Raw genomic sequence first — 92,755 nt, forward strand, 5'->3', positions numbered from 1 at the left:
CGGCTGCACCGGCCGGGGCGCCTCGGCGGCCGCGGTGACGACCGGCGCGGCCGGCGCGGCAACCGGTGCCGCAGCAACAGGTGCCGCGGCCACCGGCGCCGCGGGCGCTGGCGCTGGTTGTGGCGTCGCGGCCGCTACGGCGACCGGGCTGGGCGATGCCGTCGGGGCCGCGACCGGTGTGCGCGGCGCTGCGGCGGCCAGCGCGATGGCCGTGGCGCTGCCATCGCCGGCAGGTTCCACCGGCGCGAACAGGGACGGCGTGCCGGCGAATTGCCGCGGCGGGGGCAGGCGGCGTTCCATCTCGGCCGGGCGCACGAATTGCGCGGGGGTCATGGCTTCCAGAGGCAGGTGCCGCTGCGCCACCTGGCGCAACCGGTCCGGTTCGTTCAGCAGGGCCCATTCGGCGCGCAGCACCTGGGTGCGTTCGCGTGCCTGCTCGGTCTGGCGGTTGATCCCGCGCAGCTCGCGGTCGAGCTGCGCGACCGAATGCTTCACCTGGTACAGGTACAGCCCCGCCCCGGCGGCGGTGACCATGCTGAGCAGCGTCAGGGGGCGGATCATGCGGCCTCCTCCAGCCGTTCCAGCGCGCGCAGGCGGGCGGATCGGGCACGGGGATTGTCGCGCGTCTCGGCCTCGGAAGGCCGCAGCGCGCGGGGTGTCAGCAGGCGGAAGCGGGGCGCGGTGCGCGCGGCGAGCGCGCCCGGATCGTGGCGGGAAGCACCGGTGCCGCGGCCCGCGGCCTCGGCCATGAAGCGTTTGGCGATGCGGTCTTCCAGCGAATGGAAGGCCACCACCACCAGCCGCCCGCCCGGTGCCAGCAGCGATGCGGCGGCGGCGAGTCCGCGCTCGACCTCGCCCAGCTCGTCGTTCACCGCCAGGCGCAGCGCCTGGAAGGACCGCGTCGCGCCATCGATGCCCGAAGGGTCACGCGGCACCTTCGATCGCACCAGCGCGGCGAGGTCGCCGGTGGTCGCGAAGGGCTGCTCCGCGCGCCGCGCCACGATGGCCTTGGCGATCCGCCGCGAGAAACGCTCCTCGCCGAGGCGATACAGGATGTTCGCGAGGTCTTCCTCGGGCAGCGTGTTCACCAGGTCGGCGGCCGAGGGCCCGGCCTTCTCCATCCGCATGTCGAGCGGCCCGTCGGCGCGGAAGGAGAAGCCGCGCTCCGCCTGGTCGAGCTGGAAGGACGACACGCCGAGGTCCATCACCACGCCGTCCAGCGCGCTCACGCCGCGCTCGGCGAGGAGGTCCAGCATGTCGCCGAAGCGGCCTTCGATCAGCTGCAGCCGGGGGGCGAAGCGCGCGACCAAGCCGGCGCCGCGGGCGATCGCGTCGGGGTCGCGGTCCATCGCGAACAGCGTGCAGCGCGGCGCGGAGTCGAGGATAGCCGCCGCATAGCCGCCACCGCCGAAGGTGCAATCCAGGTAGGCGGCATCGTCGCGCGGGGCGAAGCTGGCCAGCACCTCGGCCAGCATGACGGGCAGGTGGCCGGTCATGGCCGCGGGTCCCGGCGCGCCACGGGGGCCAGCGTCAGGCCCTTGTCGCGGGCGCTGACGACGGAGCCGCTGAGATAGGCTTCGCCGCGCTCGGCGTCCCAGATCTGGAAGCGGCGGCGCTGGCCGACGAACAGCAGCGCATCGGTCAGGCCGGCCATGGCGATGTGGCGTTCGGGCAGCGAGACGCGGCCCTCGGCATCCGGGCGGAGCTCCGCGGCATGGGCGAAGATGGCACCGCCGAGATCGTCGGAATCCGGGGAGAACAGCGCGAGCCCGTCATGCCCGTCGGCCGCGGCGTCGAACTCGCTGGCCGGCCAGCATTCGATGCAGGGCAGCTTGTAGGAAGGAAAGAAGACGAGGTCCTGGTCACCGGTCCGCGCGAGCGCGCCGCGGAAGTCGGCGGGCACGGAGATGCGCCCCTTCTTGTCCAACTTCCCCTTGTGCGTGCCCAGGAACCGGGTCATCGCCCCCCGCGTGCGGCCCGTCGGGGCCGCTCAAAGATTGCTGTTCCGGCCCGGGTCAGCGGCCGGCGAGGCCCCCCGACCCCGCCGGCTCGCCCGACCATCCCGCTCCGGATCCCGCTCGCCCCCCCGAGCTCGCTAGGACCCTCATGGGATGACATGGGATAACACGGGAAAACTTGGGACAGCAAGGGAGAAAGAATCTTGCGAGTGCGTGCTGTTGCACGAAAAACACTATGTTTCCCGCCGCTTGCGCGCCGAGGCTGCCCGATTTGTTGAGGAAACACGAAGGGTTTTTCGCGACGGCGTCGCGAAAGTGGCGCCAGACGGCCTGTAAGCCGGGTTCTGTCGCACCCGTTGCCGGGCACGGACGGCCATTCCTCTGGAACCCGCATCGCTGCGGGCTTCGCGCGGCCAACCCGGGCGGAAGGGCGGGACCGCCCCTGCGTCAACGCGTTGCCGCGCCTCGCCGTCCGCCCCTATTCGGCCTTGCTCCCGGTGGGGTTTGCCGTGCCGCCGCCGTTGCCGGAAGCGCGGTGGGCTCTTGCCCCACCGTTTCACCCTTGCCCGCAGGCCTTGCCCCGGGGGACAAAACGTGCGGGCGGTCTGTTCTCTGTGGCACTTTCCCTGGGGTCGCCCCCGCCGGCCATTAGCCGGCACCGTAGTCCCGTGGAGCCCGGACTTTCCTCCAGCCCGCGATCGCTCGCGGACCAGCGGCCGTCCGGCCGTCTGACGCCGCGCGTCCTGTGCGCGGCGCGGCGGCGCGCGTCAAGCCGCGAAGCGCTTCACGGCGCGCCGCGCCGGGGCCTCGCGGCGGCGCGCGCTTCGTGCTTCACCGCGTGCCGTTCGTTCCCTGGGGAAGCACCATGATCCGCGTTCTCACCACCGATGTCCCGCGCGTGCTGCTCGCGCTGCTGTTCCTGGTCGGCGCCGCCAATGGCTTCGCCTGGATGATCACCGGCCACGACCTGATCCATCCGCCGACCTCCGATGCCGGGTTGCGCTTCGAAGCCGCGCTGCGCGACAGCGGCTTCCTCTGGCCGCTGATGAAGACGATCGACCTGGTGGCCGGGCTGATGCTGCTGTTCAACCGCGCGCCGGCGCTCGCACTGCTGATGCTGCTGCCGATCATCACCGTGATCATCCTGTTCCACCTGGTGCTGAACCCGGGCGGGCTGCCGATCGCGGGCGTGCTGGCGGTGCTGACGGCGATGCTGGTCTTCGCGTATCGGGACCGCTACGCGCCGCTGCTGCGCTGAACGGCGTTACCCTGCCGCGCGCGCCCGCATCCAGTCCCACAGCACTTGCGCCGGGCGGCGCAGCGGGCCGGCGGGACGCGCCAGGTGATGCGCGCGCGGACCGGGTGCGGCGAAGGGATGCGCATAGACCAGCCGCCCCGAGGCGATTTCACGGTCCGCCAGGTCCCCGCGCGCCAGCGCCAGCCCCAGCCCGGCCGCCGCGGCCTCCAGCGTCAGGCCGAAATCGCTGAACACCGGCCCGTTGTCGGGCGGCGCGCCGCGCCAGCCAGCCGCCGCCAGCCACGCCGCCCAATGGTCGCGGTTGACGTCGAAGATCAGCGGGATGCGCTGCGCGATGGCCTTGATCGACGGCGTGCCGCGCAGCTTGAAGTCGGGTGATCGGACCGGGCGCAGCGTCTCGGGCAGCAGCAACTCGGCCTCCAGCCCCGGCCAGGGCGGCAGGCCGTGCCGCACCAGGAAATCCAGTCCGTGGCGTCGCGGGTCCTGCAGTTCGGTCGTCGCCACCACATCGACGCGGATCGCCGGATGCGCGGCGTTGAACTCCGGCAGGCGCGGCAGCAGCCAGCGCGCGGCGAAGGTCGGCACCACGCCGATGCGCACCTCGCCACCGGCATCCTGGGCGCGGCGGCGGCGGGTGGCGGCGCGGCGCGTGGCGTCCTCGATGCCGGCCAGCAGCGGCGCGACCTCGCCATGGTAGCGGCGTGCCAAAGCGGTCGGCTCCGCACCCTTTGGCCCACGCCGAAACAGGGGCGCGCCCAGCATCGCCTCCAGCGCGGCGACATGGCGGCTGATCGCGCCATGCGTCAGGCCCAGCGCCGCGCCCGCCTGGCCAAAGCTGCCGGCGCGCAAGGCGGCATCCAGCGCGCGGAGCTGTTCCATGCTGGGCAGGCGGGTCGGGCGCATGGACGTGAGTATTCCTCACACCCGCCGTGAGCGCGAGGCGCTTCCGCGACCCCAGCCATGCGGCGCACGCTGCCCGGCACGGTGCATCATGCAACCCCGCACCGCCAGGAGCCGACCATGTCCGTCGAACCCACCGCCAACCCCCTCCGGACCGCAGCGCGCCCGGCCCTGCGCGTCGCCACCGACGCGCCCGGCCCGCTGATGCGCCTGTGGGTGGCTGCGGTGGAGGCGGTGGAACGCCGCCGCGCGGCGAAACTGGTCGGCGAGATGGACGACCGCATGCTGCGCGACATCGGCATCCATCGCGGCAACGCGATGCAGGCGATCCGCGAAGGGCGGGAGGATCAGCGGCGCGTGATGCCGTGGTGGGACAGGTAGCACGAGAGGAGCGCCGCCCCTCTCGAACTCTCCCCGCCAAGGGCCGAAAGGCCCTTGGATCCCGTTACCGCAGCAGACCCTCGACGGCGGCCAGGCGCGCGCGCGTCGGCGCATCGGCAATGCCATCGGCTCGGCCGGGAACCCAGTGGCGCTGGAAGGCCGCAACCAGCACGGGCAAGGGCAGGTCGGTGCGGTAGCCGATGGCCGCCAGCAGCGCCGGCACCGCATCCTCGGGCGGTGGCGCGGGGTCGGCATCCGGCCACAGGCCCACACCGTTGCGCGCCAGGCCCTCCCAGTCGAACAACTCGCCGGGGTCCTGCTTGCGGTCGGGGGCGATGTCGCTGTGCGCCACCACGTTGCGCGCCGGGATGGGATGGCGCGCCAGGATGTCCAGGCACAGGTCGCACACCGCCGCCATCTGCAAGGCGGGAAAGGCACGATAGCCCCAGTCATGGCCGGGATTGACGATCTCGATGCCGATGGACCGCCCGTTCAGCGCCGTGTGGCCGCGCCAATGGGAGACACCGGCATGGGCGGCACGGCGATGGTCCGGCACCAGGCGGAAGATCGCGCCGTCCTCCTCGACCACATAATGCGACGACACCTTGGCGGCCGGGTCGCGCAGGCGGGCAATGGCCTCGGCGCCGCTTCGCATGCCGGTGTAGTGCAGCACCAGCATGTCGATCGGCACCCCGTCCGGGCGGTCGTCCTGGTTGGGGCTGGGCGCCTCGATCACCGCCGGCGTCAGAGGCCCCGCTCCCGCTTGATCCGGTCCCAGGCGGCGTTGATCTCGGCCACCTTGCCGGTCGCGCGCTTGACGAACTCCTCCGGCACCCCGCGCGAGGCCAGGCTGTCCGGGTGGTTCTCCCGCATCAACTGCTTCCACGCCGCGCGCACCTGCTCGTCGCTGGCCTCTCGCGTCAGGCCCAGCACCGGGTAGGGGTCCTCCATCTGCTGCGCGCTGATCCCGCGCGGCGTCCCGCCCTTGGCGCGCTGCCAGGCGCCCGCATCCAGGCCGAAGCGCGCATGGATGCCGCGCAGCATGTCGCCTTCGTATTTCGTGACCGGCCCGTCGGCGCGGGCAATCCGCACCAGCGCAGCCAGCACGTCCTCGAGCATCGCCTTGTTGTCGGCGAAGGCGGCGCCGAGCTTCTCGGCGAAGGGCTCCCACCCCTCGGCCGATTCGCGTGCCTGGTCGAACAGCCGGCCGACATCGCGCAGCGATTCCTCCGGCACGCGGAACATTGTGCGGAAGGCCTCGATCTCGGCCCGCTTCACCGGCCCATCGACCTTCGCAAGCTTGGCCGACAGCACGACGATGGTGAAGGAGAACAGGTTCTCCTTGCCGCCCAGCATATGGACCATGTCGGCGGCATGCGGCGGGATGCGCCCCGAACCCGGCATGCCGGTCTGGTCGGCGGCATGGCCGACCGCCGCGCCCACCATGGCGCCGAAGGGGCCACCCATGGCGAAGCCCGCCATGCTGCCCAGGATCTTGCCCCAGAAGCTCATGTCCCGCCCCTGCTAGCACGGTACGGCGCGCGCGTCAGGCGCGCCTTGCCCCGGCTGGGGCAGGGACTTATTGCGGAGCACGGCCGGCGCGGGTGTGCGTGGCCGGGGCAATGGGGTGCGCGCATGGCCGGCTGGCAGTTCTGGATCGATCGCGGCGGCACCTTCACCGACATCGTCGCGCGCGACCCCGAGGGCCGGCTGTCCACCCGCAAGCTGCTGTCCGAGAACCCGGAACGCTACCGCGACGCCGCGGTGGCAGGCATCCGCGAAACCCTGGGCATTGCGCCCGGCGCCCCGGTGCCCGCCGGCGTGATCGAGGCGGTGAAGATGGGCACCACCGTCGCCACCAATGCGCTGCTGGAGCGCAAGGGCGAACGCGTCCTGCTGCTGGTCAATCGCGGCTTCGCCGACATGCTGCGGATCGGCAACCAGGCGCGCCCGCGGCTGTTCGACCTCGATGTCCGCCTGCCCGAATTGCTGCATGAACGGGTCGCCGAGATCGGCGGCCGCGTCGCGGTGGACGGCGCGCAGATCGAACCGCTCGACGAGGCCGCCGCCCGCGCCGCGCTGAAGGCCGGCTTCGCCGATGGCATCCGCGCCGTGGCCATCGTGCTGATGCATGCCTGGGCGCATCCCGCCCACGAGCTGCGCCTGGGCGAGATCGCGCGCGAGGAAGGCTTTCCCCAGGTCTCGCTGAGCCACCAGGCCAGCCCGCTGCCGCGCATCGTCCCGCGCGGCGATACCACGGTGGTCGATGCCTACCTGTCCCCCGTGCTGCGGCGCTATGTCGACCAGGTGGCGTCGGAACTGCCCGGCGTGCGGCTGTATTTCATGCAGTCCAATGGCGGGCTGACCGAGGCCGGCCGCTTCCAGGGCAAGGATGCCATCCTGTCCGGCCCCGCCGGCGGCATCGTCGGCGCGGCGCGCACCGCGGCGATGGGCGGCTTCGATCGCATCATCGGCTTCGACATGGGCGGCACCTCCACGGATGTCGCGCTCTATGCCGGCGAATTCGAACGCGCCTTCGAGACCGAGGTGGCGGGCGTGCGGATGCGCGCGCCGATGATGGCGATCAACACGGTGGCGGCCGGCGGCGGGTCGATCCTGCATTTCGACGGCGCGCGGATGCGCGTCGGGCCGGATTCCGCCGGCGCGGTGCCGGGGCCGGCCTGCTACCGCCGCGGCGGGCCGCTGGCCGTGACCGACGCCAATGTCATGGTCGGCAAGATCCAGCCGCGGCATTTCCCGGCGATCTTCGGCCGCGGTGGCGACCAGGTGCTGGATGCGGCCATTGTGCGGGAGAAGTTCACCACGCTCGCTGCCGAGATCTCCGCCGCCACCGGCACGTCGCGCGACCCGCGTGACGTGGCCGAGGGATTCCTGCGCATCGCCGTCGCCAACATGGCGAACGCCATCAAGCAGGTCTCCATCCAGAAGGGCCACGATGCCACGCGCTTCGCCCTGCAATGCTTCGGCGGCGCGGGCGGGCAGCATGCCTGCCTGGTGGCCGATGCGCTGGGCATGGAGACGGTGTTCATCCACCCCTTCGCCGGCGTGCTCTCGGCCTATGGCATGGGCCTGGCGGACCAGGCGGCGATCCGCGAGGGCGCGGTGGAGGCGCCGCTCTCCCTCGATGCGATGGATGGCCTTGCCGCGCGGCTCGATGCGCTGGCCGAACAGGGTCGCGCGGAGCTGGCCCGGCAGGGCGCCGACCCCGCGCGCCTCGTCGTCGCCCGCCGCCTGCACTTGCGCTACGCCGGCACGGATGCCTTCCTGCCCGTGCCCTTCGCCGACCACGCCAGGGTGCTGGAGACCTTCACCGAAGCGCATCGCCGCCGCTTCGGCTTCGCCACACCCGAGCGCCAGGTGGTGGTGGAAGCCTGCATCGCCGAGGTGACGATGCCCGGCGAGCGGGTCGCCGAACCGGCGCTGCCCGACCGCGGCGACGGTCATCCCGCCCCGATCGACACCGTCGAGATGTGGAGCGAGGGCGCCGCCCATGCCGCCCCGCTGTTCGATCGCGACGATTTGCTCCCTGGCGACCTGATCGCCGGCCCGGCGCTGATCCGCGAAGCCATCGCCACCACGGTGATCGAACCCGGTTGGACGGCGGAGATCACCGCGCTGGACCACCTGGTGCTGCGGCGGACCCAACCGCGCGCGGCGGCCCTGGCCGCGACCTCCGACCGGCCCGACCCGGTCATGCTGGAGCTGTTCAACAACCTGTTCATGAACGTGGCCGAGCAGGCCGGCGCGGTGCTGCAGAACACGTCGCTGAGCGTGAACATCAAGGAACGGCTGGACTTCTCCTGCGCCATCTTCGATGCCACCGGCGCGCTGGTGGCGAATGCGCCGCATGTGCCGGTGCACCTGGGTGCCATGGGCGAGAGCGTGCGCACCGTCATCCGCTCCCGCGGCACGACGCTCAAGCCGGGCGACGTGGTGGCGCTGAACAATCCGTCCAATGGCGGCACGCATCTGCCCGATGTCACGGTCATCACGCCGGTCTTCGACGATGCCGGGCGCGAGATCCTGTTCTTCGCCGGATCGCGCGGCCACCACGCCGATATCGGCGGCCTGACGCCCGGTTCGACGCCACCCGGATCCAAGACGCTGGAGGAGGAAGGCGTCGTCATCGACGACTTCCTGCTGGTCGATGGCGGCTGCTTCCGCGAGGCCGAGTTCCGCGCCCTGCTGGCCGGTGCGACCTACCCCGCCCGCAGCCCCGACGTGAACGTGGCCGACATCAAGGCGCAGGTGGCCTCGAACGAGAAGGCCGTGCAGGAATTGCAGCGCGCCGTCGCGGAATTCGGCCTGCCCACCGTGCGCGCCTACATGAAGCACGTCATGGACAATGCCGAGGAAAGCGTCCGCCGCGTCCTGGCACGCCTGCCCGACGGCGCATTCGCCACTTCCATCGACGACGGCGCGCCGCTGAAGGTCGCCATCCGCGTGGACCGCGCCAACCGCCGCGCCGTGATCGACTTCACCGGCACCGGGGCGCAGCGGCCCGACAATTTCAACGCACCCTCCGCCGTCTGCCGCGCCGTGGTGCTGTATTGCTTCCGCTGCCTGGTGGGCGAGGACATCCCGCTGAACGACGGTTGCCTGAAGCCGCTGGAGATCATCATCCCCGACGGCACCTTCCTGTCGCCGCGCCCTGGCGCTGCGGTGGTGGCGGGCAATACGGAAGTCAGCCAGATGACCTGCAACGCCGTGCTGGCGGCGCTGGGCGCCTGCGCCTCGGCCCAGGCGACGATGAACAACGTGCTGTTCGGCGACGCCACCTACCAATACTACGAGACCGTCTGCGGCGGCGTCGGCGCCGGCCCCGGCTTCGACGGCTGGGGCCCGGTGCAGACCCACATGACCAACACGCGCATGACCGACCCCGAGATCCTGGAACTGCGCTACCCCGTGCGGCTCGAGGAATTCGCCATCCGCCACGGCTCCGGCGGTGCCGGGCAGTGGCGCGGCGGGGATGGTTCGCGCCGGCGCCTGCGCTTCCTGCGGCCGATGGAGGCGGTGATCGTCGCTTCCCGCCGCACCGTCGCCCCGCATGGCTTGCAGGGCGGCGCCGATGGCGCGGCCGGCCGGCAATGGGTGGAACGCGCCGATGGCAGCGTGCAGGTGCTGCGCGGCAGCGACCGCGCCGCCCTCGCGCCCGGCGACGTCTTCGGGCTGGAGACGCCCGGCGGCGGCGGCTGGGGCACGCCCACGGCGTGACGCGCCGCACCGCCCTCGCGCTGGCCTTGCTGCCGCTGGCGCTGCTGGCGACCGCGTGGTTCGGCCCACGTTTCCTGGATGGCGAGGCGCAGCGCGAGCGCGTCGCCGCCATCGCCACCGCGCGGCTGGGCCGGCCGGTCACGCTGAACGGCACGGTGCGCCTGACCCTGCTGCCGCAGCCGATGGTCGAGGCCGCGGCCATCCGCATCGACGACCCGGAGGCCGACGCGATCGGGGTCTCGGCGCGGGCGCTGCGCCTCCGGCTGGGGCTGCTTCCGCTGCTGCTGGGGCGGCTGGAACCCCGCGACCTGGTGCTGGTCGGCGCCGATATCCGCCTGCCCTGGCCGCCACCCAGCATCGGCGCGCTGCGCCCGCCGCCCTGGCTGGTCGATTTCGACGCCCGCATCGAGGAAAGCCGCGTCGCCATCGGCGGCGCCGTGCTGGAAGGCGTCGCGGCACGCCTGGCGGCGCCCGGGCCGCTCGACGCCGTGCGCACCGAGGGCAGCTTCACCTGGCAGGGCGCGCCGGTGCGCTTCGAGGCGGTGTTGGGCCGGCCCGGCTTCGATGGCGCGGCGACGCTTGATGTCGGGCTCTCGCTCCAGGGCGCCGGCGCCAATGCCCGCGGGATCGTGGTGGCCGAAGGCGGCTTCGAGGGGCGTGTCGAGGCCGCGGGGCCGGACCTCGCGGCGCTGTTCGCCTCCGCCCCCGGTCCGTTTCGCGCGACGGGGCGGCTGGTGGTGACGGGCGAACTCGCGGCCGCGGATGATTTGGCGCTCGACCTCGGCGGCGTGACCGGGCGCGCGGCGGCGACCTTCCGCTTCGCCCCGGCGCCGCGCATCGACATCGCGCTGGCGCTGGCGCGGCTGGACCTCGATGCCTGGGTCGCGGCGTTGCGCGGTGCCGCGGCGCCGCCACTGCCCGTCGGCCTCGATATCGCGGCCGAGGCGGCGTCCTACGCCGGGCAGACGCTGCGGCGGTTGCGCGGCGGCATCTTCCGCGAAGCCGACCGGCTCACGCTGACCGACCTTGCCGTTCTGCTGCCGGGCGATGCGCAGGTCGAGGGCGCGGGCGCCACCCATGGCCAGCGGCTGGAACTCGGCCTGCGCTTCTCGGGCCCCAGCCTGCGCGCCACCGCGGGCGCCTTCGGCCTGCCGGTCGATCGCTTCGATCCCGCGGCGCTGCGCGCCTTTGAGGGCCATGCGCGGATCGAGCTGGACGGCACGCAGGTCGGCGTGCCGGAACTTGCCGCCACGATCGACCGATCACGCGTCAGCGGCGCCGGCGTGCTGCGGTTCGGCGCGCGCCCGGCGCTCGGACTCGGCCTCACCTTCGACCGGCTGGATCTCGATCGGCTGCTGCCGCCCGCCGGCGGATGGGCGGAGGCGCTGCGCACGCCGCCCGGCTTCGACGCCAACCTGCGGATCGCCGCGGATACGCTGGCCTGGCGCGGCATCGCGGCCGAACGCGGCGCGCTCGATGCCGTGATGGAGGGCGGGCGGATCGGGGTGCGGCGGCTGTCGGCCCGCATCGGCGCCGCCGATGTGACGCTGGCCGGCAGCCTGATGCTCGGCGCGACACCGCGCTTCGCGGAGCTGGGGCTGGAAGTCGCGGCGGCATCCGCGACCGGCCTTGCCGAGCTGCTGGCACCGCGCCTGGCCCTGCCGCCGGCGCTGGCCGGCCAGGCGCTGCACCTGCGGGTGAATGGCGGCGGGCCAGGCGAGGCGCTGGCGCTGGCGATCGAAGGCGAGCTCGGCGAATTGCGCGCCGAGGGCCAGGCCACCCTCAACCTCGGCCAGGCGCGGGCTGGCGGCACGCTCACGCTGCGCCATCCCGGCGCGCCGCGGCTGCTGATGCTGTTGGGTGCGCGCGACCCGCCGACCTGGCTCGGCGAAGGGTCCTTCGCGCTGATCACCACGCTGTCCGGCAATGCGGCCGGGATCGCCGCGGAGAGCCTCGACCTGGTGGCCGGCGGGTTGCGCCTGCGCGGGCCTTTGGCGCTGGCGCTGGAGGGCGCGCGGCCCCGCCTGACCGGGCGGCTTGCCGCGGAACGCCTGCCGCTGCCGGGTGTCGCGCTGCGCGCCACCGACCCGATCGACCTCGGCGCGCTCATGGTTGTCGACGCCGAGCTGGCGCTGGAGGCGAGCGAGCTGCTGCTGCCGGCGCTGCCGCCGCTGCGCGAGGCCAGCGCCCGGCTGTTGTTGGCGGAGGGGCGCCTGGCGCTCGAGGACCTGCGCGCGGCGATCGGCGGCGGGGTGCTCGATGGGCGGCTCGCGCTGGAGTCCACCGCGCAGCCACCGGTGGTCTCGGGGGCGCTGGGGCTGGCCGGCGCGACCCTGACCGGGCCGCTTTTCGGCACGCCATTCGACATCGCCTCGGGCCAGATCGAGGCGCAGGGCCGGTTTTCCGCCAGCGGCCACGCGCCGGCCGCGCTTCTGGCGACGCTCTCGGGCGAAGGACGCGTCGCGGTGGCGAATGGCGTGCTGTCGGGTGTGGCGCTGGGCAGCGCGGCCGGTGCGGCCGCGAACGAGGATTTCGCCGGTGCCGAGGCCGGGGTGCGCGAGGCGCTGGCCGGCGGCGCCACCGCGCTCGACCGGCTGGAGGGCGGCTGGCGCGCGGCCGGCGGCGTGGTCACGCTGGATGGCGTGCGGATCGTGGCGGAGGGTGGCGCGACCGGGTCGGTCGAAGGCGGCATCGATGTGGCGCGTGGCGGGATCGACCTGCGGTTCCTGGTGCAGCCGGGCCCGGCGGACGCGCCGCCGATCGCGCTGCGGGTGACCGGGCCGGCGCAGACTCCGCGGCGGCAGCCCGAGATCGCGGCCTGGTCGCGCTGGCGGGCGGAGCGGTAGGGCGGATACCGGTCCGATGGGCGGGGCTGGTCGTGTGACGATCCTCGTGAAGGCAAGGGTACGCAACCGTGCCAAGGCGAGCGGATGCGTCTTGCGCAACCCGGGCGACCGCCCGTGTCGAGCCCGGTGAAGCTGCGCCGGGGAAGGATGGGCTGGAGGCGTGCCCGCGGGACCCGGCGGGCGACGCCTGATCGGGTCAGCCCGGCCGTCGGGCCTGCAGCGCGAACACACGCAACGTGCTCGCCAGCGGCGCCTCCGGCGGGCGTGCGGCATCCAGTTCCGCCACCAGCGCCGCAAGGCTGATGCCACGCTGCGCGGCTTCGTGGTCGAGCACCGCCCAGAAGGCCGGTTCCAGCGCGACCGATGTACGATGTCCGGCCAGGCTGAAGGACCGCTTGGCCAAGTGCGGCTTCACCCGCCGCTGTCCATGGTGCCGTCCGGGCGCAGCATGTCGGCGGGGCGGACCCAGCGGTCGAAATCCTCGGGTGCCACATGGCCGAGCCGCGCGGCGGCGTCGCGCAGCGTGAGGTCCTCCGCCAGCGCCAGCTTGGCGATCTGCACGGCCTTGTCGTAGCCGATGCGCGGGTTGAGCGCGGTGACCAGCATCAGCGATTTCGCCACCTGGTCGGCGATCCGCGCCAGGTTGGGCTCCAGCTTCGCGACCATGTGGGTGGCGAAGGACCGCGCGGCGTCGCCGAGCAGGTTCGTGCTCTCGAGCACCGCCTGGATGATCACGGGCTTGAAGACATTGAGCTCCAGGTGACCCTGCGCGCCGGCGAAAGTCACCGTGGTCTGGTTGCCCATGACGCGGGCGCAGACCATGGTCAGGGCCTCGGACTGCGTCGGATTGGTCTTGCCGGGCATGATGCTGGAGGACAGGCCGTCGGCGGGGATGACCAGTTCGCCGAAGCCGCCGCGCGGGCCGGAGCCGAGCAGGCGGATGTCGTTCGCGATCTTGCTGAGCGAGACAGCCAGGGTGTTCAACGCGCCATGCAGTTCCACGAAGGCGTCGTGCGCGGCCATGCCCTCGGACTTGTCGGGGTTCGGCGCATAGGCCTCGCCGGTGCGCGCGGCGAGCACGGCACAGAACACATCGTCGAAATCGGGATGGCGGTTGAGCCCGGTGCCGGCCGCGGTGCCGCCCTGGGGCAGCAGCAGCAGGCGCGGGATGGCATCCGCCACGCGGGCGATGCCGTTCTGCACCTGGCGCGCCCAGGTGGCGAATTCGCCACCCAGCGTGACCGGCACGGCGTCCATCAGGTGCGTGCGGCCAAGCTTGACGATGTCGGCATAGGCCGCCGCCTTCGCCATCAGCGCGGCGTGCAGGCCGGCCAGGCCCGGCAGCAGCCGCGCGCGCAGCGCCGCGATGGCGGCGATATGCATCACCGTCGGGAAGCTGTCGTTCGATGACTGGCCGCGGTTGACGTGGTCGTTCGGGTGAACGGGGCTGCGCGATCCGAGCGGCTGGCCGAGCGCGCCATTCGCGAGGTTCGCGATCACCTCGTTCGCGTTCATGTTGGTCTGGGTGCCGGACCCGGTCTGCCAGACCGGCAGCGGAAAATCTGCGTCGCGCAGGCCGCCGGCCACCTCCTCGGCGGCCGCCATGATGGGGCGGGCGATGCTGTCGGGCAGCTCGCCAAGCCGCCGGTTGGCCTCGGCCGCGGCCCATTTCTGCAGCCCGGTCGCGTGGATCACGCCGCGGTCGAGCGGCGTATCGCCGATGGCAAACAGCGCGCGGGCACGCTCGGTCTGCGGGCCCCAGTGGCGATCCGCCGGGATGGCGATGGTGCCGAGGCTGTCGGTTTCCGTGCGCGTGGCGGTCATGACGCGGATATGGGGCGTCAGGGCGCCTCGCCGTAGGTGGCGATCTCGATCAGGTTGCCATCGGGGTCGCGACAATAGACCGAGGTGATGGGGCCGAGCGCGCCGTCCTTGGCGACCGGGCCCTGTGCGATGGCCACGCCGCAGCGATGCAGATGCGCCGCGATCTGCTCGGCATCGACGGTGACGATGAAGCACAGGTCGGCGGTGCCAGGGATGCCGCCGCCGGCGCCGGTCCACCATTCCTGCTGCGTGGCCTCGACCGGGCGCAGGTTCATCTTCTGCCCGCCGAATTTCAGCGTGGTGCGGTTGTGCGGGCCGAATTCCTCGACCTCCATGCCCAGCACCCGCTGGTACCAGGACGCCGAGATGGTGACGTCCCGGCAGGTGACGACCAGGTGGTCGAGGCGATCGACGGCAAAGCGCATGGTGGCTCCGGGCTGGAGGGGCTTGGCGCGCCCTGTAGCGCCCGCGGCGCGGCGTGTCACCCGCGCCGCCGCGCCGGCATCAGTTCCAGCGGCCCGGGCTGTAGCGCCAGCGGTCGCCATCCTGGTCCCAGCGCGGCTGGGCGTATGAGCGGCCGCGGCGCTCGCGCTGCCAATGGCCTTCCTGCCAGGTGTAGCGGTTGCCGTTCCAGCGGTAGTGGCTGTCGACCCAGACGCGGCCGCGGCGCGGCGGCGGCGGGCGGCGGGCATAGGCCGGGGGTGGTGGCGGCCCGATCTGCAAGGTGATGCCCTGCGCGGCGGCGGGCGTGGCGGTTGCGACGCCGGCCGCGGTGGCGGTGACGGCCGCAAGCGCGGCGAACAGGCTGCGGCGGGTGGTCAAGCGGGATCCTCCTTCGCGGTGCTTCCGCAAAGGGTAACGCTGGCGTGCGCGGCGGGTTGCGGTCAGCCGCGGCGGCGCGCGGTGACCTCGATCTCGATCTTCATCGCGTCGGTCTGCAGGCCGGCATGGATGAGGGTGGAGGCCGGGCGTGCCTGGCCCAGATACTGCTTCACCACAGGCCAGCAGGGTTCCCAGTCGGCACGGTCGGGCACGATGAACAGCACGCGCACCACGTCGTCCAGCGTCGCGCCGGCCTGCGCCAACGCGGCGGCAATGTTGCGGAAGGTCTGGTCGCATTGCGCGACGACGCCGGGCTGGATCGTCATGGTGGCGTAGTCGTAGCCGGTGGTGCCGGAGACCCAGATGTCGTCGCCGATGACGACGGCGCGGGAATAGCCGATCTCCTCCTCGAAGCGGGAGCCGGAGGAGATCAGGCGGCGTTCGGTCATGGCGTGGGTCCTATGCAGCGTTCGGGCCGGTGCACGCGCTCCGTGCTGGCCGGGAATTTCTGCAGCTTCGCCGCCGGGCGGATCGGCCGCGGCACCAGGTTGCCGCCGCAATTGGGGCAGAGCCCGCCGGGCAGGCGCGTGGCCGCGCAGTCGGTGCACCAGGTGCATTCGAAGGAGCAGATCAGCGCCTCGCGGCTGTCGGGCGGCAGGTCCCGCCCGCAGCATTCGCAGTTGGGCCGCAGCGCCAGCATCACGGCACCGCCACGATGCGCGCGACCATCCGCCGCACGATCGGCAGCACCACCAGCACGGTCGGGAAGGCGATGACCCAGGAGCTGACCCACGCGATCGGCCAGGCGCCGAGCGCCATCCACGAGAACCCCAGCGCCATGAAGGTCGATACGCCCGAGATGATGATCGTCATGATCCCGGACAGGATGAACCCCGTGACCGGCAGCGCGTAGCGGGCGGGCAGCCGGCCGCTCATTCCAGGCCTTCGTAGAAGTCGTTGCCCTTGTCATCGACCACGATGAAGGCGGGGAAATCCTCGACCTCGATGCGCCAGACGGCCTCCATGCCGAGCTCGGGGTATTCCAGGACTTCCACCTTGCGGATGCAGTCCTGCGCGAGCCGCGCGGCGGGGCCGCCGACCGACCCCAGGTAGAAGCCGCCGAACTTCTTGCAGGCGTTCAGCACGGCCTTGGACCGGTTGCCCTTGGCCAGCATCACGAAGGACCCGCCGGCGGCCTGGAAGGCCTCGACATAGCTGTCCATGCGCCCGGCCGTGGTCGGGCCGAAGGACCCCGTGGCGTAGCCCGCCGGCGTCTTGGCCGGGCCGGCGTAATAGACCGGGTGATCCTTGATGTATTGCGGCAGGCCCTGGCCGGCATCGAGCCGTTCCTGCAGCTTCGCATGCGCGATGTCGCGCGCGACCACCATGGTGCCGGTCAGCGAGACGCGCGTCTTGACCGGGTGCTTCGACAGCTCCGCGCGGATCTCGGCCATCGGGCGGTTGAGGTCGATCTTCACGACCTCGCCACCCAGGATGTCCTCGGTGTGCTCGGGCAGATACTGCGCCGGATCGCGTTCCAGTTCTTCCAGGAACACGCCCTCGGCGGTGATCTTCGCCTTGATCTGGCGGTCCGCGGAGCACGAGACACCGATGCCGATGGGCAGCGAGGCGCCGTGGCGTGCGAGGCGGATCACGCGCACATCATGGCAGAAATACTTGCCGCCGAACTGCGCGCCGATGCCGAGGTTCTGCGTCAGCTTGTGGATCTCGGCCTCCAGCTCCGGGTCGCGGATGGCGTGGCCGGACTTGTCCCCGGTCGTGGGCAGCGCATCGAGCCAGCGCGTCGAACCGAGCTTCACCGTCTTGAGGTTCATCTCGGCGGATGTGCCGCCGATCACGATCGACAGGTGATAGGGCGGGCAGGCGGAGGTGCCGAGCGTCTTGATCTTTTCTTCCAGGAACGCGAGCAGCTTCGGCTTGTTCAGCACGGCGCGCGTCTGCTGGTACAGGAAGGTCTTGTTGGCCGACCCGCCGCCCTTGAGGATGAACATCAGGTGCATCTCGTCGGCGTGGTGCTCGCCGGGCTGCGCCATGATCGAGAATTCGACCGGCATGTTGTTGCCGGAGTTCACCTCGTCGAACATGCCGATCGGCGCCATCATGGAATAGCGCAGGTTGGTCTCGGTGTAGGTGCGCGCCACACCCCAGGCCAGCGCCTCCTCCTCGTCGCCCTCGACCCAGACGCGCTGGCCCTTCTTGCCGAAGACGATGGCGTTGCCGGTGTCCTGGCACATGGGCAGCACGCCGCCGGCCGCGATGTTCGCGTTCTTCAGCAGGTCGAGCGCGACGAAGCGGTCATTGGCCGAGGCCTCGGGGTCCTTCAGGATTTTCGCGAGCTGCGCGAGGTGCCCCGGGCGCAGCAGGTGCGAGACGTCGCGGCAGGCGGCGCGGGCCAGCTCGCTCAGCGTCCCGGGCTTCACCTTGAGCACGCGCCTGCCGTCCACCTCGATGGTGGTAACACCGCCGATGTCCAGCTTGCGGTATGGCGTGGTGTCCGCGCCGAGCGGGAACATGGTGCTGAAGGCGAAGCCCTCGGGGCGGGCGGGCAGGTCGAGCGGCATGGCGGCATTCCGATGCGGTATCGCCGGACCAATAGCCCAGGCCGCGCGCCGCGTCAGCCGGCCTTGCCGCCCCCTCACGCCGCTGCGAGGATATCGGGATGACACGACCCCGGCACCTCGACCTCCCGAATGCGCATTCCGGGCATACTGCCCATTTCACCGACTACCGCGCCGCGGAGATCGGCCAGGTCACGGTCACCCCGGATGACCCGGTGCAAGCCGGCAGCTTCGCCAGCCACACGCTGGTCTTCACCGCCGGGCGCTTCGGCGTGGACGATACCGGCAGCCTGCGCATCTGCACTCGCCAGGTGAGCGACAACGGCCGGCCGCAATTCACCGATTCCAAGGCGCCGAACTACGTCACCGCCGAGGCATCGAACGGCGCGCGGCTGGTGCTGGACTACAACCCAAAGCTGGCGATGCGCCCCTGGTCGCGTACGCTGACCGTGACGGTCGCGCGCGGCTTCCTCTCGCCGGGGGATACCATCACCATCCGCATGGGGGATACCCGCGGCGGGTCGCCGGGCATGCGCATGCAGACCTATGTGGAAGCGCGCTTCCACTACCTGGTGCTGGCGGATGTCTTCGCCACCACCAACTGGGCGCTGCTGCCGGTGCAGCCGGGCTTCCCGATCGTGGCGGGGCCGGAGGCGCGGCGGCTGGCGATCCTGCCGACGCGCCGCGCGCCGGGCGAAGGCTTCGCGCTGCTGCTGCGCGCCGATGACCGCTGGGGCAACCCGACGGCGCTGCCGGCGGGGTCGCACAGCCTGCGCGCCAACGTGCCGGTCGCCGGGCTGCCGGACCGCTTCGACTGGCCGGAAGGCGCGCGCGCCCATCGCATCGACGGGCTGACCGCCGAGGCGGCCGAGGCGCTGACCATCACCTGGGGCGATGTCGTCTCCAACCCGATGCGCGTGGCCGGCGCGCCGCTCACGCCCTTTTGGGCCGACCTGCACGGGCAGTCGGGCGAGACGGTCGGCACCGGGTCGATCGACGCACTCGCCACCTATGCGCGCGACCTGGCCGGCGTGGACGCCATCTGCCACCAGGGCAACGACTTCCAGATCACGCCGGAGGGTTGGGCCGATTTCCAGCGCGCCTTCGATGCCTTCGATGTGCCCGGGCGCTTCGTCTTCCTGCCGGGCTATGAATGGTCGGGCAATACGGCGCTGGGCGGCGACCGCAACGTGATCTTCCCCGAGACCGGGCGCACCATCCGCCGGTCCTGCCACGCGCTGGTCGAATCCCTGGCCGACGAGCACACCGATGCGCTCGACGCCCGCGCGCTGCACGCCGCGCTGCGGGCCGAGGGCGCGCCGGTGCTGTGCATCCCGCATGTCGGCGGCCGCTTCGCCAACCTGCACTACGCGCATGACCGCATGCTGGAACGCGCGGTCGAGGTGCATTCCGACTGGGGCACCTTCGACTGGCTGCTGGACGATGCCTTCGCGGTCGGCGCGCGCGTCGGCATCGTGGCGAATTCCGATGGGCACAAGGGGCGGCAGGGCGCGTCGCATCCCGGCGCGTCGCAGTTCGGATCGTATGGCGGGCTGACCTGCCTGCTGGCGCAGGACCTGTCGCGCGCGGGCATCTTCGATGCGCTACGCCGGCGCCACCACTACGCGACCACCAACGCGGCGCGCGTGCAAGCCGATGTACGGGTGCGGATCGCCGCGCCCGCCGCGCTGCATGTCGACGACCCGGCTTTGGGCGGCGCGGCGGATGGCCGCACCGCCGAGGCCATGATGGGCGACATCCTGGCCGGCGTGCCCGACGACACCGCGCTGTTCACCGCCGAGATCATGGGCGCGGCGCCGATCGAGCGCATCGAACTGCGCAACCGCGATGCGCTGGTTGAAACCATCCGCCCCGATGCCTCGCCCGGCCTGCGCCTGCGCGTGGTCTGGGAAGGCAGCGAATACCGCGGCCGTGGGCGCGAGACCGCCTGGACAGGCGAGATCGGCGTGACCGGCGGCACGACCTGGGGGCCGGTGCGGGCGATCAACCGCTTCAACCTCGATCACCGCTTCGCCGCGGACGACACCACGCTGCGTTTCCAGGGGGTCACCACCGGCGGCTTCCAGGCGATGGAGGCGCCGCTGTCGAACCTCGATGGCACGCTGCGGATCGACACCGCGCTGGTGAAGGCGGAAGTCCCGTTGCGCGACCTGCTGGCGGGCGAACAGGTGTGGGAGGCCGGCGGCCTGGGCCGGCGCATGCGCGCCTTCCTGCTGCCGGATGCCGCGCCGTCCGCGATACGCTTCGAACGCCGAATTCCGCTGCGGCGCGACGCCGACAACGCGCTGTTCCTGCGCGCCACCTTCGAGGATGGGAGTGTGCTGTGGACCAGCCCCGTATACCTGCTGCCGTGACCCGCCGCGCCGCGCTCGCCGCCGCGCTGCTACTGCCCGCCGGCGCCCGCGCGCAGGCGCCGGCCTGGCCGAACCGGCCGATCACGATGATCGCACCGCTCGCCGCCGGGTCCTCGGTCGATATCCTGGCACGGTTGGTGGCCGAGCAATGGTCGCAGCGCCTGGGCCAGCCGGTGCCGGTGGAAAACCGGCCGGCGGCGAACGGCAACCTGGCGCTGAGCCAGGTCGCGCGCGCGCCGGCCGATGGCTACACCATCACCGTGACCGGGCAGACCTCGGTCGCCTTCAACCCGGTGCTGTACGGCACCATCCCGTATGACCCGCTGCGCGACTTCGCCTATATCGCGCGCATCGCCGGCATCTCGAACGCGCTGGTGGTGCGGACCGCCTCGCCGATCCGCTCGCTGGCGGAATTGCTGGCGGCGGCGCGGGCGGAACCCGGCAAGCTGACCTATTCGTCGGGCGGGGTCGGCACCACGCACCACATCTCCTCGGCCATGCTGGCGCAGCAGGCGCGGATCGATGTGCTGCACGTGCCCTATCGCGGGGCGCCGCAGGGCATCCTGGCGGCCCAGAGCGGCGAGGTGGACTTCGCCTACTTCAACATCTCCACCCTGCTGCCGGGCATCCGGTCCGGCGCCTTCCGGCCACTGGCGGTGACCTCGGCCGAGCGTTCGCCCTTCCTGCCCGACGTGCCGACCATGAAGGAACTCGGCTTCCCGGACTACGAGATGACGACGTGGGTGGCCATCGCCACCGTGGCGGGCGTGCCCGCGCCCGTGCTGGCACGCATGGTCGAGGTGACGAACGCCGCGCTGGGCGACCCCGCGGTGCAGCGGCGCCTGGTGGAGCTGGGCTTCGAACCCCTGCCGCCGATCCCGCAGCCGGAGATGCTGGCCTTCGTGCGCGGCGAGAAGGAACGCTGGGAGCCGATCATCCGCGCGACGGGCGCGCGGCGGGAATAGCGCGCGCTCAGGCGTCCTTGGCCGGCTTGCGGCGGAAGGCATCGAGGCTGACCACCTGCGCCGGGGCGGGCGGTTCCGCGGATTCCGGCGGGGCGGCAGCGGGGGCGTCCTCATCCGGCGCGTCGTCGGCAAAGGTGGGCAGGTCGGCGCCGGTCACCGGGAAGCGCAGGCCGAAGCGCACCTGCGGGTCGTGGAACATGGTCAATGCGCCGAACGGCACCACCAGGCGGGACGGCACGCCACCGAAGAACAGCGTGACCGCGAAGCGCTGCGCCGCGCGGTCGACCTGCAGGTCCTCGAACTGGTGCTGCACGACGATGGTGATTTCCTGCGGATAGCGCGCCTTGAGGTGGCCCGGCACCGTGGTGCCCGGGTGGTCGGTGCGGAAGGTCAGGTAGAAATGGTGTTCGCCCGGCAGGCCATGGGCCGCGGCGTGTTCCAGCGCGCGGATCGCGACATCGCGCAGCGCTTCCTCGGCCCAGGCGTCATAGGGCATCAGGCTTTCGGGCGGGGCGGCGTTGTCGCTCATGGGGGCCATCTACGCATGGATCGGGCGAATGCCAAGGGAAGTGGGGGGCTTCTGTTGCCCGGTGCCCCCCGAACCGCGCTTACCTATCTCTAGGCAGCGAGCGCCACGGTCTCGCGACCGTTATCGTTGGCACTTGTGATTTGGTCCGATGACGGCGGTACCATGCCGGGCAAAAGACGGATCTTTACCGCGCGCGTCGAGCCTGTTTCGCCCCCCTCCGCCGGCCACGATACTGGCCGGGTGATTGGTGGAGGCGCCGGGTACCGCCCCCGGGTCCGCAACGCTTATTCCATACGCCGTTTATCGCCATAGTCACCGAGGTGACACGACGGATATAGGCGAAGGCGCGACGGATTGCGAGACGCGATTGGTGCCGCCCCGCTGCGGTGCCGACAATCCGGCCGCGGCGGTGGCGTATCGCGCGCCGGTCAGTCTGCGGCGTGCCGAAGCTCAGCCCTGGCCGTCGCGCGACAGCCCGCGTTCGACCACGCGGGCATAGAGCGCGGCGCCATACGGGATCGCCTCGTCATTGAAGGCGTAGCGCGGGTTGTGCGGCATCGCGCCATCGCCGTTGCCGACATGGATATAGGCGCCGGGGACGCGCTCCATCATGAACGAGAAGTCTTCCGAGCCCATGCCCGGCGGGTTGTCGCGCGCGACGCGCTCGGCCCCGACCAGCTCCGCCGCGGCCTCGGCATAGGCGTCGGTCTGCGCGGGGTCGTTGATGGTGGGGGCGAAGATCAACCGCCAGTCGGTGGTCGCGCTGGCGCCGAAGCCGCCGGCCACACCCTCGGCCACGCGGCGCATCGCCGCTTCGATCTGGCTGCCGACCTCACGCGTGAAGAAGCGCGCGGTGCCGGAGATGGTCGCGGTCTCGGGGATGACGTTGTAGGCCTCGCCGCCGATCACCTTGGTCACGCTGACCACGGCCGGGTCGCGCGGAGACAGCGTGCGGCTGACGATGGATTGCAGCGCGCTCGTGATGTGGCAGGCCGCCAGGACCGGGTCGATGCTGACTTCCGGGCGCGCGCCGTGCGCGCCCTTGCCGCTGACCGTGATGTCGAAGAAGGCGCCGCCGGCCGCGGTCGGGCCAGGGCGGATGCCGTAGTGGCCGACCGGCATGCCGGGGCGGTTGTGCATCCCGTAGATGGCGTCGCACGGGAAGCGTTCGAACAGGCCGTCGGCCAGCATGGCGAGCGCACCGCCGCAGCCTTCCTCCCCGGGTTGGAAGATGAAGTGGACGATGCCGTCGAAGTTGCGCGTCTCGGCCAGGTAGCGCGCCGCGCCCAGCAGCATGGTGGTGTGCCCGTCATGGCCGCAGGCATGCATCACGCCGGGCGCGGTGCTGCGATGGGGCATGTCGGCCGGTTCCTGGATGGGCAGCGCGTCCATGTCCGCGCGCAGGCCGATGGCGCGGTTGCCTGAGCCGTTGCGGAGCACGCCGACCACGCCGGTGCCGCCGACGCCGCGATGCACCTCGATGCCAAGGGATTCCAGTTCGCGCGCGACGACCTCGGCGGTGCGGTGCTCGGCCATGCCGAGTTCCGGGTGGGCGTGCAGGTCGCGGCGGATGTCGGTCAGCGCGGCGTGGTGGCGGCGGATGGCATCGAGGGCGGACATGGCGGCTCCGAGGGCAGGGCACGCCATGGTGGGGCGGCGGCGGCGGCCCGTCGAGGGGGCCATGCGGTCATGGCACCAGGGGGCTATGCGTTGATTCCGCTGGATTTCTGCGCGGCCGCGGCCGCGGCGCGCCGCGCCTGTGTGACGACTCGGGCCATCCCTCCTAATACGGCGCCCGAGTGTCGCAGGGGGACGCAATGGCGCTGACCGACGAACAGCAGCAGGAAATCGAGGCGGCGCGCGCCGCCGAGGGCCGCACGCGCCGCCCGAGCGTCCCGGCGCTCGAGGCCATGCTGTTCGAGGCGCTGCCCGTGCTCGACCATGGCTTCGTCCGCGTGGTGGACTACATGGGCGACGACGCGGCCATCGTGCAGGCGGCACGCGTGAGCTATGGCCGCGGCACCCGCGCGGCGAACGAGGATCGTGGCCTGATCCGCTACCTGATGCGCCACCGCCACTCCACGCCCTTCGAGATGTGCGAGATCAAGTACCACGTGAAGCTGCCGATCTTCGTGGCACGCCAATGGATCCGCCATCGCACCGCCAACGTGAACGAGTATTCCGCGCGCTATTCCATCCTGGATCGCGAATTCTACATCCCGGCGGCCGACCACCTGGCGGCGCAATCCGCGGTGAACCGCCAGGGCCGCGGCGACATCCTGCAGGGCGAGGAGGCCGCGCGCGTGCTCGACCTGCTGCGCGAGGACGCGACGCGCAACTACGACCACTACATCGAGATGCTGAACGAGGACGAGGACGGAGCGCCGCGCGATCCGTCGCGACAGGGCCTGGCGCGCGAACTGGCGCGCATGAACCTGACGCTCAACGCCTATACGCAATGGTACTGGAAGACCGACCTGCACAATCTGCTGCATTTCCTGTCGCTGCGTGCCGATGCCCACGCGCAGCACGAGATCCGCGTCTATGCCGAGGCCATGCTCGATACCGTGAAGGCCTGGTGCCCGATCGCCTTCGATGCGTTCCGCGACTACCGGCTGGGCGCGGTCACGCTCTCGGCCCAGATGATGGGCATCGTGCAGCGCTTGCTGGCCGGTGAGGCGGTCACGCAGGAAGGCTCCGGCCTGTCGAAGCGCGAGTGGCGCGAATTGATGGCGACGCTCGGCCGCGATGCCGCCTGACCGCGGCCACGAGATCGACCGCTTCCCCGGGTGGTCGGCGGGGCGCGGCGCTGGCGGGCCGGTGACCGCGGCCGGTGGAGCGACGTCGCGCGACGCCGGCGCCGTGCCGCCCCCGCCGATCGACATGCCCGATGGCGCGGGACCGCTCGCCACCCGCGACGGCCGGGCCGGCGCGCGGCCGTGAGTGGGCGCGCCGGTGCGAAGGGTGCGCGTGGTGGTGCCGCCAAGGGGGCGCGGTCGAAGAGGGCCGGCGGCCGCTGGGCCGCCCTTGGCCCATCGGCACGGCGCTGGATCTTCATCGGCGGGTTCACCCTGGCACTGCTGGTGGGTCTGCCGCTGGCGCATGCGCTGATCGGCGACATCGGCGCCATCCTGCTCGGCACATTCGCCTTTGGCTTCGTGGTCGGGCGGATGACCCTGAAGCGCTGACCAGGCTCCGGGCCAGCCAATACCGCCCTGCCGCGGAGGCCATCTCGATCACCGCGGTCCCTGCCAGGGCGCCGGCCGGCTGCCGATCTGCGCGAGGACCGGCAGCCCGACCGGGCCGCTGACCGTCACGTGCTCGACATGCCCGCGGGCGGCGAGGGCCCTTGCGCGCGAAGACCCTTCGCCGCCATCGACGACAGGGCGCAGCGCGACGCGCGCCGACGGGCAGGCAGCCAACGACTTGGCCGCGATCACGTCGGCCACCGCATCGGCGTGCCGGCATTCCTTGAAGCCGCAGGGCGCGAGCCGGGTGCGCACAAGGCTCATCGCGTCGTCCCTTGCCAGGGTGTCCCGACAGGAACGCGCCGGCGGGCCGAAGTCTTCCCGCGCAGGGAGGGGCGACGTAGCCGATCGGCGCGGCGTGCCGAACCACCGGGCACACCCGGCAGGACTGCCCGCCATGACGCGCACCGAGCGCATTCTCCGCCTGCTGGCATGGGCGGCGGCGATCTGGATCGCCTACGAGTTCACCTTGTACCAGCAGTACAAGCTGACCGGGCATCCCGGGGCGGTCGATTTCATCTTCCAGCCGCTGGCCGATGGGTTCGGCATCCCGGCCTACGAGAAGCCGTTCCGCCTGGGGGTGGCGAGCATGGAGATCCTGGCGTCGATCCTGGTGCTGCTGCCCGGGACGCGCGCCTGGGGTGGGGTGCTGACCATCGGCATCATGTCGGGCGCGATCTTCTTCCATGCGATCGGCCCGATCGGCATCGATCCCTACGGCGGCGGCGGGAAGCTGTTCAAGGAAGCGATCTTCACCTGGCTGATGGGCGCCTTCGTCGCCTTTGCGCATCGGCAGGAGATCCTGTCGATGGCGGCGCGCCTGGGGGTCAGGCTGCCCGGCGCACGGGCAGCCTGACGGCGGTGTTCAGCGGCGCCGAACGCCCGAGACGTCGCGCACCGCGCCGCGCGACGCGCTGGTGGTCAGCGCCGCATAGGCCTTCAGCGCGGCGGTGACGTTGCGCTTGCGCGGGGCGGCCGGCTGCCAGGCATCCGCGCCCTTCGCTTCCATCGCCGCGCGGCGCTGCGCCAGGATGTCGTCCGGCACAGCCAAATGCAGGCGGCGGTTGGGGATGTCGATCTCGATGATGTCGCCATCCTCGACCAGGCCGATCAGCCCGCCCTCGGCGGCCTCGGGCGAGCAATGCCCGATCGACAGGCCGGACGAACCGCCCGAGAAGCGCCCATCGGTCACCAGCGCGCAGGCCTTCCCCAGGCCCTTCGACTTCAGGTAGCTGGTCGGATACAGCATCTCCTGCATGCCGGGGCCACCGCGCGGGCCTTCGTAGCGCACCAGCACAACGTCGCCCTCCTTCACGCCGCCGCCCAGGATGGCCTCGACCGAGGCATCCTGGCTTTCGAAGACCCGCGCCGGGCCGGTGAAGCGCAGGATCGAGGCATCCACACCCGCCGTCTTCACGATGCAGCCTTCCTCGGCGATGTTGCCGAACAGGACCGCGAGGCCGCCATCCTTCGAGAAGGCGTGCGCCATGTCGCGGATCACGCCGCCGGCGCGGTCGATGTCCAGTTCCTCCCAGCGCGATGCCTGGCTGAAGGCGAGGGTGGTCGGGATGCCGCCGGGGGCGGCGCGGAAGAAGGTTTGCACGGATGCGGACGGGCTGCGCTTCACGTCCCATTCGGCGAGCGCTTCCGCCAAGGTCGGCGCGTCGATGCGCGAGACGGAGGTGTCGATCAGCCCGGCGCGGTCGAGTTCGCCCAGGATGCCCATGATGCCGCCGGCGCGGTGCACGTCCTCGACATGCACGTTGATGACGGACGGCGCGACCTTGCACAGCACCGGGACGCGGCGCGACAGGCGGTCGATGTCGGCCATGGAGAAGGGCACCTCGCCCTCCTGCGCGGCGGCCAGCAGGTGCAGCACGGTGTTGGTCGAACCGCCCATGGCGATGTCGAGCGTCATGGCGTTCTCGAAGGCCGTGAAGGTCGCGACCGAGCGCGGCAGGACCGAAAAATCGTCCGTCTCGTAGTGGCGGCGGGTGATCTCGACGATGCGGCGCCCGGCTTCGAGGAACAGCTCCTCGCGGTCGGCGTGCGTGGCGAGCACCGTGCCGTTGCCCGGCAACGCCAGGCCCAGCGCCTCGGTCAGGCAATTCATGGAATTGGCGGTGAACATGCCCGAGCACGACCCGCAGGTCGGGCAGGCGGAGCGTTCGATGACCGCCACTTCCTCATCCGTCACCGAGGCATCGGCGGCGACGATCATGGCGTCGATCAGGTCCACGCTGCGCTTCACGCCGCGATGCACGACCTTGCCGGCCTCCATCGGCCCGCCGGAGACAAACACGGTCGGGATGTTCAGCCGCATCGCCGCCATCAGCATGCCCGGCGTGATCTTGTCGCAGTTCGAGATGCAGACCAGCGCATCGGCGCAATGCGCGTTAACCATGTATTCCACGGCGTCCGCGATCAGTTCGCGCGAGGGCAGGGAATACAGCATCCCGTCATGGCCCATGGCGATGCCGTCATCCACCGCGATGGTGTTGAATTCCTTGGCGACACCGCCGGCCTTCTCGATCTCGCGCGCGACCAGCTGGCCGAGGTCCTTCAGGTGGACATGGCCCGGGACGAACTGGGTGAAGGAATTGGCGATGGCGATGATCGGCTTGCCGAAATCGCCGTCCTTCATGCCGGTGGCGCGCCACAGCCCACGCGCGCCGGCCATGTTGCGGCCATGGGTGGTGGTGCGGGAGCGGTACTGCGGCATGCGGGCGTTTCCTGTTGGCGGCGGCTGCGGGGCGGGGTGTAGCGCGATGGGCGCCGGGTGCAAGAATGGCGGTCAGTCGATGACGATGGCCGGCCCGGCCTCGGCCTTCGCGCGGGCCTTTTCCCACACGCGGGCGGCGATGCGGCGGTATTCCGCCGCCTCGGCGCTGTCGGGCCGGGCGGTGACGATCGGCGTGCCGGCATCGGCCAGTTCGCGGATCTCCAGCTTCAGCGGCAATTCGCCCAGGAACTCGACACCCAGCCGCTCGGCCTCGCGCTTCGCGCCGCCATGGCCGAACAGCTCGGACCGATGGTTGCAGTTGGGGCAGCAGAAATAGGACATGTTCTCGATCACGCCGAGCACCGGGACGTTCACCTTCTCGAACATCCGCACGCCGCGGCGGGCATCGAGCAGCGCCACATCCTGCGGCGTGGAGACGATCACCGCGCCGGCCAGCGGCACGCGCTGGGACATGGTGAGCTGCGCATCCCCGGTGCCCGGCGGCATGTCCACCACCATGATATCCAGCGCACCCCACTCCACCTGGCCCATCATCTGTTCCAGCGCGCCCATCACCATCGGGCCGCGCCAGATCATCGGTGTTTCCTCATCGACCAGGAAGCCGATCGACATGGCCTTGAGGCCCCAGCGCGACAGCGGCGTGATGGTCTGCCCGGTGGCGCGCGGCTTCTCGCGCGTGCCCAGCATCTGCGGCAGGGAGGGCCCATAGATGTCGGCATCCAGAAGCCCGACGCGCAGCCCCTGAAGGGCCAGCGCCACCGCCAGGTTCACCGCGGTGGTCGACTTGCCGACGCCGCCCTTGCCGGACGCGACGGCGACGATCGCGCCGACCTCGGGCAGCAGCATCGGTCCCTGGCCGGAGGGCGCGCGCGCCGCCTGGCGGGGCGTGGCGGGTTGCGGGGCGGCGTCGCGATGCGCGGTCAGCACCACCGTCGCGTTCAGCACCCCGGGCACCGCGCCGGCGGCGGCCTGGGCCGCGGCGCGCAGCGGCTCCATCTGCGCGGCGCGCTCGCGCGGGACCTGCAGGCTGAACTGCACCAGCCCATCGCGGGCGGCGAGGCCCTGCACCATGCCCGACGCGACGATGTCCTGCCCGGTCGCCGGGTCCTTCACCGCGCGCAGCGCCGCGGTCACCGCTGCCGCCAGAGTCTCACCCATCGCTTGAAAAACCCTCGTTCCTGGACAATATCCGCGCGGCCGGCGAGGGTGCCCCACAACAGGCGGCTTCCCCGGTGCCCGGCCGGCGTCCATATGGTCGGGCGCCGCCCTTCCTGCATCCCTCATGGCAGGCGACGGGCGAGACGTCATCAGTGGTTTATGATTTGGAGGCCCAACGTCGCATGCCCTGGAACAACAGTGGCGGACAGAGTCCCTGGGGCAACCCGCGGCCAGGCGGGCCGTGGGGATCGCCGCCGCCGCCCGGTGGCGGTGGTGGTGGCGGCCCGGGCGGTCCGGGCGGCAGCGGCAGGGGGCCTGACCTCGACGACATGATCCGCCAGGCGCAGGACGCGGTGCGCCGGTACCTGCCGCGCGGCGGCGGCAAGGGCGCGGCGTTGCTGGGCGTCGTTCTGGTGCTGGTGTGGGGCGCGTCGGGCTTCTTCCGCGTCCAGCCGGACGAACAGGGCGTGGTGATGCGCTTCGGCGCCTTCGAGCGCGCCGTGCCGCCCGGCCTGAACTATCATATTCCCTGGCCGATCGAATCCGCCACGACGCCGCGCGTGACGCGCATCAACAGGGTGGATATCGGCTTCGTCGGTGCCGCCGATGCGCCCGTGGTGACCGGGCGCGTGCCACCGGCGCGCGACGTGCTGGCCGAATCCCTGATGCTGACCGGCGACGAGAACATCATCGACATCGATGTCGCGGTGTTCTGGCGCATCCGCGATGCCGAGGAATTCCTGTTCAACACGCGCAACCCGGAAAGCACGGTGAAGTCCGCCGCCGAATCCGTGATGCGCGAGGTGATCGGCCGCACGCCGATCCAGCCCGCCCTGACCGAGGCGCGCGCCCAGATCGAACAGGATGTGCGCCGCGGCACCCAGGCCATCATGGACCAGTACCGCGCCGGCATCGAGATCGTGCAGGTACAGCTGCAGAAGGTCGATCCTCCGTCGCAGGTGATCGACGCCTTCCGCGACGTCCAGCGCGCCAATGCCGACCGCGAGCGCGCCCGCAACGAGGCGGAATCCTTCCGCAACGACATCATCCCCCGCGCCCGCGGCGAGGCCGAGCGCGTGGTGCAGGAAGCCCAGGGTTTCCGTGAGAGCCAGATCGCCCGCGCCCGCGGCGAGGCGGCGCGGTTCAACTCGGTGCTGACCGCCTACCAGGCGGCCGGGGACGTGACCGTGCGGCGCATGTACCTCGAGACCATGGAGGAGATCCTGCGGCGCAACCCGACCATCCTGGTGGATGACCGCCTCCAGGGCATCGTGCCCTTCCTGCCGCTGGGCGACGGGGCGGCGGTGCCGCGCCCGCCCGCTGGCGGCCTGCCGACAACGCGACCGCAGCCGCTGCCCGCGGCGCCGCAAGGCCCGGGCGTCGTGCAAAGCCGTTCGCCGGGAGTGCCGCGATGAACCGCACCATCGCCCTGATCGCGGGGCTTGCCGTGGTCGTCGTGACGGCGGCGTCCACGCTGTTCACCGTGCAGCAGACGCAGCAGGTGCTCATCACGCAGTTCGGCCAGTACATCCGTGCCATCAACGAGCCCGGGCTGCACTTCAAGGTGCCCTTCATCCAGACGGTCATCACCTTCGACCGCCGGCTGCTCGACTTCGATGCACCGGGCGAGGAAGTTATCCTGGGTGACCAAAGGCGGCTGATCGTGGATACCTTCACCCGCTACCGTATCACCAACCCGCTGCGCTTCTACCAAACGGTCGGCGCGACCGAGGGCGGCATCCGCGCGCGGCTGAACTCCATCGTCTCGTCCTCCCTGCGCCGCGTGCTGGGCAACGAGCCGCTGCTGTCGGTGCTGTCCACCGACCGCGCGCGGATCATGGGTGAGATCCGGGGCCAGGTGAACAACGAGGCGCAGCAGTTCGGCATCGAGGTTGTGGATGTCCGCATCCGCCGCGCCGACCTGCCGGAGGAGAACACCCAGGCCATCCTGTCGCGCATGCAGTCCGAACGCGAGCGCGTGGCGCGCGAGGCCCGCGCCGAGGGCGCCGAGATCGGCCAGCGCGTGCGCGCCGGCGCCGAACGCGAGCGCACCGTGCTGATCGCCGAGGCGCAGGCCCAGTCCGACATCCTGCGCGGCCAGGGCGAGCAGGAGGCGATCCGCATCGTGGCGGAAGCCTTCAGCAAGGACCTCGACTTCTTCCAGTTCTGGCGGTCGATGCAGGCCTACCGGGAGGCCTTCTCCGAGGGCAACACCCGTATGGTCATGACGCCGGAATCGGAGTTCTTCCGGTTCTTCCGGGACAGCGGTGGCCGCCTGGCGCCGCTGTCGGGCACCCCGGTCCCGGCGCCCGCTGCGCCAGCGGCCGCGCCTGCGACGCCGACGCCGCAGTGACCTTCGCGGGCCTCCTCCAGGGCGTGGCCGTTGTCCTCGCCCTGGAGGGGATCGCGTATGCCCTGGCCCCCGAGGCCATGCGCCGGGGCCTGGTCGTGCTGATCCAGGCGTCGGAACAGCGCCTTCGCCTCGGTGGACTGATCGCCGCGGTCGTCGGCGTCGCCATCGCCTGGCTGATGAACGGGCCGTGATCCGTCACGCCCGACTGAATGGTGCGCTGCGGCGCGATACGTTGCATGATGCCGGCTTGCGCCCGCTTTCGAAGGCGCCGGCTGTCCGAACGACCCTTCCCGGATTCTCCCCATGAGGTGCTCCACCGTGCGCTTCGCCGCCCTTGCAGTCGCCGCCCTCCTCGCGGTCAGCCCCTTCGCCCCCTCGGCCATGGCGCAGCGCGCGCCCGAGAGCTTCGCGCCCCTGGCGCGGCAGTTGCTGCCGGCGGTGGTCAACATCTCCACCACCCAGGCGGTCCAGGCGCGGCCTGGCCGTCCGGACGCGCCGGATGTCCCGCAGGCCCCACCGGGCAGCCCGTTCGAGGAATTCTTCCGGGACTTCTTCAACCGCAACCGGCCGCCGGGACAGGAAGGCGCGCCCACGCCGCCGGGCCCCGGGACGGGACCGCAGCAGCGCCCGCAGCGTCGCGGCCAGTCGCTCGGGTCGGGGTTCATCATCGATGCGCAGGCCGGCATCGTCGTCACCAACAACCACGTCATCGACGGCGCGGACGAGATCAACGTGATCCTGTCCGACAATACCTCGATCCGCGCCGAGCTGCTGGGCACCGACCCGCGCACCGACATCGCCGTGCTGCGCATCCGCACCGACAAGCCGCTGACCGCCGTGCCCTGGGGCAATTCCGACGAGGCGCTGGTCGGCGACTGGGTGATCGCGATCGGCAACCCCTTCGGCCTCGGTGGGTCGGTGACGGCGGGCATCGTCTCGGCGCGCGGCCGTGACATCCGCCAGGGCCTGTATGACGACTTCATCCAGACCGATGCCGCGATCAACCGCGGCAATTCCGGTGGCCCGCTGTTCAACATGGCCGGCCAGGTGATCGGCATCAACACGGCCATCTACTCGCCCTCCGGCGGGTCGATCGGCATCGGCTTCTCGATCCCGTCCAACCTGGCGCAGCGGATCGTGGCGCAGTTGCGCGACGGCGGGCGGGTGCGGCGAGGGTGGCTTGGCGTCAACATCCAGCAGGTCACGGACGAGATCGCCGAGGCGCTGCGCCTGCCCAACGGCGCGCGCGGTGCGCTCGTGGCGCGTGCCCAGGAAGGCGGCCCGGCGGCCGCCGGCGGCATCCGCTCGGGCGATGTGATCCTGCGCTTCAATGGCGCGGAGGTCCGCGAGATGCGCAACCTGCCGCGCATCGTTGCGGACAACGTCGTGGGCACGCAGGTGCCTGTCGTGATCTGGCGCGATGGCAAGGAGGAGACGGTGACCATCACGCTCGGCGAATTGCCCGCCGAGCAGGCCGCCGCGGCCGGGGCACCGCCGGCGGCCCCCGCCCCCGCGCAGCCGGTCGAACTGGCCGGGCTTGGCCTGCGCGTCGCGCCCATCACCGACGAACTGCGCCAGCGCTTCAACCTGCGCGCCGAGCAGCGCGGCGTGGTGATCGTGGAAGTCGCGCCGAACAGCCCCGCGGCCGAGCGCGAACTGCGCCCCGGCGACGTGATCGTCGAGGTCCAGCAGGAGCGCGTCGCCACCCCCGCCGAGGTGCAGGAGCGCATCGCGCGGCTGCGCCAGCAGAACCGCGCGGTGGCGCTGTTTGCGGTCGAGGGTGCGGGCGGCCAGCGCTTCGTGCCGCTGCGCCTGCGCGGCGAGCGCGGCGCTCCCGGCTGAGCCCCACCGTCACTCGGGGACTGACCATGCCTGTCAGTCCCCACGTGCCAGAAGAAGGAGGGGGTTCGGGGGAGTTCTCTCCCCCGACCTGATGCCCCGCCTGCCGCCCATCCTTGGTGCCGTCGCTGCCGCGCTGCTCGGCGTATGCGTGACCTGGAGTGCCTTCGGCGGCTTCATCCTGCCGCCGTCGCACACCGGCTGGATGCTGTCCGGCCACATCGGCCCCGATCCCGTCCAGTATTGGCTCGGCTGGACGGCCTTCGCGCGGGATGAATGGCGGGTGCCCCCCGGCGCCAATCCGGGTTGGGGGATGGAGCTCGCGTCGTCGATCTTCTACTCGGACTCAATCCCGCTGGTGGCCTTCGTGTTCAAGGCGCTGCGGCCGGTGCTGGAGGTCTCGCAATACTGGGGCCTGTGGATCCATGCCTGCGGCGCGTTGCAGGCCGTGATGGCATGGCTGCTGATGGGGCGCGTGACGACGGATGCGCTGGTCCGCCTGGCGGTGGCCGGCCTGTTCGTGATGCAGCCGCTGCTTCTGGGCCGGCTTGGCGGGCATTTCGCGTTGGGCGGGCAGTTCCTGCTGCTGATCGGGCTGTGGTTGTGCGTGGTGCCCGGGCAGGGGGCGCGGCGCGCGATCGCCTGGGCCGCCCTGATGGCCGCCGCGGCGATGGTGCAGGCGTATATTCTGCCAATGGTGGGCGCGCTGTGGGCGGCGGACTGGCTGGCCCGCATAGCGGATCGCGACCGGCGCCACGCGGGCTTGGCCGGCGCCGAGGCGCTGGGCGTGCCGGCGGCAGGGATCGCGGGGCTCTGGGCGGGTGGGTTCTTCCTGCTCGGCGGCGGCTTCGGCGGGACCTGGGGCGGGTATGGGAAGATGCAGCTCGACCTGCTCGCGCCGTTCGACCCCGGCTATTGGGGTGCGCTGCTGCCGGATATCGAGACGGCGGGTCATCTCGAAGCCGGCAATTCCTATCCGGGCCTGGGCGCGCTGGCGGTGATCGGGCTGGGCGCGCTGGCCTGGGCCGCCGGTCCGCGCGGCGGCCTGCGGCGCTACTGGGCGCTTGTGCTGGTGCTGGCGGGGCTGCTGTTGCTGGCCATCACGCATCGCGTGGCGATCGGCGGGCGAGAGTTCGACGTGCTGCCCCTGCCGGATGGGATCGTGGCTTACGCCGATGCGTTGCGCGCGTCGGAGCGATTCTTCTGGCCGGTGCTCTACGCCGCGCTGTTCGGTGCCGCGGCGGTGCTGGTCCGCAAGCTGGGCGGGCGGCGGGCAGGCTTCGTGCTGGTCGCGGCGCTGGCGCTGCAAGCGGTCGACCTGCGCCCGGGATTCGCGCGGCTGCAGCACTATTTCGTCGTGCAGCCCCCGACCGTGCCGCTGCGCCTGTCCGACCCGTTCTGGCTGGCCGCCGCGCGGCGCTACGCCTTCGTGCGCGTCGTGCCGACCGGGATGCAGGCACCGAACTGGGAGGAGGTCGCGGTCTATGCCGCGACGCTCGGCCTGCAGACGGATGCGGTGTATCTCGCCCGGCTCGATCCGCGCGCGGTCGAGACGGTGAATGCGCGCGTTGCCGCGCTGCTGGACCGCGGCGCGTACGAACCGCGCACCTTCTATGTACTGGGCGATGCGGCGGTGCTCGCGCGCGCCCGGGCCGGCATGGACCCGTCGCGCGATCTGCTCGAACGCTTCAACGACCGGTGGGTGCTGGCCCCCGGCTGGCGGCTTCAGCCGGCGGCGAGTTCACCACCTCAGCCCGCGGCGATGTCGCAGCCTCAGCCCGCGGCGACTTCGCAGCCTTAGCCCGCGGCGACTTCGCCGACGCGATAGCCCTGCGCGAACAGCAGCGCGCGCAGGTCGCCGTGTTCCACGCGCGCGCGTGCCGCGGCAGCGACCACCGGCTTGGCACGGAAGGCCACGCCAAGCCCCGCCGCCTGGATCATGTCGAGGTCGTTGGCGCCATCACCCACCGCCAGCGTGGCGTCGAGCCCGATGCCGTCTTCCGCCGCCAGGCGCTTCAACGTCGCGAGTTTCGCATTGCGCCCGAGGATCGGGTCGGCGACATGGCCGGTGAGGCGGCCGTCGGCCTCGATCAGCGTGTTGGAGTGATGCTCGTGGAAGCCCACCAGTGCCGCGACGCGGCCGGTGAAGAAGGTGAAGCCGCCCGAGACCAGCGCGCAGCGGGCGCCGCTGGCACGCATGGTCGCGACCAGCTCGCGCGCGCCGGGCATCAGTTCGGTTTCCGCCCAGGTGCGCTGCATCGCCTCGACCGGCAGGCCGGCCAACATGCCGACGCGCTCGCGCAGCGCGGCCTCGAAATCCAGTTCGCCGTTCATCGCGCGCCTGGTGATGGCGGCGATGCGATCCTTGATGCCTGCCTGGCCGGCGAGTTCGTCCAGCGTCTCGGTGGTGACGATGGTGCTGTCCATGTCGGCGATCAGCAGGCGCTTGCGGCGTCCTGTCGCGGCCTGCGCGATGATGTCGACCGCGGCGCCGGACAGCGCGGTGCGCGCCGCGGCATCCGCCTGCTCGGCCGCGAGGCCGCTGAAGGGCAGGTCGGCCGCTTCGTCCGGCGCCAGCCAATCCGGGGTGCCGGTGGCGGCGCCGAGCACGGCCAGCGCATCCCGCGCGGCGTGCAGCGTCGCGGTGGAGAGGCCGCCCGGCGGCGCGATCAGGGTGAGAACATGGTCCATGCAGGCCGCGGTATGCCCGCGCCATGATCGGGGATCAACCGCCCGCCTTGCTGGTGGCCGGCCCGACTGCCAGCGGCAAGTCCGCGCTGGCGCTGGCGATCGCCGAACGCACCGGCGGCATGGTGATCAACGCCGACAGCATGCAGGTCTATCGCGAGCTGCGCGTGCTGACCGCGCGCCCGACGGCCGCGGAGGAAGCACGCGCGCCGCATGGCCTGTATGGCGTACGCCCGGCAAGCGAAGCCGCCAGCGTCGCCTGGTGGCGCGCCGAGGCACTGGCCGCGATGCAGGCCGCGCAGGCAAGCGGCCGGCTGCCGATCCTGTGCGGCGGGACGGGGCTGTACTTCGCCGCGCTGACGCAGGGCCTGGCGGAGATCCCGCCCATCCCGGCGCCGGCGCGGGAGGAAGCGCGGCGGCTGCTGGCCGACCAAGGGCCGGCCGCACTGCACGAGATCCTGGCGGCCGGCGATCCTGCCACCGCGGCGCGGCTTCGCCCCACCGACAGCCAGCGCATCGCCCGCGCCTACGAGGTCTGGCGCGGCACGGGCCGCGGCCTGGCCGACTGGCAGGCCCGCGGCGGCACCGGCGCGGCACCGTGGCGCTTCGCCGCGATCCTGATCGACCCGCCGCGCGACGCCCTGCGCGCCGCCATCGCCGACCGCTGGGGCGCGATGCTCGCGACCGGTGCCCTGGACGAGGTCCGCGCGCTGGCGGCGCAACGGCTCGACCCCGCCTTGCCGGCGATGCGTGCCCATGGCGCGCCCGAACTGCTGGCGGTGCTGGCAGGGCAGATGCCGGTGCAGGAAGCATCGCGCCGCGCCATCCTCAACACCGGGCAGTACACCAAGCGGCAGGCGACCTGGTTCCGACACCATGCGCTGGCCGATCCGTCGCGGACGCATACGATCCATGCGCGCATTGCGGGTCCGGCGCAATTATCGGAAAGAAATTTGGCAGATGTCATGTCTTTTGTTGATCGGCTGCGTTGACGCGCCGCAACAGCAGGTCTAAGGGAGCGCCCTCGCCCGTGGGACCCCTCGCGGGCGGTGACCGTTCCACAGGAAAGACCGTCCCGATGTCCGCCGCCACCAAGCCCGCCAACACCGAAGCCGCCCTGACGATGTCGGGTGCCGAGGTCGTGCTGCGCGCGCTGAAGGACCAGGGCGTCGAGGTCATCTTCGGCTATCCGGGCGGGGCGGTATTGCCGATCTATGACGCGCTGTTCCAGCAGAACGCCATCCGCCACATCCTGGTGCGGCACGAACAGGCCGCGGTGCATGCCGCCGAGGGCTATGCGCGGTCGACCGGGAAGGTGGGCTGCGTGCTGGTGACCTCCGGCCCTGGCGCGACCAATGCGGTGACCGGGCTGGTGGATGCGCTGATGGACTCCATCCCGATCGTCTGCCTGACCGGCCAGGTGCCGACCCATTTGATCGGCAACGATGCCTTCCAGGAAGCCGACACCACCGGCATCACGCGGCCGGCCACCAAGCACAACTACCTGGTCAAGAAGTCCGGCGATCTCGCGCGCGTCATGCACGAGGCCTTCTACGTCGCGAAGTCCGGCCGGCCTGGCCCTGTCGTGGTCGACCTGCCCAAGGACATCCTGATCAACAAGGCGCCCTACACCGAGCCGCCGATCGCCCAGCACCGCTCCTACCGCCCGCAGACCGAGCCGGACATGGAGCAGGTGCGCAAGGCGGTCCGCCTGCTGAAGACGGCGAAGCGGCCGATCGTCTATGCCGGCGGCGGCGTGATCAATTCGGGGCCCGAGGCCTCGCGCCTGCTGGTCGAATTCGTGCGCATGACGGGCTTTCCCTGCACGAACACGCTGATGGGGCTCGGCGCCTATCCGGCGGGCGATCCGCTGTTCGTCGGCATGCTCGGCATGCACGGGACCTACGAGGCGAACCTCGCGATGCATGGCTGCGACGTCATGCTGAACGTCGGCGCGCGCTTCGATGACCGCGTGACCGGGCGGCTCAATGCCTTCTCGCCGAATTCGCGCAAGATCCACGTCGATATCGACCCGTCCTCGATCAACAAGAATGTCCCGGTCGAGGTGCCGATCGTGGGCGATGCCGGCCGCGTGCTGGCCGCGATGATCGAATGCTGGAAGTCCGAGGAAGCGCCGCAGGACAAGCACGTGCTCACCGCCTGGTGGCGCCAGATCGACGAATGGCGGGCGAAGGACTGCCTGCGCTACCGCCAGGAAGGCAAGATCATCAAGCCGCAGCATGCGGTGAAGCGGCTGTACGAGATCACGCAGGAACTCGGGCGCGAGACCTTCATCAGCACAGAGGTCGGCCAGCACCAGATGTGGGCGGCGCAGTATTTCGGTTTTGCCAAGCCGAACCGCTGGATGACCTCGGGCGGCCTCGGCACCATGGGCTATGGCCTCCCGGCCGCGATGGGCGTGCAGATCGCGCATCCCGATGCGCTGTGCATCGACATCGCCGGCGAGGCGTCGATCCTGATGAACATCCAGGAAATGGGCACGCTCGCGCAGTACCGTCTGCCGGTGAAGGTGTTCATCCTGAACAACGAGTACATGGGCATGGTGCGCCAGTGGCAGGAACTGCTGCATGGCGGGCGCTATTCCGAGAGCTATTCCTCGGCGCTGCCGGACTTCGTGAAACTGGCGGAATCCTTCCACGCCAAGGGCATCCGCGTGACCGATGCCGCCGACCTCGATGCCGGCATTCGCGAGATGATCGCCTATCCCGGGCCGGTCATCGCCGATATCGCGGTGGCCAAGGACGAGAACTGCTTCCCGATGATCCCGTCGGGTGCGGCGCATAACGAGATGATCCTCGGGCCGGAGCAGGAGGGTGGCGTCAAGGGCGTCACCGACGAAGGCAAGGTCCTGGTCTGAGGGGCGCGGAACATGTCGGAAGCAGGGAACGCGCAGCGCGCGGCGACCATCGCCGTGCTGGTGGAAAACGAGGCCGGCGTGCTGGCCCGGGTGATCGGGCTGTTCAGCGGCCGCGGCTACAACATCGACAGCCTGACGGTCGCACCGGTGGACGACACCGGTCGCGTCAGCCGCATCACCGTGGTGACGTCCGGCACCGAGATGGTGATCGACCAGATCAAGGCGCAGCTCGACCGCCTGGTGCCGGTGCACAAGGTGTCCGACCTGACGCTGGAAGGCCCGCATTTGACGCGCGAACTGGCGCTGATCAAGGTGGTGGGCAAGGGCGAGCACCGCATGGAGGCGCTGCGCCTGGCGGACGCGTTTCGCGCCCGCGTCGTCGACGCCACCACCGAGAGCTTCGTGTTTGAGATGACCGGCAACGGCGACAAGATCGACGCCTTCTGCGCGCTGATGCGGCCGGTCGGGCTGGTCGAGGTCTCGCGCACCGGCGCGGTGGCGATCGCGCGCGGGCCGCGCGGACTGAACTGAATCCTGTTGGACGAACGTTAGAAGAAGGGAGAGCGCAATCATGCGCGTCTACTACGACCGCGATGCGGATGTGAACCTGATCAAGGCCCGTAAGGTCGCGGTCATCGGCTTTGGCAGCCAGGGCCATGCGCATGCCATGAACATGCGCGATTCCGGCGTGAAGGACGTGGTCATCGGCCTGCGTCCCGGCGGGTCCTGGACCAAGGCCGAGGCCGCCGGCTTCAAGGTCATGACCCCGGCCGAAGCGGCCAAGTGGGCCGACGTGATCATGGTGCTCACGCCCGACGAGTTGCAGGGCGACCTGTACCGCGACCATCTGCACGCCAACATGAAGCCCGGCGCCGCGCTGGCCTTTGCGCATGGCCTCAACGTGCACTTCAACCTGCTCGATCCGCGCGCCGACATCGACGTGTTCATGATCGCGCCCAAGGGCCCCGGCCACACGGTGCGCGGCGAATACCAGAAGGGCGGCGGCGTGCCGTGCCTGGTCGCGGTGCACCAGAACCCGTCGGGCAATGCGCTCGAGATCGCGCTGTCCTACGCCTCGGCCATCGGCGGCGGCCGTTCGGGCGTGATCGAGACCACCTTCAAGGAGGAATGCGAGACCGACCTGTTCGGCGAGCAGACCGTCCTGTGCGGCGGCCTGGTCGAACTGATCAAGGCCGGCTTCGAGACGCTGGTGGAAGCCGGCTACGCCCCCGAGATGGCGTATTTCGAGTGCCTGCACGAGGTGAAGCTGATCGTCGACCTCATCTACGAGGGCGGCATCGCCAACATGAACTACTCGATCTCCAATACCGCCGAGTACGGCGAGTACGTGACCGGCCCGCGCATCATCACGTCCGAGACGAAGGCCGAGATGAAGCGCGTCCTGGAAGACATCCAGTCCGGCCGCTTCGCCCGCGACTGGATGCTTGAGAACAAGGTGAACCAGGCGTCCTTCAAGGCGACGCGCCGCCGCCTGGCCGAACACCCGATTGAGGAAGTGGGTGCCAAGCTGCGCGCCATGATGCCCTGGATCAGCAAGAACCAGCTGGTCGACAAGGCGAAGAACTGAGCCGCCACGGGACCGACGCGAAGGGCCGGCGGGGCAACCTGCCGGCCTTTCGCATATCAGGGGGGACGCCCATGCCCACCATCGCCTGCCTGCACACCGCCGCGGGCAACCGCGCCGTGTTCGAGGCCGCCTGCCCCGAAGGCGTGACGCTGACCCACACCATCCGCGAGGACCTGCTGCGCGACGCCGAGGCTGCGGGCGGGCTGACCGACGCCATCACCGCCCGCACCGCCGCCGCGCTGGAAGCGCTGGCCCAGCCCGGCGTGGATGCCGTGCTGCTGACCTGTTCCACCGTGGGGCCGGGCGCCGCTGCGGCGCGCGCGCCCATCCCGGTGCTGCGCGTGGATGCGGCGCTGGCCGACGAAGCGACGCGTGGCGGCGGCCTGGTGGTGGCGCTGTGCGCCGTGGAAACCACTGTCGAACCCACCCGCGCCGTGTTCGCACAGGCCGCGGCCCGCCATGGCGCGAGGCTCGACGTCCGCCTGGTGCCCGATGCCTGGGCGGCGTTCCGCGCCGGCGACGCGGCCGGCTACCACGCCATCGTGGCCCGCGCCGCCGAGGCCGCCTTTGCCGAGGGCGCGGACCAGGTGGCGCTGGCGCAGGCCAGCATGGCGGGCGCCGCGGCGCTGTGCACCGGGCGCAAGCCGCTCGCGAGCCCGCCGGTCGGGCTTGCCGCCGCGCTCGCCTCGGCTTGAACCAACGTTGGATGATGGGCAGGCTCTGTGGATGAGCCAGCCTCCGCATTTACTCGCCGCCGATACCGACTACCCGCGCGACCTCCTGGGCTACGGCCCGCGGCCGCCGGACCCGCAATGGCCCGGCGGTGCGAAGCTCGCCCTGTCCTTCGTGCTGAACTACGAGGAGGGCGGCGAGAACACCGTCCTGAACGGCGATGCCGGCAGCGAGTTGTACCTGCACGAGGTCCCCGGCGGATCGCCGGTGCTGGGCGAACGCAACCGCACGGTGGAATCGCAATTCGACTACGGCGCGCGCGCCGGCGTCTGGCGCGTACTGCGCGCCTTCGCGGCGCATGGTTTGCCGCTTACGGTCTATGGCGTCGGCCGGGCGCTGGAACTCAACCCGGATGCAGCGCGCGCCTTCGTCGCGGCGGGGCACGAAGTCGCTTCCCATGCCTGGCGCTGGATCGACTACCACGGCATGGACGAGGCGACCGAACGCGCCGAGATCGCGAAATGCGTCGCCACCATCGAGCGCCTGTGCGGCGCCCGCCCGGTCGGCTGGTACACCGGGCGGATCAGCCCGAACACGCGCCGCCTGGTCGCGGAACATGGCGGATTCCTGTACGATTCCGACGCCTATGACGATGACCTGCCGCATTACGTGACGGTGGCGGGCAAGGCGCACCTCGTCATCCCGTACACGCTCGACAACAACGACATGAAGTACGCGGTGCCGCCCGGTTTCGGCGATCCCGCGGGCTGGGAACGGCACCTGACCGATGCCTTCGACGTGCTGCTCGCCGAAGGGCGCGCCGGCGCGCCGAAGATGATGTCGGTCGGTCTGCATTGCCGCCTGGTCGGCCGGCCCGGGCGTGCCGCGGCGCTGCAGCGTTTCCTCGCGCGCGCGGCGCGGGAGAAGGACGTCTGGGTCTGCCGCCGCGCCGATATCGCCCGCCATTGGTGGGCCACCCACCCGCCGCAACCGTAAGGGGGCCGCCATGTCCTACGCGCTCGAGAGCCGCGAACTGATCGCAGAGGCACCGGGGCTGCGCATGCAGATCCTGACCCTCGCGGCGGGCCAGGAAGTGCCCTGGCATTGGCACAGCGAGGTGACCGACACCTTCTGGTGCATGGAGGGACCCGTGGTGATCGAGACACGCGCGCCGAGCGAGAGGGTCGAGCTCGCGCCCGGGCAGATGTTCGCGGTGCCGTCGAAGCGCGCGCATCGGGTGACCGGCAAGGATGGTGGGCGCTGCCGCTTCGCCATCCTGCAAGGTGTCGGAACCTACGACTTCAAGCCGGTGGGCGCGTGATGCGCCGCCGCAGCGTGCTGGCGCTTCCGCTGTTGCTCTCCGCGCGGGGCGCGTCGGCGCAGGATGGTCGCCGGCTTGAGCTGATCGTCCCTTATCCGCCCGGCGGCGGCAATGACATCGGGGCGCGGGCGCTGGCACCCGTGCTCGAACGCGAGCTGGGCATGGCGGTGGTGGTGCTGAACCGTCCGGGTGCCGGCAGCCAGATCGGCATGGCGCAGGTCGCGCGCGCCCGACCGGATGGGCTGACGATCGCCTACGGGCTTTGGCCGCAGACGACCACGCTCTACCTCGACGCCTCGCGCCAGGCGGGGTTCACGCGGGACAGCTTCACGCCGCTTGCCCTGCATGTCACCGACCCCGGCGCGATCGTGGTGCGCACCGACAGCCCGCTGCGCAGCCTGGCCGACATGGTCGCCACCGCGCGGGCGCGGCCGGATGACTTCCGGATGTCGGATAACGGGCAACTCGGGCATGAACACCTGGCGTCGATCCAGCTCCAGCGCATGGCGGGGCTGCGCTTCAACCAGGTGCATTTCAACGGGGCCGGGCCGGCGCTGACGGCGCTGCTGGGCGGCCAGACGGAAGCGGCGATCTTCGCCGTCGGCACCGCCAGCGCGCAGATGCGCCAGGGGACGATGCGGGCACTCGCGGTGCTGTCGGACTCCGAAAGCCCGTTCCTGCCCGGCGTGCCCACCGCGCGCGCGCAGGGCTTCGACATCGTCGCAGGGTCGACGCGTGCCTTCGTCGGCCCCGCCGGGCTGCCGCCGGAGGTGCGCGATCGCCTGGCCGGCGCGCTGGAGCGCGCCATCAGGTCGCCGGAGCACGAGGAGCGCATGCGCGCCCTCTCGATCCCGATCACCTTCCGCAATGCCGAGGCCTTCGCCGCCTATTGGGCGGAGGAGGAACGCGTGCTCCGGCCGTTGATCGAAAGCCTGGCCCGCGACGCGCGATCACAATGACCCGCCGCCGCGCGCCATGGGCGCGGGGCGGCGGCACCGCCGTGCCGTTCATTCGATCTTCTCGATGCGGTTCTGCTCCACCACCGCGCGCCACAGTGCGATCTCGCTGCGGACATGGTCGCCGAAGCGCGCCGGCGTCCCGCCCTCGGGCCGCACACCCAGGCCGCGCAGACGCGCCTGCACGTCAGTATCCGCACTGGCCTCGTTGAGGATGCGGTTGAGGCCGGCCACGATGTTCGCCGGCGTGCCGCGCGGCGCCATGTAGCCGAACCAGGGTTCGACCACGATGTTCGGGATGCCGGCCTCGGCGAAGGTCGGGATGTTGGGCAGGGAGGGGTCGCGCTCGCGCCCCGTCACGGCGATGGCGCGGATCTGGCCGGCGCGGATCGCCTGGATCTTGGTCGGGATGTTCTCGATCATCACCTGCACTTGGTTGGCCAGCAGCGCCTGCAGCGCCGGCGCGCCGCCGCGGAAGGGCACATGGACCATCGCGGTGCCGAGCCGCCCGTTGATCAGTTCCGGCGTCAGGTGGTTCGACGACCCGAAGCCGGAGGAACCGTAGTTCACCCGAGAGCCATTCGCCCGCGCCCAGGCGATGAATTCCGCCAGCGTCGTGGCCGGCACCGACGGGTGCACGGCCACCACGTTCATCACGCTGCCGCTCCAGAACACCGGCACCAGGTCGCGCTCGATGTCGTAGGGCATGCGGGCATAGATCGCGGGGTTGATGGCGCAATTGCCGATGGTGCAGGCGCCGAGCGTGTAGCCATCGGGCGCGCTGCGCGCCGCGGCCTCCATGCCGATGTTGCCGTTGGCGCCGGAGCGGTTCTCGACCACCCAGGGATGCGGCGAGGACCGGCTGATCCGATCCACCAGGATGCGCGCCACCAGGTCGGTCGACCCGCCGGGCGGGAAGGGCAGGATGATGCGGACCGGCCGGTCAGGCACCCAGTCCTGGGCAGTGGCGGGCGAGGCGATGAATCCCGCGATGAGCGCGAGTACGATCCGGCGCAGCATGGCTTCCTCCGTTTATGTTTGTCGGCAGCCTGCCCGGCCCGGCGCGGGGCGGCAACATCGACGCTTGCGACCGGCCGGCGCCGACCGTAATCTCCGGCCCGCGATGACCATGCGCGCCCTCCCGGCCGGCCTGATCGCGGGGCGTCCCGCCCCGGCCACTGCGCGCGCGCCGCTCGGGCTCCTGCTCCTTCGACTTAATCGCCCCTGGGCGTGACGCCCGGCTGACCACGGCCGGACATCGCTCAGGGGAACCTGGGTCCGAACGCGCACATCCACAGCATCGCCACACAGGGAATGCCTGACATGGCCATCAACCATCCCTCCTTCGGCAATCTGGCCGACGACCGGATCATCATTTTCGACACCACCCTGCGGGACGGCGAACAGTCGCCGGGCTTCTCGATGAACCTCGAGGAGAAGCTGCGCATGGCGGAGGCGCTGCACGAACTGGGCGCCGACGTGCTGGAAGCCGGCTTCGCCATCGCCAGCCCCGGCGATTTCGACTCCGTGCAGTCGATCGCGAAGCGCTTCGCCAAGGACGGGCCGGTCGTGGCCAGCCTGTCGCGCGCCAATACCGCCGACATCATGGCCTCGGCCGAGGCGACGAAGCCGGCGGCGCGGCCGCGCATCCATATCGTGCTCGCGACCTCCGACCTGCACATGAAGGTCAAGCTGCGCATGACGCGGGAGGAGGTGCTGGCGCGCATCACCGAAAGCGTGACACTGGCCCGCAACCACGCCGCCGACGTGGAATGGTCGGCCGAGGACGGCTCGCGCTCCGACCTCGACTTCCTGTGCCGCTGCGTCGAGGCCGCGATCAAGGCCGGCGCGACCACGATCAACATCCCCGATACGGTCGGCTATTCGCTGCCGGCCGATATGGGCCTGATCTTCTCGACCCTGATGACCAAGGTGCCGGGTGCGGACAAGGTCATCTTCTCGACCCACAACCACAATGATTTGGGCCTGGCGGTGGCGAACACGCTGGCGGCCATCCAGGCCGGCGCCCGCCAGGTGGAATGCACCATCAACGGCATCGGCGAACGGGCCGGCAATGCCAGCCTTGAGGAAGTGGCGATGGCGCTGCGCACGCGCCACGACGCGCTGGGCGCGACCACCGGTGTGACGTCCCAGCGCATCCTGCGGACCTCCAAGCTGCTGGCGACGATCACCGGCTTCGACGTGCAGCCCAACAAGGCGATCGTCGGCCGCAACGCCTTCGCGCATGAATCCGGCATCCACCAGGATGGCGTGCTGAAGGATGCCTCGACCTACGAGATCATGACGCCGGAATCCGTGGGCTGGACCACGAACAGCATCGTTCTCGGCAAGCATTCCGGCCGTGCCGCCTTCCGCGACCGGCTCAAGACGCTGGGCTACGAGGTCGGCGACAACCAGCTGAACGATGCCTTCAAGCGCTTCAAGGACCTCGCGGACCGCAAGAAGGTCGTCTACGACGAGGACATCGCCGCGCTGGTGGATGACGAGGTCGGGCGCGCCAATGAACGCATCCGCCTGACCGGGCTGAATGTCTCGACCGGCATGGGCACCAAGCCGATGGCGACCGTCGCGATCGAGGTCGATGGCGTGCGCGCCGACGGCATGGCGACCGGCGACGGCGGCGTGGATGCGACCTTCGCCGCCCTGCGCCAGGCCTTCCCGCATGAGGTGACGCTCAAGCTTTACGCCGTGCAGGCCGTGACCAGCGGCACCGACGCGCAGGCGCGCGTCACGGTGCGGCTCGAGGAAGCCGGCAAGATGGTGGACGGGCAGGGGGCGGATACCGACACCATCGTCGCCTCGGCCCGCGCCTATGTGCATGCGCTCAACAAGCTGCTGGTGAAGCGCGAGCGGACCGAGCCGCCGATCGTGCTGCGGGCCTGATGCGGCGCCGCGCGGTCCTGCCGGGGATGCTCCTGGCCGGGGCCGCGCGGGCCCAGGCGCCGATCGGCACGGCGCGGATGGAACAGGACGGGACGATCGTGGTCGACCTGGTCGCCCGGGAGGGCGCGGCCGTTGGTCATGGACGTCTGGTCTACCCGCCCGGGCATCCCGACCATGGCATGATCCTCCGCCACCTGGGCGGATTGCGCCCCGGCGAGGTCAAGCCGGTGCCGCCCTTTCCCTGACCGGTCCGGCCGATCCGGGGGAATCCGTCTTGAGCCCCGGCCCAGGGGGGGGTAAAGCCCCCCGTCCTCTCAAGCCCCATCAGTCGTGACGGCGGCCCCGGCCCCCACGGCCTGCTGCGCGGCCCCGCCTCGGAAGGTCCGTTCGCATGTTCTCTCGCCTGTTCGGCTTCCTGTCCGCCGACATGGCCATCGACCTCGGCACGGCGAATACGCTCGTGTACGTGAAGGGCCGGGGCATCGTGCTCAATGAACCGAGCGTGGTTGCCATCTCCGACCTGCGCGGGCGCAAGCAGGTGCTGGCGGTCGGCGAGGAAGCCAAGCTCATGCTTGGCCGAACGCCCGGCAACATCGCCGCCATCCGGCCGCTGCGCGACGGCGTGATCGCCGATTTCGAGGTCGCGGAGGAGATGATCAAGCACTTCATCCGCAAGGTACATAACCGGCGGTCCTTCGCCTCGCCGATGATCATCGTCTGCGTGCCGTCGGGCTCGACCGCGGTTGAGCGCCGCGCCATCCAGGAAAGCGCCGAATCCGCCGGTGCGCGCCGCGTGCTGCTGATCGAGGAACCCATGGCGGCCGCGATCGGCGCCGGGCTGCCGGTGACCGAGCCTTCGGGCTCCATGGTGGTCGATATCGGTGGCGGCACGACCGAGGTCGCGGTCATCAGCTTGGGCGGCATCGTCTATGCCCGGTCGGTGCGCGTGGGCGGGGACAAGCTGGACGAGGCCATCATCTCGTACATCCGCCGCCAGTTTAACCTGTTGATCGGCGAATCGACGGCCGAGCGAATCAAGCTCGAGATCGGCGCCGCTGCCCCGCCCGAGGATGGCGAGGAAGGTCCGCTGGCCGAGGTGAAGGGCCGCGACCTGATGAACGGCGTCCCGCGGGAAGTCGTGGTCAGCCAGCGCCAGGTCGCGGAGTCGCTCTACGAACCCGTCTCGCAGATCGTCGAGGCGGTGAAGGTGGCGCTGGAGAACACGCCCCCGGAACTCGCCGCCGACATCGTCGACAAGGGCATCGTGCTGACCGGCGGCGGCGCGCTGCTCAACCGGCTGGACCAGGTGCTGCGTGATGCGACCGGCCTGCCCGTCGTGGTGGCAGAGGATGCCCTGTCCTGCGTCGCCCTCGGCACCGGCCGAGCGCTGGAGGACATCAAGCGGCTTCGCCACGTCCTGACTTCGATGTATTGATGGCATCCCTGAGCCGGCGCACCTTGCCGGCCGGGGATTGGGCAGGCAGGGGGATCGAGCGCGCGTGATCCGGCTGAGCATTCCGCTCCGGCAGGCCCTGGCGCGGCTGTCGCTGCCGCTGATGATCGCGGCTGCCTTCGGCGTCATGCTGCTGGGCAAGGCCGATGCGCTGCTGGCCGAACGGCTGCGCAGCCATCTGGCCGACGCGTTGTCACCCATCTACGCCGCGCTGGCCGAACCGATGGGCGCGGTGCGCAACCTGGTGGAGGAAGTCCAGGACCTCTCGCAGCTGCGCCAGGACAACGCCGTCCTGCGCGAGGAGAACGAGCGTCTTCGCCGCTGGCAGGCGGCGGCGCTGGCGCTCGAATCCGAGAACGAATTGCTGCGGCGCCAGCTGAACTTCCTGCCGGAGGCCGCGCCCGCCTTCGTGACCGCCCGCGTGGTCGCGGATGGCGGCGGCACCTATGCACGCGCCGTGCTGCTGGCGACGGGGCCGCAGCACGCGATCCGGAAGGGCCAGGTGGCGCTGGACGAACGCGGCTTCGTCGGGCGGGTGACCGAGGTCGGCAGCCGGTCCGCGCGCGTCCTGCTCGCGACCGACATGAACAGCCGTATCCCGATCACCCTCGAATCGAGCCGCGCCCGGGCGATCATGGCCGGCAGCAACGGCGCCCGGCCGCGCCTGTCGCATTGGCCCGAGGGCGTCATGCCGGTCGAGGGCGAGCGCATCGTCACCAGCGCCGAGGCCGGTGCCTTCCCGGCCGGCCTGCCGGTCGGGGTGGTGCGCGTCTCGCCGCAGGGCGCGCCCGAGGTGGAGTTGTTCGCGAGGCTCGATCGCCTGGATGCGGTGCGGTTGTTCGACTACGGGCTGCGCGGGATCCTGCCGCCGGAATCCGTGACGCGGCCCGAACCGCGTCCCGGCCGGCGCTGACGCCGGCGCCATGGCGAGCCCACCCTTCCGCCCGCCCCAGGGCCGGCCGGCCCCGGCCCCCGGCTTCCTGCGCCGGCTCGATGCCTTCGCACGGCTGGCCTTCCCGGGCTTTTCCACGGGATTCCTGATGGTGCTGGCGGCCGCGCCGGTCAGCCTGCCCTCGCCGGTCTTCGCCGCGGCGCTGCCCTGCGTGTTCTTCTGGTCGGTGTTCCGTCCCGCGGCGATGTCGCCGCCGGTGATCTTCGGGCTCGGCCTGTTGCTGGATCTGCTGACCCTGGCGCCGCTGGGTGCCGGCGTGTTGGTGCTGCTGGCGGTGCATGGTGCGGCCCTGCGGTTCCGGCGCTTCCTTGCACGGCAATCCTTTCTCGCGGTGTGGCTCGCCTTCTGCGGGGCGGCGCTGGTCGCGGCCGCGCTGTTCTGGGGACTGCAGGCACTGCTGGCCTTGCGGCTGCCGCCCTTTGCGCCGGCGCTCCATGCGGCCCTGCTGTCGGCCGGGCTCTATCCGGCGGTCGCCCTTGTGCTGGCCCGGGCGCATGAGGCGATGCGCCACGCGGAGACGGCGCCATGACCTGGCGCCCCTGGGGCGGTGCCGGCCTGCTGGGCGGCGAGCGCAGCATCCGCAAGGAGGAGGAACGCCGTCGCGGTACCTTCACCCGTCGCGCGGCCGTGCTCGGCGCGCTGCAACTCGGCGCCTTCGGCTTCCTGGCCACGCGGCTGTATCGGCTGCAGGTGGAGGAAGGCGCGCGCTACGCCACCCTGGCCGAGGAGAACCGCGTCAGCGCGCGGCTGTTTGCCCCGCCGCGCGGCCGTGTGCTGGACCGCAACGGCAAGGTCGTTGCGGGGAATCGGCTCAATTGGCGCGCGCTGCTGGTGGCCGAGCAGACGGCCGACCTCGGCGCGACGCTCGAGACCTTTTCGCGGATCGTACCGCTTGGCGATCACGAGCGGGTCCGGATCGAGCGCGAGGTGCGTCGCAATCGCCGGTTCGTGCCCGTCATCCTGCGCGAATTCCTCACCTGGGAGGAAATGGCGCGCATCGAGGTCAACGCGCCCGACCTGCCTGGCATCTCGGTCGACATGGGCACCACGCGCATCTACCCCGAGACCGAGCATCTCGCGCATGTGGTCGGCTACGTTGCGGCGCCGGCCGAGGCCGATGCCGGCGACGACCCGTTGATGCAGCTTCCCGGCATTCGCGTCGGCCGCGCCGGGGTGGAGCGCCATCATGACCGCATCCTGCGCGGGCGCGCGGGCGCGGTGCAGGTGGAAGTGAATGCGGTTGGCCGCGTCATCCGCGAACTGGATCGGCGCGAGGGCATTCCTGGCCAGGACGTCCAGATCAGCGTCGACACGGAATTGCAGAAGGCGGTCCGCGGCAAGATCCAGGAAGGCACCACCGCCGTGCTGCTGGATGCGCGCAACGGCGAAGTGCTGGCGATGGCGACCAAGCCGTCCTTCGACCCGAACATCTTCAATTCAGGCGTCAGCGCGGCGCAGTGGCGGCAATGGACTGCGGCACGCACCACGCCGCTGATCAACAAGGCGACGAACGGGCTCTATGCGCCGGGATCGACCTTCAAGATGATCGTCGCCCTGGCGGCGCTGGAAGCGCGCGTGGCGCGGCCGGGCGACATCGTCTCCTGCCCCGGGCACCTCGATTTCGGCAACAACCGCTTCCACTGCCACAACCGCAACGGCCATGGCGGGATGAACATGCGCACCGCCATCATGGCGTCCTGCGACGTGTACTTCTACGAAATGGCGCGTCGCGTCGGCATGGACCGCATTGCCGCCATGGGCAACCGCTTCGGCATGGGAGTCGACCTTGATATCGAGTTGCCCGGCGCCCGGCGCGGCCTGATGCCAACCCGCGCCTGGCGCCAGGCGCAGGGTCGGCCGTGGTCGATCGGCGACACGATCGTGCATGGGATCGGGCAGGGTTTCTATCAGCTCACCCCGTTGTCGCTGGCCGTCATGACGGCGCGGCTTGCCACCGGGCGCGCGGTGCAGCCGCACCTCACGCGCGCCATCGGCGGCCGCCCGGTGCGCGGCAGCCGGGCCGAGGACTGGCCGAGCCTCGGTATTCCGGATGCCGACATGCGCCTCATTCGCGAGGCGATGTGGGCGGTGGTGAATGGCGGCGGCACCGCCGGCGCGTCCCGGCTGCCCTCCCAGTACGGGCAGATGGCGGGCAAGACCGGCACCACGCAGGTGCGCCGCGTGACGCGCGAGCAGCGCGAGCGTGGCTTCAACGTGTCCCAGGTGCCGCGGGAATGGCGCCCGCACGCGCTTTTCGTCGCCTATGCGCCGCATGACAATCCGCTGTTCGCGCTTTCGGTGATCGTGGAGCACGGGTCGAGCGGGTCCGGGGCGGCCGCGCCGCTGGCGCGCGACATCCTGGTCGAGGCCTTCCAGCGCCTCGGCCCGCCACGGCCGGGCCAGCGTGTGGCGGAGGCGCCCCGATGATCTTCGAACGCCGACTGCTCACGCGCGACCGCGGCGCGGGAATCCTCGAGAAGCTGTGGCAGATCCCCTGGACCTTCGTGTTGCTGCTGTGCGGGGTGGCAGCGGTCGGCTACGTCGCTTTGCTGTCGGCCGGCAGCGGCAACCCTGACGCCTATGCCCAGAAGCACGCCATCCGCTTCGGATTCGGGCTGGTGGTGATGCTCGGCATCGCATTGGTCGACATCAAACTGATCGCGCGCTTCGCCTGGCTCGGTTACCTCGGCGGGCTGGCGCTTCTGGTGTTGGTGCTGCTGCACGGCAATGTGGGCAAGGGCGCGCAACGCTGGATCGATATTGGGCCGGTCCAGCTGCAGCCTTCCGAACTGATGAAGATCATGCTGGTGCTGGCCCTGGCCGCCTGGTTCCACCGCGCCTCCTGGGAGCGCATCGGCAACCCGCTTTTCCTCATTCCACCGGCGATCGCCGTGCTGGTGCCGGTTGGGCTGATCCTGAAGCAGCCGAACCTCGGCACGGCGCTGATCACCTGCCTGGTGGGCGCGGCGGTGTTCTGGGCGGCGGGCATGCGCTGGTGGAAATTCGCGATCGGCATCGCCGCCGCCACGGTGGCGGCGCCCATCGCCTATGAACGGCTGCACGACTATCAGCGGGCGCGGATCACGACCTTCCTCGACCCCGAGAGCGACCCGCTCGGCGCCGGCTACAACATCATCCAGTCCAAGATCGCGCTGGGGTCTGGCGGGCTCTGGGGCAAGGGCTTCCTGCAGGGCACGCAGGGCCACCTGAACTTCCTGCCCGAAAAGCAGACCGACTTCATCTTCACGATGATCGCCGAGGAATTCGGCCTGGTCGGCGCGCTGACGACGCTGGCCATGCTCATGCTGGTGGTGGCCTTCTGCTACGTCGTGGCGTTCCGCAGCCGCCATCAATTCGGGCGCCTCCTGGCGATCGGGCTGGGCACGAACTATTTCCTGTATGTGTTCGTGAACGTGGCGATGGTGACGGGTTCGATCCCGGTCGGCGGCGTGCCGTTGCCGCTGATCAGCCACGGCGGTTCGGCGATGCTGACGGTGATGCTGGGCTTCGGGCTGCTGCTGTCGGCGCATGTGCATCGGGATGCCGAGATGGGTCCCATGCGAGAATGATGGCCGGTCCAGCGCCATGGGGGCTGGACAAACGCGGCAAGGGGGTTAAACAGCGGCCCCTCGGAACCGGCGGCAGCGCCGGAGCCAGGCGGGCGCCTAGCTCAGTTGGTAGAGCAGCTGACTCTTAATCAGCGGGTCGTAGGTTCGAATCCTACGGCGCCCACCAATACTTGGCAGACTTATCCACAACCCGGCGTATCCGCGCGGACCCATCCGGACCCCGCTCTGCCATATTCTGCGCGCGGCAGGTGGTCCGGTCTGCGTGACGGCGGCATCGCTTCTCGATGCGGGCGTTGGTCGTCCGATCACCGCGATACGCTCTCCGCCACAGAGCCGGGTGCGGCAGATGCGCCGACTGGACGTGTCGGCGTTGCTGGCACCGGCGGGATGCGGGCGCCGCTTGTGGCCGACGGGCGCGGCGTGTCTCGTGCCGAGGCGTACCGACAGGTGGCGAGCCGCGATTGGAGCCATTACCGCTCGCTTTGCCTCGGTTCAACGCCTTCGGACCATTGCGTTCACGAGGCTCCTCAACCGATCGGATGACGCCATCGCTGCAGGTCGGCGGGGTGATATCCTCACGCGCATGCGCTATGCCGGCGGCATGGCACGAACCGACCCCTTGCCGGCCCTGCGCCGCGCCGCCGCCGCCCATGCTGCCCCCGGCCAGCCGGCGGCGCTGTTCGCCGCCCTGCAGGATGCGATGAACGAGGCCATCGGGCATCGGCTGTTCACCGTCATGCGCCACGATGCAGCGGCCGGACGGAACCGCCGCGCCCATTCCAGCGACCCCGCCGCCTATCCGGTGTCCGGCTTCAAGCCGGTGACCTGGGATCATCCCTGGACGCGGCGCGTGCTGGTGGATGGCACGGCGTGGATCGGCGACGGGCCCGCCGATATCGCCTGGGCCTATCCCGATCATGAGAAGATCGCGGCGATGGGCCTCGGCAGCGCGATAAACCTGCCGGTGCGCTGGAACGGGCGCACGCTCGGCACCGTCAACCTGCTGCATGATGCCGGGCATTTCACCCAGGCGGATGCGGAGATCGGCCTGGTCTTCGCGGCGCTCGCGGTGCCTGCGCTGCTCGGCGCCGACGCAACCTGAGACGCTGGAGCCTTCCATGACCATGCTGAACCGCCGCGCGCTGCTCACCGCCCCCATGACGATCGCGGCCGTGCCAGCCATGGCGCAGACCGCCTTCACGCGCCCGATCCGGCTGGTGATTCCCTGGGCGCCGGGCGGGACGACCGACATACTCGGGCGTATCGTTGCGGAACCGCTGGGCCAGGCGCTGGGGCAGCCGGTGGTGGTCGAGAACCGCACCGGCGCCAGCGGCAATATCGGGTCGGACCTGGTCGCCAAGGCGACGCCGGACGGGCACGCGATCCTGTTCGGATCGATGTCGACCCACGCGATGAACCACGCGCTGATGCGCAGCATGCCCTTCGATGGCGTGGCGGATTTCACGCCGCTCGCGATGCTGGGCTTCGCCGTGAACACGATGGTGGTTCACCCGTCGGTCCCTGCGCAGACGCTGGGCGAGTTCATCGCCTATGCGCGCGCCAATCCCGACAAGGTCGCCTACGCCTCGGCGGGGCCCGGTTCCACCAACCACCTGTGCGCCGCGCTGTTCGCGAACATGACCGGCATCCGCATGGTCCATGTGCCGTATCGCGGCGGCCAGCCCGCCGTGACCGACACGGTGGCGGGCCAGACGCAGCTGTTCTTCAGCGCCGCAACGCAGACCATGCCGCATGTCGAGGGCGGGCGGCTGCGCCTGCTGGCGGTGACGGAGGCAGCGCGCTGGTCCCGCCAGCCGGCCATCCCCACGGTCGGCGAAGCTGTGCCGGGCTACGAGATGGCGGTCTGGTACGGCGCCTTTGGACCCAAGGGCATGGCGCCCGCCCTGCAACAGCGGCTGAACGCGGAACTCAATCGCGTGATGACGCTGCCCGATGTGAAGGATCGCCTGGCCGGCATGGGCGTCGAGGTGGCGCCGGAGAGCACGGATGCCTTCGCCCAGCGCCTGCGTGCCGACGCCGAGAAGTGGGGCGCGCTGATCCGCCGCCTCGGGATCGAGGCATCCTGACCGCGGGTTGCCGCGACTGGCGGTGCGATCCATTCTCCGCCCCCGGAACTGGGGAAACGCCAATGGATGCGCCGCTGAAGATCGAGATCGAGGATGGCATCGCCCTCCTCACCATGAATCGGGCGGAGACGCGCAATCCGCTCGACCCCGAGATGCAGGATGCGTTGCTCGACACGCTCTCCGCGCTCGATGCCGGGCAGGAGGTCCGCGTCGCCATCCTGACCGGCGCCGGCACCGCCTTCTGTGCCGGCGGGAACGTCCGCCGCATGGGCGAAGCGGCGAGCGGTCCGAAGGAACGCACGCCCGCGCAGGCGCGGGGCTACTACCGCTGGGGAATCCAGCGCATTCCGCGACTGCTCGAAACGCTGGAACTCCCGGTGATCGCCGCGGTGAACGGGCCTGCCATGGGCGCAGGCTGTGACCTGGCCTGCATGTGCGACCTGCGCATCGCCGGCGAGAGCGCGCGCTTCGCAGAATCCTTCGTGAAGCTGGGGATCATTCCCGGCGATGGCGGTGCGTGGCTGCTGCCGCGCGTGGTGGGCTTCGCCCGTGCCGCCGAGATGGCGCTGACCGGCGACACCCTGAGCGCGCAGGAGGCGCTGGCCGCGGGCCTGGTTTCGCGCGTGGTGCCGGATGCGGAGTTGATCCCGGCGGCGCGTGCGCTGGCCGCGCGCATCGCCGCCAACCCGCCCCAGGCCGTGCGCATGGCGCGGCGCCTGCTGCGCGAGGCGTGGAACAACCGGCTCGACACGGTCCTGGAAATGTCGTCCGCCATGCAGGCCGTGGCGCATACGACCGAAGACCATCGCGAGGCGCTGGCGGCGATGCGCGAGAAGCGCAAGCCGATCTACAAGGGCGTCTGAGGTGGCCTTCGCGCCGGGATTGCTCGCCGGGCGTCGCGCTTTGGTGACCGGCGGCGGCACGGGACTCGGGCGCAGCATCGGCCGGCGCTTCCTCGAACTCGGCGCTGCGCTGGCGATCTGCGGCAGACGCGCTCAGGTGCTGGAGGCCACGGCAGAGACCTTCCGCGCCGAGCTGCCCGGCGCGCAGGTCACGACCCATGTATGCGACATCCGCGACGCCGCGGCTGTCGAGGGCATGCTCGACAATGTCTGGCGCGGTGGCGCGCCCGACATCCTGGTCAACAATGCCGCGGCGAACTTCCTGGCGCAGACGCATCGCCTCTCGGCGCGTGCGGTGGATGCGGTGCTGGGCACCACGCTGCATGGCGCCGCGTACTGCACGATCGGTTGCGGCCGGCGGTGGATCGAAGCCAGGCAGCCGGGGGTCGTGTTGTCGATCCTGACACTTTCGGCCCTGCAGGGCGGCGCCTTCACGGTGCCCTCCGCGATGGCCAAGGCGGGGCTTCTGGCGATGACGCAGAGCCTTGCCGTGGAATGGGGGCCGCACGGCATTCGCCTGGTGGCGATCGCACCGGGCACTTTCCCGACCGAGGCCGCTGTCGCGCGGTTGCGTCCCGGCGGCGTAGAGCACGCCGGCGTGCCGCTGCGCCGTGCCGGCAAGCACGAGGAACTGACCGACCTCGCCGCCTTCCTGGTGTCCGACCATGCCGGCTACGTGACCGGCGAATGCGTCGTGGCCGATGGCGGCCGGCGCCTGCTGGGCGGCGCGCGGGCCGGCGCGCAGGAGATGCTGGACTGGACCGATGCGGACTGGGCCGCGCAGCGCGCCCGCACGCCCGCGCGCTGAGGAGCCTCGCCCGATGGCCTTCGCCGAAATCGCCTATGACGTCGCGGATCGCATCGCCACGATCACCCTGAACCGGCCCGACAAGCGCAACGCCTGGTCGCCCGAGACCGAGGCCGAGGTCCGTGACGCCTTCGCGCTGGCCGCGGAGGATGATGCCGTGCGGGCGATCATCCTGACCGGGGCCGGCAGCACCTTCTGCGTCGGCGCCGATGTGACGCGCATCGCCGGCGGCCGGCCGCCGCCACCGCGTTTCGTGGGGGTCACGCCGCCGCCGGGCGGCGATCCGCCGGTCGAGGACCTGTCGCGCCGCTACTCCTATATCCTGAACATCGGCAAGCCGGTGGTGGCGGCGATCAACGGGGCCGTCGCGGGCGTGGGTCTGGCCGTGTCATTGTATTGCGACCTGCGCTTCATGGTGGCGGGTGCCAAGCTGGCGGCGGCGTTTCCGAGGCGCGGCCTGATCGCCGAGCACGGTAGTGCGTGGATGCTGCCGCGCCTGATCGGGCCGATGAACGCAGCGGACCTGCTGCTGTCCGGCCGCACGATCACGGCGGAGGATGCCGCCGCGATGGGCCTGGTGCGCGTGCTGCCGGCCGACGGCTTCGGCCACGCCGTGCGCGCCTATGTCTCCGATATGGTCGAGAATTGTTCGCCGCGGTCGCTCCGCGTGATCCGACGGCAATTGGCGCTGGCGCCGCTGCAAACGCTTTCGGCGGCGATCGAGATAGCCGAGACGGAACAGGCCGCGACCATCGACACCGCGGATCGGCACGAGGGTGCGAAGGCCTTCCTCGAACGACGCAAGCCGAACTTCACGGGCCGCTGAAGCGCGGGCCCAATCCGCCGGCGGCGCGCACCGTCTCGCGCTCCGCCTCCGCCATGCCGAGCAACTCGCCGAGCACCTCGGCCTCGTGCTGGTTGAGGAAGGGGCTCGGCGCGAAATCGGGCGGCGGGGCGCCGTCGATGCGCAGCGGCGTGGCGGGCAGAACGACGCGGCCGACCTCGGGGTGATCGACCCAGCGCAGCATGCCGCGTTCGTGCATGCCGGGGTCTTCCAGCACTTCCTCAAGCGTGCGGACGGGCGCCGCGGGCACGCCGTGCTGGCGCGTCAGCGCCTCGAGTTCCGCGCGCGTATGGGCCGAGGTCCAGTCGGTGACCATGCGGTCCACCTCGGCCATATGCGTCACGCGGTCGGGATTCGTGCGGAAGCGTTCGTCGCCGATCAGCGCCTGCTGGCCCATCGCACCCAGCAGCCGGTCCCAATGGCCTTCTGTGACCACGATGATGGCGATCCAGCCATCCTTCGCCGGATAGACGTTGTACGGAGCCATCGCCATGCCGGCATGGCTGTTGCCCGTCCGCGGCGGCACATCCTTCTTCAGCATGCCGCCGAAATGCATGCCGATCGCCGAGGCCAACGTGGAATACGCAGCGTCCTGCATCGCGACCTCGACGAAGGCGCCCTTGCCTGTGCGTTCACGCGCGAACAACGCCGTCATCACCGCGCCGTACAGATGCGTGCCGCCCAGGAAGTCGCAAACGGTCGGGCCAGCCTTGGTCGGGGGGCCGTCCGGGAAGCCGGTGGTGTGCATGACGCCGACCGCGGCCTGCACCGTCAGGTCCATCGCAAGCCGGTCCTTGTCCGGCCCGGTCTGCCCGTAGCCCGATCCCGCCGCATAGATGATGCGCGGGTTGCGCTTGAGCAGCGCTTCGTGCCCCAGCCCCAGCCGGTCCATCGCGCCGGGGGAGAAATTCTCGATCACGACATCGGCGCGATCGACCAGGCGCAGGAATACCTCGCGTCCCTTCTCGTTCTTGAGGTCCAGCGACAGGCCACGCTTGTTCGAATTCAGCATGGCCATCGGAACCGATCCGCCGGCGACCATGGCGCGCCGGCGCAATGGCTCGCCGGTGGGCGGTTCGATCTTGATGACGGTCGCACCGGCCATCGCCATCAGGAACCCGGCATAGGGCGCCTGGTAGATATGCCCGAGGTCGAGGACGAGGATCCCCTCGAGCGGCCGCGTCATCGCCTCAGACCTTCCCGCCGAGCGCGCGCCGCCCGATCGCGCTGCGATGTACCTCCGACGGACCTTCATACACGCGCATCAGACGCACCTGCTGGTGCATGAGCTGCAGCGGCAGTTCCTTCGTGACGCCCATGGCGCCGAAGGTCTGCATGGCGTTGTCCAGCACCTGCTGCGCCATTTCGGTCGCGCGCACCTTCAGGATCGAGGCTTCCGTCCGCACGTCGGCGCCGGCATCCAGCTTGCGCGCGAGGTCTTCGACCATCAGCCGGCAGGCGTGCATTTCCATCACCGCATCGGCGGCGAACCACTGGATGGCCTGGCGATCGGCCAGGCGCACGCCCCAGGTCACGCGGTTCTGCGCCTGGTCGGCCATCATCTCCAGCGCGCGGCGCGCCATCCCCACGCAGCGCGCGCCCATCTGCATGCGGCGCACGTTCAGGCGCAACTGCATCGGCGCATAGCCGCGGCCGAGTTCGCCCAGCACGTTCTCGTGCGGGATGCGGCAATCCTCGAATACCAGTTCGTAGGTCGTGCGACCGCCCACCATCGGAATGGCGCGCTCGATGATGAAGCCGGGCGTGCCCTTTTCCACGATGAAGGCGGTGATGCCGTCCTGCCGCTTGCCGTCGCCGCTGCGCGCCATGAGGATGATGAAGTCGGCGCGCGGCACGTTGGAAACCCAGATCTTGCGCCCGTTGATCACCCAGTCGTCGCCCTCGCGCACCGCGCGCGTCGTCATGCCGGCAGGATCGCCGCCGGCGCCGGGCTCGCTGATCGCCATGGCGGAACGCATGTCGCCGCGTGCATAGGGGTCGAGGTACTTCGCGCGCTGCACCGGGCTCGCGACCTGCAGCATCATGTGCAGGTTCGGGCTGTCCGGCGGGATGGTGAAGGGCACGCAGGCGCGCGCCATCTCCTCCTCCGCCGCGGCAAGCGAGAGCAGTGGAAGATTGGCGCCGCCGAATTCCTCCGGCACGTCAAGGCCCCACAGGCCCAGTTCCTTGCAGCGGGCGAGGAGCGTCGCCTCCTCCTCCTCCGACAGCTTGAAGCCGCCGCCGGAGGCCTCGCGCTTGAGCACCGAGGGCTCGAGCGGCATCACGTCCCGCTCCACGAACTTCGCGACCAGATCCCGCAGCATGCGGGTCTCCTCGGTGGCGGCGTAGGGCTGGTTGTGGTCCATGGTGCGATCCTCCGAACGGGGCGATACCGACCACCGGGGGCGGGCGGCGTCAAGCGATGTGGTGCCTACCGCACGTAGCGCCAGCGGAAGCGATCGCCCTGCGTCTCCACGCGTCCGACCGACGGGTCGGGAAAGTGGATCGGCAGCACTTTCGTGTCCGTGCCTGCCACCTGGCCGAAGAAGGACCGGCGGCTGGCCTCGGCCTCGGCCGCGTCCCAGCAGAACACGGTGGACCAGTCCGGCTGATGCACCTGCAGCGCGTGGTGCATCAGGTCGCCGGTGATGACCGCGTGCTGGCCGCCACTGCGGATATGCACGCAGCAATGGCAGGGCGAATGGCCCGGCGTGGGTTGCAACGTGATGCGGTCATCCAGCTGGAAGTCGTCATCCACCAGCAGCGCCTGGCCGGCCGCGACCACCGGTTCGCAGTTGAAGCGGAAGACGTTGCCGCCACCGCCCGGGCGCGTTTCCTCGGCCTTGGTCGAGGCTTCCCATGCCGCGTATTCCCGCTTGTGGAACACGTACTTCGCCTTCGGGAAGGTCGGCACCCAGCGCCCGTCGCGCAGCACCGTGTTCCAGCCCGAATGGTCGATGTGCAGGTGCGTGCACAGCACGTAGTCGATGTCGTCGAAGCCCAGCCCCTCGGCCTTCAGCCCATCCAGCCAGGGCTGCTTCGGGAAATCCATGGGCGCCGGGTAGCCCTTGTCCTCACCGGTGCAGGTATCGACCAGGATGGTGTGGTGCGGCGTGCGCACGACATAGGTCTGGTAGGTGATGACCATCTTGCCGGTGGCGGCGTCGTAGGTTTCCGGTTCCACCTCCTTCAGCCGTTCCGCCAGCAGCTCCGGCGCGGCCGCGGCCTTGGGGAACATGAGTTCGGGCGCGCGCCACGGGCCGTCGCGCTCGATGATGCTGGTGATGGTGACGTCGCCGATGGTGAGCTTGCGCATGTGCTGTCCTGCGGGTTCAGAAGGTCATTCGGCGCGGATGCCGGCCTCGGCGGCCACGCGGCGCCAGGTGGGCACGTCCTCGGCGAGGCGCGTGGCAAGGGTGTCGGGGCTGCTCATCAGCGGCTCGGCACCGAGCATCGCGAAGCGCGCGCGGAAATCCGGGTCGCTGCGCAGGGCCGCGAGTTCGGTCGACATCCGCGCCAGGATCGGCGCCGGCAACCCCTTTGGCGCAGCGATCGCAAACCAGTTCGGCGCAACATAGCCGGGCACGGTCTCCTGCGCGGTTGGCACGTCTGGCAGTGCCGCGATGCGTTGCGCCGTCGTCACCGCCAGGATTCGCGCACGACCTTCCCTGGCATGGGCGAGCGTCTCCACGGTGCTGGCGAAGACCACGTCGATGTCGCGGGTATAGACAGCGTTCATCGCCTGCGCCGCGCCGCGATAGGGCACATGCACCATGTCGATCCGCGCGGTCGCAGCCAGCATCGCGCCGGACAAATGGTTGGACGACCCGATCCCCGACGTGCCGTAGGTGATGGTGCCCGGCTTCTCGCGCGCTTCGTCCACCAGCGCCTGCAGAGTCGCGAAGCGATGATCGGCGCGCACCGCGATGGTGGTCGCGATTTCCGCCACCAGCGATACCGGCGTGAGGTCCGTGCGCGGGTCGAAGCCGAGATTGGCGTATATCGCCGGTAGGATGGCGAGCGAGGAGGAGGTCAGCACGAATGTCGCGCCGTCCGGCGGGGCCTGGACGGTCGCGCGCAGGCCGATCGATCCGCCCGCGCCGGCGCGGTTGTCGATCACGAAGGGTTGGCCGAGCCTCTCGCGCAGCCGATCGCTGACCAGCCGGCCGACCGTGTCGATCGGCCCACCCGGCGCGAAGGGAATGATCAGGCGGATCGGGCGGTTCGGCCAGGCATCCTGCGCCAGCGCGGGCGCCGCGAGGCCGGCCAGGGCCGCGGCCAAGGCGCGCCGGTCGATGGACGTCATGCACTCCTCCTCGACCGTCCTGCTCGCGGCGGCCCTGGCCGACGATCCGACGGACGCGCCGGGTGTGCAAGATGTCGCGTCATCGGCGCCGCGCTTCGCGACGGGCGATCCATGTGGTGGCGGCGAAGATGATGGCCGCGCCCGCGAAGGTGGTGGCGGCCGGCACGTCCGAGAACACCAGCCATCCCAGCGCCGCCGCCCAGATGATGTCGAGGAACTTCACGGGCTGCGTCGCCGAGATGTCGGCGATCCGGAACGCCTCGGTCAGGCACCAATGGCCGGCGCTTCCCAGGAGGCCCGTCAGGAGGAACCAGCCCCATTGCTCGGCCGTCGGCCAGGTCCATCCCGGCAGCGCGAAGGGCAGCGTGAAGATGGTCACGGTGATCGCCTGCCAGGCGACGATCACCTCAGGCCGGTCGCGCCGCGTCAGGGCCTTGGTGATCAGGAAGGATGCCGCGAACAGCGGCACGGTGGCGAGCATCACCAGCGACCAGAAGCCGCCGCCCGTCCCGGTGAACTGCGGCGCGACCACCACCGCAATACCCAGCAGGCCGACGCCCGCGGCGATCCACCGGGCGCGCACAAAGGGCTCGCCGAGGAAAAGCACCGCACCGGCCATGATGAAGATCGGCCCGGTGAAGCCGATCGCGGTGGTGTCCGCCAGCGCGATATGCGGCAGCGCCCAGAACCACAACAGCAGCCCTGCGGTATGCACCAGGCCGCGCCACGCCTGGCCGCGCAGGTCATGCGGCCGCCAGGCGGCGAGCCCCGTGCGCAGAATGAAGGGCAGCAGCACGACGAGCCCCGCAAGGTAGCGCAGGAACTGCGTTTGGAAGGGGTCAAGGTCCTGCGCGAGGTGACGCGCCACGGCATTCAGCAAACAGAACTGGAAACCCGCGAGCGCCATCCACGCCATGCCGCGCAGGGTGGCGGTGCGCCGCGCGCCCGCGGGCGGCGCGGTCACACCCGTGCGGCTTCGCGAGCGAGCACGCGGGCAAGCGCTGCGTTGAACGGCGCCGCCGCCTCGTAGGCGACCCAATGGCCGGCATCGGGCACCAGTTCGATGCGGGCATCCGCGCGCATTTCCCGCACCAGGTCGAGCCGCTGCTGCACATGCGGGCGCGCAATGGCGTCCTGCTCGCCATAGATCGCGCCGAGCGGCGCGCGGCTGCGCAGGATCGCCTGCTTCAGCGAATCCGTATTCGCCCAGCCCTTGCTCTTGAAGCGGGCGCGGCGGGTATGGAGATCCTGCATCGCCAGCGCCACCTCGTCGATGCGCGATGCGTCGGCGAACATCAACTCGGCAAGGTTGTGGCGATTGGCGGCTTCGCGGTCGGCACCCTCGAGCTGGCGCACCTTCACCAGTTCGGTGCGCGACCGCACGAAGCCCAGCGCGCCGGCGCCGACGATCGTCAGGGAGGCGCAGTGGTCGGGGTCGATCGCTGCCAGGTGGCCGGAACACAGCGCCCCGAAGGAGAACCCCGCAAGGTCGTAGCCCTCGGTGCCAATCACCTGTCGCAGGCCTTCACGCAAGACTGCCGCCACGCCCTCGGGCCCGGCGGGCTCCGGCGGCATGTCGCTGTCGCCCAGCCCGGGCAGGTCCGGGCAGATCACCATCCGGTCGGTGGCGAAGGCGGCGATGTTGCGCAGCCAGTGGCGCCAGGAACCGGACCCGCCATGCAGCAGGACCAGCGGCCGCCCCGCACCCCAGGCGCGCCAGACCAGCGCACCGGTGCCGCAGGGCGTCTCCGCGCGGCGGGCGCCTTCGGCCACGGCGCGCAATGCTGCGTGCGGTTCCTCCCGAGCGTTGTTCCTGGACCAGATGAGCGAAGCCATGCGCAAGTCGTTCCCGAAGCACCGGGCGCATCCTAGGGCAGGTGGGGCGACGGTCCAGACCGCCCGTGCCGGTCAGCCGACGGTCGCGGTCCGCACCGGCGGGCCTGCTGCCACGTCCTCGACACCGAGGCGGCGTTCGAGGCTCGGCAGTGTCTCCCGCGCCACGGCGATGACGGCGACCTGCAGATCGGGCGAAGGGTCCCCCCCGCGCGAAGCCTTCTGAAGCGCCTCAGCCTCGATCGCGAGCCGACTTGCACCCAGGGTTCTCGCGGCGCCCAGCAGCCGGTGCGCGGCGTGCTGCACATGCCCGGCATCGGCGCGTTCCGCGGCGGAGGCGTTGGTCAGCAGCGCCAGCGACCGACGCACCTCGCCCACGAATTCGGCCAGGATGCCGTGGGCGGCATGACCCAACTCGCGTTCCAGGATATCGAGGGCCGAGGTATCGAGGTACGGCGCGGCTGGTTCCTGCGCAGCGGCGGCGGGCACCGCCTTTCGTCGTGGAATCTGCTGCACCAGGTCCAGCAGCGCGGTGCGGTCCAGCGGCTTGCCGAGATGCCCATCCATGCCCGCGCGGCGCGTCGCTTCCACCTGGTCCGGCAGCACTGAGGCGGTGAGAGCGATGACGGGAACCTCGCTGGCCGGCGCCGGCATGGCGCGCACGCGGCGCGTCGTCTCGAAGCCGTCCATGCCCGGCATCTGCAGGTCCATCAGCACCACATCGAAGCGCTGGCGTTCGAGCGCCAGCAGCGCCGTCGGCCCGTCCTCCGCCAGCGAGACGCTGTGACCGGCCGACTGCAGCATCGCCTGCGCGATCTGCCGGTTGGCCAGCACGTCGTCGACCACGAGCACGTTGAGCTTGAGCGCGGTCTGCGATGTGGCGGGGCTTGGCATGGGTGTCTTTTCCTCATCCAAGATGTCGCAGGCCCGCAGCGGCAATTCGACCCAGAACAGCGCGCCGCCGCCCGGCCGCTCGTCGCAACCGATCGTTCCGCCCATCAGCGCCACGAGCCGCGCCGATATGGCGAGGCCCAGCCCGGTGCCCTGGCCGTCCGCCCCGCTATTCGGCGCGAGCTGGACGAAATCCTCGAACAGAAGATTGCGCTTGTCTGCGGGAACGCCCGGGCCGGTGTCGGACACCTCGATCCGCAATTGACCATCGCCGAGCCCGCGCACCTTCAGATCGACGCGCCCGCCGGCGGGCGTGAATTTCACCGCGTTGGACAGCAGGTTGAGCAGCAGCTGCCGCGTCCGCATCGGGTCCAGCGAGGCGGCGGCGGGCAAATGCGGGTCGAGTTCCAGCTCAAAGGACAATGCCTTGCGCGCGATCTCCGGGGCCAGCAGCGTGGCGCAGCCTTCCAGCAGCGGGCGCAGCGCGACCGCCTGTGGCGCGAGGTCCAGCCGCCCGGCCTCGATCTTCGACAGATCGAGCAGGCCGTTCACCAGGTCAAGCAGATGGCGCCCGGCCTCGTGGAGTGTCTTGACCTGCTCGCGTTGGTCCGGTGCGAGGCGCGGGTCATGCAGCAGCACCTGGGCGAAGCCGAGCACGCCATTGAGCGGCGTGCGCAATTCATGCGAGACGCGGGCAAGGAAGCGGCTCTTGGCCTCGCCGGCGGCGGCAGCGGCATCGCGCGCGGTCGCCAGATCCTGCATGGCGCGCTTCAGCGCCGTGATGTCGGTACGAATGCCCACCGTCCCGCCGTCGGGCGTGCGGCGTTCCGTGATCAGGACCCAGCGGCCGTCGGGCAGCAGGCGCTCCATCGAGGGCTGGTTGCTGAGGTGGAAGGCCTTGCTTTCGGCCAGGAAGGCCTCGATGTCCGCGCCGGCCTGGGGATACTGCCCGCGCAGCGCACCTTCGCGCATGATGTCGTCGAAGGAATTGCCCGGCAGGATGAAGGGCGCGCTGATGCGGTAGAAATCCTTGTAGCGGCTGTTGCAGGCGACCAGGCGGTCTGCCGCATCGAACATCACGAAGCCGTCGGACATCGATTCCAGGGCGCTTTCCAGGGTCTGGCGCGCCTTGGCGCGTTCGTCCTCCGCCTTGCCGCGCTGCCGCAGGATGACCATCAAGGCGAGTGCGACGAGGATGATGACGATGCCGAGGATGGCGGAGACGCTGAACGCCCTGATGCGGTCGCGGTACCAGCCCGCGAGCGCGGCATCGACCTCGATGGTCGAGGTGATCACCAGGGTCGGATAGAGCGCCGGTCGGGCCGAGACGAAAACCTGGCGGCCGGTGAATCGACTGAGTGCAAGCGTCGCCTGCCCGTTCGGCATCGCCACGATCGGCGCTAGCTGCTGGCCGATCCGGGTCTCGTCATGCGGCACGGAGGCGAGCAGGACGCCGTCGTCGCGTTCCAGCGTCGTGCGCAAGCCGGGGCTTTCGCCGGCCGCGGACAGCAGCGATCGCACGGAGGGCAGCGGCACTTCCGCCACCGCCCTGACCGACCCGAGCCCGACGATGGTGACGTTGCGCGCAAAGAACAGGGACCATTCGCCGGTGCTCGGGTTCTGCACCGGGCCGCCGATCGAGACGCCGCCGCTGGCGGCGGCCAATTCCGAAAAGCCCGTCTCGACCGGAAGCGGCAGGCGTCGGCGCCGCGAGACCGGCAGCGCCGTGGCCACCGGCAAGCCATTGGCCCCGAGCAGCAGGATGTCGCGGTAGGTGAAGTTCTGGTTGATGAACTGGCGCAGCACGCGATTGACCGAGGCTATGTCGATCTGGCCGTTGTTGGCGAAGGGCGCCAGCATGGCGGGCAACCCGGCCAGCATGGCGTCGACCTGTACGAAGGCGCGGTTGATCGATGCTTCCGTCGCGATGCTGATGCGTTCGACGGCTTCCTGCGCGCCGCGGATCTGCGCTTCGCGCGCGCGCCCAATGATCATCATCGTCGCGGCCGTCTGCGCCAGGAGCAGGAGCACCGCGCCGATGAAGACGGCGCGACGCAGAAGCCGCGTATTCTGCATGGTCAGTCGGGTTGTGCCGTCACGCCCAGGGCGGGAGCAAGCCGCGTGTTCCAGGCCGCGACGCAGGCCTCGCCGCAGCGCCGCACCCAGCCCGGCAGCACGGTTTCGGTCAGCAGGCGCAGGCGCCGGGCCTGGTCGGCGTCGGACACCGGCACGATCGTGACATTGCCGCGCCGCCCGTTGCTGCAGGATGCCTGGCCGGCATTGCAGGCGATGCCTTCGCCGGTCTCGATTTCGGCGGCATCCCAGATCTCCCGTTCGAGCACGGCGACCTCCTGCCGGATGAGCGTGCGGGCCCAGTCCGGCAGGCCGTTCCAGGCGGCGCGGTTGGCACCGAAGACGGACAGCCCCCAGGTGATCGCCATGCTGTGCATGTGCGTCGTCACCTCGTGCAGGCCGATGGCATTGGCGGAGAGCGTGCCGGTCACGGCGCATTCGACGACACCGGAGCGCAGCGCGGCGAGGGTTTCGCCGAATGGGATCACGACCGGCGTGGCGCCGAGTGCCGCGAACATCTCGGACTGCCCGACCGAGGAGGTGCGGATGCGCCGGCCCGCGAGATCGGACAATCCGCTGAATGCGGTGCGGCAGAACAGGACCTGTGCCGGATATGTATAGACGGCCAGCAACTCGACGTCATACCGCTCCGCGAGCAGTTCCTCGAGATGCGGGCGGTACAGCGCCACGGTCCGGCGCAGCGCCGCCATGTCGGGATTCACGGTCGGCAGGTCGACGGCGTTGAATTCAGGTTCCTCGGTGCTGACGATCGCGAGCAGGGCCGTGCCGAACGGCACGACGCCAAGCCGCATCAATGCCAGCATCTCCTGCGCGCGGATGCCGCTGCGGTCGAAAGGCGCGATCTCGGCCTGGATGCGCCCGCCAGACAATTCCGGCAGCCGCCGGCGCCAGAACGGTTCCTCGTAGCGCAGGTACTGGCTGACATCCGCCAGTCCGCCGACAACCTTGAGGCGGATCGGCGGTTCGGCCGGCACGCTCGCCTGGCCCAGGGCGGCGATCGGCGCCAGGGCCAGCAGTACCGCGATGGCATGCCCGACCCATCGCCGAAGTCCCGCTGTTCCTGCCATAGGCACCTCCCGCGGCGCAGTGCTGACTGAATCCTGCCACTTATGCACGAAGAGTGTCACAAATCCCTTTAAGCGACGTCCAGCTTGCCTTGAAGGCCTCGCGCTGGCGCTTTCGCCGCGGTCTGGCCTGGCCACGCCGGAATGATCGTCGGATCGCTGAGCCAGTCAGCTGGGCGGCGGAGGTTATCGTACCGTCGGGGCATCGCGGCCTTCGAGGCTATATCGTAGCAGTTTGTCCGCAGCAGCCATAGGGTGGTCCGGCCGCGTTGCGGGTCAATTCGGCGTTTCCGTGTGATGTCGGGACAGGCCCGACGTCGTGTCCGAGGTTCCTTCGCATGACGCACCACCCGACCGCCATCGCGAGCCATCGCGGCGGCGCCTTCCTGTGGCCGGAGAACAGCCTGACCGCGTTTCGCGAAACCGCGCGACTGCGGCTCGAGCAGGCGGAATGCGACGTGCATGCCACCGCCGATGGCGACGTCGTCGTCATGCACGACGCCACACTCGAACGCACGACGGATGGGATCGGGGCGGTCGCGGCACTGACCTCCGCGGCGTTTCGCCGCCTTCGCGTGAAGGGATGCCGCGGCGAGGCGCCGCCCATGCTCCGCGACATGCTCGATGCCCTCGCGGGATCTGCGGTCGCGCCGCGGGTCGAGATCAAGTCCGACACCCAGGGCCGGCCCTACCCGGGCCTCGTGCCACGGGTCCTGAAGGTGCTCGACGGCACCGCCACGCGGAGCGCGACATGGATCATCGCCTTTGAGGCGCAGGTCGCGGCCGAGGCCGCCGCCGCTGGCGGGCTGGCCGGGGTGGCGTGGCTGCTCGAACGCGCGACCTGGCGCGGCCTTGGCATGCGCGGGACCATCGCTGTCGCCCAGGCCTACGGATTTCCCGAGATCGGGGTGCACGAATCGCAACTCGATGCGGAGGGCGTCGCAGCACTGCGCGCGGCGGGGATTGGCGTGTCGGTCTGGGGGGCGAACCACGAGGCGTCGATCCGGCGGATGCTGGGTCTCGGGGTGGATGTGCTGACGACCGACGATCCACCGCTGGCGATTGAGCTACGCGCCAAGGCCTGAGACCGCCCCCGGGGCGCATGATCGTTGCCACGGAGCCCGCCCGCCCCATAACCTGCCCCGGGAACGAGACCTGGGGAGGATACGCCGCGTGAAGGCAGAGGCGCCGATCCTGGCGGCCGAAGGCGTCAGCCTGCGCTTCGGGGGCGTGCGCGCCCTGGCCGATGTGTCGTTCGAAGTACGCCCCGGCGAGATATTCTCGATCATCGGTCCGAACGGCGCGGGCAAGACCTCGATGGTGAACTGCATCTCGGGGCGCTACCGGCCGACCGAGGGGCGCATCCTGTTCGACGGCCAGGACATCACGCGCACCGCCACGAGCCGCCGTGCCGCGCTGGGCATCGGGCGGACCTTCCAGAACCTGGCGCTGTTCGGCCACATGACGGTGCTCGACAACATCATGGTCGGGCGCCATCACCTGCTGCGGACGGGCTTCGTGCGGGGCATGGTCTATTGGCTCGGCGGTGCCCAGCGCGAGGAGCTGGCGCATCGGCGCGAGGTCGAGGAGATCATCGACTTCCTCGAGATTCAGCATGTGCGCAAGGCTGTCGCCGGCACGCTGTCCTACGGGCTGCGCAAGCGTGTCGAACTCGCGCGTGCGATGGCGCTGAAGCCGAAGCTGATCCTGCTCGACGAACCGATGGCCGGCATGAACCTCGAGGAGAAGGAGGACATGGCCCGCTTCATCGTCGACCTCAACGAGGAGCTCGGCATGACGGTGCTGATGATCGAGCACGACATGGGCGTGGTGATGGACATCAGCCATCGCGTCATGGTGCTGGATTTCGGCAGGCGCATCGCGGCTGGCTCGCCGGAGGAGGTGATGGCCGATGCGCATGTGAAGCGGGCGTATCTCGGCGAACCCGACGAGGCCGCGCACGACGACGCCGAGCACGCCACCGCATGACCCAGATCGAGCTCACCCTCCCGCGCCTGCTGCGCCGCAATGCCCGCAGCCACGGCCGCGACGTCGCGATGCGGGAGAAGGAATTCGGCATCTGGCGTTCGCTGACCTGGTCGGACGTCGCGACGCGCACTAGGGACCTGGCGCTCGGCCTGCGCGCGCTTGGTGTCCAGGCCGGTGAGGTGGTGGCGCTGATCGGCGACAACCGGCCCGACTGGGTGATGGGCGAGATCGCGACACATGCCGTCCGCGGGCGATCACTCGGCATCTATCGCGATGCGTTGGATGACGAGGTGGCTTACCTGCTGTCCTTCAGCGGCGCGACCGTCGCGATCGCCGAGGATGAGGAGCAGGTCGACAAGCTGCTGAACGTCTCGGACCAGGTGCCGGGTCTGCGGCACATCGTCTATTGCGACCCACGCGGGATGCGCAAGCATGCCGATGGGCGGCTGGTCTCGGCGGCCGAACTGGCGCAGCGGGGCGCGGCGGCGGCGGCGGCGGACCCCGGGCTGTGGGACAGGCTGGTCGATGCGACGGATGGCGAGGACGTCGCGATCCTGTGCACCACCTCCGGCACGACGGCGCGGCCGAAGCTGGCGCAGTTGAGCGCCCGGGCGCTGATCCGCCATTGCGAGGCCTACCTGGCGGTCGACCCGAAGGGGCCGGAGGATGAATACGTCTCTGTCCTGCCGCTGCCCTGGATCATGGAGCAGATCTACGTATTGGGTTGGGGGCTGATCTCCCGCATGAAGGTCAACTTCGTCGAGGAGCCCGAGACGATGATGGCCGATTTCCGTGAGATCGCGCCGACCTTCGTGCTGTTCGCGCCGCGCGTGTGGGAGGGGATCGCGGCCGATGTGCGCGCCCGTGTCATGGATGCGTCACCGCTGAAGCAGCGCGCCTTCGAGGCAGGCATGCGCATGGGCCTCGACGCGTTGAAGGGCGGCGGTCGGTCCGCGCTCGCCGATGCGCTGCTGTTCCGTGCCTTGCGCGACAGGCTCGGCTTCACGCGGCTGAAATCCGCGGCGACGGGGGGGGCCGCGCTGGGCCCCGACACCTTCCGCTTCTTCCAGGCGCTGGGCGTGCCAATGCGCCAGCTTTACGGCCAGACGGAAGCTCTCGGCGCCTACACCATCCATCGTGCCGGGGAGGTCGATTTCGACACCGTCGGGACGCCCTTCGGCGACGCCGTCGAACTGCGCATCCACGAGCCCGACCAGAATGGCGTCGGCGAGATCGTCACGCGCCATCCGAACATGTTCGCCGGCTACCTCGGTGTCGACGACGTGGCCGACATGCGCGATGGCTGGATGCACACGGGCGATGCGGGATACTTCGACAGGCGCGGCCAGCTGGTGGTGATCGACCGCATCAAGGACATTGCGACCATGTCGGGCGGGGATCGCTTCTCCCCGCAGTTCATCGAGAACAAGCTCAAGTTCAGCCCCTTCGTCGCCGAGGCGGTGATCCTGGGCGACCAGCGGCCACACCTCGCGGCGATGATCTGCATTCGCTTTCCGATCGTCAGCAAATGGGCCGAGCGCAAGCGGATTTCCTTCACCACCTACTCCGACCTCGCGGCGCGGCCGGAGGTGCTCGATAAGATCCGCGAGGAGGTCGCGCAGGTGAACGCCTCGCTGCCCGCACCGCAGCGCATCCGTGACGTGGTGCTGCTCTACAAGGAGCTGGACGCGGACGACGAGGAACTCACCCGCACCCGCAAAATCCGCCGCGGCGTGATCAACGCGAAGTACGGCGACATCATCGAGGCGATCTATGCCGGGCAGGACGCGATCCCGGTCGACACGACCATTGCCTTCCAGGACGGGACGAAGCAACGGATCCGCACGGTGCTGCGCGTGATCCGCATGGACGACGATGCCGGCGCGGCACGGAAGGTGGCCTGAATGGATACGACGCTGCTGTTCCAGCTGGTGCTGAACGGCTTAATCGTGGGCGCGCTGTATGGCGTGGTCGCGATGTCCTTCGTGCTGATCTACAAGGCGAGCCAGGTGGTGAACTTCGCCCAGGGCGAGTTCCTGCTGGTCGGTGCCTGGGTCTGCTGGTGGATGCTGACCACCTGGCAGCTTCCCTTCTGGGCCGGATTCCTGGTCACGCTCGCGTTCATGACGCTGTTCGGCATCCTGCTGCAGATCATCGTGCTGCGGCCGCTGATCGGCGAGCCGGTGATCAGCGTGATCATGGCGACGGTCGGGCTGTCGATCTTCTTCCAGGCGCTCATGAAGTGGATGTTTGGCGTTTTCGCCCAGCCCTTCCCGCCGATCTTCACGAGCGAGCGCATGCGGGTCATGGGGCTCGAGGTGCAGACCGTCTACATCGCCAGCCTGGGCGTCTCGGCGCTGATCATGCTCGGTTTCTGGTGGTTCTTCACCTATTCAAAGCATGGGCTCGCGATGCGTGCGACGGCCTTCGACCAACAGGTGGCGCAGTCGCTGGGCGTCAGTGTGCCGAAGGTCTTCGCCATGTCCTGGGCGATCTCGGCGGTCGTCTCTACAGTCGCCGGCGTGGTGGTGGGCGTGGTGAACGGTGTGTCCTCGGCGCTGTCGTTCTACGGCATCAAGGTGTTCCCGGCGGTGATCCTCGGCGGGCTCGATTCGATCGTCGGTGCCGTGCTCGGCGGCCTGATCGTCGGCGTGCTCGAGAACCTGGCGCAATATGTCGATGCGCAATGGCTCAACTGGGGCAATATGTACCAGATCGCGCCCTTCTATGCCCTGATCCTGATCCTGCTGATCAAGCCCTATGGGCTGTTCGGCACACGCAACATCGAACGGGTCTGACACCGGCATGACGTCGATGACCCCGGCGGGCGATTTCCGCAGCAGCTATCGTGCCGACACCACGATCTTTCCGACCCGTTCGTCGATGATGGCAACGATCGCCGGCGTGGCGCTGCTCTGCGCCGCGCCGCTGGTCTTCGGTCGCTACGAACTTGGCCTGCTGATCACCATCGGCTTCAGCGCGATCGCGGCGCTCGGCCTCAATATCCTGGTCGGCTTTACCGGGCAGATCTCGATCGGTCACGCCGCCTTCTTCGGCTTCGGTGCCTTCGCATCCGCGCTGCTGGTCGAATATCATGTGCCGGTGCCGCTGGCGATCTGGGGCGCGGGTCTGATGACGGCCGTGGTCGGCCTGGTCTTCGGGGCACCCGCAGCGCGCCTGAAGGGCCTGTATCTGGCGATCGCCACGCTGGCTGCGCAGTTCATCCTGGAGGACTTCTTCGCCCGCGCGCGCTGGTTTTCGGGTGGCGTCGCCGGGCGCGTGACCGAACCCTATGAGCTGTTCGGCCTGCGCCTCGATCGCGAGGAAACCTATTTCTACGTCGTGCTGGCGCATGTCGTGGTGATGTTTCTCGCGGCCGGCAACCTGATGCGGACGCGGGATGGCCGCGCGCTGATCGCGGTCCGCGACCACTATCTCTCGGCCGAGATGATGGGCGTCAACCTTGCCTACTACCGGACCTTGTCCTTCGGCATCGCGTCCTTCTTCGCCGGCGTGGCAGGGGCGCTCTACGCGCACTACCTGCTGTTCGTCAGCGTCGAGGCCTTCAATATCCTCTATTCGATCCAGTTCCTGGCCATGATCATCATCGGCGGGCTGGGATCGGTGATGGGCAGCATGATGGGCGCGGCGTTCATGGTGTTGCTGCCGGAAGTGGTGCAGGCCGGCGCAGACCTGCTGGCTGGCAGCGCGATCGACCGCACCTTGCGGCTCGGCGCCTCCATCTCCTTCCTGCGTGAGATGGCGATCGGCGCCGCGATCATCCTTTTCCTGATCTTCGAGCCCGACGGGCTCGCGCATCGCTGGAAAATGATCAAGGCGTATTGGAAACTCTACCCGTTCTCGCATTGAGGCCGGCAAACGGCCCGCATCATCCAAGGAGGAGACTGACAATGAGGCTTCCGCTTCCCCTGCTGGCCGGCGCGCTGCTTGCCGCGGCGCCGGCCTTCGCGCAGGCGCCGATCCCCGTCGGGCACCTGATGGACAATTCCGGGGCGACCTCGGATGTCGGCGTGCCCTATGGGCAGGGCGTGGCGGATACGCTCGCCTGGGTGAACCAGACGCGCAACGGCGTGGCCGGCAGGCGGCTCGCGGTGTCGGGCTTCGACTACGGCTACCAGGCGCCGCGCGCGGTCAGCCAGTACCAGTCCTGGGCGCAGCGCGAACGCGTGGTGGCGATCCAGGGCTGGGGCACCGCGGACACCGAGGCATTGGTGCGCTTCGTCACGCGCGACCGCATTCCCTACATCTCGGGCTCCTACTCGGCGGCGCTGACGGATGCGGGTGGCACGTCTCGCCGGCAGGGCGTGGAACCGGCACCCTTCAATTTCTTCTACGGCCCATCCTACTCCGATGCGCTGCGCGGCATGCTGCAATGGGCGGCCGAGGACTGGCGCGCGCGCGGCCAGCAAGGGCGTCCGCGCTATGTGCACATGGGCGCCAACCACCCCTACCCGAACAGCCCGAAGGAGGCTGGCGAGGCCCTTGCACGCGAACTCGGCTTCGAGGTTCTGCCGGCGATCCAGTTCGCACTCACGCCGGGCGACTACACGGCGCAATGCCTGACGCTGAAGAACCAGGGTGCCAACTACGCGTATCTGGGCAATACGGCGGGGTCCAACATCTCGGTGCTGCGCGCCTGTCAGACCGTCGGCGTCCAGGTGCAGTTCCTCGGCAATGTCTGGGGCATGGACGAGAATGCCATGAAGGCCGCCGGCACCGCCGCGGATGGCGTGGTCTTCCCGGTGCGTACCGGCGTGGTGTGGGGCGGCACGGCGCCGGGCATGGAGACGCTGCGCGCCATCAGCCGCGTCTCGGACCAGGCCGGCACGGCGTATCGGCCGGTGCACTACCTGGCCGGCGCCTGCGCCGCGATGCTGATGGTCGAGGCGATGGAGACGGCCGCGGCGAATGGCGGCCAGGTGAGCGGCGAGCGCATCCGTGACGGCTTCTATGCCCGTCGCGACTGGGTCCCGGCCGGGTTCCAGGGCGTCTGCACGCCCTCCACCTTCACCGCGCAGGACCACCGCGGCACGATGCGCGTCGCGCTCTACCGCGCACGTGTCACCGGCAACACCGCACAGGGCTCGGTGCAGGAACTGATGACCGCGGGCACCATGGCGCTGCAGCCGGTCGCCAATATCGACCTGCAGCGCCGCGCCGACTGGCTCGGCTGGTGATGAGCGAGGCCGCGCAGCAAGCCGCGACGCGGGCAGACACAGCCCCGCCGCTCCTCGAGGTGAAGAACATCGAGGTCGTCTACAGCGAGGTCATCCTCGTGCTGCGCGGCCTGTCGCTGGTGGTGCCGCAGGGTGAGATCGTCGCCCTGCTCGGTGCCAATGGTGCCGGGAAGTCGACCACCCTGAAGGCGATATCGGGCCTGCTCCGAAGCGAGGAAGGCCAGGTGACGCGCGGCGACATCCTGTTCGCTGGCGAGCGGCTGAACGGCATCGATCCCGACCGCATCGTTCGCCGCGGCATCTTCCAGGTCATGGAAGGGCGACGGATCATCGGCGACATGACGTGCCTCGAGAACCTGCGTCTCGGCGCCTTCACCCGCAGCGACGGCGAGGTGCGGCGCGACATCGACATGGTCTACGAGTATTTCCCGCGGCTGCGCGAACGCACGGGCCTCGCCGGCTACCTTTCGGGCGGCGAGCAGCAGATGCTCGCGATCGGCCGCGCGCTGATGGCGCGGCCGAAGCTGATCCTGATGGACGAGCCGTCCATGGGCCTGTCGCCGCTGCTCGTGAAGGAGGTCTTCGGCATCATCCGGCGCCTGAACCGCGACCTTGGCATCACCATCCTGCTCGTCGAACAGAATGCGCATATGGCACTGTCCGTCGCGTCCTATGGCTACATCATGGAGCAGGGGAAGGTCGTGCTCGACGGCACGGCGGCTTCGCTCGCGGAGAATGAGGACGTCAAGGAATTCTACCTCGGCGGCCATGGCGCCGACCGGAAGTCCTTCCGCAACCTGAAATCCTACAAGCGCCGGAAGCGTTGGCTGTGAGCGCGGCCGCGATCCTGCCGCCATCGGAGTCGTATGAGGAGTTGATCGCCCGCTTCCGCTGGTCCGTTCCTGCAAACTTCAACATTGCCGAAGCCTGCTGCGATCGCTGGGCCGATGGCAGCGGTCGCGTCGCGCTGGTCCACCAAGCAGTCGGCGGCGCGATCGAACGGATCTCGTACGACGCGCTGCGTGGCGCATCGGCGCGCATCGGCAACGTGCTGAAGGCGCGCGGGGTCGCGCCTGGCGACCGCGTGGCGGTGCTGCTGCCGCAAGGGCCGGAAGCCGCCATCGCGCATCTCGCGATCTACAGGATCGGCGCGATTGCCGTCCCGCTGTTCCAGCTGTTCGGGCCGGATGCGCTCGAGTTCCGGCTGCGCGACAGCGGTGCGGCGGCGATGATCACGGATGATGTCGGCCTGGCCGCGATGGGTGATACGCGCGATCGGCTGCCGCTGCTGCACACCATCCTCGGCGCTGAAGGGGCTCGACCCGGCGTGCTGTCGCTGTGGGAGGCCGCGGAGCGGGCGAGCGATGCCTGCCCCCTGGCCGAGACCGCGGCCGATGATCCTGCGCTGATCGTCTATACCTCGGGCACCACCGGATCGCCCAAGGGTGCGCTCCATGCGCATCGGACCCTGATCGGCCACCTGCCTGGCGTCGAGATGCCGCAGGAGATGTTCCCGCAGCCCGGCGACCTGTTCTGGACGCCGGCGGACTGGGCGTGGATCGGCGGGCTGCTGGATGTGCTGCTGCCATCGCTGTTCCATGGCGTGCCGGTCCTGGCGCACCGCATGGCGAAGTTCGATCCGGAGCGCGCCTTCGACCTTATGGCGCGTCATGGCGTCCGCAACGCGTTCCTGCCGCCGACGGCGCTGCGCATGATGCGCCAGCTGCGCGACCCGACACGCTTCGGCCACCGCCTGCGCAGCATCGGCAGCGGCGGCGAGACGCTCGGGGCGGAGACGCTGGAATGGGGCCGCGAGGCCTTCGGCGTCACCATCAACGAATTCTACGGCCAGACGGAATGCAACCTGGTAGTCGCCAATTGCGCGGGGCTGATGCCCGTCAAGCCGGGCTTCATGGGGCGCCCGGTGCCGGGTCATCGCGTCGCGGTGATCGACGCCGCCGGCGTTCCCCGCGCAGCCGGCGAGGAAGGCCGCATCGCCATCGCGCGCCCTGATCCCGCGATGTTCCTGGGCTATTGGAACAACCCCGAAGCGACAGCGGCGAAGTTCCAGGGCGCGTGGCTGCTGACCGGCGATACCGGCACCGCAGACGACGAAGGATATATCCGCTTCCTCGGCCGCGACGACGACGTCATCACCTCCTCCGGCTACCGGATCGGCCCCGGCGAGGTCGAGGATTGCCTGCTGCGGCATCCCGCTGTCGCGATCGCCGCCGTGGTCGGGCTTCCCGACGTGCTGCGCACCGAGGAAGTGACGGCGGTGATCGTGCCGCGGGAAGGCGTGGTGGCGGATGATGCGCTCGCCGCCCGAATTCGTGCTTTCGTGCGTGAACGCCTCGCCGCGCATCTCTATCCGAGGCGTGTCGTTTTCGTTGAGTCCCTGCCCATGACGGCGACCGGCAAGGTGATGCGCGGCGCGTTGCGTCGCGACCTGGCCGCGGCGCTTGTCGCGACACCGGAAGACAGGCCATGAGCGCGAACCAGATACCCATGCTCGATTTCGGCCTCGGCGACGAGGTCGACATGCTGCGCGACAGCGTGCGGTCCTTCGCCGATGCGCGCATCGCGCCGATCGCCGCCGAGATCGACCGCACCGACGAATTCCCCCGGTACCTCTGGCCCGAGATGGGCGCGCTCGGCCTGCACGGCATCACCGTGGAGGAGGAGTATGGCGGCGCGAACATGGGTTACGTGGCGCATTGCGTCGCGATGGAGGAGGTCAGCCGTGCCTCCGCCTCGGTCGGGCTGTCCTATGGGGCGCATTCGAACCTGTGCGTGAACCAGATCCGCCGCAATGGCAGCGAGGACCAGAAGCGGCGATATCTGCCGAAGCTGATCTCGGGCGAGCATCTCGGCGCGCTGGCGATGAGCGAGCCGGGCGCCGGCAGCGACGTGGTGTCGATGCGGCTGCGCGCCGACAAGCGTGGTGACCGCTACGTGCTGAACGGCACGAAGATGTGGATCACCAACGCGCATTACGCCGAGACCATGGTGGTCTATGCGAAGACCGACCCCGATGCCGGTCCGAAGGGCATCACCGCCTTCATCGTCGAGCGTGACTTCAAGGGATTCCGGCCGGCACAGAAGCTCGACAAGCTTGGCATGCGCGGATCCCCCACCAGCGAGCTGGTCTTCGAGGATTGCGAGGTGCCGGAGGAGAACGTGCTCGGCCAGGTCGGCGGCGGCGTGCGGGTGCTGATGTCCGGACTGGACTACGAGCGCGCCGTGCTGGCTGCGGGGCCGCTGGGCATCCTTCAGGCGTGCCTCGACCTGGTGGTGCCCTATGTGCATGAACGCAAGCAGTTCGGCCAGGCGATCGGCGAATTCCAGCTGATCCAGGCGAAGCTCGCGGACATGTACACGCAGCTCAGCGCCTGCCGCGCCTACGTCTACGCCGTGGCGCGCGCCTGCGACCAGGGACGGACCTCACGCAAGGATGCGGCCGGCGCCATCCTGTTCGCGGCGGAGGCGGCGACCAAGGCGTCGCTCGATGCGATCCAGATCCTCGGCGGCAACGGCTACATCAACGACAGTGCCACCGGCAGGCTGCTGCGCGATGCCAAGCTGTACGAGATCGGCGCCGGCACGAGCGAGATCCGCCGCATGCTGATCGGCCGCGAGCTGTTCAAGGAGACAGCGTGAGCCACATCCTCTCATCCAGTGTCGACACGCGCGGGGAGGCGTTCCGCGCGAATGCCGCCGCCATGGGCGCGCTGCTGGATACGCTTGGCGCGCAGACGGCCACCGCCGCGGCCGGCGGTCCGCAGGGTGCGCGCGACAAGCATCTGGCGCGCGGCAAGCTGCTGCCGCGCGAACGTGTCGAGCGCCTGGTCGATCCTGGCGCGCCTTTCCTGGAACTGTCGCCGTTGGCCGCGCATGGAATGTATGGCGGCGAAGTGCCCGGGGGCGGCATCATCACCGGCATCGGCCGGGTGGCAGGGCGCGAATGCGTCATCGTGGCAAACGACGCCACGGTGAAGGGCGGTACCTATTTCCCCATCACCGTGAAGAAGCATCTGCGCGCGCAGGAGATCGCGCAACAGAACCGGTTGCCCTGCATCTACCTGGTCGATTCCGGCGGTGCGAACCTGCCGAACCAGGATGAGATTTTCCCCGATCGCGACCACTTCGGCCGCATTTTCTTCAACCAGGCACGCATGTCGTCGGCGGGCATTCCGCAGATCGCCTCGGTCATGGGGTCCTGTACCGCGGGCGGCGCCTATGTGCCGGCCATGTGCGACGAGTCGGTGATCGTGCGCGACCAGGGCACGATCTTCCTCGCCGGCCCGCCGCTCGTGAAGGCGGCGACCGGCGAGATCGTGAGTGCCGAGGATCTCGGCGGCGCCGACGTGCATACGCGCCTGTCCGGCGTCGCGGATCACTACGCGGCGGACGACATGCACGCGCTTGGCATGGTGCGGCGCATCGTCGGCAATCTGGGTTGCGGCAGGCGCGCGGCGATGGACCTGCGCGATGCCAGACCGCCCCGCTACGACCCGTCTGAGCTGCACGGAGTCATCCCTCCCGACCTGCGCACGCCGGTCGAGGCGCGCGAGATCATCGCGCGGATCGTGGATGGCTCGGAGCTCGATGAGTTCAAGCACCGCTACGGCACCACGCTGGTCTGCGGCTTCGCACGCATCTGGGGCATGCCGGTCGGCATCCTCGCGAACAACGGCATCCTGTTCTCGGAATCCGCGCAGAAGGGCGCGCATTTCATCGAGCTGTGCTGCCAGCGCGGCATACCGCTGCTGTTCCTGCAGAACATCGCCGGATTCATGGTGGGACGGAAATACGAGGCGGGCGGCATTGCCAAGGATGGCGCGAAGCTGGTGACCGCCGTTGCCTGCGCGAACGTGCCGAAATTCACGGTCATCACCGGCGGGTCCTTCGGCGCCGGCAACTACGGCATGTGCGGGCGCGCCTATTCGCCGCGCTTCCTGTTCACCTGGCCGAATTCACGCATCTCGGTGATGGGAGGGGAACAGGCGGCGAGCGTACTGGCCACGCTGCGCCGCGACAACATCGAGGCACGCGGCGAGGCCTGGAGCGCCGAGGCGGAGGACTCCTTCAAGGCCCCGATCCGCGACAAGTACGAACGTGAGGGGCACCCGCTCTACGCCACGGCCCGCCTGTGGGACGACGGCATCATCGACCCGGCAGATACGCGCGACGTGCTCGGCCTCGCCATGGCCGCGTCGCTGAACGCGCCCATCGAGGAGACACGCTTCGGCGTGTTCCGGATGTGATGTTCGGCAGCATTCTCATCGCCAATCGCGGCGAGATCGCCTGCCGGATCATGCGCACCGCGCAGCGCATGGGGATTCGCTGCATCGCGGTGTTCAGCGAAGCCGATGCCAATGCGCTGCATGCGGACCTGGCCGACGAGGCGCATCCGATCGGTCCCGCCCCGGCCCGCGACAGCTACCTGCGCGGCGATCGCATCATTGCCGTCGCGAAGGCCGCCGGTGCCCAGGCGATCCATCCTGGCTACGGCTTCCTGTCGGAGAATGCCGACTTCGCGGAGGCCTGCGCCGCTGCCGGCATCACCTTCATCGGCCCGCCGGCTGCCGCGATCCGCGCCATGGGCAGCAAGGCCGAGTCCAAGGCGCTGATGGTCGCTGCCGGCGTGCCCGTGGTGCCCGGCTATCATGGCCATGACCAGGGCGAGGATCGACTGGCGGCGGAAGCCGCGCGCATCGGTTTTCCCGTGCTCATCAAGGCCAGCGCGGGGGGCGGCGGCAAGGGCATGCGGCCGGTGCTGGCCGCCGCGGATTTCCTGGACGAACTGGCTGGCGCGCGGCGCGAGGCGAGGGCCGCCTTCGCCGACGACCGTGTGCTGCTGGAGCGCTACCTCCAGAAGCCACGGCATGTGGAAGTGCAGGTCTTCGCTGACAGCCATGGCCGCACCATCCATCTGCACACGCGTGATTGTTCGGTGCAGCGCCGCCATCAGAAAGTGCTGGAGGAGGCGCCCGCGCCGGACCTCGCCCCCGCGCTGCGCGAACGCCTGCATGATGCGGCGGTCGCCGCCGCGCGCGCCGTCGGCTACGTGAATGCCGGCACGGTCGAGTTCATCGTCGAGGGCGACGATGCCTTCTTCATGGAGATGAACACGCGGCTGCAGGTCGAACACCCGGTGACGGAGATGATCACCGGCCTCGACCTGGTCGAATGGCAACTGCGTGTCGCAGCCGGGGAGGCGCTGCCCTGCGACGAAACCCCCGAAGCCCGTGGCCATGCCGTCGAGGTAAGGCTTTATGCCGAGGATCCGGCCGCGGAGTTCCGGCCCTCCGTCGGGCCCCTGAAGCGCTTCTTCGGCCCGGCCCAGCGTGAGGGCGTGCGGATGGACACCGGCGTGCGCTCCGACGATGCGATCACGCCGCATTACGATCCGATGATTGCGAAGGTGATCGCCGCCGGCCCTGATCGGCGCACCGCGCTGGAACGGCTCGGCGCCGCCCTCGCGGATACGCAGCTCGGCGGACTGACCACCAACCTCGCTTTCCTTCGGCGCCTGGTCGGGCATCCCGCGATGCTGGCGGCCGAGCTCGACACCGGGTTCATCGCGCGGCACGCGGCTGAATTGATCCCGCCGCCAAGCGAGGTTCCGGACCAGGCGCTCGCGGCCTTTGCCGCTGTGTATCTCGAACGCCTGCGACACGGCGGACATGGCGCGTCGCCCTGGGATGCGCGCTCCGGCTTCCGCCTGTTCGGTGCCGGCGAGGAACTGCTCCTGTTGCGCGACGATGTGCGGGTGCGCCGGGTCGTCGTGCGCCGGCGCCGCGGGGCGACGGAGGTGGTGGTCGATGACGGCGTGCCCATCGCCGTCGCGGCGGAGGTGTCGGCCGGCCTCCGGGCATCGGTCGACGGCGTTTGGCACCGGGTCCCATTCACCCTGGATGACGGCGTGGTGGCACTGACCTTCGGCGGGGTGGACCACACGCTCCGCCTGGTGGATCCCTACGCGCCACGCGGCGGGGAGGTGGCGGCGGAGGGCCGCCTTGCGGCGCCAATTCCCGGCCGCGTCGTGCAGGTGCTGGTCGCGGTTGGGGAGCGCGTGGTGCGCGGGCAGGTGGTGGCGATCCTGGAAGCGATGAAGACCGAATTGCGCATCGCCGCGCCGGCCGACGGCATCGTCGCGCATATCGGCTGCGGCGCGGGGGACAGCGTCGAGGAAGGCACCGAGATCGTCACCCTCGCGCCAGCGGACGCGGGCGCAACGCCTCCCTGATCGGATGGCGCAGCAGCAGGCCGCTGCGGCGCAGCGCACAGCCCAGGTGAATGGCCGGCGGCATCGCGGCATAGGCGCTGCGCAGCGGCAATAGCCGCAACAGGGCGGCCAGCGCCTCGCTGCGTGCGCCGCGCTGGGCCAACGCGCAGGCGAGCAGCAGAGCGGCCTCCTGCGGCGTGACCTTCGGGCAGAGCAGGCAGCCGGCCTCGATCGGTGCGGCACGCAGCAGCGAATCGAGTGGCGGCGCCGCCACCGCCGCATCCTCGGTCGCGAGGATCATGGCCATGGCAGAGAGCGGCGTCTGCCTGGCGCGCGCCGCCACGTGCCAGGCGCGCATGGTGTCGAGCAGCAGGCGCTCGGCCGGCGGCAGGTCGTCGGTCGGTGTGCCGGTCCAGGGCCAGTCGGGCAGTCCGTGGGTTGCCATGAGGGTTCCTTGCGCTGCGGGTTCCAGGCGTAGCGCAAATGAGAATGATTCGCAATAATGGCCGGTCAGTGAAAATCCCGGCTTTGCGGCATCCGCACCCGTCCGCGGGGATCGTCCCGAGGATTGGGCCGCCGCACCTCGTCCGCGCGCGCCATGCTGGCGTCCCAGCGGGCCTCCTCCATCAGATGCAGGCCATCCAGCAGGTCGGACCGATCCTGCACGCGTGCGACCAGCAGATGGATGATCGGCACCGCGGATTTCTCGTGCCGTTCCACGCGGCCTTCCGCGACGATCAGGCGCGATGCCACCACGGCGGCGCGGAAGCGCTCGGCGATGTCGGGATACATCACCAGGTTGGCGACGCCGTGCTCGTCCTCGACGGTGAAGAACACCACGCCCTTCGCGCTGCCGGGGCGCTGGCGCACCAGCACCAGGCCGGGCAGGCGCAGGCGGCGGCCCTGCGGCGCGGCATTCAGCGCGCGTGTATCGGCCAGGCCCAGCGCGTCCAGTTGCGGGCGCAGCAACGCCATGGGATGCGCGCGCAAGGTCAGCCCGGTGCCGGCATAGTCCAGGACGGTCTGTTCGCCCGCCGTCGCGCGCGGCAGGCGCGGCGCCGCCTCGGCGCCATCATGCGCGGCGAGCGGCGGGGCGGGGCCGGACAGCGCCGCCACGTCCCACAGCGCCGCGCGGCGGTCGCGCCCCAGGCCGCGGAAGGCATCGGCCTGGGCCAGGGCCTCCAGGTCGCCGCGGTCGAGCCGTGCGCGCTGCGCGAGGTCGGCGATGGAAGCGAAGGGCGCCTGCGCCCGTGCCGCCGCGATGCGCTGCGCCGCCTCCTCGCCCAGCCCGCTCACCAGCCTGAGGCCCAGCCGCAGCGCCAGCCCTTCCACGCTGTCCGGTGTGGGTTCCAGCGTGCAGTCCCAGTCGCTGGCGGTCACATCCGCGGCACGCACCGCGACCTGGTGGTCCTTCGCATCGCGCACGATCTGCGCCGGAGCGTAGAAGCCCATCGGCTGGCTGTTCAGCAGCGCGGCCGCGAAGATCGCGGGGTGATGGCACTTCACCCACGCACTCGCATAGACCAGCAGCGCGAAGGACATGGCGTGGCTTTCGGGAAAGCCGTAGCTGCCGAAACCCTCGATCTGGTGGAAGCAGCGTTCGGCGAAATCCTGCGGGTAGCCGCGCCGCAGCATGCCCGCGATGAATTTCTGCCGGAATGCCGCGACCTTGCCCTCGTTGCGGAAGGTCGCCATGGCACGGCGCAGCGCATCCGCCTCGGTCGGCGTGAAGCCCGCGGCGACGATGGCGATGCGCATCGCCTGTTCCTGGAACAGCGGCACGCCGAAGGTATTCTTCAGGACGGCTTCCAATTCCTTCGGGTCACCATCGGTCGGGGAGGGGATGTCGGCCTTCTCCAGCCCGTCCCGCCGCCGCAGGTAGGGATGCACCATGTCGCCCTGGATCGGGCCGGGGCGGACGATCGCGACCTCCACCACCAGGTCGTAGAAGACCCGCGGTTTCAGCCGCGGCAGCATGTTCATCTGCGCGCGGCTCTCCACCTGGAACACGCCGACCGCGTCCGCCTTGCAGAGCATGTCATAGACGCGCGGGTCGGTCGGCTTCAGATCCCGCAGCGCGATACGCTGGCCGTGGTGCTGCGCGATCAGGTCGAAGCCGCGCCGCAGGCAGGTCAGCATGCCCAGGCCCAGCACATCGACCTTCATCATCCGCAGCGCCTCGATGTCGTCCTTGTCCCATTCGAGGGTGGTGCGGTCCGCCATCGATGCGTTGGACACGACGGCGAGTTCGACCAGAGGCCCCTCGGTGATGACGAAGCCGCCGACATGGGTGGAGAGATGGCGCGGGAAGTCCTGGATCTCCTCCGCCAGTTCGATCGCCAGTGTCAGGCGCGGATCGGCCGTCGCATCGAGGCCCTTCTCGGCGGCGACATCCGCCATGTCGCGATCCCCGCGCGGACCCCAGACGGCCTTGGCGAGGCCCGTGGTGATGTCCTCGGTCAGGCCCAGCGCCTTGCCAACTTCGCGGATCGCGCCGCGATGGCGGAAGCGGGTCAGCGTGGCGCACAGCGCGGCGCGGTCGCGGCCGTAGCGTTCGTAGATGTGCTGGATCACTTCCTCGCGCCGCTCGTGTTCGAAATCCACGTCGATGTCGGGCGGTTCGTTGCGTGCGGTCGACAGGAAGCGGGCGAACAGCAGGTCATGCGCCTCGACATCCGCCGCGGTGATGCCGAGCACGTAGCAGACCGCGGAATTCGCCGCCGAGCCGCGGCCCTGGAACAGGATGCCCTTGCTTTGCGCGAAGCGGACGATCTCGTGCACCGTGAGGAAATAGGGCGCGTAGTCGAGCTGCGCGATCAGCGCGAGCTCGTCGCGCAGCAGGCGCAGCAGCTTCTCGCTCGGGCCGCGCGGCCACCGCGTGGCATCCGCGAGAGCCTCGGCAATGCGGGCTTCCAGCGTTTCCTGCGCCGTGCGCCCAGGATCAAGGACCTCCTTCGGGTACTGGTATCGAAGTTCGCCGAGCTGGAAGCGGCAGGCGGCGATGATGCGCCTGGTGTTCGTCACCGCCTCTTCATGCCCCTGGAACAGGCGCAGCATCTCGCCGGGGGATTTCAGATGCGCCTCGGCATTGGCGTCGGCCGCGAAGCCCAGCGCATCGACCGTGCGGCGCAGGCGGATCGCCGTGAGCACATCGGCCAGCCGCCGCCGTTCCGCGGTGTGGTAGCGCGCGCCACCGGCGGCCAGCAGCGGCGGCCCGATCCGCGCCAGCGCATCCAGGCGCCTGCGGTCGTCGCCGCGGTATCGGTGCGCCACGGCACAGAACAGCGGCATCGCCAGATGCGGGTGCAGCGCCACCGCATCGGCACGCAGCCTGGCCACGAACGCCGTGCCAATATCCTCCGGCGCAACCAGGGCCATCACGCTGCCCTGCGCATGCGCGATCAAGCCTGCCCGGTCGATGCGGCATTCGCCCTTCGGCGCCGCCATCCGCCCTTCCGAGAGCAGGCGCGTCAGCCGCCCCCAGGCGGCCAGGTCCTTGGGCCAGGCGAGATACTCGCAGCCATCCGTCAGGCAGAGCCGCACGCCTGGCAGGAAGGGAAAATCCCCTGTCTCGCCCTTCGCCGCATCGGCCTTGCCGGCGACCTGGGCGCGCACCACGCCGGCGAAGGAATTGCGATCCGCCACGCCGATCGCGGCATGGCCGAGCGTCTTGGCGGTCTCCACCATCTCATGCGGATGCGACGCCCCTTCCAGGAAGGAGAAGTTGGTCAGCGCGCCGAGCTCGGCGAAGGCCGTCACGGGAAATGCCCATGCAGGGCCCAGCGCGCCTCCCCGCCCGGTTCCACCAGGCCGATCCGGCAGACCCAGAGCCGCGCGCCGGAGGCGAGCTCCACCCTGTAGTAGTCGCGCAGCTTCCGATCCGCGCGGTCGCGCCACCATTCCGGTTCGAAGCGCTCCGGCCCCTCGGCGCGCACCACGCGATGCGCCTCCCGCCCGATCCGCAGCAATGATGGCGGCGCATCCGGCAGCAGCGCCATCGCGCCGATGAAGGGCGGGCGGCGCAACAGCCGCAGCGGGCGGGGCCGTGCGGACCAGCCGTCGAAGTCCTCCATCTCATCGAAAGCCCCGACACGCCGCACCGCGCGTTCCGGCCAGTGCGATGCGCGCGGCGCCAGCCGCCAGACCGGCAGGCGCTGCGACAGGCGATCGAGCAGCTGCGCCAGTTCCTCCCGCCGCGCCGACCGGCCCGTGGTGCCCAGCCCGTTCTGCACGCCTGCCATCGGGTCGGCCACCGGTGCTTCGAGCGTGATGCGGTCGTAGCCGCATTCCGGTTCCAGCCCTTCCAGCTTGCCGTGGAACAACCGCGCCAAGTGCTGCGGGTCGCGCGTGGCGAGGCCCGTGCCGATCGCGACCTCCTGCACCGCGCCATCGACGCGATGCGCGCGCAGCAGCATCCGCCGCCCGCCGCGCCCGGCCTCGCGCAGCGCGCGGCACAGCGCGTCCAGCAGCAGATCCAGCGCCGCCTCGATCCCCGCCCGCGTCGCCACAGGGTCGGCGAAGTCCCGCGCCACCTGCATCTCGGGCGGCGGGCGGATCGGCGAGATCGGCCGGGCCGCATGGCCCAGCGCCTCGTCCAGCGCCCGCGCCAGCCCGGCCCCGAAGCGCCGCACCAGCCCCGCCCGCGGCTGCGCCGCGACGCTGCCGACATCGCGCAGGCCCAGCCCCTGCAGGGCACTCACCAGCGCCGGGTCAAGCCGCAGTGCCGCCAGCGACAGCGGCCGCACCGCCGCTTCCTGCTTCCCCGCCACCACCACGCCGCCCCACCCGCCGCGCACCAGCGCCAGCGCCACGCCCGGCATCCCCGCCACCGCCGCGCGCGCCGTCAGCCCCTGCCGGGCGAGCCGCCTCAGCATCTCCGCCCGCAACGCATCCTCGCCACCGAACAGATGCGCCACGCCGGTGATGTCGAGCAGCAGGCCATCCTCGCCCTCGACCCCCACCAGCGGCGTGAAACGCAGGCACCACAGCGCCAATCGGTTCAGCGCCGCGGCATCGCCGGCCGGATCCTCCGGCACCAGCACCACCCCGGGCATGATCGCCTGCGCATCGGCCAGCGCCTGGCCGGCGCGCAGCCCAGCGGACCCCGCCTCGGCACTGACCGACACCACCACCCGCCGCGCGCCCCGCTGCGCCCAGACAACGACCGGGCCAGGGCGGCGCAGGCGCTCGACCGGCAGGCGCGGGAGGAGGAGGGCGAGGGTGCGGCGGGCGCGGCCATGGGGCGCTGCCCCCTGGACCCCCGCCGGGGAGGCTACGGCCTCCCCGGACCCCGCGATCAATGGGGGGGGAAGAGGGAGGGGCATGGCGGTCGCATTGGTAAGGAGGTCGCTTGGAACCCCTCCCTCTCCCACCCCCATCAAATTTCCCGCGGGTCTGGGGCGCCGTAGCCCCCCAGCGGGGGGTTCGGGGGGCTGGCCCCCCGTCGCCCCCACCCGCGGCGTCCTGCAGCACCGCCGCCTCACGCCCGCCGCCGCGCCGGCGTCGCCGCGCCCTCCTCGGTCACCAATTCGCTGCCGTGCCAGGTGGCGCGCCAGCTGGCCGGGCGGCCGCTGCGGCAGCGCAGCAGGTCAAGGCTCCAGGCCGCGTCGCCGATGGCGTGCGGGCTGGTGCTGTCGGAGGGGGCGGCGCCGATTCGCCAGCGGCTGAGGGCGGCGGTCGGGGCGGCGTTGTCCTCGTCCGGGCGCAGCAGCAGGCCGAGCACGCCACCTGATTCCGCCGCCAGTTGCAGCCGCCGCGCGGCGGTCAGGTCGAGCGCGCCGGCCACCAGCAGGGCGGCGCCGACGGCCGCGCAGCGCAAGGTTTCCTCCATCGCCCACAGCGCGTCCTGCGCGCGCGCCGCGCGGACCAGCACCAACTGCGCGGGCGAGAGGCCGAATCGCGCGAGGCCCGGCGGCCAGGCGTCGGGCTCGGGCGCGATCCAGAGCACCGTGCCGCCGGCGCGGGCCAGCACCAGGGCGGCGAAGCCCGCGGCGGCGCCGGGTTCGGCTGCCAGGATTTCGTGCAACGCAGCGCGCGGCAGGCCGCCCCAGGGCAGCGCGGCATCGATGGCGGGCGACAGGGGGATGGCGTCCTCCCCCCGCGCGGCCATGGCTTCGGACGCACCGGCGCGTTCAAGGCGCGCGATGCGGGCGCGCAGCGCCGAGAGCAGGGCAGGGCGGTCGAGTGGAGGGGCGTTCGGGGGATTGGACATGGCCTGGGGGAGGGCCGCTGATGTTCGCTTTATGTTCTAATGTCGTGCCCCCGAAGGTCAAGGACTGTGGATGGTTTCGCCTCGCAGACGCGTAAGCCGCCAAGGGTTTCTGTGAATAACACCCTCAGGAGAAAGGCTTTCCTGCCCCTTGTCCGGCCTGCCCCGGCAACCGACCATCATCAGCGCAGACGCAAGGAATGCCCGATCATGGATGCAGCCCCGCCGCCCCCCACCGGCATCGTGGATGGCTTCGAGGGTGCCGTCGGCAATACCCCCCTGATCCGCCTGCGCCGCGCCAGCGAGGCGACCGGCTGCGAGATTCTGGGCAAGGCGGAGTTCATGAATCCGGGCGGGTCGGTGAAGGACCGTGCGGGGCTCGGCATCATCCTCGATGCCGAGAAGCGCGGGCTGCTCACGCCCGGCCAGCCGGGCACCATCGTCGAGGGCACTGCGGGCAATACCGGCATCGGCATCACGCTGGTGGCGAATGCGCGGGGCTATCGCGCCGTGATCGTGGTGCCCGAGACGCAAAGCCGCGAGAAGATCGACTTCCTGCGCATGATCGGCGCCGACCTGCGGCTGATCCCGGCCAAGCCCTACTCCGATCCTGGCAACTACGTGCACTACAGCCGTCGCCTGGCGGAGGAGATGGGCGCCGTCCACGCCAACCAGTTCGACAACACGGCGAACCGCGCCGCGCACGAGGCGACGACCGGGCCCGAGATCTGGACGCAGACGGATGGGCGCGTGGACGCCTTCACCTGTTCCTGCGGCACCGGCGGGTCGCTGGCCGGCGTGGCGCGTGCGCTGAAGGCGCGCAAGCCCGGCGTGAACATCGTATTGGCCGACCCGATGGGCAGTTCGCTGTATTCCTGGGTGAAGACCGGCGAACTGAAGCCCGAGGGCAATTCCATCACCGAGGGCATCGGCCAGGCCGCCCGCGTGCCGGGCAACCTCGAACCCGATCGCGCGCTGATCGACGATGCCGTGCAGGTGACGGATGAGGAAGCGCTCGAGCAGGTGTTCGACCTGCAGATCCATGAGGGCATCTCGATCGGCGGGTCCGCCGGCGTGAATGTGGCGGCGGCGATCAAGGTGGCGAAGGCGATGGGTCCGGGTCACCGCATCGTCACGCTGCTCTGCGATGGCGGCGCCCGCTACCAGTCCAAGCTGTTCAATCCGGAGTTCCTGCGAGGCAAGGGCCTGCCCGTGCCGTCCTGGCTCGCCTGACGCAATCCCCGGGGGCACCGATGGAAATCACTGAACTCGCCCGCGCCATCCGCGACCGCGACCCGGCCCGTCCATCCTGGCCGGAGGCGGTGCTCTGCTATGCCGGGCTGCATGCCGTGCTGTGGCACCGCATGGCGCACGGGCTGTGGCGGATGGGGCTGAAGGGGCTGGCGCGCTTCGTCTCCCATATCGGCCGCTTCCTGACCGGCATCGAGATCCATCCCGGTGCGACGATCGGCCGGCGGCTGTTCATCGACCACGGCATGGGCGTGGTGATCGGCGAGACGGCGGAGATCGGCGACGACGTGCTGGTCTATCACGGCGTCACGCTGGGCGGATTGTCGGGCAGTCCGGGCAAGCGCCACCCGACGATCGGGAACAACGTGGCGATCGGCGCGGGGGCGCAGGTGCTGGGGCCGATCACCATCGGCGATGGCGCGCGCATCGGTGCCAATGCCGTGGTGACCAAGGACGTGCCGCGGGACTGCACCGTGGTCGGCATTCCGGCTCGGCCGCCGGCGGGATCGCCCTGTGCCGACCCGACCGTGGGCTATGGCCTCACTGACCCGGACCAGGATCCGGTGGGTGAGCAACTGGCGGCGATGCGCGCCGAAATGGTGGCATTGCGTGCCCGGGTCGCGGAACTGGAACGCCAGCCCGTCGCGGCCCGCTGAACAGCCGTGCCGGACGTGCCGAGGGGCGCGTCCGGCATTCCGCTCCGGCGGTTGTCCGGCGCGGCCGCATGCTGCGCCATCGACGTGTGGAGCCGGTAGGCTCGTGCGGTTGCGCGGCGGGTCAGCGCCGCCGCTCTGTCAGGTCCCAGGGCGCCCGGGCGGCTTCCACCAATGCCTCGGCGCGGCTGATGCCGATATCGGACAGCATGCGGCCATCCATTTCCGCCAGGCGGCGTCGGCTCTCGATCGCCCGCAGCATGCGATCGATCGCGAACAGCCAGCCTTCGCCAAGCGTCGCACGGTTCCGGGACGCGAGGGAGGCAGGGATGCTGCGAGTTGTCATGTGGAACTCCTGTCGGCTCAGGGGCGGCAGGTTCGCAGCCGGATACGCATCAGGAAAACGAAATGCATTGACCTTAAAGATCAATTTAATTGAAGATCGGCGGTGATGATCGGAATGGGAACTCCAGCGCCATGCGACCCGGCGAGACCGGGCAATGGACCTTCTCCGACCTTCCCACCGCGGCCCGGCGCTGGCAGGCGCGCACCATGCTGGTGATTCCGCCCGGCATCGATCCCGACCTGCTGCGGTCCTTCGTCCTGATCGCCGAGGGGAGGTCCTTCACCCGCGCCGCGACCGCCGTGGGCCGGACGCAATCCGCCGTCTCGATGCAGATCCGTCGGCTCGAGGAAACGCTCGGCCAGCCCTTGCTGCTGCGCGGGCCGCGCGGGGTGGAGACCACGCCGCATGGCGCCTGGCTGCTGGAACGCGCGAAGCGGCTGCTTGCGATGCATGACGAGATCTTTACCACCTTCCGCACGCCGGCGGTCTCTGGGACGGTGCGGCTCGGCACGCCGGATGACTACGCCTTGCGCTGGCTGCCGGGCATCCTCGCCCGTTTCGCCGAGGTGCATCCGGCGGTCGAGGTTGTGGTCACCTGCGCACCGTCGAACGAACTGGTCGAGCGGCTCGAGAGCGACGACATCGACCTGACATTGCTGTCAGGGGGCAATGAACGCCCCGGCATGGTGGGGCAGCCATTGTGGCGCGCAGGGTTGCGCTGGATCGGGTCGGCGACGCATGCGACGCATCGCCGTTCGCCGATTCCCCTGGCAACCGCCCAGCCGAGCTGTGTCTGGCGGCGCGCGGCCGTCCATGCGCTGGGGGAGGCGGGGCTGCCGTGGCGCGTGGCCTATACCAGCACGTCACAGGCCGGCACGCTCGCCGCGACGCTGGCTGGGCTTGCCGTGACGATCGGGCTGCCGGGCCCGCTGCCGGCGGGGTTGCGGTTCCTCGGGCCAGAGGATGGGATGCCGCCGTTGCCCGATTTCGCGATCATCCTGCTGTCGGGCCGCGTGGGCGGTCCCGTTGTCGAGACGCTTGCAGAAGCGATCCGCGCCGGCTTTGCGGAGGCGGCGGTGACGCAGGCTTGAGCGGGCGCGCCGGCCGTGTCATCTGCGCAGCGACTGCCGTGGTGTTTCGGGAGAATGGACGTGATCGACCGCCGCATGCGCGCCGCACCGGGGCCGGTCGGCCGTGGCGTCCGCTGACATGAGCGAGGCCACGCGCTTTGCGGCGCTGATGGAGGACGGCGCGGCGCTGCGCCGACGCCTCGCCGCGGAGATGGCGGCGGCGGTGATTGGTGTCGTCGATGCCTGCGAGGCATCGATGCGGGCCGGCGGCAAGCTGTTTTTCTGCGGCAATGGCGGCAGCGCGGCGGATGCGCAGCACCTGGCGACGGAGTGGCTGGTGCGGCTGCGCTCGAAGGTCGAGCGGCCATCCTGGCCGGCGATCGCGCTGACGCTCGATCCGGCGGCGCTGACCGCCGGAGGCAACGACTACGGCTTCGACGAGGTGTTTGCCAGGCCGCTGTCTGGGCTCGGCCGCGCGGGCGACGTGCTGTTCGGCATCACCACCAGCGGCCGCTCGCCGAACGTGCTGCGGGCACTCGAGACGGCGCGCGGCATGGGCATCGTCACGGTCGGCCTGCTCGGCGGCAATGGCGGCCCGGCGCAGGGGCTATGCGATCATCCGCTGGTGGTCCCGAGCGACGTGACCGCACGGATCCAGGAAGCGCATATCGCGCTGGGGCACGCCGTGCTGGAACTGCTCGAGGATCGGTTGGTGCGCGCATGACCGTGCTGTTGACCGGCGCCGCGGGCTTCATCGGCATGCATGTGGCCGAGGCGCTGATGGCGCGCGGCGACGACGTCATCGGCATCGACAACCTGAACGCCTACTACGACGTACGGCTGAAGCGGGCGCGGCTGGCGCGCCTCGAAGCGCGAGCTGGTTTTCGCTTCCTGGAGGCCGATGTCGCGGACCGCGAGGCGATGCTCGGGCTGGCGGAGCGACACGCCGGGGTGACGCGGATCGTCCACCTCGCCGCCCAGCCGGGGGTGCGGCATTCGCTCGTGGATCCCTACGCCTATGTCCAGTCCAACGTGATGGGGCATCTGGTCGTGCTTGAATTGGCGCGGCGGCTGAGGCGGCTCGAGCACCTGGTGTATGCATCGTCGTCGTCGGTCTATGGGGCCAATCGGGACCTGCCCTTCGCCGAGGCGGACCGGGTGGACCATCCGGTCTCGCTCTATGCCGCGACGAAGCGGTCGGGCGAGCTGATCAGCGAATCCTACGCGCATCTGTTCGGACTGCCCCAGACTGGGCTGCGCTTCTTCACGGTCTATGGGCCTTGGGGGCGGCCCGACATGGCGCCGTGGATGTTCGCCGAGGCGATCCTGTCGGGCCGGCCGGTCACGCTGTACGATGGCGGCCGGCTGAAGCGGGATTTTACCTTCGTCGACGATATCGCCGCGGGCGTGCAGGGGTGCCTGGACCACCCCCCCGAGGGCACGGCGCCGCGCGTGCTGAACATCGGTAACAACCGCAGTGTGGAGGTCCGCCGCTTCGTCGAGGTGCTTGAAGGCGCCTTGGGGCGGCGAGCGATCGTGGTGGACACGCCGCGGCCGGCGACGGATGTCGCGGAAACCTTCGCGGATATCTCGGCGATCCAGGCGCTGTGCGGCTTCGCGCCGCGCACGCCGATCGAGGTCGGAATCCCTCGGTTTGCGGAATGGTATCTTTCCTGGCGGGAGGGGGGTTGACCGCTTCCGCCAGGGGGCATAGAAGCCCGCCACGCCGCTGATGAGGCGGGGTTGACGAAAGGGCGGTGAGCCCTTAGATTTGTCGGCCCGCTACGAAAGCGGACTTTCGCTAGACTGGCGATTGGATGGCCTCGTTGAGGGGTTGTTGGTTGTTGGTTTGGTGAGTGTTCTTTGACAATGAAATCGGTTTTGGAAGTGTTTGGTTCTTGGCTGTCCTGAGTGTGGGATGGCTGGGTGCTGGGCTGAGGGATTGCGATGTTGTCCTGTTGAGGGCTGGTGGTGCTGAGGTGC

85 protein-coding genes, 1 tRNA gene and 2 other RNA genes are annotated in these 92,755 nt (G+C 70.3%); 52 read left to right on the forward strand and 36 right to left on the reverse strand.

Features of this window, described 5'->3' with window-relative positions; genetic code table 11:
• The 4 genes from LQ222_RS12840 to rnpB all read right to left on the reverse strand — a co-directional run.
• The coding region (locus LQ222_RS12840) for a hypothetical protein (RefSeq protein WP_230166868.1) at nt 1–561 on the reverse strand (561 nt) is incomplete at its 3' end.
• Entirely contained in the window at nt 558–1,496 is a 939-nt protein-coding gene (gene rsmH, locus LQ222_RS12845; protein ID WP_230166870.1) for a 16S rRNA (cytosine(1402)-N(4))-methyltransferase RsmH, read from the reverse strand. The genes LQ222_RS12840 and rsmH, both read right to left, overlap by 4 nt.
• The gene (locus LQ222_RS12850) at nt 1,493–1,960 is read right to left on the reverse strand and encodes a division/cell wall cluster transcriptional repressor MraZ (protein WP_230166871.1); all 468 of its coding nucleotides are present in this window, start codon (nt 1,958–1,960) and stop codon (nt 1,493–1,495) included. The genes rsmH and LQ222_RS12850 overlap by 4 nt, the downstream gene beginning before the upstream one ends.
• Nucleotides 1,961–2,275: 315 nt before the next feature.
• Nucleotides 2,276–2,690: RNase P RNA component class A (gene rnpB / locus LQ222_RS12855), an RNA gene on the reverse strand.
• Nucleotides 2,691–2,823: 133 nt separating this feature from the next.
• On the opposite strand from rnpB, the gene LQ222_RS12860 reads away from it, so the two are divergent.
• The gene (locus LQ222_RS12860) at nt 2,824–3,216 is read left to right on the forward strand and encodes a hypothetical protein (RefSeq protein ID WP_230166873.1); all 393 of its coding nucleotides are present in this window, start codon (nt 2,824–2,826) and stop codon (nt 3,214–3,216) included.
• 6 nt (nt 3,217–3,222) lie between these two features.
• On the opposite strand, the gene LQ222_RS12865 is transcribed toward LQ222_RS12860, so the two are convergent.
• Nucleotides 3,223–4,119 carry a LysR substrate-binding domain-containing protein gene (locus tag LQ222_RS12865; protein WP_230166875.1) on the reverse strand — a complete coding sequence of 299 codons (897 nt, stop codon included), beginning with the start codon at nt 4,117–4,119 and terminating at the stop codon, nt 3,223–3,225.
• A gap of 117 nt (nt 4,120–4,236) precedes the next feature.
• Here LQ222_RS12865 and LQ222_RS12870 point away from each other — a divergent pair, with 117 nt between their 5' ends.
• The gene (locus LQ222_RS12870) at nt 4,237–4,497 is read left to right on the forward strand and encodes a DUF1127 domain-containing protein (protein WP_230166877.1); all 261 of its coding nucleotides are present in this window, start codon (nt 4,237–4,239) and stop codon (nt 4,495–4,497) included.
• 64 nt (nt 4,498–4,561) lie between these two features.
• Here the strand turns inward: LQ222_RS12870 and LQ222_RS12875 are convergent, their stop codons facing one another.
• Nucleotides 4,562–5,176 carry an N-acetylmuramoyl-L-alanine amidase gene (locus LQ222_RS12875; RefSeq protein ID WP_230167018.1) on the reverse strand — a complete coding sequence of 205 codons (615 nt, stop codon included), beginning with the start codon at nt 5,174–5,176 and terminating at the stop codon, nt 4,562–4,564.
• 65 nt (nt 5,177–5,241) lie between these two features.
• Nucleotides 5,242–6,009, reverse strand: a complete 768-nt coding sequence (locus LQ222_RS12880; RefSeq protein ID WP_230166878.1) for a TerB family tellurite resistance protein — start codon at nt 6,007–6,009, stop codon at nt 5,242–5,244.
• 123 nt (nt 6,010–6,132) lie between these two features.
• Here LQ222_RS12880 and LQ222_RS12885 point away from each other — a divergent pair, with 123 nt between their 5' ends.
• Nucleotides 6,133–9,735: a hydantoinase B/oxoprolinase family protein gene (locus LQ222_RS12885; protein WP_230166880.1), complete on the forward strand. Its 3,603-nt coding sequence runs from the start codon at nt 6,133–6,135 to the stop codon at nt 9,733–9,735.
• Nucleotides 9,732–12,581: an AsmA-like C-terminal region-containing protein gene (locus LQ222_RS12890; protein ID WP_230166882.1), complete on the forward strand. Its 2,850-nt coding sequence runs from the start codon at nt 9,732–9,734 to the stop codon at nt 12,579–12,581. The genes LQ222_RS12885 and LQ222_RS12890 overlap by 4 nt, the downstream gene beginning before the upstream one ends.
• Before the next feature lie 196 nt (nt 12,582–12,777).
• Here LQ222_RS12890 and LQ222_RS12895 read toward each other — a convergent pair whose 3' ends face one another.
• The 8 genes from LQ222_RS12895 to LQ222_RS12930 all read right to left on the reverse strand — a co-directional run bounded on the left by LQ222_RS12895 (nt 12,778) and on the right by LQ222_RS12930 (nt 17,809).
• On the reverse strand, nt 12,778–12,996 hold the full coding sequence (locus tag LQ222_RS12895) for a ribbon-helix-helix domain-containing protein (protein ID WP_230166885.1): 219 nt from the start codon (nt 12,994–12,996) through the stop codon (nt 12,778–12,780).
• Nucleotides 12,993–14,405: a lyase family protein gene (locus LQ222_RS12900; protein ID WP_230166887.1), complete on the reverse strand. Its 1,413-nt coding sequence runs from the start codon at nt 14,403–14,405 to the stop codon at nt 12,993–12,995. The genes LQ222_RS12895 and LQ222_RS12900 overlap by 4 nt, the downstream gene beginning before the upstream one ends.
• 17 nt (nt 14,406–14,422) lie before the next feature.
• Nucleotides 14,423–14,830 carry a VOC family protein gene (locus LQ222_RS12905; protein WP_230166888.1) on the reverse strand — a complete coding sequence of 136 codons (408 nt, stop codon included), beginning with the start codon at nt 14,828–14,830 and terminating at the stop codon, nt 14,423–14,425.
• Nucleotides 14,831–14,909: 79 nt separating this feature from the next.
• Complete coding sequence (locus tag LQ222_RS12910; RefSeq protein ID WP_230166890.1) at nt 14,910–15,227, reverse strand: hypothetical protein; 318 nt, start codon at nt 15,225–15,227, stop codon at nt 14,910–14,912.
• 62 nt (nt 15,228–15,289) lie between these two features.
• Nucleotides 15,290–15,676, reverse strand: coding sequence for a RidA family protein (locus LQ222_RS12915; RefSeq protein ID WP_230166892.1), 387 nt, complete (start codon nt 15,674–15,676; stop codon nt 15,290–15,292).
• Nucleotides 15,673–15,927 carry a DUF1272 domain-containing protein gene (locus LQ222_RS12920; protein ID WP_230166894.1) on the reverse strand — a complete coding sequence of 85 codons (255 nt, stop codon included), beginning with the start codon at nt 15,925–15,927 and terminating at the stop codon, nt 15,673–15,675. Before LQ222_RS12920 ends, LQ222_RS12915 begins: the two co-directional genes overlap by 4 nt.
• On the reverse strand, nt 15,927–16,163 hold the full coding sequence (locus LQ222_RS12925) for a DUF2798 domain-containing protein (RefSeq protein ID WP_230166896.1): 237 nt from the start codon (nt 16,161–16,163) through the stop codon (nt 15,927–15,929). The genes LQ222_RS12920 and LQ222_RS12925 overlap by 1 nt, the downstream gene beginning before the upstream one ends.
• A complete protein-coding gene (locus LQ222_RS12930; RefSeq protein WP_305800017.1) occupies nt 16,160–17,809 on the reverse strand; it encodes a fumarate hydratase in 1,650 nt (549 codons plus the stop codon). Before LQ222_RS12930 ends, LQ222_RS12925 begins: the two co-directional genes overlap by 4 nt.
• Nucleotides 17,810–17,907: 98 nt before the next feature.
• Here LQ222_RS12930 and LQ222_RS12935 point away from each other — a divergent pair, with 98 nt between their 5' ends.
• Together LQ222_RS12935 and LQ222_RS12940 are read left to right on the forward strand one after the other, a co-directional pair.
• Complete coding sequence (locus LQ222_RS12935; protein WP_230166898.1) at nt 17,908–20,181, forward strand: DUF3604 domain-containing protein; 2,274 nt, start codon at nt 17,908–17,910, stop codon at nt 20,179–20,181.
• Nucleotides 20,178–21,146 (forward strand): tripartite tricarboxylate transporter substrate binding protein, encoded by a 969-nt coding sequence (locus LQ222_RS12940; RefSeq protein WP_230166899.1) that lies wholly within the window; start codon nt 20,178–20,180, stop codon nt 21,144–21,146. The genes LQ222_RS12935 and LQ222_RS12940 overlap by 4 nt, the downstream gene beginning before the upstream one ends.
• A 7-nt stretch (nt 21,147–21,153) precedes the next feature.
• Here the strand turns inward: LQ222_RS12940 and LQ222_RS12945 are convergent, their stop codons facing one another.
• The 3 genes from LQ222_RS12945 to LQ222_RS12955 form a co-directional block, all read right to left on the reverse strand.
• Nucleotides 21,154–21,675, reverse strand: a complete 522-nt coding sequence (locus LQ222_RS12945) for an SspB family protein (RefSeq protein ID WP_230166901.1) — start codon at nt 21,673–21,675, stop codon at nt 21,154–21,156.
• Between the two features lie 39 nt (nt 21,676–21,714).
• Nucleotides 21,715–22,039: a transfer-messenger RNA gene (gene ssrA, locus LQ222_RS12950) on the reverse strand.
• 86 nt (nt 22,040–22,125) lie between these two features.
• A complete protein-coding gene (locus LQ222_RS12955; RefSeq protein ID WP_230166903.1) occupies nt 22,126–23,295 on the reverse strand; it encodes a M20 aminoacylase family protein in 1,170 nt (389 codons plus the stop codon).
• A 197-nt stretch (nt 23,296–23,492) separates the two neighbouring features.
• Here LQ222_RS12955 and thyX point away from each other — a divergent pair, with 197 nt between their 5' ends.
• Genes thyX through LQ222_RS12970 form a run of 3 tightly spaced genes read left to right on the forward strand, consistent with a single transcriptional unit; the run spans nt 23,493 to nt 24,863 of the window.
• Entirely contained in the window at nt 23,493–24,434 is a 942-nt protein-coding gene (gene thyX / locus LQ222_RS12960) for an FAD-dependent thymidylate synthase (protein WP_230166905.1), read from the forward strand.
• The gene (locus LQ222_RS12965; RefSeq protein ID WP_230166907.1) at nt 24,424–24,618 is read left to right on the forward strand and encodes a hypothetical protein; all 195 of its coding nucleotides are present in this window, start codon (nt 24,424–24,426) and stop codon (nt 24,616–24,618) included. The genes thyX and LQ222_RS12965 overlap by 11 nt, the downstream gene beginning before the upstream one ends.
• Entirely contained in the window at nt 24,615–24,863 is a 249-nt protein-coding gene (locus LQ222_RS12970; protein ID WP_230166908.1) for a hypothetical protein, read from the forward strand. Before LQ222_RS12965 ends, LQ222_RS12970 begins: the two co-directional genes overlap by 4 nt.
• Before the next feature lie 48 nt (nt 24,864–24,911).
• Here the strand turns inward: LQ222_RS12970 and LQ222_RS12975 are convergent, their stop codons facing one another.
• The gene (locus LQ222_RS12975) at nt 24,912–25,187 is read right to left on the reverse strand and encodes a glycerate kinase (RefSeq protein ID WP_230166910.1); all 276 of its coding nucleotides are present in this window, start codon (nt 25,185–25,187) and stop codon (nt 24,912–24,914) included.
• A 133-nt stretch (nt 25,188–25,320) separates the two neighbouring features.
• Here LQ222_RS12975 and LQ222_RS12980 point away from each other — a divergent pair, with 133 nt between their 5' ends.
• Nucleotides 25,321–25,779, forward strand: coding sequence for a hypothetical protein (locus LQ222_RS12980; RefSeq protein WP_230166912.1), 459 nt, complete (start codon nt 25,321–25,323; stop codon nt 25,777–25,779).
• Between the two features lie 9 nt (nt 25,780–25,788).
• Here LQ222_RS12980 and ilvD read toward each other — a convergent pair whose 3' ends face one another.
• On the reverse strand, nt 25,789–27,645 hold the full coding sequence (gene ilvD, locus LQ222_RS12985) for a dihydroxy-acid dehydratase (protein WP_230166914.1): 1,857 nt from the start codon (nt 27,643–27,645) through the stop codon (nt 25,789–25,791).
• A 72-nt stretch (nt 27,646–27,717) separates the two neighbouring features.
• On the reverse strand, nt 27,718–28,824 hold the full coding sequence (locus LQ222_RS12990) for an Mrp/NBP35 family ATP-binding protein (protein ID WP_230166916.1): 1,107 nt from the start codon (nt 28,822–28,824) through the stop codon (nt 27,718–27,720).
• Nucleotides 28,825–29,153: 329 nt separating this feature from the next.
• On the opposite strand from LQ222_RS12990, the gene hflK reads away from it, so the two are divergent.
• The 5 genes from hflK (at nt 29,154) to LQ222_RS13015 (ending at nt 34,817) form a co-directional block, all read left to right on the forward strand.
• Nucleotides 29,154–30,239 carry an FtsH protease activity modulator HflK gene (gene hflK, locus LQ222_RS12995; RefSeq protein ID WP_374202165.1) on the forward strand — a complete coding sequence of 362 codons (1,086 nt, stop codon included), beginning with the start codon at nt 29,154–29,156 and terminating at the stop codon, nt 30,237–30,239.
• Nucleotides 30,236–31,177 carry a protease modulator HflC gene (gene hflC, locus LQ222_RS13000; RefSeq protein ID WP_230166920.1) on the forward strand — a complete coding sequence of 314 codons (942 nt, stop codon included), beginning with the start codon at nt 30,236–30,238 and terminating at the stop codon, nt 31,175–31,177. Before hflK ends, hflC begins: the two co-directional genes overlap by 4 nt.
• A complete protein-coding gene (locus LQ222_RS13005; protein ID WP_230166921.1) occupies nt 31,174–31,368 on the forward strand; it encodes a DUF2065 domain-containing protein in 195 nt (64 codons plus the stop codon). Before hflC ends, LQ222_RS13005 begins: the two co-directional genes overlap by 4 nt.
• A 112-nt stretch (nt 31,369–31,480) precedes the next feature.
• On the forward strand, nt 31,481–33,019 hold the full coding sequence (locus tag LQ222_RS13010) for a DegQ family serine endoprotease (RefSeq protein ID WP_230166923.1): 1,539 nt from the start codon (nt 31,481–31,483) through the stop codon (nt 33,017–33,019).
• Between the two features lie 91 nt (nt 33,020–33,110).
• Nucleotides 33,111–34,817 (forward strand): DUF6311 domain-containing protein, encoded by a 1,707-nt coding sequence (locus tag LQ222_RS13015; RefSeq protein ID WP_230166925.1) that lies wholly within the window; start codon nt 33,111–33,113, stop codon nt 34,815–34,817.
• Here the strand turns inward: LQ222_RS13015 and serB are convergent.
• Nucleotides 34,814–35,707, reverse strand: a complete 894-nt coding sequence (gene serB / locus LQ222_RS13020; protein ID WP_230166927.1) for a phosphoserine phosphatase SerB — start codon at nt 35,705–35,707, stop codon at nt 34,814–34,816. The two genes, LQ222_RS13015 and serB, sit on opposite strands and share 4 nt — an antisense overlap.
• Nucleotides 35,708–35,730: 23 nt before the next feature.
• On the opposite strand from serB, the gene miaA reads away from it, so the two are divergent.
• The 8 genes from miaA to LQ222_RS13060 all read left to right on the forward strand — a co-directional run bounded on the left by miaA (nt 35,731) and on the right by LQ222_RS13060 (nt 43,122).
• Nucleotides 35,731–36,696: a tRNA (adenosine(37)-N6)-dimethylallyltransferase MiaA gene (gene miaA, locus LQ222_RS13025; RefSeq protein WP_230166928.1), complete on the forward strand. Its 966-nt coding sequence runs from the start codon at nt 35,731–35,733 to the stop codon at nt 36,694–36,696.
• Between the two features lie 86 nt (nt 36,697–36,782).
• A complete protein-coding gene (locus tag LQ222_RS13030; protein ID WP_230166930.1) occupies nt 36,783–38,582 on the forward strand; it encodes an acetolactate synthase 3 large subunit in 1,800 nt (599 codons plus the stop codon).
• A 12-nt stretch (nt 38,583–38,594) separates the two neighbouring features.
• Nucleotides 38,595–39,113: an acetolactate synthase small subunit gene (gene ilvN / locus LQ222_RS13035; protein ID WP_230166932.1), complete on the forward strand. Its 519-nt coding sequence runs from the start codon at nt 38,595–38,597 to the stop codon at nt 39,111–39,113.
• A gap of 40 nt (nt 39,114–39,153) precedes the next feature.
• A complete protein-coding gene (ilvC, locus tag LQ222_RS13040) occupies nt 39,154–40,170 on the forward strand; it encodes a ketol-acid reductoisomerase (RefSeq protein WP_230166934.1) in 1,017 nt (338 codons plus the stop codon).
• Nucleotides 40,171–40,241: 71 nt separating this feature from the next.
• Complete coding sequence (locus LQ222_RS13045; protein ID WP_230166936.1) at nt 40,242–40,865, forward strand: aspartate/glutamate racemase family protein; 624 nt, start codon at nt 40,242–40,244, stop codon at nt 40,863–40,865.
• Nucleotides 40,866–40,896: 31 nt separating this feature from the next.
• Nucleotides 40,897–41,838, forward strand: a complete 942-nt coding sequence (gene puuE / locus LQ222_RS13050) for an allantoinase PuuE (protein WP_230166938.1) — start codon at nt 40,897–40,899, stop codon at nt 41,836–41,838.
• Nucleotides 41,839–41,848: 10 nt separating this feature from the next.
• Nucleotides 41,849–42,163 (forward strand): cupin domain-containing protein, encoded by a 315-nt coding sequence (locus LQ222_RS13055; protein ID WP_230166940.1) that lies wholly within the window; start codon nt 41,849–41,851, stop codon nt 42,161–42,163.
• Complete coding sequence (locus tag LQ222_RS13060) at nt 42,163–43,122, forward strand: tripartite tricarboxylate transporter substrate binding protein (RefSeq protein WP_230166941.1); 960 nt, start codon at nt 42,163–42,165, stop codon at nt 43,120–43,122. Before LQ222_RS13055 ends, LQ222_RS13060 begins: the two co-directional genes overlap by 1 nt.
• Before the next feature lie 48 nt (nt 43,123–43,170).
• Here LQ222_RS13060 and LQ222_RS13065 read toward each other — a convergent pair whose 3' ends face one another.
• On the reverse strand, nt 43,171–44,139 hold the full coding sequence (locus LQ222_RS13065; RefSeq protein WP_230166943.1) for a tripartite tricarboxylate transporter substrate binding protein: 969 nt from the start codon (nt 44,137–44,139) through the stop codon (nt 43,171–43,173).
• A gap of 303 nt (nt 44,140–44,442) precedes the next feature.
• On the opposite strand from LQ222_RS13065, the gene LQ222_RS13070 reads away from it, so the two are divergent.
• The 13 genes from LQ222_RS13070 (at nt 44,443) to LQ222_RS13130 (ending at nt 56,620) form a co-directional block, all read left to right on the forward strand.
• Entirely contained in the window at nt 44,443–46,023 is a 1,581-nt protein-coding gene (locus LQ222_RS13070; protein ID WP_230166945.1) for a 2-isopropylmalate synthase, read from the forward strand.
• Nucleotides 46,023–46,268 (forward strand): hypothetical protein, encoded by a 246-nt coding sequence (locus LQ222_RS13075; protein WP_230166947.1) that lies wholly within the window; start codon nt 46,023–46,025, stop codon nt 46,266–46,268. The genes LQ222_RS13070 and LQ222_RS13075 overlap by 1 nt, the downstream gene beginning before the upstream one ends.
• A gap of 146 nt (nt 46,269–46,414) precedes the next feature.
• Nucleotides 46,415–47,458, forward strand: a complete 1,044-nt coding sequence (locus tag LQ222_RS13080; protein WP_198370510.1) for a rod shape-determining protein — start codon at nt 46,415–46,417, stop codon at nt 47,456–47,458.
• A gap of 64 nt (nt 47,459–47,522) precedes the next feature.
• Complete coding sequence (mreC, locus tag LQ222_RS13085) at nt 47,523–48,389, forward strand: rod shape-determining protein MreC (RefSeq protein ID WP_230166949.1); 867 nt, start codon at nt 47,523–47,525, stop codon at nt 48,387–48,389.
• 10 nt (nt 48,390–48,399) lie between these two features.
• Nucleotides 48,400–48,957, forward strand: a complete 558-nt coding sequence (locus tag LQ222_RS13090) for a rod shape-determining protein MreD (protein WP_230166951.1) — start codon at nt 48,400–48,402, stop codon at nt 48,955–48,957.
• Complete coding sequence (mrdA, locus tag LQ222_RS13095) at nt 48,954–50,855, forward strand: penicillin-binding protein 2 (protein WP_230166953.1); 1,902 nt, start codon at nt 48,954–48,956, stop codon at nt 50,853–50,855. Before LQ222_RS13090 ends, mrdA begins: the two co-directional genes overlap by 4 nt.
• A complete protein-coding gene (gene rodA, locus LQ222_RS13100) occupies nt 50,852–51,997 on the forward strand; it encodes a rod shape-determining protein RodA (protein ID WP_230166955.1) in 1,146 nt (381 codons plus the stop codon). The genes mrdA and rodA overlap by 4 nt, the downstream gene beginning before the upstream one ends.
• 90 nt (nt 51,998–52,087) lie before the next feature.
• Nucleotides 52,088–52,163 (forward strand) — tRNA-Lys (locus tag LQ222_RS13105).
• A gap of 180 nt (nt 52,164–52,343) precedes the next feature.
• Nucleotides 52,344–53,099, forward strand: a complete 756-nt coding sequence (locus LQ222_RS13110; RefSeq protein WP_230166957.1) for a GAF domain-containing protein — start codon at nt 52,344–52,346, stop codon at nt 53,097–53,099.
• A 16-nt stretch (nt 53,100–53,115) separates the two neighbouring features.
• Nucleotides 53,116–54,084, forward strand: a complete 969-nt coding sequence (locus LQ222_RS13115) for a tripartite tricarboxylate transporter substrate binding protein (protein WP_230166958.1) — start codon at nt 53,116–53,118, stop codon at nt 54,082–54,084.
• Nucleotides 54,085–54,146: 62 nt separating this feature from the next.
• Nucleotides 54,147–54,947, forward strand: coding sequence for a crotonase/enoyl-CoA hydratase family protein (locus tag LQ222_RS13120; RefSeq protein ID WP_230166960.1), 801 nt, complete (start codon nt 54,147–54,149; stop codon nt 54,945–54,947).
• 1 nt (nt 54,948) lies between these two features.
• The gene (locus tag LQ222_RS13125; RefSeq protein WP_230166962.1) at nt 54,949–55,794 is read left to right on the forward strand and encodes an SDR family oxidoreductase; all 846 of its coding nucleotides are present in this window, start codon (nt 54,949–54,951) and stop codon (nt 55,792–55,794) included.
• A gap of 13 nt (nt 55,795–55,807) precedes the next feature.
• Nucleotides 55,808–56,620, forward strand: coding sequence for an enoyl-CoA hydratase-related protein (locus LQ222_RS13130; RefSeq protein ID WP_230166963.1), 813 nt, complete (start codon nt 55,808–55,810; stop codon nt 56,618–56,620).
• Here the strand turns inward: LQ222_RS13130 and LQ222_RS13135 are convergent.
• From LQ222_RS13135 to LQ222_RS13170, 8 genes are all read right to left on the reverse strand, one after another.
• Nucleotides 56,607–57,824 carry a CaiB/BaiF CoA-transferase family protein gene (locus LQ222_RS13135; RefSeq protein WP_230166965.1) on the reverse strand — a complete coding sequence of 406 codons (1,218 nt, stop codon included), beginning with the start codon at nt 57,822–57,824 and terminating at the stop codon, nt 56,607–56,609. The genes LQ222_RS13130 and LQ222_RS13135 overlap by 14 nt on opposite strands.
• 4 nt (nt 57,825–57,828) lie before the next feature.
• The gene (locus LQ222_RS13140; protein ID WP_230166967.1) at nt 57,829–59,004 is read right to left on the reverse strand and encodes an acyl-CoA dehydrogenase family protein; all 1,176 of its coding nucleotides are present in this window, start codon (nt 59,002–59,004) and stop codon (nt 57,829–57,831) included.
• 65 nt (nt 59,005–59,069) lie between these two features.
• Nucleotides 59,070–59,954 (reverse strand): MBL fold metallo-hydrolase, encoded by an 885-nt coding sequence (locus tag LQ222_RS13145; protein WP_230166968.1) that lies wholly within the window; start codon nt 59,952–59,954, stop codon nt 59,070–59,072.
• A gap of 24 nt (nt 59,955–59,978) precedes the next feature.
• A complete protein-coding gene (locus LQ222_RS13150; protein WP_230166970.1) occupies nt 59,979–60,944 on the reverse strand; it encodes a tripartite tricarboxylate transporter substrate binding protein in 966 nt (321 codons plus the stop codon).
• A 79-nt stretch (nt 60,945–61,023) separates the two neighbouring features.
• Entirely contained in the window at nt 61,024–61,908 is an 885-nt protein-coding gene (locus tag LQ222_RS13155; protein WP_230166973.1) for a DMT family transporter, read from the reverse strand.
• Entirely contained in the window at nt 61,905–62,717 is an 813-nt protein-coding gene (locus LQ222_RS13160) for an alpha/beta fold hydrolase (protein ID WP_230166974.1), read from the reverse strand. The genes LQ222_RS13155 and LQ222_RS13160 overlap by 4 nt, the downstream gene beginning before the upstream one ends.
• Nucleotides 62,718–62,852: 135 nt before the next feature.
• The gene (locus tag LQ222_RS13165; protein WP_230166976.1) at nt 62,853–65,699 is read right to left on the reverse strand and encodes an ATP-binding protein; all 2,847 of its coding nucleotides are present in this window, start codon (nt 65,697–65,699) and stop codon (nt 62,853–62,855) included.
• 47 nt (nt 65,700–65,746) lie between these two features.
• Nucleotides 65,747–66,964 carry a TRAP transporter substrate-binding protein gene (locus LQ222_RS13170; protein ID WP_230166978.1) on the reverse strand — a complete coding sequence of 406 codons (1,218 nt, stop codon included), beginning with the start codon at nt 66,962–66,964 and terminating at the stop codon, nt 65,747–65,749.
• A gap of 200 nt (nt 66,965–67,164) precedes the next feature.
• Between LQ222_RS13170 and LQ222_RS13175 the strand changes: the two genes are divergently transcribed.
• The 11 genes from LQ222_RS13175 to LQ222_RS13225 all read left to right on the forward strand — a co-directional run bounded on the left by LQ222_RS13175 (nt 67,165) and on the right by LQ222_RS13225 (nt 81,265).
• Nucleotides 67,165–67,911, forward strand: a complete 747-nt coding sequence (locus LQ222_RS13175) for a glycerophosphodiester phosphodiesterase family protein (protein ID WP_230166979.1) — start codon at nt 67,165–67,167, stop codon at nt 67,909–67,911.
• Between the two features lie 88 nt (nt 67,912–67,999).
• The gene (locus tag LQ222_RS13180; RefSeq protein WP_230166981.1) at nt 68,000–68,815 is read left to right on the forward strand and encodes an ABC transporter ATP-binding protein; all 816 of its coding nucleotides are present in this window, start codon (nt 68,000–68,002) and stop codon (nt 68,813–68,815) included.
• Entirely contained in the window at nt 68,812–70,719 is a 1,908-nt protein-coding gene (locus tag LQ222_RS13185) for an AMP-binding protein (RefSeq protein ID WP_230166983.1), read from the forward strand. The genes LQ222_RS13180 and LQ222_RS13185 overlap by 4 nt, the downstream gene beginning before the upstream one ends.
• Nucleotides 70,720–71,613 carry a branched-chain amino acid ABC transporter permease gene (locus tag LQ222_RS13190; protein ID WP_230166985.1) on the forward strand — a complete coding sequence of 298 codons (894 nt, stop codon included), beginning with the start codon at nt 70,720–70,722 and terminating at the stop codon, nt 71,611–71,613.
• Between the two features lie 7 nt (nt 71,614–71,620).
• A complete protein-coding gene (locus LQ222_RS13195) occupies nt 71,621–72,685 on the forward strand; it encodes a branched-chain amino acid ABC transporter permease (protein ID WP_230166987.1) in 1,065 nt (354 codons plus the stop codon).
• Nucleotides 72,686–72,726: 41 nt separating this feature from the next.
• Nucleotides 72,727–74,013: an ABC transporter substrate-binding protein gene (locus tag LQ222_RS13200; protein WP_230166989.1), complete on the forward strand. Its 1,287-nt coding sequence runs from the start codon at nt 72,727–72,729 to the stop codon at nt 74,011–74,013.
• On the forward strand, nt 74,013–74,846 hold the full coding sequence (locus LQ222_RS13205; RefSeq protein ID WP_230166991.1) for an ABC transporter ATP-binding protein: 834 nt from the start codon (nt 74,013–74,015) through the stop codon (nt 74,844–74,846). Before LQ222_RS13200 ends, LQ222_RS13205 begins: the two co-directional genes overlap by 1 nt.
• 11 nt (nt 74,847–74,857) lie before the next feature.
• On the forward strand, nt 74,858–76,504 hold the full coding sequence (locus LQ222_RS13210) for an acyl-CoA synthetase (RefSeq protein ID WP_374202166.1): 1,647 nt from the start codon (nt 74,858–74,860) through the stop codon (nt 76,502–76,504).
• Nucleotides 76,501–77,673, forward strand: coding sequence for an isovaleryl-CoA dehydrogenase (locus tag LQ222_RS13215; RefSeq protein ID WP_230166994.1), 1,173 nt, complete (start codon nt 76,501–76,503; stop codon nt 77,671–77,673). The genes LQ222_RS13210 and LQ222_RS13215 overlap by 4 nt, the downstream gene beginning before the upstream one ends.
• Nucleotides 77,670–79,280, forward strand: coding sequence for a carboxyl transferase domain-containing protein (locus LQ222_RS13220; RefSeq protein WP_230166996.1), 1,611 nt, complete (start codon nt 77,670–77,672; stop codon nt 79,278–79,280). Before LQ222_RS13215 ends, LQ222_RS13220 begins: the two co-directional genes overlap by 4 nt.
• Entirely contained in the window at nt 79,280–81,265 is a 1,986-nt protein-coding gene (locus tag LQ222_RS13225; RefSeq protein ID WP_230166998.1) for a biotin carboxylase N-terminal domain-containing protein, read from the forward strand. Before LQ222_RS13220 ends, LQ222_RS13225 begins: the two co-directional genes overlap by 1 nt.
• Here LQ222_RS13225 and LQ222_RS13230 read toward each other — a convergent pair.
• The 4 genes from LQ222_RS13230 to LQ222_RS13245 all read right to left on the reverse strand — a co-directional run bounded on the left by LQ222_RS13230 (nt 81,225) and on the right by LQ222_RS13245 (nt 87,455).
• Nucleotides 81,225–81,689: a hypothetical protein gene (locus LQ222_RS13230; protein ID WP_230167000.1), complete on the reverse strand. Its 465-nt coding sequence runs from the start codon at nt 81,687–81,689 to the stop codon at nt 81,225–81,227. The genes LQ222_RS13225 and LQ222_RS13230 overlap by 41 nt on opposite strands.
• A gap of 65 nt (nt 81,690–81,754) precedes the next feature.
• Entirely contained in the window at nt 81,755–85,003 is a 3,249-nt protein-coding gene (locus tag LQ222_RS13235) for an error-prone DNA polymerase (RefSeq protein WP_230167002.1), read from the reverse strand.
• Nucleotides 85,000–86,622 carry a DNA polymerase Y family protein gene (locus LQ222_RS13240; RefSeq protein ID WP_308071613.1) on the reverse strand — a complete coding sequence of 541 codons (1,623 nt, stop codon included), beginning with the start codon at nt 86,620–86,622 and terminating at the stop codon, nt 85,000–85,002. The genes LQ222_RS13235 and LQ222_RS13240 overlap by 4 nt, the downstream gene beginning before the upstream one ends.
• A 101-nt stretch (nt 86,623–86,723) precedes the next feature.
• A complete protein-coding gene (locus LQ222_RS13245) occupies nt 86,724–87,455 on the reverse strand; it encodes an ImuA family protein (RefSeq protein WP_230167006.1) in 732 nt (243 codons plus the stop codon).
• A 207-nt stretch (nt 87,456–87,662) separates the two neighbouring features.
• On the opposite strand from LQ222_RS13245, the gene LQ222_RS13250 reads away from it, so the two are divergent.
• Nucleotides 87,663–88,685, forward strand: a complete 1,023-nt coding sequence (locus LQ222_RS13250) for a cysteine synthase A (RefSeq protein WP_230167007.1) — start codon at nt 87,663–87,665, stop codon at nt 88,683–88,685.
• Nucleotides 88,686–88,705: 20 nt separating this feature from the next.
• On the forward strand, nt 88,706–89,359 hold the full coding sequence (cysE, locus tag LQ222_RS13255) for a serine O-acetyltransferase (protein ID WP_230167009.1): 654 nt from the start codon (nt 88,706–88,708) through the stop codon (nt 89,357–89,359).
• Between the two features lie 121 nt (nt 89,360–89,480).
• Here cysE and LQ222_RS13260 read toward each other — a convergent pair whose 3' ends face one another.
• The gene (locus LQ222_RS13260; RefSeq protein WP_230167010.1) at nt 89,481–89,786 is read right to left on the reverse strand and encodes a DUF1127 domain-containing protein; all 306 of its coding nucleotides are present in this window, start codon (nt 89,784–89,786) and stop codon (nt 89,481–89,483) included.
• 47 nt (nt 89,787–89,833) lie between these two features.
• Between LQ222_RS13260 and LQ222_RS13265 the strand changes: the two genes are divergently transcribed.
• The 3 genes from LQ222_RS13265 to LQ222_RS13275 all read left to right on the forward strand — a co-directional run bounded on the left by LQ222_RS13265 (nt 89,834) and on the right by LQ222_RS13275 (nt 92,464).
• Nucleotides 89,834–90,793: a LysR substrate-binding domain-containing protein gene (locus LQ222_RS13265; RefSeq protein WP_230167012.1), complete on the forward strand. Its 960-nt coding sequence runs from the start codon at nt 89,834–89,836 to the stop codon at nt 90,791–90,793.
• 118 nt (nt 90,794–90,911) lie between these two features.
• Nucleotides 90,912–91,496 (forward strand): SIS domain-containing protein, encoded by a 585-nt coding sequence (locus tag LQ222_RS13270; protein ID WP_230167014.1) that lies wholly within the window; start codon nt 90,912–90,914, stop codon nt 91,494–91,496.
• Nucleotides 91,493–92,464 (forward strand): NAD-dependent epimerase/dehydratase family protein, encoded by a 972-nt coding sequence (locus LQ222_RS13275; protein WP_230167016.1) that lies wholly within the window; start codon nt 91,493–91,495, stop codon nt 92,462–92,464. Before LQ222_RS13270 ends, LQ222_RS13275 begins: the two co-directional genes overlap by 4 nt.
• Nucleotides 92,465–92,755: the final 291 nt, after the last annotated feature.

It is taken from the genome of Roseomonas sp. CECT 9278, from assembly GCF_918698155.1.
In the GTDB taxonomy this organism is placed as follows: Bacteria; Pseudomonadota; Alphaproteobacteria; order Acetobacterales; family Acetobacteraceae; genus Neoroseomonas.

What these genes read in the sequence shown, in the direction of transcription:
- rsmH (WP_230166870.1), bottom strand. Translation starts at nt 1,496, where the DNA reads ATGACCGGCCACCTGCCCGTCATGCTGGCCGAGGTGCTGGCCAGCTTC.
- LQ222_RS12850 (WP_230166871.1), bottom strand. Translation starts at nt 1,960, where the DNA reads ATGACCCGGTTCCTGGGCACGCACAAGGGGAAGTTGGACAAGAAGGGG.
- LQ222_RS12860 (WP_230166873.1), top strand. Translation starts at nt 2,824, where the DNA reads ATGATCCGCGTTCTCACCACCGATGTCCCGCGCGTGCTGCTCGCGCTG.
- LQ222_RS12865 (WP_230166875.1), bottom strand. Translation starts at nt 4,119, where the DNA reads ATGCGCCCGACCCGCCTGCCCAGCATGGAACAGCTCCGCGCGCTGGAT.
- LQ222_RS12870 (WP_230166877.1), top strand. Translation starts at nt 4,237, where the DNA reads ATGTCCGTCGAACCCACCGCCAACCCCCTCCGGACCGCAGCGCGCCCG.
- LQ222_RS12875 (WP_230167018.1), bottom strand. Translation starts at nt 5,176, where the DNA reads ATGCTGGTGCTGCACTACACCGGCATGCGAAGCGGCGCCGAGGCCATT.
- LQ222_RS12880 (WP_230166878.1), bottom strand. Translation starts at nt 6,009, where the DNA reads ATGAGCTTCTGGGGCAAGATCCTGGGCAGCATGGCGGGCTTCGCCATG.
- LQ222_RS12885 (WP_230166880.1), top strand. Translation starts at nt 6,133, where the DNA reads ATGGCCGGCTGGCAGTTCTGGATCGATCGCGGCGGCACCTTCACCGAC.
- LQ222_RS12900 (WP_230166887.1), bottom strand. Translation starts at nt 14,405, where the DNA reads ATGACCGCCACGCGCACGGAAACCGACAGCCTCGGCACCATCGCCATC.
- LQ222_RS12905 (WP_230166888.1), bottom strand. Translation starts at nt 14,830, where the DNA reads ATGCGCTTTGCCGTCGATCGCCTCGACCACCTGGTCGTCACCTGCCGG.
- LQ222_RS12915 (WP_230166892.1), bottom strand. Translation starts at nt 15,676, where the DNA reads ATGACCGAACGCCGCCTGATCTCCTCCGGCTCCCGCTTCGAGGAGGAG.
- LQ222_RS12920 (WP_230166894.1), bottom strand. Translation starts at nt 15,927, where the DNA reads ATGCTGGCGCTGCGGCCCAACTGCGAATGCTGCGGGCGGGACCTGCCG.
- LQ222_RS12925 (WP_230166896.1), bottom strand. Translation starts at nt 16,163, where the DNA reads ATGAGCGGCCGGCTGCCCGCCCGCTACGCGCTGCCGGTCACGGGGTTC.
- LQ222_RS12930 (WP_305800017.1), bottom strand. Translation starts at nt 17,809, where the DNA reads ATGCCGCTCGACCTGCCCGCCCGCCCCGAGGGCTTCGCCTTCAGCACC.
- LQ222_RS12935 (WP_230166898.1), top strand. Translation starts at nt 17,908, where the DNA reads ATGACACGACCCCGGCACCTCGACCTCCCGAATGCGCATTCCGGGCAT.
- LQ222_RS12945 (WP_230166901.1), bottom strand. Translation starts at nt 21,675, where the DNA reads ATGAGCGACAACGCCGCCCCGCCCGAAAGCCTGATGCCCTATGACGCC.
- LQ222_RS12955 (WP_230166903.1), bottom strand. Translation starts at nt 23,295, where the DNA reads ATGTCCGCCCTCGATGCCATCCGCCGCCACCACGCCGCGCTGACCGAC.
- thyX (WP_230166905.1), top strand. Translation starts at nt 23,493, where the DNA reads ATGGCGCTGACCGACGAACAGCAGCAGGAAATCGAGGCGGCGCGCGCC.
- LQ222_RS12965 (WP_230166907.1), top strand. Translation starts at nt 24,424, where the DNA reads ATGCCGCCTGACCGCGGCCACGAGATCGACCGCTTCCCCGGGTGGTCG.
- LQ222_RS12975 (WP_230166910.1), bottom strand. Translation starts at nt 25,187, where the DNA reads ATGAGCCTTGTGCGCACCCGGCTCGCGCCCTGCGGCTTCAAGGAATGC.
- LQ222_RS12980 (WP_230166912.1), top strand. Translation starts at nt 25,321, where the DNA reads ATGACGCGCACCGAGCGCATTCTCCGCCTGCTGGCATGGGCGGCGGCG.
- ilvD (WP_230166914.1), bottom strand. Translation starts at nt 27,645, where the DNA reads ATGCCGCAGTACCGCTCCCGCACCACCACCCATGGCCGCAACATGGCC.
- LQ222_RS12990 (WP_230166916.1), bottom strand. Translation starts at nt 28,824, where the DNA reads ATGGGTGAGACTCTGGCGGCAGCGGTGACCGCGGCGCTGCGCGCGGTG.
- hflK (WP_374202165.1), top strand. Translation starts at nt 29,154, where the DNA reads ATGATCCGCCAGGCGCAGGACGCGGTGCGCCGGTACCTGCCGCGCGGC.
- hflC (WP_230166920.1), top strand. Translation starts at nt 30,236, where the DNA reads ATGAACCGCACCATCGCCCTGATCGCGGGGCTTGCCGTGGTCGTCGTG.
- LQ222_RS13010 (WP_230166923.1), top strand. Translation starts at nt 31,481, where the DNA reads ATGAGGTGCTCCACCGTGCGCTTCGCCGCCCTTGCAGTCGCCGCCCTC.
- LQ222_RS13015 (WP_230166925.1), top strand. Translation starts at nt 33,111, where the DNA reads ATGCCCCGCCTGCCGCCCATCCTTGGTGCCGTCGCTGCCGCGCTGCTC.
- serB (WP_230166927.1), bottom strand. Translation starts at nt 35,707, where the DNA reads ATGGACCATGTTCTCACCCTGATCGCGCCGCCGGGCGGCCTCTCCACC.
- miaA (WP_230166928.1), top strand. Translation starts at nt 35,731, where the DNA reads ATGATCGGGGATCAACCGCCCGCCTTGCTGGTGGCCGGCCCGACTGCC.
- LQ222_RS13030 (WP_230166930.1), top strand. Translation starts at nt 36,783, where the DNA reads ATGTCCGCCGCCACCAAGCCCGCCAACACCGAAGCCGCCCTGACGATG.
- ilvN (WP_230166932.1), top strand. Translation starts at nt 38,595, where the DNA reads ATGTCGGAAGCAGGGAACGCGCAGCGCGCGGCGACCATCGCCGTGCTG.
- ilvC (WP_230166934.1), top strand. Translation starts at nt 39,154, where the DNA reads ATGCGCGTCTACTACGACCGCGATGCGGATGTGAACCTGATCAAGGCC.
- LQ222_RS13045 (WP_230166936.1), top strand. Translation starts at nt 40,242, where the DNA reads ATGCCCACCATCGCCTGCCTGCACACCGCCGCGGGCAACCGCGCCGTG.
- puuE (WP_230166938.1), top strand. Translation starts at nt 40,897, where the DNA reads ATGAGCCAGCCTCCGCATTTACTCGCCGCCGATACCGACTACCCGCGC.
- LQ222_RS13055 (WP_230166940.1), top strand. Translation starts at nt 41,849, where the DNA reads ATGTCCTACGCGCTCGAGAGCCGCGAACTGATCGCAGAGGCACCGGGG.
- LQ222_RS13060 (WP_230166941.1), top strand. Translation starts at nt 42,163, where the DNA reads ATGCGCCGCCGCAGCGTGCTGGCGCTTCCGCTGTTGCTCTCCGCGCGG.
- LQ222_RS13065 (WP_230166943.1), bottom strand. Translation starts at nt 44,139, where the DNA reads ATGCTGCGCCGGATCGTACTCGCGCTCATCGCGGGATTCATCGCCTCG.
- LQ222_RS13070 (WP_230166945.1), top strand. Translation starts at nt 44,443, where the DNA reads ATGGCCATCAACCATCCCTCCTTCGGCAATCTGGCCGACGACCGGATC.
- LQ222_RS13075 (WP_230166947.1), top strand. Translation starts at nt 46,023, where the DNA reads ATGCGGCGCCGCGCGGTCCTGCCGGGGATGCTCCTGGCCGGGGCCGCG.
- LQ222_RS13080 (WP_198370510.1), top strand. Translation starts at nt 46,415, where the DNA reads ATGTTCTCTCGCCTGTTCGGCTTCCTGTCCGCCGACATGGCCATCGAC.
- LQ222_RS13090 (WP_230166951.1), top strand. Translation starts at nt 48,400, where the DNA reads ATGGCGAGCCCACCCTTCCGCCCGCCCCAGGGCCGGCCGGCCCCGGCC.
- mrdA (WP_230166953.1), top strand. Translation starts at nt 48,954, where the DNA reads ATGACCTGGCGCCCCTGGGGCGGTGCCGGCCTGCTGGGCGGCGAGCGC.
- rodA (WP_230166955.1), top strand. Translation starts at nt 50,852, where the DNA reads ATGATCTTCGAACGCCGACTGCTCACGCGCGACCGCGGCGCGGGAATC.
- LQ222_RS13110 (WP_230166957.1), top strand. Translation starts at nt 52,344, where the DNA reads ATGCGCCGACTGGACGTGTCGGCGTTGCTGGCACCGGCGGGATGCGGG.
- LQ222_RS13115 (WP_230166958.1), top strand. Translation starts at nt 53,116, where the DNA reads ATGACCATGCTGAACCGCCGCGCGCTGCTCACCGCCCCCATGACGATC.
- LQ222_RS13120 (WP_230166960.1), top strand. Translation starts at nt 54,147, where the DNA reads ATGGATGCGCCGCTGAAGATCGAGATCGAGGATGGCATCGCCCTCCTC.
- LQ222_RS13130 (WP_230166963.1), top strand. Translation starts at nt 55,808, where the DNA reads ATGGCCTTCGCCGAAATCGCCTATGACGTCGCGGATCGCATCGCCACG.
- LQ222_RS13135 (WP_230166965.1), bottom strand. Translation starts at nt 57,824, where the DNA reads ATGACGCGGCCGCTCGAGGGGATCCTCGTCCTCGACCTCGGGCATATC.
- LQ222_RS13140 (WP_230166967.1), bottom strand. Translation starts at nt 59,004, where the DNA reads ATGGACCACAACCAGCCCTACGCCGCCACCGAGGAGACCCGCATGCTG.
- LQ222_RS13145 (WP_230166968.1), bottom strand. Translation starts at nt 59,954, where the DNA reads ATGCGCAAGCTCACCATCGGCGACGTCACCATCACCAGCATCATCGAG.
- LQ222_RS13150 (WP_230166970.1), bottom strand. Translation starts at nt 60,944, where the DNA reads ATGACGTCCATCGACCGGCGCGCCTTGGCCGCGGCCCTGGCCGGCCTC.
- LQ222_RS13175 (WP_230166979.1), top strand. Translation starts at nt 67,165, where the DNA reads ATGACGCACCACCCGACCGCCATCGCGAGCCATCGCGGCGGCGCCTTC.
- LQ222_RS13185 (WP_230166983.1), top strand. Translation starts at nt 68,812, where the DNA reads ATGACCCAGATCGAGCTCACCCTCCCGCGCCTGCTGCGCCGCAATGCC.
- LQ222_RS13190 (WP_230166985.1), top strand. Translation starts at nt 70,720, where the DNA reads ATGGATACGACGCTGCTGTTCCAGCTGGTGCTGAACGGCTTAATCGTG.
- LQ222_RS13195 (WP_230166987.1), top strand. Translation starts at nt 71,621, where the DNA reads ATGACGTCGATGACCCCGGCGGGCGATTTCCGCAGCAGCTATCGTGCC.
- LQ222_RS13200 (WP_230166989.1), top strand. Translation starts at nt 72,727, where the DNA reads ATGAGGCTTCCGCTTCCCCTGCTGGCCGGCGCGCTGCTTGCCGCGGCG.
- LQ222_RS13205 (WP_230166991.1), top strand. Translation starts at nt 74,013, where the DNA reads ATGAGCGAGGCCGCGCAGCAAGCCGCGACGCGGGCAGACACAGCCCCG.
- LQ222_RS13215 (WP_230166994.1), top strand. Translation starts at nt 76,501, where the DNA reads ATGAGCGCGAACCAGATACCCATGCTCGATTTCGGCCTCGGCGACGAG.
- LQ222_RS13225 (WP_230166998.1), top strand. Translation starts at nt 79,280, where the DNA reads ATGTTCGGCAGCATTCTCATCGCCAATCGCGGCGAGATCGCCTGCCGG.
- LQ222_RS13230 (WP_230167000.1), bottom strand. Translation starts at nt 81,689, where the DNA reads ATGGCAACCCACGGACTGCCCGACTGGCCCTGGACCGGCACACCGACC.
- LQ222_RS13240 (WP_308071613.1), bottom strand. Translation starts at nt 86,622, where the DNA reads ATGGGGGTGGGAGAGGGAGGGGTTCCAAGCGACCTCCTTACCAATGCG.
- LQ222_RS13245 (WP_230167006.1), bottom strand. Translation starts at nt 87,455, where the DNA reads ATGTCCAATCCCCCGAACGCCCCTCCACTCGACCGCCCTGCCCTGCTC.
- LQ222_RS13250 (WP_230167007.1), top strand. Translation starts at nt 87,663, where the DNA reads ATGGATGCAGCCCCGCCGCCCCCCACCGGCATCGTGGATGGCTTCGAG.
- cysE (WP_230167009.1), top strand. Translation starts at nt 88,706, where the DNA reads ATGGAAATCACTGAACTCGCCCGCGCCATCCGCGACCGCGACCCGGCC.
- LQ222_RS13265 (WP_230167012.1), top strand. Translation starts at nt 89,834, where the DNA reads ATGCGACCCGGCGAGACCGGGCAATGGACCTTCTCCGACCTTCCCACC.
- LQ222_RS13270 (WP_230167014.1), top strand. Translation starts at nt 90,912, where the DNA reads ATGAGCGAGGCCACGCGCTTTGCGGCGCTGATGGAGGACGGCGCGGCG.
- LQ222_RS13275 (WP_230167016.1), top strand. Translation starts at nt 91,493, where the DNA reads ATGACCGTGCTGTTGACCGGCGCCGCGGGCTTCATCGGCATGCATGTG.